The following is a 113,155-nucleotide window of genomic DNA, read 5'->3' as shown; positions in this document are numbered from 1 at the left end:
CATCGTCGCAAAGGCCACCAGCGACGCCGTCGCGAGCTGCACCACCGTTACGCGTTTGACGTCGACCTTGCCCGCCCAGGCGCTAATTAGAATAATCTCCGCCGCAATGGCGATCGCCCCAATCAGGGTAATGATTTCGCCCGGCCCCAGCGCCAGCAGGTTATTTTCCGGCCCGGCCAGCAAAATCAGACCGATAAACGCCAGCACGATGCCAATACAGGACATCAACCCCGGCAGCCGACCCAGGCACAGCCACTGCAGCAGCGGCACCAGGGGCACATACATGGCGGTGATAAATGCGGATTTGCTGCTGGAGATGGTCTGCAATCCCCACGTTTGCAGGCTGTAGCCCATCGCTATCGCCACCCCAATCGCCACGCCGGCCTTAAGCTCTTTCAGCGTCAGCCCCCTAAGCGTTTTAAGCGAAATTAGCCCCACGGCAAGCGCCGCCGTCGCAAAGCGCAGGCCAACAAAAAAGAACGGATCGCTGAGGGTCACCGCGTGCTGAACGGCCAGAAACGTCCCGCCCCAGAACATGGTGATGAGAATGAGGATGGCTTCCTGCGGTTTAACGGAGAATTTGAAGCGTGAGACAGACATGCGGCACCAGAAAGAGAAAACAATTCTGTAGTGTGCGTTGCCTTTGGTTACAGTTCAATGTTGCAGAAATAAAAAACCGCCGGGAGATCCCGGCGGCAGAGGTTCAACCCGGCGTATTACTTACTGCTGCCGTGGCTGTTTTTCCCCCCTTTTTTACCAGCTTCTGATGCGCGCTGAGGGTCATTTTTAAAATTGCCCCCGCTGTGCTGGCCACCTTTACGACCTGCTTCTGATGCTCTTTCACGGTCTTCAGCGAAATTACCTGAACCACCACGATGGTTTGCCATCTCTAACCTCCAGAGTGTGAAACATTAGACATCATATTGCATTCAGTAAAAGAGGATTCTTTCACCTCGCGGCGCAAGGACAACGCCTTTATCTGTGCCGCGTGAAACTAAGCTTAGTGGACTGAGGCTGTCCGGCAAGCCAGAGGTAATATCCTGCAACATGATCTCAGTCTTTCGGATGAGATGACGCGGCGTGGATGCATAAGCCATTCTTATCATTTTAAAAATCCGCGCCTGGAAAGTTGTATCATTTTGCTACAAAGCCATTTTTCTACTCATGTTGTTATAAATCAAATAAATGGCGTTCATTTTTGCAGTCTGGCCGTGATGGCATATCTTTAAAAGAGCGCAGCGATCCGCTGTCAGAGAAACCAACGAGGAGTGAAGCAAAATGGCAAAAGTTCTGGTGCTCTATTATTCCATGTATGGACACATTGAAACCATGGCTCACGCGGTAGCAGAAGGTGCAAACAGGGTTGACGGCGTTGAGGTTGTGGTGAAACGCGTACCGGAAACCATGCAGGCGGAAGCCTTCCTGAAAGCCGGGGGGAAAACGCAAAACGCCCCGGTCGCCACCCCGCAGGAGCTGGCGGATTATGATGCCATTATCTTCGGCACCCCGACCCGCTTCGGCAATATGTCAGGCCAGATGCGCACCTTCCTCGATCAAACTGGCGGACTTTGGGCATCCGGGGCGCTCTACGGCAAACTCGCCAGCGTGTTCAGCTCTACCGGCACCGGCGGCGGTCAGGAGCAGACGATTACCTCAACCTGGACTACCCTTGCTCATCACGGGATGGTGATTGTGCCAATTGGCTACGGCGCGCAGGAGCTGTTTGACATTTCCCAGGTGCGTGGCGGTACGCCGTACGGCGCAACCACCATTGCCGGTGGGGATGGCTCACGTCAGCCAAGCAATGAAGAACTGTCTATCGCCCGCTATCAGGGTGAATACGTCGCGGGTCTGGCCAAAAAACTGAACGGCTAACACCCAACAGGAGGACAAGCATGCCAACTCAAGAATCCAAAGCTCACCACGTGGGCGAATGGGCAAGTTTACGCAACACCTCTCCGGAGATTGCCGAAGCTATCTTTGAAGTCGCGAAATACGATGAAAAGCTGGCCGAGCAGATTTGGGAGGAAGGTAACGATGAGGTGCTGGTGCGCGCCTTCGAAAAAACGGATAAAGACTCGCTCTTCTGGGGCGAGCAAACCATCGAACGTAAAAACGTCTAAGCGTTTCCCCCCGCCGCAGCGGGGGGTTCTCTTTTACTTCGCCGCGTTATTCATCACCGCATTGAATTTGTCGACAGGACAGAAGCCGTTCGCATCTACCGGGCAGCCTTTCAGCTCCAGCGTCACGCGCTGTGCAGGCGACTGCAGCGACAGCACGCTGGCGTTGCGCAGCTGCTCTGAGCTCTGATAGACATACTCAATTTTCATCAACTCCTGGTTGGCATTTTTGTCATGCCAGCGCTGGAAGACAATCTTGCCGCCAATCGGGGTGCGTTCCTGCTGGTCGTGCAGCTGATACGGTTTGAAATCCAGGGCCGTCAGCAGGGAAGCAATGTTCGAATCATGTCCCACCAGCAGGGTGATCTTAGGCGCTTTAGCCTGGTCGGTGACCAGCGTTTTATCGATATATTTCACCAGCGGCTTCGCTACGTTTTGCGCCACCTCGGTTGAGGTAAACAGCGAGTCCTGATAGCCGTTCTTCAGCTTCGACAGCACGCGCCACTGCTGGTCGGTTTTGATTTCTCCCCAGGCCACCTGGTCAGCCGGGAAGCCTTCGTAATACTGTAGCGTAAACGCGTCCACCAGCGAGTTACCCACCTTCAGCGGCCCGGATACGCCAGGCTCTTTTTCATAGTCGGCGCTGAAGGTATCTTTTGCGTCCGCCAGAGAGCAGACTTTTTTCTCTTTGCAGGACGGCGAATCGGCGTAGTTCGTCATCTGCTCAAGCAGCTTATAGCTTTCGCCAAGCTGCATTTTCTGCCGCTCGGTCTCCATCGCCTTGAGCGCTTTTTCACGGAATTCCGGCGTGTTATCGGTAATCACCGGGTTGAACGTCGGGTCCATGGTGCCCATTTTTTCCTGATGGTGCACGGGCACATCGCAGCCCGGGAACGCGCCGGTAATGAAGAACTGCGCGGTGGCGACGGTACGCTGCAGGCTGTTGGCGTAAGCATAAACGCTATCCGCCGCTGGACATTCTCCCGTCTTCACCATCCCCTGCTGCGCCAGCCACTCGCGCATGTAATGGCCCATATAGACTTCCAGCACGCCACCTTTGGTGGTGAGCTGACCGCCCGACACCTCCCACTCCGGCCACTGCTTCGGCGTGGACTGCTCCAGCACGCTGCCGTTATTAGCGAGCGGCGCGCGCAGGTTATGGCGACTCATGATTAAAACTTGCTCCAGCTGATACCCTTCCGGCGTCTCTTGCGCCTGCACGCCAAACGTTGCTGAAATGGAACCGGCGACTGCCAGCGCGAGTAGTGCTTTTCTCATCCCTAATTCCTCACTCGTTTTAAAATGTCGCGTTCAGTGTGACAGATTCGTGACAATTTTCCGGGAAGCATTTCTCAAACTGATGATTAACATGCTTACGACGCGTGCAGATTAGTTTTATAATAAAACCACACCCCACCGGAGAATTCGCTGTGAAACGTACCCGCCTTGAAGAGAGCACCTGCCCCGTCGCCCGTTCGCTGGATATTATAGGCGACTGGTGGTCGCTGCTGATTGTTCGCGACGCGCTACGCGGGATTAAACGCTTCGGCGAGTTCCAGAAAAGCCTCGGTATCGCAAAAAATATGCTGACTACGCGGCTAAAACTGCTGGTCGACGAGGGCATCCTCCGGCTTCAGCCTGCGTCTGACGGCAGCGCCTGGCAGGAGTATGTCCTGACCGATAAAGGGCGCGCCCTGCAAACGGTGCTGGTTGCCCTCTCTCAGTGGGGCAACGAGTTTTTGTTCGCGGAAAACGAATGCGGCACCGTGCTGGTCGATACCGAACAGCGCAAACCCCTGCGTAAACTGGCGCTTATCGCCGACGACGGGCGCGAACTGACGCCTGAAGAGATCGTGGCTAAACTCCCCTCCTGACCGTTCCCGACGGCAAAAGCACAAAATGCTCGCAAATATGGTTGCATTATAAAACCAAATAGCAGAGAGTTTATTCAGTTTCATATTGAAACCAAATAACCCACTCTGCTTTGAGGTAACACACGATGACTACGCAAATCACAACAGCCCTGATTACGGGTGCCTCTTCCGGGATCGGTGCCGTCTATGCTGACCGACTTGCCGCGCGCGGCGCTAACCTGGTGCTGGTCGCCCGTCGCGAGGATCGCCTGAAAATCCTCGCCGCCGACCTGCGCGCGCGCTATGGCGTGGCCGTCGATATTCTGGTTGCCGATCTCACCGATGAAGCCGGGATCCGCGCAGTGGAAGAAGAGCTGCGCAGCAATATCGCCATTGATACGCTCGTTAACAACGCGGGCACCGCGCAGATGGCACCGTTCCTCGCGGGCGAGGTGGCGCAGCATCAGGCCATCAATACCCTGAACACCACGGCGCTGATGCGTCTGACCTACGCCATCCTGCCGCGCCTGGCGCAGAACAATCGCGGCACGCTGATCAATATCGCGTCCGTGCTGGCCCTGCACGTCCGGGCGGGCAGCGCGCTTTACAGCGCCACCAAGGCGTGGGTATTGAGCTTTACACGTGGGTTACAGGAAGAATTTGCCGACAGCAACGTGCGCATTCAGGCCGTATTGCCTGCCGCCACGGCGACTGAAATCTGGAGCCATTCAGGCGTCACGGTGGACGATCTGCCGGAAGGATCGGTGATGACCACCGACGATATGGTGGATGCGTCGCTGGCGGGTCTGGATCAGGGTGAACCGATCACCATCCCGCCGATGCATGACGCTGGCCTGTGGGATCGCTACGAAGCGGCGCGTCTTGAGCTGTTCAACAGCGCGCGCACCGGCATTCCGGCACCGCGCTACGTAAAACAGTAGCCTAACGCTCAAGCTGGTCGCCGTACTCGCTCATCCAGGCGGCCAGCGGGGAGAGTGCGTCCTGCAGGGTTAACCCCAGCTCGGTTATCTGATACTCCACGCGCGGCGGGATCTCCGGGTAGACCGTCCGCGTCACCAGCCCGCGCTGCTCAAACAGGCGCAGCTGCTTCGTCAGCTCTTTCTGCGTGATGGGGGCAGCCGCCCGCAGCAGATCGCCAAAGCGTACGGGCGTATTAAAGACAATCAGGCGATAGAGAATGGGGATCGCCCATTTACCGGAAATCAGGTTCACAAACTGCGTCATCGGGCAGGTATACGCCTCAGATTTTTTTTCGCAGCACACCTCCAGCATTTCTGCCATAGCACACCTCTTGCCTCTTTAGTATCCATTTGGTACCTGGTTTCCTTTCGATACTAACGTTTCTATAGTGCTTTCTCCAGTGACATTTCAGGAGAAGAATATGGGTCGTTTAACAGATAAATATACGCTGATTACCGGCGGCACCAGCGGCATCGGTCTCGCCACCGCGCAGGCGTTTATCGCCGAAGGCGCGCGCGTCGCCGTGACCGGGCGTAACCCGGACACCCTCGCCGAAGCAGAACGTATTCTTGGCGATAAGGCCTGGGTGATCCCAACCGATGCGGGCGATATCTCGTCGCAAAAAGCCCTGGCGGAAACCCTCGCCGCCCGCTGGCCGCGCCTGGACGCGGTGTTTCTCAACGCCGGCGACGTAACGCACGCGCCGCTGGAAGAGTGGCGGGAAGAGACCTGGGATCGCCTGATGGGCATCAACCTGAAGGGACCGTTCTTTTTGATTCAGGCGCTGCTGCCGCTGCTGAATAACCCGTCGTCGGTGATCCTCTGCGGCTCCGTGAGCGCGCGCATCGGCCTGCCCACCAGCAGCGTGTATGCCGCGAGCAAGGCCGCCCTGCTGTCGCTGGCGCGCACGCTCTCGGCGGAACTGCTGCCGCGCGGGATACGCGTCAACGGCCTGAGCCCCGGTCCGGTGGAGACCCCGGCGTTTACCAAAACGGGCTTAAGCGACGAGGCGCTTAACGCGATGATGGCGGAAATCATCAAGCTGGTGCCGCTCGGCAGAATGGGCTCAACGGCGGAGCTGGCAAAAGCCGCGCTCTATCTGGCGTCCGACGAGTCGAGCTACACGGTGGGAACCGAGCTGCTGGTGGACGGCGGAATGGGGAGCCTGTAACTCAAAAGGCGCTGATGCCGGTGACCGCGCCGACATACAGCGCCGCCCACGCGCAGGCGGAAAGCAGGCTGACGGCGTAGACCTTTGCTGCATTCAGCCTGAGCATACCCGCTGCCAGCGGCACGATGTAACGCAGCACCGCCAGAAAGCGCGACGTAAACAGTGCGATAACGCCGTTCTTTTGCAGCTGATGCTGTACTCGCAAAAACGTAGCGGCATGCTTCGACGTAAAGCGCGCGACCAGCCGGGTGTGCCCCATCAGCTGCCCTAAGTGGTAGTTCAGCACCGATCCCGCCGTTGCCCCCATCACTACGGCCAGCCATGCCAACGCAGGATGCATGCTCCCCTGGCTGACGGTAATGCCCGCCAGCAGCATCACCGACGCGGGCGGCAGCACGGAGGAGATCAGCACCGTCGATTTACTCAGCGCCATCACAAATAACAGCGCGAAAAGATGTGCCGGATACAGCGCAAAATGATTCAGCAGATTATCAAGCCACGCCATTTTCTCTCCTCCGTTAATTATTTAATCCTCCATTTAAAATGAATAAACCTAAATAAACCCTCAACGCTTTATTAATAATATTTATCTAAACCGTTCTTAAACATTATTTAATTTCCTGAGCGGTAAATTTAAACAGGCGTATTATTTCCCTCGTTTTACAACGATCTCGTTATGGCGAGGCTCCTGTACAAATACACGTTATCGCTCTGGTAGGTTCGAGAGAACCGGCACAGGGTAAAACAGGCACTGTCGAATCAAGGCTTTGTCAGTATAACTTCCCTCGCGGGATACGGTGTACAGTGCTGAACCCAGGACGTGGGGATCTCCTCTTCGACATGCCCTGTCTTGCTCGCCCCTGAGAGATGTTATTATTCAAAGGGAATTCACTATGTCTTACGCTATTCACAACCAAAACCTGGCATTCAATGACAGCGCTGTCGCGCAATATATGAATACCGATTTTATTGTCCTCGATATTTCATTATGCGTGGCGCTGGCGCGCGAGCAATTCTTCGAAAAATTAAAAGACGACGATATTCCGTCTCATATTTTTATTGAAGACAATGGTCGCCTGGCGGGCATGATTGCCGTGCGTAAATTGCTGCAAACCGCCGACACGGTCCAGCCGGTGAAATCGCTGATGATTTCGCAGTTTTTGCAGGTCAAACCGGAGGATGAACGTGCCGACGTTGCCGGACTGCTGGCGCACGGCGGCGCGGATGTGGTGCCTGTGGTCACCCACGGCAAGCTCGTCGGCTGCCTGACGGAGCGCGAAATCGCCCATCTGCTGGAAGATGACGTCACTGAAGACGCCCAGCTTCAGGGGGCGACGCTACCGCTGGAGAAGCCCTATCTGGATACCAGTCCGTATAGCCTGTGGAAGAAACGCTCCGTCTGGCTGCTGCTGCTTTTTGTCGCAGAAGCCTACACCAGCTCGGTGATCCAGCATTTCGAAGAGGCGCTGGAGTCCGCCATCGCGCTGGCGTTTTTTATTCCACTGCTGATCGGCACGGGCGGCAACAGCGGGACGCAGATCACCTCCACGCTGGTGCGCGCCATGGCGCTGGGAGAAGTCCGTCTGCGCGACGTTGGCCGCGTGCTGCGTAAAGAGATGACCACCTCGCTGATGATTGCCGCCACGCTCGGTATCGCAGGGTGTATCCGCGCCTGGATGATGGGGATTGGGCTGGAGATTACGCTCATCGTCAGCCTGACGCTGGTGTGCATTACGCTCTGGAGTGCGATTGTGTCGTCCGTCATTCCGATGGTGCTCAAGCGCTGCGGCATTGACCCGGCTGTCGTCTCCGCGCCGTTTATTGCGACGCTTATCGACGGTACCGGGCTGATTATCTACTTTAAGATCGCGCAATATACGCTGGGGCTGGAGTAACGCGGTCCGCCAGCTGGATCACCGCTCGCGAAAACGCCTCAATCGCCAGGGCGACATCTTCAGCCATCACCGATTCCGCCGGATGGTGGCTGACGCCTCCTTTGCAGCGCACAAACAGCATGCCGACCGGCCAGCGTTCCGCGATGGCAATCGCATCGTGGCCCGCACCGCTGGGTAGCGATAGCGAGCGACCCTGTACCGAATTGACCGCCTCCTCCAGCACGTTTTGCAGGTGGGTATCGCACGGCGTGGCGGCAATGCGGTAAAACTCCTCGGCGCTGAAGTCCAGATTGCGGCGCGATGCGATCGCCTGCGCATGCTCCAGCAGGTCGTTAAGCAACCGATCCAGCGGCGCATCCTGCGGGCCGCGAATATCCAGCGAGAGCTGAACCTCGCCGGGGATCACGTTCACCGCCCCCGGCAGGCAGCGCAGTTCGCCAACCGTCGCCACCAGGTTTCCGCCCTGCTGTCGGGTAGCGTTTTCAATGATGACCATCCACTCGGCGGCGGCGGCCAGCGCATCCCTGCGGTGGTGCATCGGCACGGTTCCCGCGTGCCCGGCCTCGCCGGTAAAGCGGCAGTTCAGACGACGCGCGCCGTTAATGGCTTGCACCACGCCCAGGGCGAGCGCCTCCTGCTCAAGGCACGGCCCCTGCTCAATATGCAGCTCCAGATAGGCGCTGAAATCCTCCTGACGGCGCGCGGCATGCAACACGCGGGCAGGATCGAGCCCCACCAGAGTCATCGCCTGCGCCACGCTGATGCCGCTGGCGTCGGCTTTCTCCAGCCAGCCCTGCGGCCAGGTGCCGGTGATGCCCCGGCTGCCTAACAGCGTAATGCCGAAGCGGGTACCCTCTTCGTCGCAAAAGCCGACAATCTCGATGGCCTGCGCCAGATGCACACCCTGCTGGTGCAGGCTGTCCACCACCTCAATGGCGGCAAGCACGCCGAGCATGCCGTCGTAGCGCCCGGCATTGCGCACGGTATCGAGATGCGAGCCGAGCAGCACCGCCTGCGCCCCCTCCTGCTGGCCTTCATAGCGTCCGCAGATATTGCCCACGCTGTCCTGCCAGACGGTCATGCCCGCCTGGCGCATCCACTCTCCGACCAGCTGGTTAGCCTGCAGATGCTGCGTGGAGAGATAGACCCGCGTCAGGCCGTCCGGGGTTTCGCTGATGGCGGCCAGCGCGTCGGCGCGCGCCATCACCCGCTCTGCCGCCGGGCTCATTGCGGCGTCTCGCGGCGATAGTGGTCCCATGCGGCCTGCATGGCGGCCCCCTGCGTGGTGGAGAATTTCAGGTAGTTCAGCACCGACTCCAGCGCGCTCAGGGTGGTCATCACGCAGTCCTTGCGTGCGTTGTAGCCCATGGTGCCAATGCGCCAAACTTTGCCGTGCAGCGGGCCAAACGAGGTGCCGATTTCAATCCCGAAATCCTCCAGCATCAGCTTACGCACCTGGTCACCGTTGATGCCCTGCGGGATCACCACGCCCAGCACGTTGTTCATCTTGTGCTTCAGGTCGCCGAAGGTCTCCAGCCCCATCGCCTGAATGCCCTTCAGCAGCGCATCGCCGTGCAGCCTGTGGCGAGCGATGCCGTTATCCAGCCCCTCCTGCAGGATCAGACGCGCGCACTCGCGGGCGCCAAACAGCGCGGTGGTGGCTTCGGTGTGGTGGTTAAGACGTTCCGGCCCCCAGTAGTCCATCACCATGCCGAGATCGAAGTAGTTGGAGTAGATTATCTCCTCGTCGCCGTCGCGGTGGGCGTCGGTGCGTATGCCTTCCTCAACGCATTTGCGGCGGCGGATCGCCTCCTCCATGCGCGCGCTCAGGGTGATCGGCGAGGTGCCAGACGGGCCGCCGAGGCATTTCTGCATCCCGGCCGAGACGGCATCCAGCCCCCAGGCATCGGTCTCCAGCGCGTTACCGCCGAGCGACGCGGTGGCATCGGTGTAAAACAGCACGTCGTAGCGGCGGCAGATCGCGCCCAGCTCGGCGAGCGGCTGCAGCATGGTGGTGGAGGTGTCGCCCTGCACGGTCAGCAGCAGGCGCGGACGAATACGCTTAATCGCATCCTCGACCTGATCCGGGGTAAACACCTCGCCCCACGGCACCTCGATGGTATGCACCTCCGCGCGGCAGCGGCGGGCAATTTCGCACAGCAGGTGGCCAAAGCGGCCAAAGACCGGCACCAGCACCTTATCTCCCGGGCGGATGGCGGAGACCAGAATGGCTTCAATCCCCGCGCGGGATGTACCGTCCACCAGCATCGTCCAGCGGTTTTCGGTGCGGAATACCCCGCGATAAAGCGCCATCACCTCGTTCATGTAGTGGGTCATGGCCGGGTCGTACTGCCCGATCAGCTGGCTCGACATGGCGCGCAGCACGCGCGGGTCGGCGTTGATCGGGCCCGGCCCCATCAGCAGGCGCTGCGGCGGGTTGATTTGCGGAAAGTGTGCGATATCCATTGTTAAGTCCTTATCAGTTGAGGCCGCGCACGGAGGAGATGAACTGCTTCAGTTCCGTGGTCTGCGGGTTGGCGAACAGCGTTTTGCTGTCGCCCTGCTCCCAGACTTTCCCCTGGTGCATAAACACCACGCGGTCGCCCACTTCGCGGGCAAAATTCATTTCATGGGTAACCAGTATGAGCGTCATCCCCTCGGCCGCCAGCTGCTCCAGCACTTTGAGCACTTCGCCCACCAGCTCCGGGTCGAGCGCGGAGGTGATCTCGTCGCAGAGCAATACTTTCGGCGACATCGCCAGCGCGCGGGCAATCGCCACGCGCTGCTGCTGGCCGCCGGAGAGGCTCGACGGGTAGTAATCCAGACGATCGCCGAGGCCAACCTTCTCCAGCATGCGCTGCGCCAGCTCGCGGCATTCGGCGGCGCTTTTCTTCAGCACCCGACGCGGGGCGAGCATCACGTTTTCCAGCGCCGTCATGTGCGGGAACAGATTGAAGCTCTGGAACACCATCCCCACCGAGCGGCTGATTTCACGCGCCTGGGAATCCCGGTCGGTAATGGTCATGCCGCCCAGCTTGATGCTGCCGTCCTGATAGCCTTCCAGACCGTTAATGCAGCGCAGCAGCGTGCTTTTGCCCGATCCGCTGCGCCCGATAATGGAGATTACCTGGCCCATGTCGATATCCAGATCGACGCCCTTGAGCACGTGGTTATCGCCGTAGTACTTCTGCACCTGATTAATGGTGATGAGAGGCATTGAATTTCGTCTCCAGATAGCGGCTGTAGCGCGACAGCGGATAACACAGAATAAAGTAGCCGAGCGCCACCAGCGCAAAGACCTTAAACGGCTGATAGGTCACGTTGGTCAGCATGGTCCCGGCCTTGGTCAGCTCGACAAAACCGATAATCGACGCCAGCGCGGTGCCTTTGATCACCTGCACGGCAAAGCCGACCGTCGGCGCAATGCCGATGCGCAGCGCCTGCGGGGCGACGACGCGAAACAGGGTCTGGCCGAAGGTCAGCCCCAGGCAGCGCGACGCTTCCCACTGCCCCTTCGGTAAAGCGCGAATGCAGCCGTACCAGATATCGAGCAGAAACGCGCTGGTGTAAAACGTCAGCGCCAGCGATGCGGCGGTCCACGGCGAGACGTCGATGCCGAACAGCGCCACGCCGAAGAAGGCCAGGAACAGCTGCATCAGCAGCGGCGTGCCTTGAAACAGCTCAATATAGCCGCGGATAATGCGCTTCACCGTGCGCCCGCCCGTCAGGCGCAGCAGCAGGAGCGGCAGCGTTACCACCGCCCCGCCGACGAACGCCACCAGCGACAGCAGCACCGTCCAGCGTCCGGCCAGCAGCAGGTTGCGAATAATGTCCCAGTCGGTAAAGGTGGTCATCATGCCTGCACCCCCAGCCATTTGCGTCCTGCCGCCATCATCAGCTGGCGCAGGGTTATCGACAGCGCCAGGTAAATCCCGGTTGTCACCAGATAAACCTCAAAGCTCAAAAACGTTCTGGACTGGATCAGGTTGGCGGCGAAGGTCAGCTCTTCATAGGAGACCTGCGACACCACCGACGAGCCGAGCATCACGATGATGCACTGGCTCACCAGCGCCGGGTAAATGCGCTGCAGCGCGGGCGGCAGCACCACGCGAATAAAGGTCTGCAGGCGGGTGAGCCCCAGCACGCGTCCGGCTTCCCACTGCCCTTTCGGCGTGACCTGAATGCCCGCGCGGATAATCTCGGTGCTGTAGGCGCCCAGGTTTACCACCATGGCCAGCAGCGCCGCTTCACCCGCCGTCATCTTCAGGCCAAGATTTGGCAGGCCGAAGACAATGAAAAACAGCTGTACCACAAACGGCGTGTTGCGGATGATCTCCACGTAGCCGCCCCAGATCCGGCTGAACCAGGTCGTGCGTCCGCTGCGGATCGCCGCCCCGAAAATCCCTATCGCCAGCCCGCCGACGGTCGCCATCACCGTCAGCTGAACGGTGACCCACAGCCCTGCCAGCAGCTCCGGCCAGTGCGGCCAGAGCGCGGAGAAATCAAGTTGCTCAGTCATCGGCTCAGGCGCCAAGGTTTGCCGGCAGCGGGGCCTTCAGCCATTGCTCAGACAGGCCGTTCAGCGTGCCGTCCTTGATGCCCTGCTCAATCAGCGCATCCACTTTTGCCTTCAGAGCCGGTTCGTTTTTCTTCAGGCCAATAAAGCACGGCGAATCTTTCAGCATAAAGCTCGGCACCGGGGCTTTATCCGCGTTCTGGCGCGAAATGGCCGCCACCACGAGGTTACCGGTTGCCACGTACTGCACCTGCCCCGACAGGTAAGCGGAGAGCGTGGTGTTATTGTCTTCGTAGCGTTTCACGTCCGCGTCTTTCGGCGCCAGTCCAGTCAGCACCATGTCCTCCACCGCCCCGCGCGTCACGCCGATGGTTTTTCCGCTCAGCGCGGCGGCGTCCTTCAGCTCGGCCCCTTTTGGACCAAACACGCCAAGGAAGAACGGCGCGTAGGCGCGGCTGAAGTCGATCACCTTCTCGCGCTCCGGGTTTTTACCGAGGCTGGAAATGACCAGGTCCACCTTATCGGTTTGCAGGTACGGCACGCGGTTGGCGCTGGTCACCGGCACCAGCTGCAGTTTGAGCTTCATCTGTTTGGCGAGATAGCGCGCCATATCGATGTCGTACCCCTGGGGCTGCAGATCGGTCCCCACCGAGCCAAACGGCGGGAAGTCCTGCGGAACGGCAATACGGATAGTACCGCGCTTCTCGATATCCTGTAGCTGGTCAGCCTTTGCCGGCAGCTGCGTGAAGAGGCATGCTGCCCCGGCCAGTGCAATCAACAATTTTTTCATGGTGCTTCCCCGTAACGTTAACATGAAACAAAAGATTCTTTGAATGTGATTTTGCAACTAATGTGCCAGATAAGGCGAAGCGGGAAATATTCTTGTAAAGCCTGATAAAATGCGGACGGGGCGGAAATGCTCTCCATTTTCGCCCCGCCATTACGCACCATTTTAATGCAAAGCACCAGCCTGATGCCCCATTATCGCTTTTCGAGCTCGTCCAGCTGCTGATAGAGGGAGGCAATATCGTGAATGCGCGGACGGCCTTTATCGAGGATCTCATGCAGGAAGGCGTTCGCCAGCAGGTTGATCAGACTGTTAACCGAGGAATAGCTGTCATAGGCCGAGACGCTATCCAGCGGGGCGCAGAGCTGCCAGCTGGCGAACGGAAACAGGCTGTGGGCCTGCGGCTCGCACATCAGCAGCACCGGAATACCGCTGCTCTGAAGCTGCTGCATCAGCGGGCGGATAATGCGCGAACGGCGGCGGAAGGCCATCATGACCACCAGATCGTCCGGCGTTAAGTCCACCAGCTCCTCGCTCAGGCTCTGCCCCGGCTGCGGCAGGACCAGCACCTGACCGCGCGCCTGCAGCAGCTGCTGGCGCAGGTGGAGCGCCGCCGGATAGGCGTTACGCATGCCGATAATCACGATCCGCCGCGCCTTCACCATGCAGGCCATGGCGTCGGCAAACTGCTGCGCGTCGAGGGCATTGATCCACTGGGTCAGGTTCGCCATCTCCTGCTTGTAGTGGCGTGCCAGCAGCGTGTTGCCCTGCACCGCGTCGCGATTATCGGTGAGCGGCATCCCGCTCTGGCGCAGGGTGCGCAGCTCTTCGCGCATGTCCTTATATTTCTCATAGCCCAGACGCTTAAACAGACGGCTCACCGTGGCTTTCGATACCCCGCTCAGCTGCGCCAGCTCGGCGCTGTTGTAGCTAATAAGATCGTCAAAATGATCAAAAATAAAGTCCGCCACCCGCTGCTCCTGCGGCGACAGCGACGGGTATTGTGCTTTCAGACGTTCATCCAGTTGTTCCATAGCGCCTCTGTAACTTTTGTTTCATTACATTTTGGTTTTCATTCTACCTTTCATTATACGTGCCAGTTTACTGAAACTTTTCTTTCAGAACTGGAACAGCTTTTGCAGCGCCTTGTGACTTTCAGGGTTACGAGGACTCTTCATGCAAAGTAATGTCTCCACACACGGTATGGCGGTTGCGCCGCACCACCTCGCCAGCCAGAGCGCGCTGACGGTGCTACGCGAAGGCGGCAGCGCGATAGAAGCGATGGTCGCGGCGGCGGCCACCATCGCCGTGGTTTACCCGCATATGAACGGGCTGGGCGGCGATGGCTTCTGGCTTATCGTGCCGCCGGAAGGCGACCCCATCGCCATTGACGCCAGCGGCGCGGCGGGATCGCACGCGACGCTGGCCGCCTACGATGGGCTCACGCAGATCCCCCATCGCGGACCGCAGGCGGCGCTAACCGTCGCCGGCACGGTCAGCGGCTGGGACGAGGCGCTGAAGGTTTCCCGTGAGATGACCGGCAAGTCGCTGCCGCTGGCCCGCCTGCTGGCCGACGCCATTGACTACGCGCAGAACGGCACGCCGGTCACGGCCTCTCAGGCTCACGCCACTGCCAGCAAGTTCGACGAGCTGAAGGATGTGCCGGGCTTCGCGGAAACCTGGCTGGTCGACGGCAAGCCGCCGCAGGCCGGGAGCCGCTTTTACCAGCCCGCCATGGCTACAACCCTGAGGCGCCTGGCGGAAGACGGTCTGGACAGTTTTTATCGCGGCCCGCTGGCGGACGTGCTGGCGCACGGCATGGAGACGCTGGGCCTGCCCGTTACGCTGGCCGATTTACACGCCCACGCAGCCCGACGCACCGCGCCGCTTAAGCTGCAGCATCAGCAGGGAGAGATCTTTAACCACGCTCCGCCGACGCAGGGGCTGGTCTCGCTGGCGATACTCGGCATCACCGACCGCCTGAACATGGCGGAGGCCGACGACGCCGAAACCCTTCACCGCATCGTTGAAGCCACCAAGCTGGCCTTTGGCCTGCGTGATGCCCACATCACCGACCCGCGCGAGCTGAAAATCGATATTCAGGATCTGCTGGATCCCGCCGCTCTGCAGGCGCTTGCCGAAAGGGTTGACGACGGCCGGGCCGCACCGTGGGGAACCGGAAAAGGCCCCGGCGATACGGTGTGGATGGGGGTGATGGACAGCAGCGGGCTTGCCGTGTCGTTTATCCAGAGTATCTATCACGAGTTCGGCAGCGGCGTGGTGCTGCCCGATACCGGCATCGTCTGGCAGAACCGAGGGGCATCATTCAGCCTCGATCCCGCCCATCTTCTGGCCCTCGCGCCGGGCAAACAGCCGTTCCACACCCTGAACCCGGCGGCGGCGCGTCTGAAGGACGGTCGCGTGATGGTCTACGGATCGATGGGCGGCGACGGACAGCCGCAGACCCAGGCCGCGATCTTTACCCGCTACGCGATTCAGGGCGTGCCTTTACAGGAGAGCATTTCCCGCCCGCGCTGGCTGCTGGGGCGCACCTGGGGACAAACCTCGGACACCTTAAAGCTTGAAGGAGGTTTTTCACCCGAGACGGTCGTGCGCCTGCGGGCACTCGGTCACGAGGTGGAGCTTTTCCCTGACTTTAGTGAAGCCATGGGCCACGCGGGCGCGATTGTCCGCCACCCCAACGGGCTGTTCGAAGGGGCATTTGACCCGCGCAGCAACGGCGCGGCCGCCGGATTCTGAGGAGAAAAAAAATGACGACACACCAACCCGACTGGCAGGCATACCTGGCGCAAATGGAAACTGTACTCGGCGTGACGCTGGATGACGCCCGCCGCGCCGAGCTGCAGCTGCAGTTCAGCCGCATAGCCACCATGGCCGCCCCGCTGATGGCGCTGCCGCTCGACGACCGTCTGGAGATTGCAGGAGTGTATAAAGCATGACGCTACACGAGATGAGTATCAGCGCGATCCAGCAGGCGCTAAGCGCTGGGGAGCTGAGCGCTCGCGAGATCGCCCAACAGACGCTGGCGGGGATTGCGCGCGTTAACCCGCAGATCGGCGCCTGGACCGCCGTGACGGAAGCACGCATGCTCGCTGAGGCCGACAATATCGATACCCTGCGACGGGAAAAGCGCCCCCTGCCGCCGCTGGCGGGCGTGCCCTACGCGGTAAAAAATCTGTTCGACGTTGCCGGTCACACCACCCTCGCAGGAGCCGAATTGTTCAGCCAGCGCCCTGCCGCCGCCGCTGACAGTTTTGCGGTGCGCCAGCTGCGCAGCGCGGGCGGGCTGCTGACCGGGATGGTCAATATGGACGCCTACGCCTACGGTTTTACCACCGAGAACAGCCACTACGGCACGACGCGTAATCCGCACGACCTGACGCGCATTGCGGGCGGGTCGTCCGGCGGTTCAGCCGCCGCGGTGGCCGCCGGGCTGGTGCACTTTTCGCTCGGCACCGACACCAACGGCTCGATTCGCGTTCCGGCCTCCCTGTGCGGTATCTATGGCCTGAAGCCCACCTTTGGCCGCCTGTCGCGATCCGGCAGCCATCCGTTTGTCGCGAGTCTGGATCATATCGGCCCCTTCGCCCGCCGCGTGTGCGACCTGGCGTCCGTGTATGATGCGCTGCAGGGACGGGATACCAGCGACGGTTTTCAGGCCGAGTGCTCCCGGGAACAGACGCGCCCCCTGCTCGATCGCGGGCTTGATGGCCTGCGCTGCGCGGTGCTCGGCGGCTATTTCACCACCTGGTGCGACGCAGACGCCAGAGCCGCCGTGGCGCGGGTGGCGAAGACGCTCGACGTGCAGGATGAGCTGCAGTTCCCTGACGCCGAGCTGGCGCGTTCCGCTGCGTTTATCATCAGCGCCTCCGAAGGGGGAAATCAATACCTGCCCGCGCTTCGCCATGAACCGGCGCGTTTTGAGCCGCACTCTCGCGAACGGCTGCTGGCCGGGGCGATGATCCCCTCAGCCTGGTATATTCAGGCCCAGCGGTTTCGCGCGCACGCCCGGCAGGCGTTCAAAACCCTGTTCGCGCAGGCGGACGTGCTGATCGCCCCGGCCACTCCGCGCAGCGCCACGCTGGCGGGCGCGCAAACCATGGAAATCAACGGTCAGCCGCTCCCCATTCGCGCCAGCATGGGGATGCTGACCCAGCCGATTTCGTTTTTGGGCCTGCCTGTGACCACCGTTCCCCTGCGCACCGCGCAGGGTGCGCCCATCGGCCTGCAGCTGATTGCCGCGCCGTTTAACGAGCAAGCCTGCCTGCGCGTCGCGCGGGTTCTGGAAGAGAGCGGCATCACCGATGCCCGTCCGGCGGAGATAGCAGCATGATGAATCACGATGACATTAACCTCCCGTGGGTGGTTGCCGAGGTGACCGCCGCGTTTTACCGCTATGAGGACGCGCTGTTAAGCAACAACGTTGCGGTGCTGGACGAGCTGTTCTGGCACGACAAAAACACGGTGCGTCTCGGAGCGGGTGAAAACCTGTACGGGATTGATGAAATCCGCGCCTTTCGGGCGGCGCGCCCGTCCGCCGGATTGCAGCGGACGCTGCGCCACACAGTGATTACCACCTTCGGGGAGGATTATGCCGTGTGCAGCACCGAGTTTACCCGCGCGGGGACGGAACGCATTGGCCGCCAGCAGCAGACGTGGGTACGGTTTGCCTACGGGTGGCGGATCGTGGCGGCGCAGGTGAGTTTGATGTCTTAGTCGTAGGCCGGGTAAGGCGCAGCCGCCACCCGGCTAAAGACGGCTCAGTTATTTCTGAAACGGATGCACCTCCCGCCAGTGGTCGGCAATCTGCTGGCGGGTACAGACCCATACCCGCTCGTGCTGCTGCACATAATCCAGGAACTTCTGCAGCGCGCGAAAACGCCCCGGTCTCCCCAGCAGGCGACAGTGCATGCCGATGGACATCATCTTCGGCGCGCTTTCTCCCTCTTCGTACAGCACGTCAAAACTGTCCTTCAGGTAGGTATAGAACTGCTCGGCCGTGTTAAACCCCTGCGCGGTCGCGAAGCGCATGTCGTTCGCATCCAGCGTATACGGCACAATCAGGTGCGGCTTTCGGGTGCCGTCGCTGCAGGCTACTTCCGTCCAGAAGGGCAAATCGTCGCCGTAGTAGTCGCTGTCGTAGTCAAAACCACCGTGCTCCACCACCAGCTGGCGCGTGTTGGGGCTGTCTCGTCCGGTGTACCAGCCCGCTGGCGGCTTGCCGAACAGGTCGGTCAGAACGTGCACCGCCTTATGCATGTGTTCGCGCTCCTGACTGATGTCCATGTTTTGATAGTGGATCCAGCGCCAGCCGTGGCTGACCACGTCGTAATCTGCGGCTTTGATCGCCTCAACGATCTCCGGGTGACGCGCCAGCGCCATCGCCACGCCAAAGACCGTTAGCGGCAGGCCGCGCTTTTGAAATTCATTGTGGATCCTCCAGAACCCGGCGCGGCTGCCGTATTCGTAGAGGGAGTCCATCGACATGTGTTTATCCGGGTAGCTGGCCGCGCCGATAATGTCCGACAGGAACTGCTCGGATCCGGCATCGCCGTGCAGAACGTGGTTTTCCGCCCCTTCCTCATAGTTGAGCACAAACTGCACGGCGATGCGCGCCTGATTCGGCCACCGCGCGTGCGGCGGGTTGCCCGCGTAGCCGCGCAGATCCCGCGGATAATCCTGTTCAAAAAGCCCCATTGCCACCCCCAAAAATTAAAATGGATTCAATGCCTGAAAATGCCCGCTTAACGGTTTGTTCTCCGGGAATGCCAGATCCCCGTGCTTGCTGGTCGACAGCCCCAGCGCCACCAGCGATTCCACCATCTTCACCGCCGCGCTGACGCCGTCGATCACCGGCACGCGCAGCTCGCGGGTCAGCTCCTGCGCCAGCGTTGCCATGCCGCCGCAGCCCAGCACGATGGCGCCACAGCCATCCTCTTTCAGCGCCTGTATACAGCGCGCGCGCACTTTTTCCTGCGCCAGACCGCTGCCATCCTCCAGCGCGAGCACAGGAAGGTCGATGGCGTGCAGCGCCGCGCAATGGTCCTGAAAGCCATACTGGTGCAACAGATGACGGGCAATAATCAGCGTGCGCGGCAGCGTGGTAACCACCGAAAAACGCGTCGCCACCAGCGTCGCCATGTGCATCGCGGCTTCGGCAATGCCGATAACCGGCCCCTGGGCCAGCTCGCGCGCCGCCAGCAGGCCCGGATCGCCAAAGCAGGCAATCACGTGACCCGACACGCCTTGTTCCCTGCCTTTTTTGATCTGTTCCAGCACACCGACGGCGGCGATGGCCTCATCAAAGTGGCCTTCTATGGACGGCACGCCCGCGCTCGGGCAGACCGCGAGGATCTCCGTCCCCGGCGCCGCCACCGCGCGCGCCGCCGCGCCGATGATTTCCGTCATGGCGAGGCTGGTGTTGGGGTTGATCACTTGTATACAGACAGACATTACGACTCCTTGTGGCCGGCAAACAGCCGGGCAAAATCAGGCAGGCACTCGCCCGCCCGCTCGAAGCAGAGGCTGGCGACGATATGTTCAAAATGGTGCATGAGGGCATCGCTTAATGGCTCAAGCGCCTTCTGGCGCAGCAGATCCACAAGCTGTTCGTGATCGTTGCAGCGGCAGCCCTGACGCCACGGCGCGCCCCAGGTGGCAATCACCAGCGAAGAACGCTGGCTCAGGCTGGTCACCATCTCAGTGAGCACCTGGTTGCCGGAGATGGCCTGCAGCTGAATGTGGAAATTGGCGGAGTGGCGAATCGCCGCCGGGCCGTCATAGGCCTCGTGCGCCTGCTGCTCCTGGCGAATAATGGTCTCCAGCGCGGCAAGGTGCGGCGGCTGGCAGTGCGCCAGCACGTCCGGAAGGTTAGCGACCTCCAGCAGCGCGCGGGTGCGAAAGATGTGTCGCGCCTCTTCCACCGTCGGGCTGGCGACGTGTGCACCACGCTTGGGCGTCAGGGTGACCATTTGCACAGCGGCGAGTCGTTGAAGCACCTTGCGGATGCCCGTGCGGCTTACGCCAAACACCTCGGCCAGCGCCTCTTCCGGCAATTTGCTCCCCGGCAGCAGCTGATGTTCGACAATCGCGGTCATCAGCGCCTGAAAGATCGATTCGTCTTTGTCATGCAGGTCTGGCGCGGTCTGCAGGGCGTTTATGTTGTTCATTCACCACTCCGTCTTTTACTCTTCGTTATCGAATCGTATACATAAAAATAAAATATTGCATACAAGATTTATTATTTTGGCCTGGATCCTGCAACACCGTTTGCACTCCCGCTTAACGGGTTTTCATTCACAGGAGCAGGTTTCATGCCAAACAGTCAAAACGCACAGCAAGGTACGGCCGCTGATTCCGGTGCGGTTTACAGCCCACGTCTTTGCAATGAGGATCTGGCACCGACGCGTGACCAGAACTGGAGCTGGTACAACATCTTTTCGTTCTGGATGTCGGACGTTCACAGCATGGGGGGTTATGTTGTCGCCGCGAGCTTCTTTACGCTCGGGCTGGCAAGCTGGCAGGTGCTGCTCTGCCTGCTGGTGGGGATTTGCATCGTGCAGCTGTGCGCCAACCTGGTGGCCAAACCAAGCCAGATGGCGGGCGTGCCCTATGCGGTGATCAGCCGTCAGGCGTTCGGCGTCTTCGGAGCCAATATTCCGGCGGTGATCCGCGGGCTGATTGCCTTCGCGTGGTACGGCATCCAGACCTATCTTGCCGCCAACGCCCTGATGCTGGTGGCGCTGAAGTTCTGGCCATCGCTCTCTTCGCTCACCGCCGGCGCGTTCCTGGGCCTGTCTCATCTGGGCTGGATCTGCTTCGCTATTATGTGGGTCCTGCAGGCGATGGTCTTCTGGCACGGCATGAGCGCCATCAAGCGCTTTATTGATATCGCCGGTCCAGCGGTCTACGTGGTGATGCTTGCCCTCGCAGGCTGGATTGTATACAAGACCGGTTTTGACGGGATCTCCTTTACCCTCGCCAGCAAATCCCTGAGCGCGGGCGAGCAGACCTGGCAGATGATCACCGCGACCGCGCTGGTGGTCTCCTACTTCTCCGGCCCGCTGCTCAACTTTGGCGACTTCTCCCGCTACGGCAAAAGCATGGGCGAGATCCGCCGCGGCAACCGCTGGGGCCTGCCGTTTAACTTCCTGCTGTTCTCCATCGTCACCGTAGTGATTGTCTCCGGCACCCAGTCGCTGTTTGGCCGCATGATCACTGACCCGATTGAGACCGTCAGCCGCGTGGGCAACGATCTGGCCGTGGCGATTGGCCTGCTGACGATGATCACCGCCACCATCGGGATCAACATCGTGGCAAACTTCGTCTCCCCGGCGTTTGATTTCTCTAACTGCTCGCCGCAGAAAATCAGCTTCCGCACAGGGGGCATGATTGCCGCCGTCGGCTCGATCCTGCTCACCCCGTGGAACCTGTTCAACTCGCCGGAGCTTATCCACTACACCCTGGACGTGCTCGGGGCGTTCATCGGCCCGCTGTTCGGCATTCTGATTGCCGACTTCTACCTGATTAAGCGCGGCAAGGTGTCGGTTGACGATCTGTTCGACGACACGCCAAAGGGTAAATACTGGTACCGCAACGGCTTTAACCCGAAAGCTATTGGCGCGCTGATCCCATCCGTTGCCGTGGGCCTGGTGATTAGCTTTATCCCGGCCCTGCATGAGGTGGCGAACTTCAGCTGGTTTATCGGCGTCTTCCTCGGCGGCGTGACCTACCGCTGGCTGGCGCGGGAAGATCGTGAGACGGCGGGCGCGACGTCGTTCAGCTCCCGCGTGGCAACGCAAAAAGAGTAACCCTCGTCCTCCGGCCGCAGCTTATCTGCGGCCCTTTCATTCTGGCACCGTTCTTGCTGAGCCTTCTCACCCCCGCTACGCAAACACGAAGGCAGGAACCATGATGGAATACCAGACTGCGATACGCGGTGCATTTTTTGATATTGCCCGGGTCTGCGACAGCGCAGACGCCATTGCTCAACACGCGCGCTACCTTGAGGACGGGCTGCTGTTTATACAGAGCGGAAAAATTCTGGCGCAGATGCCGTGGCAGGAGGGCGAGCAGTATCTTGACCCGCACAAAGGCTATACCGACCTGCGCGGCAGGCTGCTGCTGCCCGGTTTTGTCGACACCCACGTCCATTACCCGCAAACGGAGATGATCGGCGCCTTTGGCGAACAGCTGCTGGAGTGGTTGACCACCTACACCTTCCCGGTGGAGAGCCAGTTTGCCGATGAGGCCTACGCGAAAGAGATCGCCGAATTTTTCATACAGCAACTGGTTAGCAACGGCACCACCACCGCGCTGGTGTTTTGCACGCTGCATCCGGAATCGGTCGAAGCGCTGTTTACCGAGGCCCTGCGCCTCAACATGCGCCTTATCGCCGGAAAAGTGATGATGGACAGACACGCGCCGGACTACCTGAGCGAAGACGCGAAGCAGAGCTACCGGCAGACGCGGGCGCTAATCCAGCGCTGGCACCACCGGGGACGGCTGGGCTATGCCATTACGCCGCGCTTTGCCCCGACGTCATCCCCCGAGCTGCTTGCGGCGGTCAGCCTGCTCAGAGAGGAGTTCCCGGACACCTGGCTGCAGACCCACCTGAGCGAAAACCCCAACGAAGTGGCCTGGGTAAGCGACCTCTGGCCGGAGCATGAGCGCTATCTCGACGTGTATCACCACTACGGCCTGACCGGCGAGCGCAGCGTGTTTGCCCACGCGATCCATCTGCACCACAGCGAGTGGCAGTGCCTGCATGACACCGGCTCGGCGGTGGCGTTTTGCCCTACCTCTAACCTGTTTCTCGGCAGCGGGCTGTTTCGCCTCCCCGCCTGCTGGCAGCACAGGGTGCGGATGGGCATCGGCACCGACGTTGGGGCGGGCACGACCTTCAGCATGCTGCGCACGCTGGGGGAAGCCTACAAGGTCGGCCAGCTTCAAAGCTACCGCCTGCGCGCCAGCGAGGCGTTTTACCACGCCACGCTGGGCGGCGCGCACGCCCTCCGGCTGGACGATAAGATTGGCAACTTCACACCCGGCAAAGAGGCTGATTTTGTGGTCATCGATCCCGACGTGACGCCGCTGCAGCGCCTGCGCAATCGCCGCTGTCAGGATATCTACGAGCAGCTTTTTGTGCTGATGACCCTCGGAGACGAGCGCAACATCAGCGAGACCTGGGTCAACGGCGAGCGGGTGTGGTCAACTGCCCCGGTAGGTTGACCATCCGCCGGGGGCAATCACAAACGGCAGATGGAAATGCTCGTCTGCCGTTTCTCCCGTCACAAAATCAATTTGCGCACTGGGATAGAGCGTGTCGCGACCGGTTTCGCTAAACCATGCCCCGATCTCCGCCACCAGCCGATAGCGACCTGCGGGCAGAGAGGGAACGAACGCGGCAATGCGCCCTTGGGCGTTGGTCACGCCCGTGGCCAGCGTGCTCCCGTCCTGTTGCAGATGAACCGTTACGCCCTCCGCGGGCTTGCCCGTTGAGATATCGAGAATATGGGTGCTGAGTGTGCTCATTCGCTAATAACTCCTTCCAGCCGAAGCAGCGTAATTTCCCGCAGCTGTTCCAGCGCGGCACGGACTTCCTGCGCGTCGCTGTTCTCCAGCCGCGCGTGCAGGGCCCGCAATATCTCCTCGCCGCTGCGGCCCTTCGCGCGGATCAGAAACACGCGTCCGAAGCGGGCCTCATAGCGGGCGTTGCCCTCGCGCAGCGCCTGGGCAAGGTCAGCATCGCGATCGTTCACAGCGCCCTGCTCCTGACGCGACAGCGCCGCCTCTGCCGCTGAACCCGCGGGCTTTTCCCCGATGCGCGGATGGGCGCTCAGGGCCTGCGCCAGCTCCGCTTCGTCCCAGTTTTGCGTCAGCGCGTTTGCCGTACTGAGTAATTCGTCCCGGCTGGCGTATGGCCGCCCCAGAGCCAGCGCGTCGGCCCAGCCGGGTATCGCCACGCAGGGCAGAAGCAGCGTAAGAGCATCTTTCTCAGGAAGCTGATTGAAGTCGTGCAGTGCGATCATAGTGTCTCCTTTATTGTCCTTCTCCAGGCTATTGCACAAACCACGCCACCCTGAACGCGGGCGTGAAACAGTCGATTCCGTATAGCTCAACTGGAAATTTTTGATTCATAAAAAGGCACGCTCACCGCGTTTACGCACCTTAGCAGTGCAAACGTCTCCCTTACAACGCCGTTTTCGCCATGCTGCAGCCTGGTACGCAAATTGCTGAATGTCTTTACACCCTGCAAAAGGAGAGAAGCATGAAAGCAATCGTGATTGGCGCGGGCATTGGTGGCCTGAGCGCTGCCGTGGCGCTGAAGAAAGCGGGCATCGACTGTACCGTGTTTGAAGCCGTAAAGGAGATCAGGCCCGTCGGGGCGGCCATCTCCATCTGGCCTAACGGCGTGAAATGCATGCAGCACCTCGGCATGGGCGACATCATCGAGACCTGGGGCGGGCCGATGCGTTTTATGGCCTACAAGGATTACCGGCGCGGCGAGACTCTGACCCGCTTTAGCCTTGCCCCGCTGGTTGAGCGTACCGGCGGGCGTCCCTGCCCCGTCTCGCGCGCTGAACTCCAGCGCGAAATGCTGGACTTCTGGGGGCGCGACAGGGTGCAGTTCGGCAAGCGCGTGGAACACGTCCATGAAGACGACGCGGGCGTGAACGTCACTTTCACCGATGGCACCACGGCAACCGGCGATTTTCTGATTGCCGCCGACGGCAGCCACTCGGCGGTTCGCCCGTACGTGCTGGGATACACGCCGGAGCGCCGATACGCCGGGTACGTAAACTGGAACGGGCTGGTGAAGATTGACGAAGAGATTGCCCCGGCGCACCAGTGGACTACGTTCGTTGGCGAAGGCAAACGCGTGTCGCTGATGCCCGTCTCCGGCGGACGCTTCTACTTCTTTTTTGACGTGCCGCTGCCCGCAGGCCTGGCGGAAGATCGCACCACCCTGCGCGCCGATCTCACGGGCTACTTCCGCGGCTGGGCGCCGCCGGTGCAGAAGCTTATCGCGGCGCTGGATCCTGAAACGACCAACCGCATCGAAATCCACGATATCGAGCCGTTCGACAGCCTGGTGCGCGGCAACGTCGCGCTGCTCGGCGATGCCGCGCACAGCACTACGCCGGATATCGGCCAGGGCGGCTGCGCGGCGATGGAAGATGCCGTAGTGCTGGGGGAATGCCTGCGTGAAAACCATAATATTACGCTGGCGCTGCGGCAGTACGAGGCGCTGCGCTGCGACCGGGTGCGCGACCTGGTGCTGAAGGCGCGTAAGCGCTGCGACGTCACCCACGGGAAAGACATGGCGCTGACGCAGGCCTGGTATCAGGAGCTTAGCGAAGAGACCGGAGAGCGCATCATCAACGGTCTGTGCGAGACCATTCAGGGCGGCCCGTTAGGCTGAACGCAAGAGGGATAATGATGAAAAGAGAACCGACTCCACCCGCCCACTGTACGTTTGAGCCAGAGGACTGGCTGCGTCTGGCCAAATGCTGGCATCCGGTCGCGCGCGCCTGCGACGTCGGTCCGGCGCCGGTCAAAGCGACGCTGCTGGATGAACAGCTGGTGATTTACCGGATAAACGACCAGGTTGTGGTCGCCCGTGACGTTTGCCCGCACCGCGGCGTGCCGCTGACGCTCGGCTTTCACGATGAGCTCGGGATTATCTGCCCCTATCATGGTTTACGCTTTGGGGAGGACGGGCGCTGCAACCGTATTCCCTCCAGCCCCGACCAGCCCGTTCCGGCGAAGCTGAACCTGATTAACTACGCCGTGGAAGAGCGGTACGGGCTGATCTGGACCTGCCTGGCCTTTGATCCGGATAACCCCGCGCCGCTGCCCGCCATGCCGCACTGGGATGACGACGGATTTCAGCAGATTAACTGCCCGGCGTTTGAGGTAAACGGCTTTGCCGGACGTCAGGTAGAGGGTTTTCTGGACGTGGCGCATTTTGCGTGGATCCACACCGAAACCTTTGCCGACCCCAATAATCAGCTTGTACCTGCCTATCAGCCGCAGGAGACGCCGTTCGGCTTCGTGGCGGATTACTGGAGCTCCGTGAGCAACTATCCCGCCAGTTCGGACGTGCAGGCACCAGAAGGGTTCCAGTGGCTGCGCCATTTTGAAATGCACCTGCCGTTTACCGCTACCCTGACGATTCATTTTCCGGGTGAATCGCGGCTGGTGATCATGAACGCCGCGTCGCCCGTGTCGTCGCGCGTGACCCGCATGTTCGCCCCTATCGCCCGCAACTTTGACCTGCATATTCCGGTGGAGGATGTGCATGCCTTTAACCTGCGCATTTTTGAAGAGGATCGCCTGATGGTCGAAACCCAGCGCCCGGAAAGCCTGCCGCTGGATCTGACGCTGGAAGCCCATATTCCCGCAGATAAAAGCTCAATTGCCTACCGTCGGGGGCTGAAGAAGATGGGTTTTGGCGAATTTTTCCTGGTATGACGGAGGCCGATATGCTGAGCGTAATTGTTGACGGGCTGTGGCGTGAGGGCGACAAAAGCCTCGCCGTCAGGCTGGTGGCTGAAAACGGCGAAGCGCTGCCGGCGTGGCAGGCCGGCGCGCACGTTGATGTCCACCTGCCCTGCGGCGTGGTGCGCCAGTATTCACTGACCGGAGCATGTGGGGACGAGAGCTATCTTATTTGCGTGGGGCGTGAAACCGCCTCGCGCGGCGGGTCGCGCTACGTTCACGAGACGCTGCGTCCCGGGCAGAAGCTGATGATATCGGCCCCGCGCAACCTGTTTCCGCTTCAGCAGGCTGAGCGGGTTTTGCTGCTGGCGGCGGGCATTGGCATTACGCCGCTGTACGCGATGGCCCTGCAGCTGAAGGCGACCGGAACGCCGTTTACGCTGCACTATTACGTCAGAAACCGCGAAAGCGCGGCGTTTACGCGTGAACTCTCCCGGTTCGATGAGTGCCTCATTCATACCGCCAGCCCGCGCATAACGCTGGCAGAGCATCTCCCCGCGCCCGAGGCGGGGCTTCACGCCTGGATATGCGGACCGGCAGGATTTATGGAAAAAGTGTGTGAGGTCGCCACTGCAAAGGGATGGGATGACGCCCAACTTCACAGCGAGGCGTTTCAACCCGTTGCGCCCGCCGCAGGCGGTGAAACCGGGGAGATTTTCACGGTCAAACTGGCCTCCACCGGTGAGCGCTGGCCGGTGCCTGCGGATAAGACCATCGCCCAGGTATTACAGGAAAACGGGGTGGACATTCCGCTGTCATGCGAAATGGGAATCTGCGGCGCGTGCCTGACGCCGGTGATTGACGGCGTGGTGGATCACCGGGATAGCGTGCAGTCGGAGGCGGAAAAAAGCGCGACGAACCAGCAGGTGGCGCTGTGCTGTTCGCGAAGCCATTCCGGGGAGCTGGTGATTGGGCTGTAAAACGAAAAAAACCCTGCGATATTGCTATCGCAGGGTTTTCGAATTTGGCGGAAGCGTAGAGATTCGAACTCTAGAACCCTTTCGGGTCGCCGGTTTTCAAGACCGGTGCCTTCAACCGCTCGGCCACGCTTCCAAAGTGAGGCGCACTATAAACATCTATTAGCGCCTTGTAAAGCAGGAATTTTTCTATTTTTCCCCACAGGCGTTTGACTGCGCAAAAAGTCACCCAAACGCTGATTTCACATCACTCTCCGCGACCTTGTACATACCGTAACATAGCAACGCTCATCGTTTTAAAACGCTCTGGTATAGAATGCCACAAAAATAAACGGTCATTTGTTGTGTAATTGTTATAAATCTGAGTAGCCACAGATTTAGAAATTACTGCCATGCAGTGTTACTGGTTGATGATGAAAATCAAAAATTCGCTTTGCTTACATATCCTGATGGCGACGCTGGCCATTTTGTTTCTCTGTGTTCACCCGCTGGTGACGAGTTTCGATCCGCCGCTCACCTTCCAGCCGCTGATTAAATCAATGGCGGGTACGCCTAAAGAACAGGCGGAAAAAATTGCCACTATTTCTCATGCCTTAGAAGGGAATGCTATTTTCTTCATTGGCGCGTCTGAGGTTGCCACCTCAGAAGATGAACATTACGCTGTATATAATTACTTTAATAAGCAATTACACAAACCCGTCGTGGCGTATGGCGATGCGTTTGTCGATGATGAAACGCAATTTTTACTATTCTCACGCTTTAAAAATAGCCTTAACGCAAACAGTAAAGTTGTTTTGCTGCTGGCGCCTGACAGCTTTTACTCAAAAGGGCTGCCACCGGCTATTTATGCCGATAATTTCCCCGGCTCTATTTTTAATCCACTGATGAAGGATCCGCAGGCGCGCCCGCTGCTGGTTAATTATTTAAAGCATATTGATAGTAAAGAAATAAGCCATTTAACCTTTGGCCAAATGCGCGTCTTTGGCTGGCATCCCGATCTGATCTGGGACGAGCTGAGCTTCCAGTTTGCGAACGTCTGTACCATGATAAAAAACGACTGGCTGTCGCTGCTCAACATTAGGCCCCAGACGGTTCAGACCTGGCCGCCGCAGCCAGCCACCCACATTATCCCTGACTGGGATAAAGAGCTGGCGAATGCCCGCGAGTTAAATAAAAAACGCCAGCAGAGCGCGGCCACCCTGTGGATGGACAAAACGATTTACGAAGAGGACGGTACGCGGCAACAGTGGGACGACACGCCGGTCGTGCCTGCGCAAATCACCGCTTTCAGTAAAACCGTCCAGCTGCTGAAAGAACATCACGTGCAGGTGATTGCTATCGTCGACCCGGTTAACCCCTGGGCGCTTTACAACACCGATACCTTCCGCCCGGTTGATAAGCAAATTAAAACCATTCTGGAAAAAAACCAGATCCCCTATTTAGATATGTACGCCATGCCTTATCAGAATGGCTGGAACTGGGATCGTTTGCACCCTTCCGAACTGGCCTGGGTTCCTATGATTCACTTTATTGCACAGAGTTTTAAATGATGAAAATTGCGATCCGTCTTTTTTTCCTTTATCTCCTGCTGGCGATTACCGTCGTCGCGTGGACCTCTGTCGATGACAGCATGAGTATGCAGCTGCATTTTGAATATCAAAAATTCTGAGGCCGAATGATGTATAGCTCAGGAATGTTTTTTGTTTATTTGTTTTCATCCGCGCTGGCGTTTGCGCTGGTCAATCGCGTATTACGCCATCGCCTGACGTATTTATCGGCCTTATCCGTCCTGGCCGCATTAGGCTGGGGCTATATTTTTCAGGGTGATTACCGTGTTCCCGCGGTCGTCTTTTTTAGTTTTTACCTTGTCGCCGCGTTAAAAGAAAAAGGATGGTTAAAAACCTGGCAGGCGATTGTGTTAACGCTGCTTCCTTTATTTTTGGTGAAACTGCACGTTAATCATCATCTCGGCATGATCGGCCTCTCTTTTATGACGTTCCGCGCGGTAGACGTACTGCTCTATCGCAGTAAAAAAGAAGGGCAGAATTTCCTGCACTATTTCTGCTATCTGTTTATGCCCTTTATTATTCTGGCGGGCCCAATGTACCGCTGGCGGACATGGATGAGCGACGTCAGCAAGCCCGTCTTTGCCCTTACTCGCGAACAGTTTTTAGTGGCGCTGGAGCAAATCATTACCGGCATTGTCCAGAAGTTCCTGTTTGCGATGCTGGTTGACTCACTTGTCGTGCAGCCCTGGAGCCATAAGCCGTTTACGCTGACCGTGGGCGTGGTGATGTCGATTGCCTATAGCGCCTATCTGTACTTTGATTTTGCGGGCTACAGCAATATGGCCATCGGCGCAGGCCGCCTGTTTGGACTCAACATTCCGGCAAACTTCAATATGCCGCTTCTGGCAAAGAACCCGCAGGATTTCTGGCGCCGCTTCCACATCAGCCTGTCTGAATGGCTGCGCGATGTGGTCTTTATGCCCGTTTATATGAACCTGATGAAGTTCAACTTTTTCCGTCAGAACAAAACGCTGGCGCAAAATATCGGTATTTTTTGCACCCTGTTCTGCATGGGGGCATGGAATGGCCTGGAACGCCATTACGTCATCAGCGGCGCGCTGTTTGGCGCGATTTCCGTCACTCATAACATGCTGCTGTGGTTAGCCAAACGCAGCCCGGCATTGCACCGGGGCTTGCAGTATCCGGCCGTTGCATTTTTGGGACGCATTCTGACGCTGGGAAGCGCCGCGGGCTCCCTTTACATCTTTAGTGGAATGTCACCTCTATGAAAAATCACTCCGATCTTCAGGAAATGCACGATTTCTTGCGTGCGGCATTATGCGATCCCGCCTCCCCGCAGCAGCTGGCCATCAGCGGCAGCGACGAAGCCTTAAGCTGGCTGCAGCTTTCCGCGGCCGTGACGGACTGGGCGCAGCGCTATCAGCGTTGCCAGCCTGTTGCCGGTACGCCGGTCGTCTTGTACGGACACCAGCAGGCCGAGTTCGCCGTGGCGATTTATAGCTGCCTGCTGCACAACATTCCGTACATTCCGGTGGACTGCATTTACCCGCAGGAGCGCCTGCGGGAGATCTGCCATCTGGCCAGCGCCCCTTACTATTACGACGTCGCGACCCGGCAGTTTATCGCCACCGGTGAACCGGGCAAGGTGCTGGAGGAGCAGGATTTGGCCTATATCATGTTTACCTCAGGCAGCACCGGCAAGCCTAAAGGGGTGCAGATTGGACGTGAAAGCGTATGGCACTTCATGAAATGGGTCAGCCAGGACTTTTCGCTGCCGGAAAAACCAGTGCTGATGAACCACGCGGTGTTCAGTTTTGACCTCTCCCTGATCCCTTTGCTGGCGAATCTGGCGATGGGTGGACACATCGTGCTGAACGCCAAAGAAGACATTCAAAAAGAGAACTGGCTGGAACGACTGAAAAGCAATGCCGTCTCCGCCTGGATTTCCACCCCCTCTTTTGCTTACCAGCAGCTGCTTTCCCCGCAGTTTAACAGCGAGTATTTACCTGAACTCAACGTCTTTATCTTCATTGGTGAAGTGTTGAATAAAGCGCTGGTTAAACAGCTTCGCCGCCGCTTCCCGCAGGCAAAAATCATTAACTCCTATGGTCCAACGGAAGCGACCATCGCGACCACCGTGGTTGAAATCACGGATGAGATCCTGAACAGCGACAGCGCCGTGCTGCCGGTGGGGGTCATGATGCCAGAGAGCAGAATGGAAATTTCCGCTGAAGGCGAGCTGATTATCTGGGGTAAAAACGTCATGCGCGGCTACCTGGGCCTACCGCAGGAGAACGCAGAAAAATTACTCCGTCGGGAAAATGAAGCATTTCGCGGCTACCGGACCGGCGATCTGGGCTATGAAGCGGGACTTATCTACTGCCAGGGCCGCAACGATAGCCAGGTCAAACTGAATGGCTACCGTATTGAAATTAACGAGATTGAAAACCGCCTGCTGGCCATGTCCGGCATCAACGAAGCGGTGGTTCTGCCGCTGATGAAATCCTGCGGCAGCGTGCTGCGCATTGCAGCGTTCTGCGTGACCGATATGGCGCCGGATACCATCAAAACGTCGCTGTCTAAAGTGGTTCCGCACTATATGGTGCCTTCACAAATTATCGTAAAAGACGCTTTGCCGCTGAATCCCAACGGCAAAATTGACCGCAAGCTGCTGGACGCTTACGCCCGCACAAATTAATGACTCCAGGAAAAATTATGGAACAAGAAATTCTCGCCCTGTTCGAAAAAGTGTTATCCCGTAAGGTGGGCTTTCACGATGAACTGATTGAATCCGACATTCTCGACTCCATCCTGGCGGTCGATATGGTGCTGGAAGTGCAGGACGTTTACGGCTGTATGATCCCGCCAACTGACGTAGCGACGGTGCTGAAAACCCCGGCTGACCTGGCCCGCTATATTGAAGAAAACCGCTAAACGCCCCTGCAGTTAATGCTGCCCTGAAGGCTCTGGAGGATCTCCCCAGAGCCTTTTTTCGTTCCCCCCTCCCGCCTGAAAGCAAAACGCTGCCTTTCACAGGAATGAAACCCACTGCTTTTACTATTTCACCTACACTTTAGGGGTACTGTCGGTACGGGAAATAGAAAAAAGCCAACTTAATTAAGGCATTAATGATTCGCTCTCCACCCGGGTTGCGATCGTTTTGCCTTTAACAGAGGAGTCTGCAGTATGGCATTCGTAACCACGAAAGACGGCGTCAACATTTACTACAAAGACTGGGGCCCCAAAGAGGCCCAGCCCATTGTCTTCCACCACGGTTGGCCGTTGAGTGCCGATGACTGGGATAACCAGATGCTCTTCTTCCTTGCTGAAGGCTATCGCGTTATCGCTATCGATCGCCGCGGTCACGGGCGTTCGGACCAGGTGAGTGAAGGGCACGATATGGATCATTATGCGGCCGATGCGTCAGCCGTGGTTGAAAGCCTGGATCTGCGTAATGCCGTGCACGTCGGTCACTCCACAGGCGGCGGCCAGGTCGCCCGCTATGTTGCCCGGTACGGCCAACCGCAGGGGCGCGTTGCCAAAGCGGTGCTCGTCAGCTCTGTTCCGCCTCTCATGGTCAAAACGGAGACTAACCCCGGCGGAACGCCGATCGAGGTTTTCGATGGCTTCCGCAAAGCGCTGGCGGCTAACCGCGCCCAGTTTTACCTGGACGTCGCCAGCGGTCCTTTCTATGGTTTTAACCGTGAGGGAGCCGAGATTTCACAGGGTACGATTCAGAACTGGTGGCGTCAGGGCATGATCGGCAGCGCCAAGGCCCACTATGAGGGGATTAAGGCATTTTCTGAAACCGATCAGACGGAAGATTTAAAAACCATCACGGTTCCCGTTCTGGTGATGCAGGGCGACGACGATCAGGTCGTGCCGTATAAGAATGCCGCCCTGCTGCAGGACAAGCTGCTGGCGAACAGCGTGCTGAAAATTTATCCGGGCTTCCCGCACGGGATGCATACCACCCATGCGGATACTATCAACGCGGACATTCTGGCTTTCATTCGCTCATAACGCTGCGTTTCTTGCCGGGTGGCGCTGCGCTTACCCGGCCTACATTCCGCCACAATATTCAGTTTAATGCATGAACGCCACCCGAGGGTGGCGTTGTCTATTCCGCTTAGCGATTATCCAGCTGGGCGCGAACGTTGTTCAGCCCGGTGGTGTTGATGCGGTAAGGCTGCCCGTTCACGGATCGGATCAGCTTTTTGGAGCGGAGTTTTTTGAAGACGTTCAGCGTGCAGTCGCTCAGCACCAGCCCTTCACGGGTGTAGCGCTCAACGGACGTGACGCGGCCGGAACTGTCGCGGACGTGCACAATACGCCCACCTTTGGCGAGAACGTGTAAGGTACGTTGTTCCTGACGGGATAAATTCATACTGGAAAACCTGTGTAATCATCATGCGTAAAAACGAGCCCACACCCGCAGGTGCGTGCGTAAGGTTTAAGCGCAGCGATAACCAGTCCGTCCTGAAAAGGTCGGGAAACTGATTATCTGATGAAAACATTCTCCAGCATCAAAGCCTCGATGAGAGATGAAAAGGTATTTACGGGGTGAATAATAGCGCCTGATTTTTGCGGGGAAATAACGGGGTCTTGAAAGTGTGAGGCGGATCGGTGAATCCAAAACAAAAACCCCAGGTTCACAAGTAACCTGGGGTTTATATCTGGCGGAAGCGCAGAGATTCGAACTCTGGAACCCTTTCGGGTCGCCGGTTTTCAAGACCGGTGCCTTCAACCGCTCGGCCACACTTCCTAAGTGAGGCGAACTATAAACACCTCACCGCGTGCTGTAAAGAGTGGCTGCACTCGTTCGCTGTAAAAATAGTCAAAACGTGTTTAATCGGTTGAACTGACGACACATCGACGATTTTATCAGCACAGTCTCCCGCGCTCAGGCTTAGTGTTTTTTGATGTACATATCTTTGGTGTCATAGTACCCCAGCTTATCCGGCGTAAACCCACCCACCCACGGTTTCACCAGGTGCGTGCGAACGTAGTGATAAACCGGAATGGCCGGCACATCACGACCCAGAAGATCTTCCGCCTGCTGGTAGAACTTACCCCGCTCTTCCGTTGTTTTGGCTTTTGCGGCATTCACCAGCGCCTGGTCGTATTCCGGATTGCTGTACTGGCTGGTGTTTTCGCTGTCGCCGGTGCGGAAGGTGTTCAGGAAGGTCGCCGCATCGTCGTAATCGGCAATCCACGCGTACCGCACCGCGTCAAAGTTGTGGGTGTGCATGGTATCCAGCATGGTTTTCCACTCCTGATTTTGCAGCTTCGCCTCCACGCCGAGGTTCTTTTTCCACATGGAACTGGCCGCAATCGCGATACGCTGGTGCGATTCAGAGGTGTTATAGAGCAGGTTGAAGCTCAGAGGGTGGCTTTCGTTGTACCCGGCCTCGTTGAGCAGTTTTTTCGCCTCAGCGATGCGCTTGTCCTGCGGCCAGCTGGCGTAGTCCGGGTTCTGAAGCTTAACGCCGCCGATATCCGGCTGGCTGATGAGCCACGCCGGGCGCTGCCCCTGCCCTAACACTTTCCCGGCAATGATGTCTTTATCGAGCGCCATGTTCAGCGCCTTGCGCACCCGGGCGTCGTTGAACGGCGGTCGGGTGGTATTGAATTCGTAGTAATAGGTCGCCAGCTGCGGAGAGACATCCAGCTGGCTGCCCAGAGTCTTCTTAAGCTGGGCAAACTGGTTGATCGGCACCGTGTACACGATATCAATTTCACCCGCTTTATAGCGGTTCACATCCGCGGCTTCGGAGGTGATAGGCAGATACGTCACCTTGTTGATCACGGTATGAGCATTATCCCAGTAGCGCGGGTTGCGCTCCGCCACAATGCGTTCGTTGACCACCCACTGTGAAAGCTTATACGCCCCACTGGTGACGATATGTTCAGGCTTGGTCCACTTGTCGCCAAAGCGGCCAATCAGCACTTTATCCACAGGCACCAGTGACGGGTGCGCCAGCATTGCCAGGAATGCCGCATTAGGCTGAGTCAATGTCACTTCCAGCGTGGTGTCGTTAATGGCTTTCACGCCCAGCGTATCGGGGGCTTTTTTCCCCTGAGCGATATCCGCACCATTTACGATGTGCATGTTGCCCGGATAGCTGGCATACGGTGAAGCGGTTTTAGGATCAACCAGACGCTGCCAGCTCCAGACCACATCTTCCGCGGTGATGGCAGTGCCGTCGCTCCAGGTGATGCCCGGGCGCAGATGGAACGTCCAGACGGTGTTGTCCTTGTTCTCCCATTTTTCCGCCAGTCGGGGCTGAACTTCACCCGACGGGGAAACGCTGACCAACCCGTCGAATAAATCACTGATAATATTGAATTCGACGTCGCTTTCGACTTTATGCGGGTCGAGCGAAGCGGGCTCATTACCGTTGTTCCTGACCAGTTCCTGCTTATCGGCCAGCTGCGTTCCTGCCGGCACGTTAGCCGCCCAGGTAGCCGTGCTGGCGCACAGGATCCCGGCGGTAAGTAAAGAGAGCGTAAAGCGCGTGCGTGTTTGTGGTTTCATTTCCTTCGCCTTATTGTCTGTTTCTGTGACGATCCGGAAATAACTCTTAGCGGCCTTATGGTAATAACGCAATAATTTTCAGTAACCTATAAGAGGTTGATCTGATTAATCGCGTCAAACCGCTGTTCATACTGGTGAAATGTATTTATGCAGAAGAAACAACCAGCTCCAGCGCTAACCTGCTGAGTAAAGATGGGTAAAACCACTTTGAGACTGGCGCCCCGTTTCCTATTCTTTCCGTTAATTACATCTGTCATAAGAGAGTGACTCATGGATCGTATAATTACTTCCTCACGCGACCGCACATCGCTACTCAGCACCCACAAGGTGCTGCGCAATACCTATTTCATGCTCAGCCTGACGCTGGCATTCTCAGCGATCACCGCCACAGCCAGCACCGTGCTGATGCTGCCGTCTCCGGGGCTGATCCTGACGCTGGTGGGTATGTATGGTCTGATGTTCCTGACCTACAAAACCGCTGACAAACCGGTCGGTATTCTGTCGGCCTTTGCCTTCACCGGCTTCCTGGGCTACATCCTGGGACCGATGCTGAACGCGTATCTGTCTGCCGGTATGGGCGACCTTATCGGCATGGCGCTGGGCGGTACCGCGCTGGTATTCTTCTGCTGCTCGGCCTACGTGCTGACCACCCGTAAGGACATGTCCTTCCTCGGCGGTATGCTGATGGCGGGTGTTGTTGTGGTGCTGGTGGGCATGGTGGCTAACATCTTCCTGCAGCTGCCTGCCCTGCACCTGGCGATCAGCGCCGTGTTTATTCTGATTTCTTCCGGCGCGATCCTGTTTGAAACCAGCAACATCATTCGCGGCGGTGAGACGAACTATATCCGCGCCACCGTCAGCCTTTACGTGTCGCTGTACAACATCTTCGTCAGCCTGTTGAGCATCCTGGGCTTCGCCAGCCGCGATTAAGCACAACGGATATTAAAAAGGAGAATGCCTCTGGCATTCTCCTTTTTTTATGCCCTACTCACCCCGGCAAATATAGGTGGGGTAACGCCGGTCCTGAATCAGCCACACGGATGGCGAGAGTTCAGAGATCGTGAGGTAATAACGTGCGGTAGGACTGGCAAAGCTCCCCCACTGTGCGTCAGGCGTATTGTCATTGTGCCGACGCCAGGTTTCGGTGTAGCTCAATACAATGACCTTATCGTCGTCCCGCTGCTGCCAGGTAAAGTCCACGTCCCTGTCAACGATCATATTTTGCCCGTCAGCCCTTGCCGCGCCTTTATAGGTAGTTACCCCTGTACCATCCCGGTGAAAATAGAACTGAGCAACGGTATTGACCTTTACTTCGCTGGCTTTTCCCTCATTGCGCGTGAAGTTAAATTCAGTGCTGCAGGCCAGCACATCCTTTTTAAACACACAGCCGGAATAGTAAAATAGCGCCAGGGCACTGCCGACCAATGCGCCACCCAGCCCAAAAAGAAGTTTTATTTTCATTTTTGTGCCCCACTTTTATAACGGATGGTTTTGCACAGGCTGGATTTACTGACCGGGCAAGCGCCAATGAACACCTCATCTGCAGTGGCAATAGAAAAACGGGCGCTGAAATAATAAATGTCGTATTCCTCACGTTCGCACGCCACGTTATTGGCCGTCAGCCGCTCCGCTAATTTCGATAACACCAGCGGTCTTCCGTGATCGTTGATAATCCAGATGCTGCAACGCGCGATTTTCTCCTTAACCGGCATGAGTTTCGCCGGGACGAATATCCCCTGCTGTCGGCTAAAGCAGAAGCTCGCTCCCAATACAGCGACAATCAATACGGCAGGAATCCCCCACCTTTTCAGGGAAGCGGGTCGCCGCTTTTCCTGTTGCGGTGCAGACGGAGGCTGCGGCTCGGCGGTTTGAATATTCTCTCCAGGCTGAAAAATCACATCGGCCTCAAAGCGAAACCCATAACGGGGCACGGTTACGATAAATTCATACCTCTCTCCCAGCGCCTGGAAGCTTTTCCGTAATTCGCTCACCGCTTTATTGAGATTATTTCCCGATGGCGTAAAGCCAAACTCCTCCCACACGCGGGTAATCAATTCCTCCCGACTCAGGTCGTGCCCTTTGTGTTTAATAAATTCCTGTAAGAGGCGAACGGCGGGTGCCGAAAGCGTTAATACAGATTCCGGTTGTCCAACAAGACTTATTGCATGTGCTTCAGGATCAAATAACAACGAATTATTGCATATAAAAAACATCTTTTATTCTCGGCTGTTACCGCATGCTTTTTAATCCCTGGTACATCGACATGAAAATCGCCTCCCGATCTGCTTATTTTTTCATCAGAAGGAATTTTCTCTCCATCCCTGGTCGCGGTATTTTCGCTTAACTATACAACCTTAAAGCCAGAAAAGCAGGATAAAAAACTGTATGTAACGAGTTAATTAATACAAATTTTCACAAACCGCTGTTCTGGTTAAAGTTTCCCTGCCCTGAAGCGATACGTTAGCAGAGGGTGTCCCGTTGTGAATGCTCCGGGAATGAACTCAACGCAGGCGGACCGAAAGTGAAACAGAAAAAAAATGTGAATAAGACAACTGCCTTTTATATCGCTGCGCTGTCACTGCCATTTTTCTCAGAAATGGCACTCGCCAATATGAGCGTGTATCCCATGGAACTTAACGTGGATAAGTCCGGTGCGGCGCAAATTAAGGTGGCCTCAAAAACGGATGATATTCAGTTCATTCGGGTGAGGCAAAAGAAAATTCTTAATCCCGGCACGGCCCAGGAAAAAGAGATTGATGTGGCCTCGTGGAAAGAAGGCGGTGTTGTTGTCACACCGGAAAAATTCGCCCTTGCGGCAGGCGCAATGCGAGTGGTTCGTCTGGTATCGCTTACGCCCCCGGAAAAAGAGACGACCTGGCGCGTCTATTTTGAAGGAGTAAAGCAGCCTGACAGCATTATTCCGGGCAAGGCAGAAAGCCCTGCGGCGACGGCAAGACTGGGTGTCAATGTGATCTGGGGCGCCCTGATCCATCTCGCACCGGAAAAAAGTGTGGTTTCACTGACGATAGACCCTCGCAGGGGCACGTTAAAAAACAACGGCACGTTGCGCGTGCCGCTGAGAGAGATCGGTATTTGTAACGCAGATTCGTCGTGTAAATGGGTTAAAGAAGACGCGACGATTTATCCGGACACCGAACGGAAATTAAAAACGCTCACAAAGACACAAGGCCAGAAATATAAATTCCGCTACTTCAACTGGGTGAATAAAACCGCTGAAGAAGCTGATTTACCCGTCGTGCAATAACACGACGTCACCGTAAAGACCCCAAAGGGTTTGTTTAAAGAGCCAGGGTGCTCATTTGTAAATATGGAGATATCAATGCGTAAGTACTTTAAACCTCTAATGATTGTTGCCGCGATGACCACGTCCGTTAGCGCGCTGGCGATTCAAAAAGATATTACCGTCAACGCCAGCGTTGATTCACAGCTGGATATGACCCAGGCCGATAACACGCCGCTGCCGGCAAGCATCGATATGCAGTACCTGCCTGGCCGCGGTCTGGAAAGCTATCGTCTGAATACCAAGGTGTGGTCTAACTCCGCCACCAGCAACGTGAAAGTCCGTCTGGTGAGCGCCGCGAAGCTGGCGAATGCCGACGGCGCTGAGACCATCCCAATGACGGTGAAGCTGGGCGATAAAACCCTCTCTACCGCAGATGTTGAATACACCGGTACCGAACTGTTCCCGGGAAGCATCGAAAACGGTTCAGCGGTACTTCCGCTGACCATTTCCCAGACCACCAAAGGCATTCTGAAAACCGGTCAGTACAGCGGCGTTGTCAGCCTGATGCTGACGCAGGCGACTACCACGGAAGGCGGTGCGTAACACCACAGCACCTAAGGAAGAACGTCAGAGGGTGCCCACCCTCTGACGTCAGGATGATGTCGAGGCTCGTTCATGGCGTTTCACAGAAATACCCTCCTCTTTGTTGCTTTGTTACCCGCTTCCATCCAACTCGCCTGCGCCGGGATGGCCGTCCCGGCAGGTTTTGAAGATCTGGCGAAAACGCAGCGCCTGTGGACAGAGGTCAACCTCTACGGCGAGTCGCTTGGACTTTTTGAAACGGATATCACCCTTGAAACGGTGAGCTTTGTCGCACCTGAAACCGTGGTTGCGGCCATCAAACGACGGTTCAATGACGCCCCTGCACTCGTTGCCACCGTGTCTGCCGCGCTGGCCGTTCCGCTTGCCCGTAACGGCAACCTGGCCTGCAGCAGCAACGGCTCCGCAGCAGGCTGCGATTACATTGATACCGACCGCGCGGCCATTATCTATGACGAGAATAACGCCCGCATTAGCCTGTTTTTGGACAAGAAATTTCTGCCTAAAGCCATCGCGGAAAATCAGTGGTATCAGCCCACGCAGGACACTGAAAATGCGCTGATCCATCAGCAGAACATTAACTTCGTTGCCGACAGGGATTATCAGTCGGCTACCGTGCAGGGCAACGGCGCGCTGGCGCTCACGCAGGACGGCTATGTTAATCTCGACTGGACCTGGCTGGGACAGCGTTCACGGCGTCAGCAGCAGCAGGAGATAACCGTCAACAACGCCTGGTTCCGCCAGGATATCTTGCGTCAGTACTATGTCCAGCTAGGCGAGATGGATACCCGCGATCTGTTCAGTAATGCTGGCGGAAATATTAACCTCAGCCAGCTGCCGCTGGGCAAAATTCGCGGCCTGCGCACGGGATCGACAAGGGCGTGGATAAATCCGGTTCAGCAGTCGAAGGGAACCCCTGTTACCGTGCTACTTTCCCATGACGCGCGTATCGACGCCCGCCGGGGCAATCAGCTTCTGGCGAGCTTTTATCTGAATGCCGGGGCGCAAACCCTGGACACGCGATCGTTCCCGGACGGGAGCTACACCGTGACGCTCTCCATCTATGAAAATAACCGGCTGACGCGCACCGAGCAGGTGCCGTTTACCCGAACCGGCATTACGCCATTCGACCGCGTCGAGTGGTTCCTGCAGGCGGGCGAAACCGACAACAGCGAACAAAACGAAGAACGCCGTGCGGTTGCGCAGGCGGGCGTACGCCTGCCCCTGACCCCGTCGCTGGCGCTGACCAGCGGCGCAACGTTCAAGAAAAACCAGCGTTTCCTGGAAAATGCGGTCGACTGGAGCCGGGGCTTCAACGCGGGCCCGATCGATGGCGTGCTGAGTACCCGGTTTAGCTACCTTTACGGCAGCGAAGGCCAGCGAGGCAATATCCAGCAAATCAGCTACAACGACGGTTTTTCACTTAGCCTCTATCGCAACGCGCTATCAGCGGAAAACTGCAACACCCGAAGTACAGGGTTTGATGCCGTGAACGGCTGTTATCGCACCCTCTCGGTGATGTTCTCCGTCCCGGTCGGCGCCTGGTATGCGAGCCTGGGGTATTCGGATAACCGCAACGAAGGACGGTACGTTTCACGTCGGGAGCTCCCGGACAGCGACGATCGCCACGATGCGGGTTTGCCGTGGGAATCAGTCTATATGACCCGCTCGCGTACGCGGGCCTGGCAGGGTGGCCTGAGCAAGGCCTTCAGCACCCATGGTCTGAACATTAACAGCAGCATTAACCTGTTCATGCGTAACGATGACTCACGCGAAGGCAGGGATAAAGGCGGCTACCTGAGCGTGAGCCTGTCCATGACGCATAACCGTCAGGGCGATGCATCAAGCTACACCTCTCTGGGCGCGACATGGCAGCACCCGCAACGTGAAAAAAACCAGCTGAGCTACAGCGTGGCGCATAACTGGTATGCCGATGCCCGCGGCGAAAATGAGTACGGCCTTAGCGCGTCGGGCATTAACAGCGACTCGCTGAATACCTCAGCCTATACGCGCCAGGGGGGGCGATATGGCAACGGCAGTCTTACCGTCAGCGACGCCTGGGATCGTCAGGATCGGCGCCATACGCTGAGCAGCAGCGGCAACTACAGCTCGACCCTTGCGCTGTCGCGTTCTGGCCTGTGGCTGGGCCGCTGGAGCGACGGTCGCCCTGCTTCCGCCGTCGCGGTGAACGTGACCACGCCGGAAGATGCTCAGGATCCGCGCGTGGCCGTGTCGCTGGATAACGGCGGCAGCGCAGATATTCCGGGCAATAGCCGCGCCCTCTTCGCGGTGCCGGGCTATCAGCAGACAACGTTGACGGTTAACGAATCGCTGGATGTCTCACGAGGAGCCAGCAGTGAAATCACGCAAGGATCGGGCAGCAGAACGCTGTTTATGGTGCCTGGCAAACTGCTGCGCCGGGACGTGCAAACCACCGCAAGCTACACCTGGCTCGGCCAGTTAACCGACGAGCGTCATTCGCCGTTTATCGGCGGCGTGCCGCTGAACGTGAACGGCTGGAGCGACCTTGGCAACGGCGGGTTTAGCGCCCAAAGCGACGCCCTGCTGCATAACCTCTACCTGGTGCGTCAGCAGCAGTTTTATCAGTGTGCGCTGAACGTGAAGAGTATGCGCGACGTGGTGCGTTATGTCGGGTCGATCCCCTGTAAGGAGTTAACCTTCTCCGCCCTGCCGGATGCCGTCCAGCAGCAGGCACAGCTGATGCTGGCCGGACGGTCGGTTCCTGCTGGCCCGACTGCCATGAACACCGATAGCCTCACTAAAGGGAAATGATGTGATTAAGTGCCTCTTTATTTTACTGTTCTTAAGCCTGTGGGCCAGCCAGACGCTGGCAGGCTCTCCCGCGGGACGAAACACCAGCGTAGGGATCAGCTTCGATCGCACCGCGCCGCCCGCGCGTTTTGACATCTGGTTTCATGAATCGGGCGGCTTTGACGCCGCAGATCCGCAAAAGTGGGGACGCAATACTCTGACCTGTCAGTCCCGTACCGATACCACGAACGGCGCCTGCATGAACTCACCGGTCTGGTTCTCGGCAAACCCGGCCGCGCCCTATGCCATCAATTTACGTTTCACGCATACCCTCACCGGCAAGACGGCGGATATCAAGGTGTATGGCGATCACTACATGTTTATCAACAACAAAGTGTTTACCTTTGCCAGCTTCGTGACAGGGGGAACGGCCACCATCGCTGACTGGAACAGAGAGCCTTATTTCGATTTCTATATCGTGAAAAGCGAACTGGATAAGCTCGCCCTGCCGGGGATCTGGACCGCCACGCTGAAGCAGAACCTGCGTCAGTGGGGAAGCGCCGACTGCGGCGGCAACTTCAATGACGTAAATGTCGGTTGTCCTGGCTATCTCACCATCGCCAAATGGCAGGCAAATATTCGCATTGAGGTGGTCGACCCGGGAAACCAGCAGATATATCTGCCAGCCTTTCCGCACTCAACGCCCATCGTTAACCTCAACCTGACCAACTTCCCGGGGCGACCGGGAGGCAGTGAGATCCAGGGTGAGAACTCGCTGGATATGTGCCTGTACGACGGCAATAACAGTACCAGCACCCGCGCCTACCTTCGGTTTGAGGACGACGGACTTACGTCAGCGGGCCGTGCAGATGGCGCGTTTTCTATCAGGCGACGTGGCGGTAGCCAGACCGATGCGCGGGATCGTCTCGATTATAGGGTCTCCGTCACCAATCCAATAACAGGCGCAACCGAAACCGTCTCGAACGGTAAAACCCTTGTCTGGCAAGGCACAAACGATCCGCAGTATCTGCGTCAGGTCGTGCTGCCCGGCGGACGCGAGAGCGTACTGTGCATTCCTGCACCGATTATCCTGAAAACCCCCGCGTTTGCTGCCAGCAGCAAAAACGCGGGCGACTACACCGGCACGCTGCGCGTTATCTATACGCCCAGCACGTTATAACGAGGTCACCATGAGTTACGCCATTCTCGACAACAATCGATTTTACGCCGAAGGGTTGCGCTATGCGCTGCTGCGTCGGGGCGTCCAGCCAGAGGTCATAAGCGATACCGTACAATGGCAGCCAACTCTGCTTTCCCGCCGCGTGGTTGTCGTACGCTGTCGTTTTTCCGTTGCGGGTACGCATCAGGCACTGATTAACATTTTACTCAGACTGGAAGCCGCCCGCTGGCAAGGCAGCCTTTATCTGGTCTGCAATGAAAAAGGGTGGGCGCTGGCGACGCATTTACGCAAGCGTTTCGGTACGCTAACGCTTTATATCATCGACGACAGAATCGCCGTTGCAGATGCGGCGTATTTGCTGGCAAAAGAGCCCCGTCGCGTTCGAAGTCTTGACTGCTGTCTTACCGGCCTTGAATTCAACGTGCTCGATCTGATGCTTACCGGGTTGCCGGTACGCCACATTGCCATCATGACGCGTATGTCTGAGAAACAGGTTTCGACCCATAAATGCAACGCGCTGAAAAAGCTTAATGCCAATAATCTGCTGCAGCTCCTCCTGTAGGGCACGGTTTATCCTGCGGCCTCTTTTTTGCTACACTGTCGCCGGTTTTTTCACACACGACAGAAAATTATGTTCATTTTTGCAGGCCAGGAAATTGAGACCGATAGCGAAGGCTATCTGAAAGATACGACGATCTGGAGCGAACCGCTGGCGGAGAAAATTGCGGAAAACGAAGGGATAACCCTCTCTCCAGAACACTGGGAAGTGGTGCGTTTTGTTCGCGAGTTCTATCTTGAATTCAACACCTCTCCGGCCATCCGCATGCTGGTCAAGGCGATGGCCAATAAGTTCGGTGAAGAGAAAGGCAACAGCCGCTATCTGTATCGTCTGTTCCCGAAAGGCCCGGCAAAACAGGCCACCAAAATTGCAGGCCTGCCTAAGCCGGTGAAGTGCATTTAATACCGAATACCGAAGTTTACGTATTCGCGCCCCGGTTGATGGGGTTCAGTTAAGACCTTATCAACCCGCGCGCTGCGCGGCCCACCCGCTTTCAGCCACGCCACCAGCTTGTCGACCTGCTCCGCTTCGCCGCAGGCGACCACTTCGACGCTTCCGTCGTCCATGTTGCGCGCGTATCCCGTTAGCCCAAGCTCAACCGCTTCGCGCTGGGTGCTGTAGCGGAACCCGACGCCCTGAACAACGCCGTGAACCCAGGCAATAGTGCAGACTTTAGACATTCTTCTTCTCCTTAACGTAGCGTTTTCGGTAAGCAGCCATAGTGTTGCCGGAAACGGGCAGTGAAACGAGAGCTGGAAAGATATCCACATTGTAATGCGATTTCGCCGATCGGTAATCGTGTTGACTGTAGCTGTGACAAAGCCACGGCCATCCTCACCTCCTCCACAATCTGGCGAAAACTCTGCGACTCTTCACGCAACCGCCTGCGCAGCGTCGGCACGCTTAATGCGAGACGGCTGGCAACGTCCTGCGCGGTCCAGTCTCTGGCGGGCGACAGCATAATGAACTGCCGCACCTGCTCGGTCAGGTTACTGTTTCGCTCAACAAGCAGCGGACCCGCCACGCCATCATGCAGCAAGGCCAGCAACAGACCGAAGGCCTGATGCTTTTGTAGCGCTTCCGGTAACTCCTGACGCACGGCGTGCAGCAGGTTGTCCCACATAAATGCCAGCCCCTCGCTCAGCGGAGCACAGAGCGAATGCAGCGTCGTGCGCGGCCAGGATTTCAGGTAATGCGCTTTAAACTCGGCAACAATTTCCGGCGATAACATTAGCAAATCCGAGTGAAACAGCCCGTTTACAGGCTGATTGATAATTTCCATCGACGTATTGGCAGGGATAATAATGAGTTCATCCCGTGTCGCCTCCAGGCGGTTATCATCCTGAACAACCACCTTACTGCCGTGAGTGATATGACAAATAGCCGGAAAAAAAAGTTTAACCTGGTGCAGGCGATGCATTTTGCTGGCAGTCACTTCACCCGCTGTAAGATGTTTATGTCGAAAATGAAACTCCTGCACCCTGCCATCCTTATCTGCTATAGGTTGCTGTTAACTGAGCCTTTGCCAGAGCGTGACTATTGAGCATAAAACCGACCAGCGCGCCGCTGGCATTGTTGTCGACGGGCAGTTTATCCACGTCCAGCGCCCAGACGGTAATCTGATAGCGATGAGGCTTGTCCCCTTCGGGTGGACATGCGCCGCCGAATCCAGAATAGCCGAAATCATTACGCCCCTGCACAGTGCCGGCAGGTAATTTCTCGCCGTTCGGATTACCGGCATCAGCAGGCAGCGTCATTGTCTTCGCCGGAATATTGGCTACTGTCCAGTGCCACCAGCCGCTGCCGGTAGGTGCATCCGGGTCATATACCGTAACGGCAAAACTTTTCGTACCGGCGGGGGGATTCTTCCATGCCAGCTGTGGTGAAGTATTTCCACCGTGGCAGCCGAACCCCTCAAACACCTGCTGTGTCGCTAACCGCCGTTCGCCGGAAATATCCCGGCTGGTGATACCGAAAGGCGTTGCCGCTAAAACCTGAGAACTCATTGCCGCCAGAGCGGCTATGGCTATTACACTGCGCTTTTTCATGGGTGCTCCCTTTGCTGTACCGGAAGCCCCACTCTAAAGCCAGCTGCAGTATCGTAATGTGCCTAAGCGATTTGATTTTGTGCCGAAACGCTCAACGGCATCCGCAGATGATTGCGCCTTGCTGAATGTGGTAATCTACGCGCCATTTCCTGAAATCGACAGAACAGCAAATTATGAGTGTACGTTTAGTGTTAGCCAAAGGGCGCGAGAAATCATTACTGCGCCGTCATCCCTGGGTCTTTTCCGGCGCGGTTGCCCGTATGGAAGGCAAAGCCAGCCTCGGTGAAACCATTGATATCGTTGACCATCAGGGGAAATGGTTAGCGCGAGGCGCTTACTCGCCAGCGTCCCAGATCCGTGCCCGCGTCTGGACCTTCGATAAAGATGAAACCATCGATATCGACTTCTTCGTCCGCCGCCTGCAGCAGGCGCAGCAGTGGCGCGAATGGCTGGCAAAACGCGACGGGCTGGACAGCTACCGCCTGATTGCCGGTGAGTCCGACGGGCTGCCAGGTGTAACCATCGATCGCTTCGGCAACTTCCTGGTGCTGCAACTTCTGAGCGCCGGGGCGGAATACCAGCGTGCCGCGCTGATTAGCGCCCTGCAAACCCTGTTCCCGCAGTGTGCCATTTACGACCGCAGCGATGTGGCGGTGCGCAAAAAAGAGGGCATGGAGCTGACGCAAGGCCCAGTGACCGGCGAACTGCCGCCTGCCCTGCTGCCGATTGAAGAGCACGGCATGAAGCTGCTAGTGGATATTCAGGGCGGGCACAAAACGGGTTATTACCTCGACCAGCGCGACAGTCGTCTGGCTACGCGTCAGTACGTTGCCGACAAACGCGTGCTGAACTGCTTCTCCTATACCGGCGGTTTTGCCGTTTCAGCTCTGATGGGCGGCTGTGCCCAGGTTGTCAGCGTGGACACCTCGCAGGAAGCGCTGGACGTGGCAAAACAGAACGTCGAGCTCAACAAGCTGGATCTGAGCAAAGCGGAATTTGTACGCGATGACGTGTTCAAGCTGCTGCGTAAATATCGCGATCAGGGCGAGAAGTTCGACGTCATCGTGATGGATCCGCCAAAGTTTGTGGAAAACAAAAGCCAGCTGATGGGCGCCTGCCGCGGGTATAAAGATATCAACATGCTGGCCATCCAGCTGCTGAACCCGGGCGGGGTTCTGCTCACGTTCTCCTGCTCCGGCCTGATGACCACAGATTTATTTCAGAAAATCATCGCCGACGCCGCAATAGATGCTGGCCGTGATGTACAATTTATAGAGCAGTTCCGTCAGGCAGCCGATCATCCCGTGATTGCTACCTACCCGGAAGGACTGTATCTGAAAGGGTTTGCCTGTCGCGTCATGTAACTTGAAAAGAGAAATATTGCCCGCACATAACGTGTAAGTCGTATTTCCCGGGAGGTGACTATGATTGCCAGCAAATTCGGTATCGGCCAGCAGGTCCGCCACACTTTGCTCGGGTATTTGGGTGTGGTCGTGGATATCGACCCGGAGTATTCCCTTGATGAACCGTCAGCAGACGAGCTGGCGGTGAACGCAGAGCTTCGCGCCGCGCCCTGGTACCATGTGGTGATGGAAGGTGATGACGGGCAACCCGTCCACACCTACCTTGCCGAAGCGCAGCTGAGTAGCGAGCTGCGGGAAGAGCATCCGGAGCAACCCACTATGGATGAACTTGCTCAGACTATCCGCAAACAGTTACAGGCTCCGCGCCTGCGGAACTAAGCGTGTAAAAAAAGCCCGATGAACGGGCTTTTTTTTATTACTTCGCCAGCCCCAGACGGGGGATATCGATCGCCGGACAGCGGTCCATGACGACGTTCAGCCCCGCATCCCGCGCCAGCACCGCAGCCTGCTCGTTAATCACGCCCAGCTGCATCCACAGCGTTTTCGCCCCGACGGCAATAGCGTCCTGCGCCACTTCCCACGCTGCCTCGGAATTTCGAAAGACATCAACCATATCAATTTTTTCCGGCACGTCAGCGAGCGTGGCATACCCCTGCTGACCCAGTAAGGTTTTTCCCGCCACTTTTGGCGAGACCGGGATGACGTGATAGCCCTGATCGAGAAGGTATTTCATTACCCGATAGCTTGGACGATCGGGTTTATCGCTCGCGCCCACCAGCGCAATGGTACGCGTAGATGTCAGAATCTCGGCAATATCGTTCTCTTTCATGGTTTTTCTCCTGGCTTTTTTAAAAGTGTACGCCAAACCGCACATCTCAACCATCCATCCCATACAGATGCATGAGGGCAAAACGGCGAAATATGTCTATATGTTAGTAAACGTGATTATCGAAAAATTTAGATACATTAATGCGGCGACAGGATTTCTGACGGGAGCCTTTTATGAAAACCGGTATTGCCACTGCTCTGATTGCGTTAGTGATGCCGGTCTGGGTTTTTGCTACCACGCTCCGGCTCTCTACCGACATTGATCTCCTTGTACTGGACGGAAAAAAGGTCTCCAGCTCGTTATTGCGCGGTGCAGACAGCATCGAATTGGATAACGGGCCGCATCAGCTGGTCTTCCGGGTGGAAAAATCGATCGGGCTTGCGAATCACGAACAAAGGATGTACATCTCGCCGCCGCTGATCGTCAGCTTTAACACCCGGCAAATCAGTCAGGTGAACATCACTCTGCCTCGCCTTGAAACGGAGAAAGAGTCTGCGGCCTTCGACGCTTCACCCCGCGTTGAACTGCTGGACGGGGATGCGATGCCGATTCCGGTGAAGCTGGATATTCTGGCGCTGACGACCTCACCGAAAGGCCCGGATTACGAGGCAGCGACCCAGACCTATAACAAAGCGGGTAAACGCGCCTCTCTTCCGCAGTTTGCGACCATGATGGCGGACGACAGTACGCTTTTGTCCGGCGTCTCTGAACTGGACGTCATTCCTCCTCAGTCCCAGACACTGACGGAACAGCGCCTTAAATTCTGGTTCCAGCAGGCTGATGCCGACACGCGGGCCCGTTTTTTACAGTGGGCAAAACAACAACCTTCATCATAAGCCACATTTTTTACGCCTTTCTCTTGCAGCGTCAGACGGTTCCCGTCATCGTGTAGTCAGTTAACCTGATGGATATGATTATGGAACTGACAACACGCACGCTACCTGAGCGCAAACACATTGCTCTCGTGGCGCACGATCACTGTAAACAAATGCTGCTTAACTGGGTTCGCCGCCATCAGTCTTTGCTGGAAAAACACGCCCTGTCGGCGACCGGTACAACCGGTAACCTGATCCAGCGCGAAACGGGTCTGCAGGTGAATGCGATGCTGAGCGGCCCGATGGGCGGCGATCAGCAGGTCGGCGCGCAGATTTCCGAAGGGAAAATTGATGTGCTGATCTTCTTCTGGGACCCGCTGAACGCGGTTCCGCACGATCCGGATGTCAAAGCGCTGCTGCGCCTGGCGACGGTGTGGAATATTCCAGTGGCGACAAACCTCTCGACGGCGGATTTCATCATCGAATCGCCGCAGTTTAACTCACCGGTAGATATCCTTATTCCGGACTATCAGCGTTATCTTTCAGAGAGATTGAAGTAGCTTTTTTTTGCCGGGTGCGGCTACGCCTTACCCGGCCTACCCATCCTTGCCCGGCGGCGTTATGGCTTCCGCGCCACCGGCACATCTATACTCTTCAAAATATCGACAAACGCGGATGGCTCCTCTTTATTGAACAGCAGCCACACGCGATGGCGCGCGCGGGTCATTGCCACATACAGCAAACGCCGCTCTTCGGCATCCGGGAAATCTTCCGGCTCCGGCAGCAGGGCCTGTTCCATCACCGACTCGCGGGCCGGGGCCGGGAAACCGTCGCTCCCCTCTTTCAGCCCCACCACGATCACATAATCGGCCTGCTGCCCTTTGCTGGCATGAATCGTCATAAATTCAAGCTGCAGTTTCGGCCAGCGGGTGGCGGCTTTTTCCAGCGCCTCAGGTTTAAGGTGATGGTAGCGTGCCAGCACCAGGATACGCTCATCGGGCTTCGCGTAGCCGCTGAGCTTGTCCAGCAGCGGTTCCAGCTGATCGTCCGCCAGCAGGGTCACTGCTTTTTTATCCCCAGGCCGCAGGCTATTGAGCGGTTTTGCCAGCTGATGCGGGTTCTGCTGGATAAAGCGGTTGGCGATTTCACCAATCCGTGAATTGAAGCGGTAGGTCGTATCCAGATCGCTGCGATCGCCTTCGCCAAAATAGTGGTGGAATGCGGTCGTCAGCGAAAGCTGTGCCCCGCTGAAGCGATAGATGGCCTGCCAGTCATCCCCCACCGCAAACAGAGAGGTATGTTTATTTTGCGCCCGCAGCGCCGAGAGCAGAGCCGCACGCTGTGGAGAAATATCCTGGAACTCATCCACCAGAATATGTTTCCACGGGCTGACAAAACGTCCCTTTTCAAGAATGATGATGGCTTGATGGATCAAACCGGAGAAATCGACCGCATTTTCTTCTTTCAATGCTGTTTTCCAGGCCTTCAGCAGCGGCGCCATCAGCTTGACCCTCTTCGAAAACAGCTCGCGGATTGCCTCCGGCGCGCTTTCAATCATCTCAGCCTGCGATCCACCGTGCATTCGCATCAGGCTGACCCAACGGTCAAGTCGCGAACCCAGCCGACGCGCCAGTTTGTCATCCTGCCAGAAGCTGCCCTCAGGCACCTCCCAGTTGAGTTCCTCTTCCAGCCACTGACGCCACCCTTTCGCCTGCGCCTTTTTCTCACTGCACTGCTGGCGCCACGTTTTGATGAACAGCTCCTGACGCGCCTGCGCGTCGTTTTCCAGCTTACTGATGGAAGGCACTTTTTTACTGCCCTGCTGAATAATATGCAGCGCAAGAGCATGGAATGTTCTGGCCGTGATATCCCGGGTGTGCAGGCGCTCCTGGATCCGTTCGTCCATTTCCTGCGCGGCCTTACGGCCAAAGGCCAGAAGCAGAATTTGATCGGCGACCGCTTCTCCGGTCGTCAGCAGCCAGCCGGCACGCGCGACCAGCACCGACGTTTTACCGCTACCGGCTCCCGCCAGCACCAGCAGCGACTGCTCGCCGTTGACCACCGCTCGCGCCTGAGCCGGATTGAGCGGTGAAGATTCCACCGTACTGAAAAAATCGGCGTATTGGGTAAGCATGGCATCCGTCCAGGCCTGGTTATGGGCGAGACGGCTTTTATCCTTATCATTCAGCCAGGCCTGACACTGGCGCCAGGCGTCGCGACAGTTGTCAAACTCGTCGAGACGCGTCACGGAGAGCGGCAGAGCCGAGAGTGCCTGCCGGATCTTTTGCTGCAACCCGGCAGTCTGCTGACGGGTCAGCCACGCTTGCTGCGCGTTGCTCTGGGCGATATCGTCCAGCACCTGCTGCAGCACCTGGGCGGCAATCACGCTCATATCCTGGCTCCACTGCTGCCAGAGTGCGTTCAGATGATGATGGAAACGCTGGGTTTCCGCCCACTCGGTACCATGAAGGCGCACGACTTTATCGTCAGGCAGAACGAACTCCAGCTCGCCCCACACCAGACCGCGTTTGCAATGAATAGCCAGAAGCTGATTAAACGGAATAAGGTATTCGTGGCGTTCCCCGGAGACTTTCACCCCGGCATTAAGGAGAACAACCCTGTCGTAAGGGTGTTGTGCCAGGCGTTTGCCCAGCGACGTTGCTTTCAGTTCCATGTTCCGCCAAATCCACGAAGAGATAATTTACCTGACAGTTTAACTGCCAGTTTTAAGGTGCTCCAGCCTAAAAAAACGTTACAATCATTGGGCGTTAATTATATCGAAAGGAAGTGAGCGTTTATGCGTACCGTTCTGAATGTGTTGAATTTTGTGCTGGGCGGTTTTGCCACCACCCTTTCCTGGCTTTTTGCCACGCTGGTGAGCATCGTCCTGATTTTCACGCTTCCCCTGACCCGTTCCTGCTGGGAAATCACAAAACTCTCCTTAATCCCCTACGGGAATGAAGCCATCCACGTTGACGAGCTGAATCCGGAGAGCAAAAACGCCCTGATGAATACGGGCGGAACCCTGCTTAACATTCTGTGGCTGATTTTCTTTGGCTGGTGGCTGTGCATCATGCATATTTTTGCCGGTATTGCACAGTGCATCACGATTATTGGTATTCCTGTGGGGATCGCAAACTTTAAGATCGCCGCTATCGCCCTTTGGCCCGTTGGTCGCAGGGTTGTTCCGGTAGAAGTGGCCAGAGCGGCGCGCGAAGCAAACGCTCGTCGTCGTTTTCAGTAAATAAGGACTGGCCGCGTTTATGCTAAGCCCACTGCTTCGCCGTTATACCTGGAACAGCACCTGGCTTTATAACGTCAGGATATTTATCGCGCTTTGCGGCACGGTTGCCCTGCCCTGGTGGCTGAATGATGTCAAGCTCACCATTCCGCTCACGCTGGGGGTGGTGGCCGGGGCGCTGGCGGATCTGGACGACCGTCTGGCCGGGCGTTTACGTAACCTGGTCATTACGCTCGTCTGCTTTTTTATTGCGTCAGCTTCCGTTGAGCTGCTTTTCCCGTGGCCCTGGCTGTTTGCCCTGGGCCTTACGCTCTCAACCAGCGGGTTTATTTTGCTGGGCGGGCTTGGGCAGCGCTATGCCACCATCGCTTTTGGTGCATTGCTGATCGCTATCTACACCATGCTGGGCGTTTCCCTGTACGACCAGTGGTACCAGCAGCCGGTTCTGCTGTTGCTGGGCGCCATCTGGTATAACCTGCTGACGCTAACCGGTCATCTGATTTTCCCGGTTCGCCCGCTGCAGGATAACCTTGCCCGCAGCTTTGAGCAGCTAGCCCGCTATCTGGAACTGAAATCCCGGCTGTTCGACCCGGACATCGAGGAAGAAAGCCAGGCACCGCTCTACGATCTGGCCCTGGCAAATGGCCAGCTGGTCGCCACCCTTAATCAGACAAAAGCTTCCCTGCTTACCCGTCTGCGCGGCGATCGCGGTCAGCGCGGAACACGACGGACGCTTCACTACTATTTTGCAGCCCAGGACATTCATGAACGCGCCAGCTCCTCGCACGTTCAGTATGCCGCCCTGCGCGAGAAGTTCCGCTACAGTGACGTGATGTTCCGTTTCCAGCGCCTGCTGTCCATGCAATCCCAGGCGTGCCAACAGCTCTCGCACTCCATTCTGCTGCGCACGCCCTATCAGCATGACCCCCGCTTTGAACGCGTATTCAGCCATCTTGATGCGGCACTCGACCGCGTTCAGGCCAGCGGAACGTCACCGGAACACATCAAAGCGCTGGGTTTTCTGCTTAACAACTTGCGTGCGATTGATGCCCAGCTGGCAACCATTGAGTCCGAACAAGCGATGGCGCTGCCAGGCAGTGAGGTTGAAAACCAGCTTGCTGATGACAGCGTACACAGCGTTAGCGATATGTGGCTACGGCTGAGCCGCAACTTTACGCCGGAGTCGGCTCTCTTTCGGCACGCCGTGCGAATGTCGCTGGTGCTGTGCGTGGGGTATGCCTTTATCCAGATTACCGGGCTGCATCACGGCTACTGGATCCTGCTGACCAGCCTGTTTGTCTGCCAGCCGAACTATAATGCCACCCGACATCGTCTTGCGCTGCGTATTATCGGCACGCTGGTTGGCGTCGCGATTGGCCTTCCGGTGCTCTATTTCGTGCCCTCCGTTGAAGGTCAATTGATCCTGATCGTGATCACCGGCGTGTTGTTCTTCGCGTTTCGCAACGTGCAGTACGCCCATGCCACCATGTTCATCACGCTGCTGGTGCTGCTCTGCTTTAACCTGCTGGGTGAAGGGTTTGAAGTCGCCCTGCCCCGAGTGATCGATACCCTGATTGGCTGTGCGATTGCCTGGGCCGCGGTCAGCTTTATCTGGCCGGACTGGCGTTTCCGAAATTTGCCGTGCGTGGTAGACAGGGCGATGAACGCCAACTGTCGATACCTTGACGCGATCCTGGAGCAATATCATCAGGGCCGCGATAACCGCCTGGCTTACCGGATAGCCCGCCGCGACGCGCACAACAGTGATGCGGAACTGGCCTCCGTAGTCTCTAACATGTCGACGGAGCCTCGCGCCACGGCGGATATTCGAGAGACCGCGTTCCGCCTGCTCTGCCTGAACCATACGTTCACCAGCTATATTTCGACGCTGGGTGCTCACCGTGAGAAACTCACCAACTCGGGTATTCTCAACCTGCTTGATGACGCCGTCTGTTATGTCGATGACGCGCTTCATCATCGACCAGCCGATGAGCCGCGCGTTCAACAGGCGCTGGATGAACTGGCTCAACGCATTGCGCATCTAGACCCGGGAAACGACAGTAAAGCACCTCTGGTGCTTCAGCAGATAGGCCTGCTTATCGCTCTGCTGCCTGAAATTTGCCGGCTGCAACAACACATCGCTACCTGGAGGAGTGATTCTCCAGTGGCTCAGTCAACGCATTAAACCACTCCGTGAGCTCCCGGCGAATGTCTGCCGGGAGTGCCGCTTCATGCAGCCCCTCGATAGCCCCTTCCAGCGCGAAGAGAACTTTTATACTCAGCGCTTTGTTTTTTGCCCGCATCTTTAGCCAGCTCGCCCTGGCACCAAGCTCCCGCAACATTTCCTCATTGGTGATGCCAGCTTCAAAGAGCAAGACTTCAAGCTGAAAGGTCAGGTTTGGCAGATCTTTGAGTCGGTTTCGTTGATGGCGCTGATAACGCTCTTTTCTTGCCGCACTGAGTGCAAACGAGGAGAGCTGAAGTAACCGCTCCCTGTCCTGCCATAATCCGTCATCCACACGATAATAGTTGAGCAGCACCGGGCGGCCTCGCTTCATCAACGTCAAAAAAGAGGAGGCATTTTTTACACAGTATTTCGCACTTTCCTCACAGGCGCGAAGATAAAGCTCGCCGTCTGAGACCATGGCAAAAACCGCATCATCCACCGCGAGGGTATAGCCTCCAAACAACGCGCGGTGATGAATCTCACCCAACGGGGAGAGGTATTCCTGAGATTTATAAATCCGTTCATAAGATATCTTTTTCATGATATTTCCCTTCAAAATCATAAAGTAACAACCAAATTTCTTACTAGCGGATCCGTTAGCAGGAAAATAGGCAACTTATCGTCGTTGAGCAAGATGATTTTTCGAGGAGCATCAAGATTGAATGAATTTTGCGAGTCGCTTTCCGAAAATGAGGTTGATCTTTGGGCATACAGGAGTTACTGTATATCCATACAGTAACTACAGGGCTGGAATGAATATGCACACTTCAGGCTATGCAAATCGCGCTACCTCTCTCTCTTCTGCTGCAGGCAATGTCTCGCAGAATTCCATCGAGCGTGTTTCCACGGGGCTTATCAGTGAAGTGGTTTATCGTGAAGACCAGCCCTTGTTAACGCAACTTCTGTTACTGCCGTTATTACAACAGCTCGGTCAGCAATCGCGCTGGCAGCTTTGGCTCACGCCTCAGCAAAAGCTGAGCCGTGAGTGGGTTCAGTCCGCCGGCCTGCCGCTGACGAAAGTCATGCAAATTAATCAACTCTCGCCTTGCGATACCGTTGAGTCGATGATCCGCGCGTTACGCACAGGGAATTACAGCGTGGTGATTGGATGGTTACCGGAAGAATTGACTGAAGAAGAACATTTCCGTCTGACTGAAGCCGCTGAAGAGGGGAATGCGATCGGGTTCATTATGCGTCCAGTTCGATCGGATTCTTACCGCAGAGGACAACTTTCTGGGTTAAAAATTCACTCAAATTTGTATCATTGAGTGAAATTAAGATTTTTCCTGGAATTTTTTTTGACCGCAAGATGGGATTTAAGTTCCCGACCAGAAAATTGCGGCAAGGCTTGTCTGGTGCGGTTCTCCTTAATTTTATTGCACAAAATTCGTTCTAAAAATGTTAAATAATCGGTATACGGAACTTTTTTTTTCATATGCCTGACGGACTTCACACTTGTAAGTTTTCAGCTACGTTGTAGACTTTACATCGCCAGGGGTGCTCGGCCTAAGCCGAAGATATCGGTAGATTTATATTTGACCACGCCCCCCGGTGAAGGATTTAACCGTGATTCTCTCTTGAGACTTTCATGGCGAATTTTGGATGATAACGAGGCGCAAAAAATGAAAAAGACAGCTATCGCGATTGCAGTGGCACTGGCTGGCTTCGCTACCGTAGCGCAGGCCGCTCCGAAAGATAATACCTGGTATGCAGGTGGTAAACTGGGCTGGTCTCAGTTCCACGACACTGGCTGGTACAACAGCAGCCTGAACAATGATGGCCCAACTCACGAGAGCCAGCTTGGTGCAGGTGCGTTCGGTGGCTATCAGGTTAACCCGTATGTTGGTTTTGAAATGGGTTACGACTGGTTAGGTCGTATGCCATACAAAGGCGACACCATCAACGGCGCTTTCAAAGCACAGGGCGTTCAACTGACCGCTAAACTGGGCTACCCAATCACTGACGATCTGGACGTGTACACCCGTCTGGGCGGCATGGTATGGCGTGCTGACTCCAGCAACAACATTTCTGGCGACAACCATGACACCGGTGTTTCCCCAGTATTCGCTGGTGGCGTTGAGTGGGCTATGACCCGTGACATCGCTACCCGTCTGGAATACCAGTGGGTTAACAACATCGGCGACGGCAACACCGTTGGTGTTCGTCCAGACAACGGCATGCTGAGCGTAGGTGTTTCCTACCGTTTCGGCCAGCAGGAAGAAGCAGCACCAGTTGTTGCTCCAGCGCCGGCTCCAGCTCCAGAAGTACAGACCAAGCACTTCACTCTGAAGTCTGACGTTCTGTTCAACTTCAACAAAGCGACTCTGAAACCAGAAGGTCAGCAGGCACTGGATCAGCTGTACACCCAGCTGAGCAACCTGGATCCTAAAGACGGTTCTGTAGTGGTTCTGGGCTTCACCGACCGTATCGGTTCTGACGCTTACAACCAGAAACTGTCTGAGAAACGTGCTCAGTCTGTTGTTGATTACCTGATCTCTAAAGGTATCCCAGCTAACAAGATCTCCCCACGTGGTATGGGCGAATCTAACCCAGTTACTGGCAACACCTGTGACAACGTGAAAGCTCGCGCTGCACTGATCGACTGCCTGGCTCCAGATCGTCGCGTAGAGATCGAAGTTAAAGGCATCAAAGACGTTGTAACTCAGCCAGCGGCATAAGTTATCGTCTTATAAAAAAACCCCGCCATGCGGGGTTTTTTATTGTCTGAAGAAAAGTAAAAAATCTACTTTTTACCCAACAGAGCCTGAAGGTCGTTCTTCAGCGTCGACATCTGGTTGGCGTACTTCTCTTTATGTTCTGCATCCTCAATCAGCTGCACGATGGTTTCCGACAGCGTTTTACCCCGTCGTTGTGCCAGCCCGGCCAGGCGCTGCCAGACAACGAACTCAAGGTCGATTGATTTTTTGCGAGTGTGCTGATGCTCAGCATTAAAATGCCGTTTGCGTCGCGCGCGGATAGTTTGCTTCATCCGGTTTAACAACGCAGGATTGATATGTTTCTCAATCCACCCGTTAACCTGTACCGGTTCATTTTCGAGGGTCAGCAAAATATCCACGGCTTCTTGCGCAGCGCTGGCTTCGATGTAGCAGGTGATCAGCTCCCCTTCACGGTGCTTTTTGACCAGGTATTTCCATTTCCAGCCGCTTTCGAGATTTTCCAGTTGTTGATATTTCATTGCGATCTCAGTGTTACCACGTAACTCTGTTCAGAATATCAGTTTTTTAGCAATCTGCTGAAAAGAAATCATATCCTGTGAGTGAATGCAGGCATTCGCCCTGTCGAAATCCCCAATCCTGCTTGGGTACAGCCCCCCGCTTACGGTATACTCCACGCTTTTACATCTGACTAAAAAACATCAACTTTGACCATTACGAAACTTGCATGGCGTGACCTTGTTCCGGATACCGAAAGTTACCAGGAACTGTTTGCACAGCCCGAACTCGCAAAAGAACACGAATTCATCCTTAGCGATACGCAGCCTCGTTTGCATTACGCGCTGGAGCAGGTGTTAAGCCCATGGGCAACAGCACCCTTCATGCTGCTCAAAGCCCCGGAAGAAGCGGAATACCTGACGCTGCTCGGAGATGCTGTGCGTCAGCTGAAGCCGGAAGCGAACGCCGTTTTTGGCGGGCAGTATCGTATTGCGGGACATGATGTCACTTTCGAACCTGCGGCGCAGGCCGATGGCGCTTTTGCCGCTAAGGGCGAGGTGGTTACCGCTAACTGGGTCGAGGCGGAACAACTCTTTGGTTGTCTGCGCCAGTTTAACGGCGAACTTTCGCTGCAGCCGGGGCTGGTACATCGCGCAAATGGCGGTGTTCTCATCATCTCACTGCGTACCCTGCTCTCGCAGCCGCTGCTGTGGATGCGTCTGAAAACCATCGTGCATCAGCAGCGTTTCGACTGGATCGGCTACGATGAGTCTCGTCCCCTGCCTGTCTCGGTTCCGTCTATGCCGCTGTCGTTAACCGTCGTGCTGACAGGCGACCGTGAGTCGCTGGCGGACTTCCAGGAAATGGAGCCTGAACTGGCTGAGCAGGCGGTATATAGCGAATACGAAGATAATATCCAGATTGCCGATGCCGACGATATGGCGCAGTGGTGCCAGTGGGTGATGGCCGTTGCAGAACGTTTTGCGCTGCCAACGCCTGCGGCTGACGCGTGGCCAGGCCTGATCCGCGAAGCGGTGCGCTATACCGGTGACCAGGAAACGCTGCCACTCTGCCCGCTCTGGATCGGCAAACAGCTGCGTGAAGTGGGTGTAATTAGCGGTAACGGTGCGTTCACCGGAGAGCAGCTCACCCAGATGCTGGCTCAGCGAGAGTGGCGAGAAGGCTATCTTGCTGACCGTATGCAGGATGAAATTCTGCTGGAACAAATTCTGGTGGAAACCGAAGGCGAACGCGTCGGGCAGATCAACGCCCTGTCGGTGATTGAATTTCCTGGCCATCCGCGCGCATTCGGGGAACCGTCCCGTATCAGCTGCGTTGTGCATATTGGCGATGGCGAATTTACCGACATCGAACGCAAAGCCGAGCTGGGTGGAAACATTCACGCCAAAGGCATGATGATCATGCAGGCGTTTTTGATGTCTGAGCTGCAGCTTGAGCAACAGATCCCCTTCTCGGCCTCGCTGACGTTTGAGCAGTCCTACAGCGAAGTGGATGGCGATAGCGCCTCTATGGCTGAACTGTGCGCCTTAATCAGCGCCCTGGCGGAAGTGCCCATCAATCAGAACATCGCGATCACCGGCTCGGTGGACCAATTCGGTCGTGCCCAGCCTGTCGGCGGCCTCAACGAAAAAATTGAAGGCTTCTTCTCTATCTGCCAGCAGCGCGGTTTAAACGGCAAGCAGGGTGTAATTATTCCTGCTCCTAACGCACGCCATTTAAGCCTTAGCCAGGAGATTCTGGATGCGGTTGAACAAGAGCAGTTCGCCATCTGGGCCATCGAAGGGATTGAGGATGCACTACCCTTACTGACAAACCTGGTATGGGATGGCGAAGGGCAAACCACCCTGATGCAGACTATCCAGGAGCGCATTGCTCAGGCAACACAGCAGGATGCTCGTCACCGTTATCCATGGCCGTTACGCTGGCTGGGCTGGTTTAGTTCGAACTGATCGGACTTGTTCAGCGTACACGTGTTAGCTATCCTGCGTCCTTCACTAAAATAAGGCTTACTGAGAACATGGTAGATAAACGCGAATCCTATACAAAAGAAGATCTTCTTGCCTCTGGTCGCGGCGAACTGTTTGGCGCAAAAGGCCCACAGTTGCCGGCCCCGAACATGCTGATGATGGACCGTGTCGTGAAAATGACCGAAACCGGCGGCAACTTCGATAAGGGTTACGTAGAAGCAGAACTCGATATCAACCCGGACCTGTGGTTCTTCGGTTGCCACTTTATTGGCGATCCAGTAATGCCTGGTTGTCTGGGCCTGGATGCTATGTGGCAGCTGGTTGGCTTCTATCTGGGCTGGCTGGGTGGCGAAGGTAAAGGCCGCGCACTGGGCGTGGGCGAAGTGAAATTCACTGGTCAGGTTCTGCCTACAGCGAAGAAAGTGACCTATCGTATTCACTTCAAGCGCATCGTAAACCGCCGCCTGATTATGGGCCTGGCAGATGGTGAAGTACTGGTCGATGGTCGTCTGATCTATAGCGCAAGCGACCTGAAGGTTGGCCTGTTCCAGGACACTTCTGCGTTCTGATCGTGCTTTTCGCCCCCCTGAAAGGCGAAACCTCCGCAATGCGGAGGTTTCTTTTTTGAAAGAGACGTTATCAGGCTATGAGTGCCCTGTCGCCGATGGCTTCTCGCCAGCCTCCAAGCCATTGTGACCTTTGATTTATCGTCTGATAAGGACACATTTCTTTAGAACGTCCAGCGATGCCGGCCTGATAACCACGTTGATGAGCCCGTTCCAGGCGATCTCGTTTCTGTCTCTTCATGCCTCGTTTCCCTCATTCTTTTGTCTGGTGGAAAGAAAACAGTGTCTGCGCTATCTGCACAGGCACAGATAACGAATACCCCGAATTAGTCGCATCGTCAATGTTCAAAATTCATACGGGTGTCATATCTGTGAGCTATATGGAAGTTCATTTGTACAAAAATTGTGACGTGGCACAAGTAACAACCTGAGTTGAAAACGAAAAAAAACCGCAATCAGCGACAGGCCAACTGCGGTTTTAATGATGAATTTTACTTATGGCAGCCGGGAAATCTCCCTCGCGATACTGGCCGACTCCTGCGCCCAACCCTGAGCCAGGACTTTCACCATTTCGTCATAGCCATCCTTCTGCTGCTTCAGCTCCAGATGGAAAGGACGCTTAATCAGCTGCCCCTGATGGTTCAGCAACCACTCCCCGCTGATCACCACCGCACCGTCATAGCGGCCGTGGAAGCCCGTTACGGTGACGTTCAGCGTATCCTGATCGTTACCCAGCGGCTGCGACGCGACTACCCAGCCCGGAAGCTGGCTGCCCAGGTTAGCCACCAGCGTGTTGCGCAGCTGCTGATCCAGCGGGCTGGCCCACAGGTTGTTGGTCGCAATCACGTATTTAACGTCGCTGGTCTGATAGACCACGCCGTTCCCTGCCAGATAATCCGGCACGGCGACCTGCTCAACCCACAGCTGGCGGTTTCCCTGACTCGCCGTGCTTTGCCCACCGCTGTGGGTTGCCACAGGCAGCTGATAATAACTTTTATTATCTCCCCCTGAACTGCACGCCGTTAACAGCAGAGCGCCAACCATCAATAGCCATTTTTTCATTCTTTTGCCCTCTTCGGCTCAGGATCCTTTTTATCTTTCGCTTCGAATACCAGCGCATTGCTCTTCTCGTTGAGCGTTTTCAGCACCGGCTGCAGTTCACGCAGGACCTGATCAAGACGCTGCATATCTGCCACCATCTTGTTATAGGCCGCAGAGCCCGGCTGGAAGCCCTGCATACTGCGGTTCAGCTCACGCAGCGTTTTCTGCATGTCCTGCGGCAGCTGCTGCATGCTCTGGCTCGCCGTGATCTTGTTGATGTTATCCAGCGTGGTTTGCAGACGGCGCATCGTTGCCTGGCTTTCGCTCAGCGAGTTTGTCGCCGCTTCAATCATCGGATTCAGTGGCAGATTGTTGATCTTATCCAGCGTCTCCATCAGACGCTGCTGGATCTGCGCCAGACCGCTGCTCACCGTTGGGATGATCTTGTAGCCGCCGAATTCACGGATACCGGTAATCGGCGGTGCTTTCGGGTAGAAGTCCATATCCACATACAGCGCGCCGGTTACCAGGTTGCCGGTTTTCAGCGACCCGCGTAGACCGCGTTCCATCAGTTGGGTGATGTGGGTAGCGATATCCTGGTTTTCACCAATCTGGTTAAGCAGACGCTCTGGTTCAATGCGGATCAGCACCGGAATGCGATAGTCATCATCCAGCATCTGGCTCAGACCCGGGACGAAGAACGGCACTTGTCCAACCGTACCGAGGCGAATACCGCGGAACTCAACGGGCGCCCCCGGCTGCAGGCCGCGAACGGAGTCTTTGAAGAACATCAGGAAGTCAACGTGATCGGTATAGAGCGCGTCCTGAATGCTTTTTTGATCGTCAAAGAGGCGGAAAGCGGTGTTCTCTGCAACCGGCTGCCCCAAATCCAGGCCTTCCGGCACGTCAAAACTCACGCCGCCGCCAAACAGCGTAGTCAGCGAACCCATTTCAACGCGCATGCCTGCCGAGGTCAGATCCACCGCGATCCCGCTGTCTTTCCAGAAACGGACGTTGCTGGTGACCAGACGATCGTTTGGCGCATTGATGAAGAGCTGATAGCTAATTGCGCGTTTCTGCGGATCGAACGTGCTTTTCTCAACCGACCCGACGCGGTAGCCGCGAAACAGTACCGGGTCGCCCGCCGTGAGCTGACCTGCTTTTTTGCTGTCGAGGATCACGCGGATGCCCTTGGCATCAGGCGGCGCAAGCGGCGGTGAATCCAGAAGCTGGTATTTGGCAGGCTGGTTACCCTTAGCGCCGGGCTGCAGCTCTATGTAGGCGCCCGAAAGCAGCGTTCCTAAGCCGCTGATCCCTTCACGCCCCACCTGCGGTTTAACGACCCAGAAAACGGAATCGCCGTGCAGCAGTTTCTCCATGCCGGCATTAAGGCGCGCCTTAATCTCCACATGGGTTAAATCGTCGGTCAGGGTTGCGCTTTCGACCACGCCCACATCCACGCTACGGCTTTTGATGGTCGTTTTACCGCCCTCAATCCCCTCGGCATTGGTGGTTATCAGCGTGACTTCCGGTCCCTGATGGCTGTAATGATAAAACAGGATCCATGCACCGATCAGCGCGGTCACGATGGGAAAAATCCACACCGGTGACCAGTTTTTGACCTTCTGCACTTTCGCCTCTCCACTCTTATTTTCCATGCTCTTACTCTTCCTCATGGCTTGATTCAGGCTCACGATCCCACGATAAACGAGGGTCGAAGGTCATGGCCGCAAACATGGTCATGATCACGACCAGTGCAAACATTAAAGCCCCCATCGCGGGATAAATACTCATCAAACCGCCCATCCGCACCAGCGCAGAGAGAACGGCGATGACAAACACGTCTATCATTGACCAGCGTCCGACAAACTCGACCACCTCATAAATCAGGTGCATGCGTTCGCTGTCGCGTTTTCCATGGCCTTTCGCATCCCAACAGAGCCAAGCGATGGCGATCATTTTTAAGGTTGGCACCATAATACTGGCGATAAAGATGACGCCAGCGACCGGATAGGAACCCTCGCCCCAAAGCAGTATCACCCCGGCCAGGATCGTTGAGGGCATTTTGTCACCGAGCAAATCGGTGATCATAATTGGCAGAATATTGGCAGGCAGATACAGCATGATGGACGTGACCAGCAGCGCCATCGTCCACTGAAGACTATTTTTACGCCGCACATGCCCTTTCGTTTCGCAGCGCGGACAAACGTCGAGATCGGCGGGCAGCACGGCGGTGCAGCACGGGCAAGAACGTAACCCCTGACGAATTCCGGGCACGCCGACCTTCACCGTCTGTGCAAGCGTCGGTGCCGGGGCGATATCGTCCCACGCCCAGCGCCTGTCAACGCACTGGAATGCACGCAGCTGGAGGACACAGTACAGACACCACGGAATAAAGCTGCTGCCGATCCCCACGTCGCCGTATGCCATGAGCTTCACGAAACTGACCAGAATGCCCGCCAGAAAGATCTCGGCCATGCCCCAGCTTTTGAGCTGAAAAAGGATACGCGCAAGCCGGATTTTCAGTGATGCGGGCATCCTGACGCGGTTGACCAGCAAAAGGATTACGACTAGGCAAAAAGCCGGGACTATCTGGACAAACAGGAGAAAAAAGGTGCCGAGGCTGGCGTAATCTTCTGAGAACATCACGCCCGGGATCTCAAGCAAATCCACCTGGCTGGTTATCCCACCCACCTTCATATAGATGAAGGGGAAGAGATTGGAGAGCAGCAGCATAAAAAGTGCTGCAAGAGCGTAAGCAGTGGGACGCTGCCGCGGCGCGTCCCACTCGGTTGTCAACGTCGCACCGCAACGTGGACACAGGGCTTTATGTCCGTGACCAAGCTCTGGCAACGCCACGAGCATATCGCATTGCGAGCATAAAATATGCCTGTCGGCATGGTGCTGGTCACACATATGTTATCCCTGTTTATGCGCCGTTTTTCAGAGACTCAAGGTACTCCCAGCGCTCAAATGCTTCTTCCAGAGCTTTTTCAGCCGCGGACATTTCTGACAGTACTTTCTGAGTATAGTCATGCGATTGGGTAAAGAATGACGCATCAGCAACCTGTTTTTGCAGATCCTCAAGCGCGGCCTCCAGCTCTTCAAGACGCTGCGGCAGTCCCTCCAGTTCGCGCTGCAGGTTATAGCTTAGTTTAGCCGAGGTTTTCTTGACAGTTTCTGCTTTTGTTACAGTAGCTTCAGGACCAATTTTGGACTTTGACTGCTTCGTCGCCAGCGACTGTGCCTGCTGCCCTTTTGCATCGTGATAACCGCCTACGTATTGACCAATTCGCCCTTCACCTTCGAAGATCCAGCACTCGGTCACGGTGTTGTCAACGAACTGACGATCGTGGCTAACCAGCATCACGGTACCCTGATAGCCGTCGATCAGCTCTTCGAGTAATTCCAGCGTTTCGACATCCAGGTCGTTCGTTGGTTCATCGAGAATCAGCAGGTTACTTGGCTTCAGGAACAGGCGCGCCAGCAGAAGACGGTTGCGCTCACCGCCGGACAGCGCGCGCACCGGCGTCATGGCGCGTTTCGGATGGAACAGGAAGTCCTGCAGGTAGCCCAGCACGTGGCGCGGCTTGCCGTTTACCATCACCTCTTGCTTACCTTCAGCGAGGTTATCCATCACCGTACGGTCCGGATCCAGCTCCGCGCGGTGCTGGTCGAAGTAGGCGACCTCGAGCTTGGTCCCGCAGTGAATGCGTCCGCTGTCGGCCTGCAGCTGGCCCAGCATCAGCTTCAGCAGCGTGGTTTTACCGCAGCCGTTCGGGCCAATCAGGGCAATTTTGTCGCCGCGCTGGACCTGTGCGGAGAAGTCTTTCACCAGCACTTTACCGTCAACCTGATAGTTGACGTTTTCCATTTCAAAGACAATCTTGCCGGAACGGGACGCCTCTTCCACCTGCATTTTGGCGCTGCCCATCACTTCGCGACGTTCGCTGCGCTCGCGACGCATCGCCTTCAGGGCGCGCACGCGGCCTTCGTTACGGGTACGGCGGGCTTTGATGCCCTGGCGGATCCAGACCTCTTCCTGCGCCAGCTTACGGTCGAACTCGGCATTCTGCAGCTCTTCCACGCGCAGGTTTTCTTCTTTCTCCAGCAGATAGGTGTCGTAATCGCCGGGATAGGTGACCAGCTTGCCGCGGTCGAGATCGACAATACGCGTCGCCATATTGCGGATAAACGAACGGTCGTGTGAGATGAAAATAATGGTGCCGCTGAAGGTTTTCAGGAAGCCTTCCAGCCAGTCGATCGCTTCGATATCCAGGTGGTTAGTCGGTTCGTCCAGCAGCAGCACCTTCGGCCCGCTAACCAGCGCGCGGCCCAGGGCCGCCTTACGCAGCCAGCCGCCGGAGAGCGCCGACAGCTCCATATCGGGTTCCAGACCGAGCTGGGCCAGCACTTCATTAATACGGTTTTCAAGCTGCCACAGACCGTGGTGATCGAGCATCTCCTGCACTTTTGCAAGTTCGTTGAGGTTTTTGTCACTCGGATCGGTCATCACCAGATGTGAAATCTCGTGATATCGCTTCAGGTATTCGGCCTGCTCAGAGATCCCTTCCGCAACGAAATCGTAAACGCTGCCGGTCACGTGACGCGGCGGGTCCTGCTGGAGGCGGGAGACGATCAGATCCTGTTCATAAACAATGCGTCCGTCATCCAGGCCCTGTTCACGGTTAAGGATTTTCATCAGCGTGGATTTACCCGCGCCGTTACGGCCCACCAGACAGACGCGCTCGTTATCTTCGATGTGCAGCTCAGCATTATCGAGAAGCGGTGAGTCGCTGAAAGAGAGCCACGCGCCGTGCATACTAATTAAAGACATTTATTTTTCCTTTCAGACCGCGGTAATCAACCAGCAGTTATGGATTTGACGGTTACGGGCAAAGTCCTGAGACAGCGTTTTTTGGCTGATTTCTTGTGCTTTCAGTCCCAGGGCTGCTAAGCCGTCATGATCCATACGGAAGCCGCGTTTGTTGTTCGAGAACATAATGGTGCCGCCTTTGCGCAGCAGGCGCTTCAGGTCGGTCATCAGGCGCAGGTGATCGCGTTGAACGTCAAAGCTATCTTCCATACGCTTGGAGTTGGAGAAGGTCGGAGGATCGATAAAGATCAGGTCGAACTGCTCGTCGGTATCGCGCAGCCAGCCCAGCACGTCGGCCTGCATCAGGCGATGCTGACGTCCGGTTAAGCCGTTAAGGCGCAGGTTGCGCTCCGCCCACTCCAGATAGGTACGGGACATATCTACCGTGGTAGTGCTGCGCGCGCCGCCCAGACCGGCATGCACGCTGGCGCTGCCGGTGTAGGAGAAGAGATTCAGGAAGTCCTTGCCTTTACTCATCTGGCCCAGCATGCGGCGGGCGATACGGTGATCGAGGAACAGACCGGTATCCAGATAGTCGGTCAGGTTGACCCACAGGCGCGCGTTGTATTCGCCCACTTCGATAAAGTCGCCCTTCTCGCCCATCTTCTGGTACTGGTTTTTGCCTTTCTGCCGTTCACGGGTTTTCAGCACCAGCTTGTTTGGCGCAATACCCAGCACGGCGATGGTGGCGGCAATGACGTCCAGCATGCGCTGACGCGCTTTTTGCGCATCAATGGTTTTCGGCGGCGCATATTCCTGAATCACCACCCAGTCCGCGTAGCGGTCAACCGCCACGTTGTACTCCGGCAGGTCGGCATCATACAGGCGGTAGCATTCAATGCCCTCCTGCTTCGCCCACTTCTCAAATTTCTTCAGGTTCTTGCGCAGACGGTTAGCGTAATCTTCCGCCACGCCGGACGGCTTGCTGTCGGCCGCCTTCTCCGCCAGATGGTAGTTTTTCTGCACGCAGTCCAGCGGGCCGTTTTTCGCCTTAAACTGGCGATCGGCACGCAGCTGCAGGCAGCTCAGCAGTTCCGGCGAGGCGCTGAACAGAGACAGGTTCCAGCCGCCAAAGTGGTCCTTCATGTTGCGGCCCAGCAGGCTGTGCAGGGCAATCAGCGCCGGTTCGCTGTCCAGACGCTCGCCGTATGGCGGGTTGCTGATCACGGTACCGTACGAGCCTTTTGGTAGCGGGTTGGTCAGGTTCGCCACGTCTTTCACCTCGAAGGTGACCAGCTCGCCGATACCGGCACGGCGGGCGTTGCTGCGCGCGCGCTCAATGACGCGAGGGTCGCTATCGGAGCCGTAGAAATGAGATGTATATTCCGCCAGCCCCTTACGTGCGCGGGTCTGCGCGTCGTCTTTGACCTCTTTCCAGAGCGCTTCATCGTGCTGCGCCCAGCCTTTGAAGCCCCACTGGCCGCGGTGCAGTCCCGGCGCGCGGTCGGTGGCCAGCATGGCCGCTTCAATCAGCAACGTACCGGAACCACACATCGGATCGAGCAGCGGCGTGCCCGGCAGCCAGCCGGAGCGCATCACAATGGCGGCCGCCAGGGTCTCTTTGATGGGTGCCATGCCGGTACGATCGCGGTAGCCGCGCAGGTGCAGGCCCGCGCCGCTCAGATCGAGAGAGATGCTTGCCGTGTCGCCGTTCAGCCAGACGTTAATACGCAGATCGGGGTTTTCACGATCGACGTTCGGACGTTCCTTATTTTTACGGGTGAAGCAGTCCACAATGGCGTCTTTTACGCGCAGGGCACCGTACTGGCTGTTGCGGATCTCGTCGTTCACGCCGTTGAAATGCACCGCAAAGGTAGCATTCGGGGTGAAGATCTCTGTCCAGTCGATCATCTGTACGCCGGTATAGAGGTCAAGATCGCTATAAACCTTGCACTCCTTCATCGGCAGCATGATGCGCGACGCCAGGCGGCTCCACATCAGGCTCTGGTAAATAAGCCGCGTGTCGCCCTCAAAATGGACACCACCCTGAACCACCTGGCACTCTTGCGCGCCCAGGCTTTCCAGTTCAGTTTTTAACAGCTCTTCCAGCCCACGGGCCGTACTGGCAAACAGAGAATTCATATCGTCACTTTTACTCTTAGAAAATTGTCGCGCATTATAGCTAATATGACGTGTATGTCATAAAGTTGAAGGCTTATTTTCATTCGAGGGAGTGTGCAGTGGCGACGTTATCCAGGCTTTTTATTCATCCGGTGAAATCCATGCGCGGCATCGGCGTCTCTCACGCGCTTGCCGACATGAGCGGATTTGCCTTCGATCGTATTTTTATGGTCACCGAGCCTGACGGAACGTTCATTACCGCACGCCACTTCCCTCAGATGGTTCGCTTTACCCCTTCCCCGCTTCATGACGGTTTGCACCTTACCGCGCCGGACGGTTCCAGCGCGATAATTCGCTTTGCTGATTTTGCGCCTGTCGATGCGCCGACGGAAGTGTGGGGCAATTATTTTACCGCGCGCATCGCCCCGGATGAGATCAACCGCTGGCTGAGCGGCTTCTTCTCCCGCGACGTGCAGCTGCGCTGGGTTGGGCCTGAACTGACGCGTCGCGTGAAGCGCCACGACGCCGTTCCTCTCTCCTTCGCCGATGGCTTCCCGTTCCTGCTGACTAACGAAGCTTCACTGCGTGATTTGCAAGGCCGCTGTAAAGCCAGCGTTCAGATGGAACAGTTCCGTCCAAACCTGGTAGTGACGGGCGCCGACGCCTGGGATGAAGACACCTGGAAAGTGATCCGCATTGGCAGCGTCATTTTTGACGTGGTGAAGCCGTGCAGCCGCTGCATTTTCACGACGGTTAGCCCGGAGAAAGGCCAGAAGCACCCTTCCGGCGAACCGTTGAAGACATTGCAGTCATTCCGCACCGCGCAGGACAACGGCGATGTGGATTTCGGCCAGAACCTCATCCCGCGCTCCAGCGGCGCTATCCGCGTCGGTGATGAGGTAGAGATTCTTGCCAGAGGGCCTGCAAGGGTGTACGGCTCAGGGCAGGAAGAAGAAATGGTCGACGTTGTGACGAATGTCGCCTCCGCGATAGATATTCACTGGCAGGGCAACGTCATCCGTGGCAACAACCAGCAGGTATTACTGGAGCAACTGGAGCAGGCTGGTATTCGTGTACCGTATTCCTGTCGCGCAGGCATTTGCGGATGCTGCCGCATCAGGCTGGTGGATGGCGAAGTGAGTGCGTTGAAAAAATCAGCAATTGGAAATGACGGCACAATTCTGTGCTGTAGCTGCGTCCCGAAAACGTCCGTACAGCTGGAAGCTTAAACCGCCTGCTCGAGGCTGAAGGCATCCACGCGAAGCTGGGGCTTCAGCCTGTCGTTCATGACCTTAATAGCATCCCCAAGCTGCATCGTCCGCCCGGCAATCGTTACGCCGGGCTGCGCCAGCAGACAGAGTGCAGCATTTTCGCCAGGCTCAACCACCAGCAGGCTCACCTCTTCTGCGGTATCGCTCAGATTTACGCTCGCCGCATCGCCCGTTGCCGGGGTCCAGTTCATGCCGTGGGGCAGAAAATGCCAGCTCTTTGGCATTTGCGGTTTCAGGAAACGGATAGCCACCAGCGCATTTAATACCAGCTCGGCGCGCTGCTCTTTAGAGAGCACCAGATCGCGGCATTTTTCCTCAAAGGAGAAATAAAGCGCTGCATCGTCAACGCAAAAGCCCGACGGGGAAAACGCATCCGGGGTTAACATTCGGCGGGCAAAACGAGAACGAAACAACATGCCATTGGCTAAGTCGAGCATCATTCGGTCATGCTCGTCGCAAAAATACCAGCGCCAGTTATCGTCAGGTTTAATTCGCATGTGTCTCTCCCGTCCCCAAACGTCCTGTACTAAAAATGTCCTGTTTGCCGCCTCGTTTATAACACCATTAATAAAAGACTATAATGACTAAATAAGCAACAGTGACGGAATATAAAACAACCAGGGCTGGAAATAAAGCCCTGGTTGTCTGATTAAGAGAAAAGATTAGATATGAGTAACGATTTCTTTAATCAGCGGCGGTCCTTTAAAAATAAAGCCGGAATAGATCTGCACCAGCGACGCACCCGCCGCCATTTTCTCGCGCGCAGCAATCACGGAGTCAATGCCGCCGACGCCAATAATCGGCAGACGACCTTTTAATTCCGCAGACAGGGCGCGAATAATTTCGGTGCTTTTTAATTGTACCGGACGGCCACTTAACCCACCCGCTTCGTCACAGTTTTTCATTCCCTGCACGAGGGAACGATCGAGGGTGGTATTGGTTGCAATCACACCATCAATATTATGGCGAACCAAACTGTCGGCAACCTGGATCAATTCTTCGGGAGAAAGATCCGGGGCGATCTTAACCGCGACCGGAACATATTTATGGTGGATCGACTGAAGCTCATTTTGTTTATTTTTAATGGCACTCAGAAGATCGTCCAGCGCTTCGCCATATTGTAAAGAGCGCAGCCCCGGGGTATTGGGTGAAGAAATATTCACCGCAATATAACCGGCATAGGCGTAGACTTTTTCCATACAAATCAGATAGTCATCTTTACCCTGCTCTACCGGCGTGTCTTTATTTTTGCCGATATTGATGCCTAATATCCCGTCAAAATGGGCTTTTTTTACATTCTCAACCAGGTGATCAACACCGAGATTATTAAAGCCCATGCGGTTGATCAGCCCTTCGGCTTCCACCAGTCGGAACAGGCGCGGCTTGTCATTTCCCGGCTGCGGGCGCGGGGTGACGGTACCGATTTCAATGGAGCCAAAGCCCATCGCGCCCAGGGCATCAATGCACTCGCCATTTTTGTCCAGACCGGCCGCCAGACCCAGCGGATTTTTAAAGGTCAGCCCCATGCACTGCACAGGTTTTACCGGCACATTCTGACGTACCAGAGCGGCCAGCGGCGTTCCGGTAATACGACGTAATTGCTGGAATGTAAATTCATGAGCGCGCTCAGGGTCGAGCTGGAAAAGGGCTTTACGAACGAAGGGGTAGTACATGAACTCTCCTGGATTCCCGGTGTGCAAACCGGGAGGGGATTATGGGCGATCCCATCGCGAAAGGGAATTGACCTGCGGCAAAAAACCCGCGTAAAACGCAATCGTTTACCTCCCCGTCCATTTCTTATGCACTTTTTTGCATTTTAATTGCAGATAAATCATTTAGTGGAATAAACGCGCGGTGTCACACTCCTGAAAATTGTTATGAATGTTAGATAAAAGCAAACAATTAGTTATAAGGAGGAAGTATGCGCGTCATTACCCTGGCCGGAAGTCCACGATTCCCTTCGCGCTCCAGTGCCCTGCTGGAATATGCCCGTGAAAAACTGAATGCTCTGGATGTGGAAGTGTGCCACTGGAACCTGCATAACTTCGAACCTGAAGATTTGCTCTACGCCCGTTTCGACAGCCCTGCGCTGAAAACCCTCATTGAGCAACTTAACGGCGCGGACGGCCTGATCGTAGCAACGCCCATCTATAAGGCCTCCTTTTCCGGGGCGCTGAAAACCCTGCTCGATCTGCTTCCGGAACGTGCGCTGGACGGCAAGGTGGTGCTGCCGCTGGCAACGGGCGGTACGGTTGCCCATTTACTGGCCGTGGATTATGCCCTGAAGCCGGTGCTGAACGCGTTGAAAGCGCAGGAGATCCTCCACGGCGTTTTCGCCGATGACTCGCAGGTCATCGACTATCAACACAAACCCCACTTTACGCCTAACCTGCAAACCCGCCTCGATAACGCTCTGGAAACGTTCTGGCATGCCCTGCATCGCCGGGATATCCAGGCCCCGGCGTTTAGTCAGCCTCAAGGAGTCGCACATGTTTAAAACGTTAACCCGCATCGGACTGGCCGGTTTGATGGCGCTTACCCCGCTGGCCCATGCCGCAGAAACGGCTCCGGAAAGTTTACGCATCGGGTATCAGAAAGGCAGCGTCAGCATGGTGCTGGCAAAAAGCCACCAGCTTCTGGAAAAACGCTTCCCGGATACTAAATTCTCCTGGGTGGAGTTCCCTGCCGGCCCGCAGATGCTGGAGGCCCTTAACGTGGGCAGTATCGATCTCGGCAGCACTGGCGATATTCCGCCCATTTTCGCCCAGGCCGCGGGAGCGGACCTCGTCTATGTAGGCGTGGAGCCGCCTAAGCCTAAGGCCGAAGTCATTCTGGTGCCTGAAAACAGCGACATTAAAAGCGTCGCCGATCTTAAAGGCCATAAGGTCGCTTTCCAGAAAGGTTCCAGCTCACACAACCTTTTGCTGCGCGCTCTGCAAGAGGCCGGGCTTAAGTTCACCGACATTCAGCCCGTTTACCTGACACCTGCCGACGCGCGCGCCGCGTTCCAGCAGAAGAACGTTGATGCCTGGGCCATCTGGGACCCGTACTACTCCGCCGCATTGCTGCAGGGTGGCGTTCGCGTGCTGAAAGACGGTACCACGCTGAAGCAGACCGGCTCGTTCTATCTGGCCGCGCGCCCTTATGCGGAAAAGAACGGCGCATTTATTCAGGGCGTGCTGGATACCTTTACCCAGGCCGATGCCCTGACCCAGACCCAGCGTCAGGAGAGCATTTCCCTGCTGGCGAAAACCATGGGCTTACCTGAGCCGGTGATCGCGAGCTATCTCAACCACCGTCCGCCGACCACCATTACCCCGGTGGACGCACACGTCGCCGCGCTTCAGCAACAAACGGCTGACCTTTTCTATCAAAACCACCTGGTGCCAAAACAGGTCACTATTCGCGAACGCATCTGGCAGCCCGCAGGCAAAGAAGGAGCTAAATCATGAGTCTGAATCTTTTCTGGTTTTTACCCACCCACGGTGATGGACACTATCTTGGTACAGAAGAGGGCTCGCGCCCGGTTGACCACGGCTACCTGCAGCAGATTGCGCAGGCAGCGGACCGAATCGGTTTCACTGGGGTGCTCATCCCGACCGGACGTTCATGTGAAGATGCCTGGCTGGTCGCCGCATCAATGATTCCGGTCACCCAACGTCTGAAGTTCCTGGTTGCGTTACGTCCAAGCGTCGTCTCCCCTACCGTGGCGGCACGCCAGGCGGCAACGCTGGACAGACTATCCAACGGCCGCGCCCTGTTTAACCTGGTGACGGGCAGCGATCCGCAGGAGCTGGCAGGCGACGGCGTGTTCCTCGACCATACCGAACGCTATGAAGCTTCCGCCGAGTTCACCCGCGTCTGGCGACGCCTGCTGGAAGGTGAAACCGTTACCTTTGAAGGCAAGCATATCCACGTTCGTGACGCGAAACTCTACTTCCCGCCGGTACAGCAGCCGCGACCGCCGCTCTATTTTGGCGGATCGTCGGATGTAGCCCAGGATCTGGCGGCAGAACAGGTCGATCTCTATCTGACCTGGGGCGAACCGCCTGAGCTGGTGAAAGAAAAAATTGCCCAGGTACGCGCTAAGGCGGCCGCCCATGGCCGCAAGGTGCGCTTCGGCATTCGCCTGCATGTGATTGTGCGCGAAACCAGTGAAGAAGCCTGGCAGGCGGCGGACCGCCTGATCTCCCATCTGGATGATGAAACGATCGCCAGAGCCCAGGCCGCATTTGCCAAAACCGACTCCGTCGGGCAGCACCGGATGGCATCCCTGCACAACGGCAAGCGCGAGAATCTGGAGATCAGCCCGAACCTGTGGGCGGGCGTTGGTCTGGTGCGCGGCGGTGCGGGCACGGCGCTGGTCGGCGACGGACCGACCGTGGCCGCGCGCATCAACGAATACGCCGAGCTGGGTATCGACAGCTTCATTCTCTCCGGTTATCCGCACCTGGAAGAGGCCTACAAGGTGGGCGAGCTGTTATTCCCGCACCTGGATGTCGCCATTCCGGAAATTCCGCAGCCGCAGCGGCTCCAGCTGCAGGGCGAAGCCGTGGCGAACGAATTCATTCCACGTAAAGCCGCACAGAGCTAAGGAGCGACCATGTCTGCCACCTCACAAAAATGGCTGCTGCGCGCCGCGCCGTGGTTTTTACCCGTCGGCATTGTGGCTCTCTGGCAGCTCGCGTCGTCCACCGGCTGGCTGTCGAGCCGCATTCTGCCCTCTCCGGAGGGTGTTGTAGAAGCGTTCTGGTCGCTGAGCGTCAGCGGTGAGCTGTGGCAGCACCTGGCGATCAGCTCCTGGCGCGCGGCGATCGGGTTTTCCATCGGCGGCAGCATCGGTCTGGTTCTGGGCCTGATCAGCGGTCTTTCACGCTGGGGCGAGCGGCTGCTGGACACCTCCATCCAGATGCTGCGCAACGTGCCGCATCTGGCGCTGATCCCGCTGGTCATCCTGTGGTTTGGAATTGATGAGAGCGCCAAGATTTTCCTCGTGGCGCTGGGCACGCTGTTCCCCATTTACATCAACACCTGGCACGGCATCCGCAATATCGATCGCGGTCTGGTCGAGATGGCGCGCAGCTACGGCTTATCGGGTTTTTCCCTGTTTATTCACGTGATCCTGCCGGGCGCACTGCCCTCCATTATGGTCGGGGTGCGTTTCGCGCTCGGCCTGATGTGGCTGACGCTGATTGTGGCGGAAACCATCTCGGCCAACTCCGGGATTGGCTACCTGGCGATGAACGCCCGCGAATTCCTGCAAACGGACGTGGTGGTGGTTGCGATTATTCTTTACGCCCTGCTCGGCAAACTCGCCGACGTCAGCGCCCAGTGGCTGGAGCGCATCTGGCTGCGCTGGAACCCGGCCTATACCCTTCAGGAGGCGAAAGCATGAATACTGCACGACTGAATCAGGGGACACCGCTACTACTGAACGGCGTCACCAAACGCTACGGTGAAAACACCATTCTTAACGGGCTGGATCTGCATATTCCCGCCGGACAATTTGTGGCCGTTGTCGGGCGCAGCGGCGGTGGAAAGAGTACCCTGCTACGGCTTCTGGCCGGACTGGAAGCCCCCAACGGCGGCGACATTCTGGCAGGGACAACGCCGCTTTCGAATATCCAGTACGATACCCGCATGATGTTCCAGGACGCGCGCCTGCTGCCGTGGAAAACGGTTATCGACAATGTCGGGCTCGGTCTTAAGGGCAACTGGAGGGATGAAGCCCGCCAGGCGCTGGCCGCCGTTGGGCTGGAAAATCGAGCCGATGAATGGCCTGCAGCCCTTTCGGGTGGACAGAGGCAGCGCGTGGCCCTGGCGCGCGCGTTAATTCACCGTCCGGGCCTGCTGTTGCTTGATGAACCGCTGGGCGCGCTCGACGCCCTGACGCGAATCGAAATGCAGGATTTGATTGGATCTCTCTGGCAAGCACACGGCTTTACGGTACTGCTGGTGACGCATGACGTGAGCGAAGCCGTCGCAATGGCCGACCGGGTGCTGTTAATAGAAGATGGTAAAATAGGTCTGGATCTGACAGTGGATCTTCCGCGGCCTCGTCGCGTGGGCTCGGCAAGACTGGCGGAGCTGGAAGCGGAAGTGCTGGATCGGGTGATGAAGCGTGGAGGTACGGAGTTACAGCGAGCTAAGGCTAATGCCTGATGCCCTCACCCCGGCCCTCTCCCACAGGGAGAGGGAGGGTTAACTTTTATTACGCTAAGGCTTTAGCAATCTTCTCGTACAGATCGCCAGACAGGTTTTCCAGCCCTTTCAGCTGCTCAAGCGCGGCACGCATTTTCGCCTGACGCTTCGCATCGTAGCGTTTCAGACGGATCAGCGGCTCAATCAGGCGCGACGCCACCTGCGGGTTACGGCTGTTCAGCTCGGTCAGCATTTCCACCATGAACTGATAACCGCTGCCGTCTTCGGCGTGGAACGCGGCCGGGTTGCTGCTTGCAAACGCGCCAATCAGCGAACGCACGCGGTTTGGGTTGCTCAGGGTAAAGGAACGATGCTTCAGCAGGCTGCGCACGTTGCTGAGCGCATCGGCCGCCGGGCTGGTCGCCTGCAGGATGAACCACTTGTCCATCACCAGGCCATCCTGATGCCACTTGTCGTCGTACTCCTGCATCAGCGCGTCGCGGCACGGCAGCTCAGCGGCAACGCTTGCACCCAGCGCGGCCAGCGCGTCGGTCATGTTATCCGCTTCATGATACTGCTTGCTCACAAGGGTGTTCGCCAGCTCGGTTTCACAAAACGCCAGGTAGCGCAGACAGGTATTACGCAGAGAACGTTTACCAATGTCCGCGTGCTCAACGCGATAAGCGTCAAGCTTGTTGGCGTTATAAATGGCGAGGAACTCGTCCGCCAGTTCAGCAGCCAGCGTACGGGTCAGCGCTTCACGCACCGCCACGATCGCGATCGGATCGATAATCTCGAACAACTCGGCGATTTCCGTTGCTGACGGCAGGGTCAGAATTTCAGCGGCGAGCGCCGGGTCAATCTTCTCATCCAGCAGGATCGCGCGGAACGCGTCAGCCACGTGCACAGGCAGCGACAGCGGCTGGCCCTGCTGGTGACGGTTTACGTTGATCTTGATGTAGGTCGCCAGCAGGCTTTGCGCCGCATCCCAGCGGGAGAAATCGTTGCGCGCGTGACGCATCAGGAACGTCAGCTGCTGATCGCTCCACTTGTACTCCAGCTTCACCGGCGCGGAGAATTCGCACAGCAGAGCAGGCACCGGCTGGAAGTAGACGTTATCAAAGATAAAGGTCTGCTCGGCCTGGGTCACGTTCAATACGTGGTGTACCGGGTGGCCGCCCTTCTGCAGTGGGATGACTTTGCCTTCGTTATCGTACAGCTCAATGCTGAACGGAATATGCAGCGGGTATTTCTCTTCCTGCTCTGCCGTCGGCGGCGTGCGCTGACTGATGGTCAGCGTGTACTGCTCGGTTTCCGGATTGTAGTCGTCTTTGACGGTAACAATTGGCGTACCGGCCTGGCTGTACCAGCGGCGGAAGTGGGAAAGATCGACATTAGAAGCATCTTCCATTGCCTGCACAAAATCGTCGCAGGTGGCCGCGCTGCCGTCATGACGTTCGAAGTAGAGCTGCATCCCTTTCTGGAAGTTCTCTTCCCCCAGCAGGGTGTGGATCATACGGATAATTTCTGCGCCTTTTTCGTACACCGTCAGGGTGTAGAAGTTATTCATCTCAATGACTTTATCCGGGCGGATCGGATGCGCCATTGGGCTGGCATCTTCTGCAAACTGCAGGCCACGCATGGTTCGCACGTTGTTGATGCGGTTCACCGCGCGTGACCCCAGATCGGAGCTGAACTCCTGGTCGCGGAAGACGGTCAGGCCTTCTTTCAGGCTCAGCTGGAACCAGTCGCGGCAGGTGACGCGGTTACCGGTCCAGTTGTGGAAATATTCGTGGCCGATGACGCGTTCGATGTCGAGATAATCTTTATCGGTGGCGGTATCGGTGCGCGCCAGCACGTATTTGGAGTTAAAGACGTTCAGCCCTTTGTTCTCCATTGCGCCCATGTTGAAGAAATCGACGGCGACGATCATATAGATGTCGAGGTCATATTCGAGGCCAAAGCGCTCCTCGTCCCACTTCATGGAGTTGATGAGCGAGGTCATCGCCCACGGCGCGCGGTCCAGGTTGCCGCGGTCAACAAACAGCTCCAGCGCCACCTCGCGGCCTGAGCGTGTTTTGAAGGTGTCGCGCAGCACGTCGAAGTCCCCCGCCACCAGCGCAAACAGGTAGCACGGTTTCGGGAACGGATCCTGCCACTGAACCCAGTGACGGCCATTCTCCAGCTCGCCTTCGCCCACGCGGTTGCCGTTGGAGAGCAGGAAGGGATACAGGGTTTTATCGGCGATGATTTTGGTGGTGAAGCGCGCCAGGACGTCCGGGCGATCGAGATACCAGGTAATGTGGCGGAACCCTTCCGCTTCACACTGGGTACACAGCGCCACGCCAGACTGGTAAAGCCCTTCCAGCGCGGTATTGGCGGCCGGGCTGATTTCATTCACGATGCGCAGCGTAAACTGTTCCGGCAGGTTGTCGATGACCAGCTGGTTGTTTTCTTCTTTATAGTCCGACCAGGCTTCATCATTGATATGCAGGGAGACCAGCGTCAGGTCTTCGCCATCCAGACGCAGCGGAACGGCAGTTGCGCTGTGGCGCGTCACCTGACTCACCGCCGTGACAACGGTTTTTGTGGCATCCAGGTCAAAAGTCAGATCGATTTCGCTAATTAGGTAATCCGGCGCACGGTAGTCGTGGCGGTATTTGGCTTGTGGCTGTTGTGTCATAGAAAACCTTATGCATCGTTTGTCGAGTAACGTTTCAATATATTCCTGTTGCGCAAATCGCGCTATGCAGAATGTTCATCTTTTCAGGGGCAAAACATTTTTTTGCTACATTTGTATAACACGGGGCACAAAATGCCCTCGACCATAAAACGCGCTTATGTTGTGATCGGGGTTCAATAAATCACTAAACAAGGTATACTCCGGAGTTGTTTATTGTACTAAACGCTCCTGTGAGAGGATGCTACTGCGCACCTATGACTCAATTCGCTTCTCCAGTTCTGCATACGTTGCTGGATACCGACGCGTATAAACTGCATATGCAGCAAGCCGTTTTCCACCACTACTATGACGTTCACGTCGCGGCGGAATTCCGCTGTCGTGGCGACGACTTGCTCGGTATCTACGCAGACGCCATTCGTGAACAGGTCGATGCTATGCAGCATCTGACGCTGCAGGACGAGGAATATCAGTGGCTTTATGGCCTGCCTTTCTTCAAAGCCGACTACCTGAACTGGCTGCGCGATTTCCGCTATAAGCCGGAGCAGGTCACCGTGCTTAACGATAACGGCAAACTGGATATTCGCCTTGAAGGTCCGTGGCGGGAAGTGATCATGTGGGAAGTGCCGCTTCTGGCGGTGATCAGTGAACTGGCTCACCGCTACCGTTCGCCGGAAAAAGGCGTCGAGCAGGCGGTCGCCGCGCTGGAAAATAAACTCGCAGCCTTCTCCGCGCTGACCGCAGGGCTGGACATGTCCCGCTTCCGCCTGATGGACTTTGGTACGCGGCGCCGTTTTTCGCGCGACGTACAGGAGGCCATCGTTAAACGTCTGCAGCAGGAGCCGTGGTTCGTGGGCACCAGTAACTACGATCTGGCCCGTCGCCTCAACCTGACGCCAATGGGTACCCAGGCGCACGAGTGGTTCCAGGCGCATCAGCAGATCAGCCCTGACCTGGCCAACAGCCAGCGCGCGGCGCTGGCCGCATGGCTTGAGGAGTACCCGAATCAACTCGGGATCGCCCTCACCGACTGCATTACGATGGATGCCTTCCTTCGCGACTTTGGACCTGAATTTGCAGAGCGATATCAGGGGTTACGCCACGATTCAGGGGATCCGATCGAGTGGGGCGAGAAAGCGATTGCCCATTACGAGAAACTTGGCATTGACCCGATGAGCAAAGTGCTCGTCTTCTCGGATAATCTCGACCTGGCGAAAGCGGTAGAACTCTATCGTCATTTCAACACCAGAGTGAACCTGAGTTTCGGGATTGGTACCCGGTTGACCTGCGACATTCCTCAGGTAAAACCTCTGAATATTGTGATAAAGCTGGTGGAATGTAACGGCAAGCCGGTGGCGAAACTCTCCGACAGCCCGGGTAAAACCATCTGCCATGACAAAGCGTTTGTCCGCGCATTGCGCAAAGCGTTCGATCTCCCCTTGATTAAAAAAGCCAGTTAAGCGCTTACGGGAGCCTTTATGGCTCCCTTCCCTTATTTATTTCTCAATTCTTCTCTTTTGACTGCGAAATTTACTTGTCTGATAGCGGATGGCAGGTAACATAGATATCCCCCCATAAGGGTGGACAAGTATTTATTTTTTCCGACTATTAACAGAGAGAATATTATGAGCGTTGTGCCTGTAGCCGACGTACTCCAGGGCCGTGTCGCCGTTGACCAGGAAGTCACCGTGCGCGGATGGGTGCGTACCCGCCGAGATTCTAAAGCTGGCATCTCCTTCCTCGCCGTCTATGACGGTTCCTGCTTTGATCCTGTACAGGCCGTCATTAATAATTCTCTGCCCAATTACAATGATGACGTTCTGCACCTGACAACGGGCTGTTCCGTTATTGTCACCGGCGTGGTTGTAGCATCACCGGGCCAGGGCCAGAGCTTCGAAATTCAGGCTTCTGCCATTGAAGTCACCGGCTGGGTTGAAGATCCGGACACCTATCCGATGGCGGCTAAACGTCACAGCATCGAATATCTGCGTGAAGTGGCCCACCTGCGTCCGCGTACCAATCTGATTGGTGCGGTGGCGCGCGTGCGTCATACGCTGGCGCAGGCGCTGCATCGTTTCTTCGATGAACAGGGTTACTTCTGGGTGTCGACCCCGCTGATTACCGCGTCCGATACGGAAGGTGCCGGTGAGATGTTCCGTGTCTCAACGCTGGATCTCGAAAACCTGCCGCGCACGCCGGAAGGTAAAGTGGACTATGACAAAGACTTCTTTGGTAAAGAGGCCTTCCTGACCGTTTCCGGTCAGCTCAACGGCGAAACGTACGCCTGTGCGCTGTCTAAGATCTACACCTTCGGCCCTACCTTCCGTGCCGAAAACTCCAACACCAGCCGTCACCTGGCGGAATTCTGGATGCTGGAGCCGGAAGTGGCGTTCGCCGACCTGGACGATGTTGCGGGCCTGGCGGAAGCGATGCTCAAGTACGTGTTCAAAGCGGTGCTGGAAGAGCGTCCTGACGACATGAAATTCTTTGCAGAACGCGTAGACAGCGATGCTGTGGCGCGTCTGGAGCGTTTTGTGTCTGCCGACTTTGCGCAGGTGGACTACACCGACGCGGTGGCGATCCTCGAGAAATGCGGTGAGAAGTTCGAGAACCCGGTTTACTGGGGCGTTGACCTGGCGTCTGAGCACGAGCGCTATCTGGCCGAGAAGCATTTCAAAGCGCCGGTTGTCGTTAAAAACTACCCGAAAGACATTAAGGCCTTCTATATGCGCCTTAACGAAGACGGTAAAACCGTGGCAGCGATGGACGTCCTGGCGCCGGGCATTGGTGAAATCATCGGTGGCTCTCAGCGTGAAGAGCGTCTTGATGTGCTGGACGCGCGTATGGAAGAGATGGGGCTCAACCCAGCTGACTACAGCTGGTACCGCGATCTGCGCCGTTACGGTACCGTACCGCACGCCGGTTTTGGTCTGGGCTTCGAGCGTCTGATTGCCTATGTTACCGGTGTTCAGAACGTTCGCGACGTGATTCCGTTCCCACGTACTCCACGTAACGCCAGCTTCTAATCGCTAAAAGACTAAAATGGCCAGCATCTGCTGGCCATTATTTTATTCTGTATTGTCAGTTTTCGTCAGCTTAAAGTCAGCGTCTTTAAACCTTCGCCCCGTCACAACCACTACCTGTTACGTTTTGTTTCCGCGAAACATCCAGCCACAAAAAATAACCCCTAGTCTTATTGCGATTATTTCACCATCGGGCAATAGCACAAATTTCAACCATTTTTACAGCCATCCAGAAGGCTTTCAGTAGTCATAAGAAAAACCGGGTCGTTTAGCGTCTGTTTATATGAATTGCCTTTATCCAAATTAATCATAAGGAATTCATATATATAGGATATGCTCTGTTGTTTAATTCGCCAGGGCACTCTGAAGTTTGAGGTGGTTCACAAAGTTCCCAAAAATACATATTTAGTTACACATATTTTCTTTCTGTTACTCAATCTTGAGAATTGTAGCACTTTCAGGCTAGCGAAACGCTTCGGCGAATGGAAAGATGCCTGTCAGATACATAAAGACACCTAACTCTCATCAATAGTTCCGGAAATATTTATTGACAGAATTTATTGACGGCAGTGGCGAGTGTCATAAAAAAACCAATGAGGGTAATAAATAATGATGAAGCGCAATATTCTGGCAGTGGTAATCCCTGCCCTGCTGGTAGCCGGTGCAGCTAACGCTGCAGAAATCTATAACAAAAACGGCAACAAGCTGGACTTCTACGGTAAAGTTGTGGGCGAACACGGCTTCACCACTTCTGGCGAACATAAAAACGCTGACTCCTCTTACGGCCAGATCGGCTTCAAAGGCGAAACTCAGATCAATGATCAGCTGACCGGTTACGGCCAGTGGGAATACCGTGCACGCGCCGGTGCAGCTGAAGGTGACCAGACTAACGTAACTCGTCTGGCATTCGCGGGTATCAAAGTTTCTGAAGCAGGTTCTCTGGACTACGGTCGTAACTACGGTATCGTGTACGACGTAGAATCCTACACCGATATGGCTCCATCCTTCTCTGGCGAAACCTGGGGTGGCGGTTATGTTGATAACTACATGACCAGCCGTTCTACTGGCCTGCTGACCTATCGTAACAACAACTTCTTCGGTCTGGTTGATGGTCTGAACTTTGGCGTCCAATACCAGGGTAAAAACGACCGTAGCGATCTGCGTAAAGCGAACGGTGACGGCGTTGGTCTGTCACTGGGCTACGAGTTCGGCGAAGGCTTCGGTCTGATCGGTGCCTACAGCACCGCTAACCGTACGCTTGAGCAGAAAGAAGATGGTAAAGGCGATAAAGCTGAGTCCTGGGCAGTTGGCGCGAAATATGATGCGAACAATATCTACCTCGCGACCGTTTACGCTGAAACCCGCAACATGAGCATCCTGGGCGATAGCACAGAGACTGTGTACGACGTTGCTAACAAGACTCAGAACTTCGAAGTTATCGCTCAGTACCAGTTCGACTTCGGCCTGCGTCCTTCCGTTTCTTACGTTCAGTCCAAAGGTAAAGACCTGAACGGCATCGGCGACCGTGACCTGGCGAAATACATCACCACTGGTGCGACTTACTACTTCAACAAGAACTTCAACGTGTACGGTGACTACCGCTTCAACCTGCTGGACGACAAAGATGCGTCCACCAGCTGGGTTGGCTCTGACAACCAGGCTACCGTTGGCGTAACCTACCAGTTCTAATCAGAACACCACTTTGTTATATGCTTAATGAACAGGGCTTCGGCCCTGTTTTTTTATGCCTGACAGAAAATAATGGCGACTTTTGAAAAGCCGCACGCTTTTCGTCGCAAACGGTTGGCATTTTGTAAATCTACCGTTAACCTGATAGCGGATTTCACTTCTGTAATCACAATGGAACTTCGTCATGTTTGAGAACATTACCGCCGCTCCTGCCGACCCGATTCTGGGCCTGGCCGATCTGTTTCGTGCCGACGACCGCCCTGGCAAAATCAACCTGGGTATTGGTGTATATAAAGATGAAACCGGCAAAACTCCGGTACTGACCAGCGTTAAGAAAGCTGAGCAGTATCTGCTGGAAAACGAAACCACCAAAAACTACCTCGGTATTGATGGTATCCCTGAATTTGGTCGCTGCACCCAGGAGCTGCTGTTCGGTAAAGGCAGTGCAATTGTGAGTGACAAACGTGCCCGCACAGCACAGACCCCAGGCGGTACCGGTGCGCTGCGCGTGGCGGCGGATTTCCTTGCGAAAAACACCTCTGTTAAGCGCGTATGGGTAAGCAATCCAAGCTGGCCGAACCACAAGAGCGTGTTTAACTCTGCGGGTCTGGAAGTGCGTGAATACGCCTACTACGACGCGGCAAACCACTCTCTCGACTTTGACGGCCTGCTGGCGAGCCTGAGCGAGGCGCAGGCAGGTGACGTGGTGCTGTTCCACGGCTGCTGCCACAACCCAACCGGTATCGACCCGACGCTTGAGCAGTGGCAACACCTGGCGAAGCTGTCCGTAGAGAAAGGCTGGCTGCCGCTGTTTGATTTTGCCTACCAGGGCTTCGCCCGTGGTCTGGAAGAAGATGCCGAAGGCCTGCGCGCGTTCGCAGCCGTGCACCAGGAGCTGATTGTCGCAAGCTCATATTCCAAGAACTTCGGTCTGTACAATGAGCGCGTGGGTGCCTGTACGCTGGTTGCCGCTAACGAAGAGACCGTCGATCGTGCGTTCAGCCAGATGAAATCGGTTATCCGCGCTAACTACTCTAACCCACCGGCACACGGTGCGTCTGTTGTTGCGACTATCCTGAGCAACGATGCGCTGTGCGCTATCTGGGAACAAGAGCTGAACGATATGCGTCAGCGTATTCAGCGCATGCGCCTGCTGTTTGTGAACACCCTGGCTGAGAAAGGCGCGGATCGCGACTTCAGCTTTATCATCAAACAGAATGGTATGTTCTCGTTCAGCGGTCTGACCAAAGAGCAGGTTCTGCGTCTGCGTGAAGAGTTTGGCGTGTACGCCGTGGCCTCTGGCCGCGTGAACGTTGCAGGCATGACGCCTGACAACATGGCGCCACTGTGCGAAGCGATTGTCGCCGTACTGTAATTTGCGCCCATAAAAAAGCCTGCGTTATGCAGGCTTTTTTTAATCGGGTTACCAGACAGGCATTTCATCCTGAAGGAACGGGTTATGGAGCCGTTCATAGCCCAGCGTCGACATCGGACCGTGTCCAGGGATAAACGTTACATCATCACCCAGCGGCAATAACTTCTGTTTAATCGACTGAATCAGTTGACCGTGATCGCCGCGCGGAAAATCGCTGCGTCCTACGCCACCTTTGAAAATCACATCGCCGGAAATCAGCAGACGGGACTGGTCATCAAAGAAGACGATATGGCCTGGCGTATGCCCAGGACAATGCAACACCTGTAAAGTCACATTCCCTATGCTAACGCGCTCTCCTTCGTTCAGCCAGCGATCGGGCGTCAAAGGCTGACACTCATCCAGGCCAAACATGCGGCTTTGGGCGGGTAACCCCTGCAGCCAGAACTCATCTTCTTTTTCCGGACCAACTATCGGCACGCCGTAGTGTTCAGCCAGTTCAGCCGCTGCACCCACATGGTCGAGGTGACCATGCGTCAGTAAAATCTGCATGAGCGTCACGCCGCTGTCGGCGACTTCCTGCTTGATCTTCTCAGCGTCACCGCCGGGATCGACAAGCGCGGCCAGTTTAGTCTGTTCGCACCAGATGAGAGAACAATTCTGGGAGAACGCGGTAACCGGAATAATACGATAGTTCATACTGCTCCTGTGTTTCGTTATTACCAGTGCCGAACCGGACCGGTATCAATATGCACAAAGTTGCTGCTGGGGTAATATCCTACACCACCTGCGCGCATAGATAACGCAGCTTTGCGAATATTGGCTAACGAAACGCCTTCAATATGGAAGTCCATTGCCTGTCCCTTCGTGTGATAGCTTTTTTTCGCTACCCCGCGACTGTGGGCGCGCAGTTCATTATTGGTATCAATCGAGCGATAGCCAGAAATGAGCTGAACCGGCTTGCTGGTGCCCAGCAGGCCCTGAAGGCGGAAAAGCTGATCAAACAGTCCTGGATCGATGGCTTTTATTTTATTCGCGCGGAAATCACGGAAAAAATGGTTAAGTCTTGCTAATTCATCCTGAATATAGCCTCTGCCATCGAAAAACTCCGCTTTTAGCGACTCACCGGTATGCAGGTTGTTGAGCGTTAAAACTCGCGGACGAGGTGTCGAGAGGGTGGCAAATGCTGGCGTCGGCAAGATGGCCGCTGCGCCAAGCGCAACACCACCTAACGCCAGCAGTTTGCGGCGATTAGCGTCAAATTTGTCCATGATAATCAGGTCTACAGGTAAAAGAAATCGTAATATGCTTAGCGCACGAAGGGCACCTTAACTGGCAAAACCGGGTACGTCAAGGCGCCCAACCCCAGTGAATACGCGGCTTACAGCGATATTGCCCCTTATTCACCCTAACTTACGACAATCATTTTTCCCGAACTGCTTCATTTACCTGATTAATTGTTCCGCTTTTGGCAAAATTTGTGCGCCGGATCGCGCGGTGAGATCATAATTGTAAATATCTGTACGGTACTGAGTACGCCCGTCTTCGCCAACAAACGCCGTCAGATAGTAGAGATTGACCGGAATGTTGTGTCGAATATTAACGTAACGCGTATCCCCCTGCTTCAGGGCATCGGAAATGCGCGTATCGTTCCAGCCCGCATCCTGCAATAGCATATCGGCCAGCTCCGAGGCTTTGTTCACGCGTACGCAGCCAGAACTCAGCGCGCGAGTATCTTTCTGGAACAGGTTGTGGTTCGGCGTATCGTGCAGATAGATAGCGTCTGAACTCGGCATATTGAACTTGTAACGCCCTAAAGAGTTATGCGCCCCGGGTGCCTGCTGGAAACGGAACGGCAGATTAGAAGCCGTAATTGTCGACCAGTCGACCATATAAGGATCGATGGCCTCTTTACTGTTCCATCCGCGCATCACCGTATAGCCATGACGTTCCAGATACCCCGGATCGTTCCAGACCTTCGGCAGAATGTCTTTTCTCGCCAGCGTCGGCGGCACGTTCCACGGTGGGTTAACCACCACGTTATTCAGCGCGCTGCTCATCATCGGTGTTTTACGATCCGGACGTCCGACAATCACGCGCGACGCCAGTTTTTCGCTACCGTCCTGATAATAGACCAGGGAATAAGCCGGAATGTTAACCATAATTCCGGTAGAGAGTGTTCCAGGCAGCAGGCGCAAACGCTGGATATTGAGCGCCAGCACCCCTGCCCGCTGCGCAGGCGATACGTTCAGCCAGTCTCGCGTCGTCTGGCCAATGACGCCATCGGCCCCCAGCCCCTGTGCGGTCTGGAATTGCTTCACTGCCGCAACCAGCTCGCGATCGTATGCTGCGGGTTTATTGCTGACGGCAATCGTTTTTTTCTCTTTCACGGGAGCTGACGGGCTGACCGCCGCGTTTTGCGGATCGTCGCCTGGCAACGCAATATGTGGCCCGCCATCAAGAAGACCGGAGCGAGTCAGGATCTCGCGCAGGGCAGGCACATCGCTGCTCCACTGCCCCGGACGCAGCGTCGCGGTGCCGCGCATCTGAGGCCATGGGCGCGAGTCACCCACCAGCGCGAGGAGCGACTGGTGCAGAGTGGCATATTGTGGGTGCGCCGGTGCGAGGCTGGCGATAAAGCGCGGCAGTTCGCCGTTATCCAGCGCTAACTGCCATTGGTTAATCACCGACAGTGCCGGCGTCGCCAGCTTGTACGGCTTATCGCTGTAAAGCCAACGGTTGCCGTTGACCGGAATACCCGCCACGAACTGCAGGTAGCCCATCATGGCATCGGAAAGCACCACGTCCCGCGCCTGCCCGGTGACGGCAGGATCGGTTAACAGCTCAACCCATTTTGTAAACTGCGGCTGAAACCCTGCAATCGCGACCTCCGCGAGCTGTTGCTGGAAGGCGCGCACGGCATCGCGGTTTTCCCACATCGGTTTCATATCGCGGGCAGCATAAAGGAGCGTGAGCTGATTGAGATAGACAGGCGCGTACCCGGACGGCAGCCCCGACTGCAGCTGCTGGCTGAGCGATTCGGCGTCGATACCTTCCGGCAGCGGCTTAATACCGGCCATGATAGCCGTTGCCGGAGACTGGTCCAGAGGCTGGGACAACGACGTTGGCTGCACGCCCGTCGTTGCCGAGCTGTCAGTCGGCACAATTTCAGGCTCGTCGGCCTGGGCGGTTAACAGCGGAGCAAACATCACTGCCAGGCATAGACTCAGCGCCGACAGCTGACGACCACATTCTTTCTTAAGCAACATCCCTTGCCCCCTGTTTTCACGACATGCCCATCACGTTGGGGCTTTCTTTCATTATAGGTAGACGGCTAAGCTGTTGCCTTACCTTATGTAAAGAAGTTTAAAGATAACGCAGCCCTAAGCACAAGTTAAGTTTAAAAAAAAGCGGCGCCAGGGCGCCGCTTCGGGTCAGAAGACGCTTCAGGAAGCGTCCGCCGTGGTTTCAGGCAATGATTCTGGCGGCTGCGGCGCAAAGCCACGCAGCCCAACAACGTGAACGTGTTCGCTGTTCTGGAACACTTTACGCACCAGCTTGTAGGTTGTCCCTTTTTCGGGACTGATGTTCTCAGGTGCCGCAATGATGAGCTGCATATCGAGACGTTCGCAAAGCTCAAAAAGCGTGGCAATGGAGCGCGCATCAAGACGCGCAGCCTCATCAAGGAACAGCAGTCGGCATGGGGAGATGTCTTTGCCGCGCAGGCGGCGCGCTTCGTCTTCCCAGCTCTGTACCACCATCACCAGAATTGACATACCGGTACCGATCGCTTCACCGGTAGAGAGCGCTCCGGATTCCGCACGCAGCCAGCCGTCTGAGCCACGGTTTACCTCAACTTCCATTTCCAGATAGTTTCGGTAGTCCAGCAGCTCTTCACCGATGGTTTGCGGCGTACGCTGTCCCATATCAATCTGCGGGTTCAGGCGCTGATATAGCTTCGCAAGCGCTTCGGAGAAGGTCAGACGGTTACTGTTAAACAGATCCTGATGCTGCTCGTGCTGCTCAGAAAGCACTTCCAGCAGGGTGGCATGCGCTTCACGCACGTTAACGTTGAGGCGCACGCTGTTCACCTGACCAAACGACACGCTCTGCAGCCCCTGGTTGAGCTGGCGGATACGGTTCTGCTCGCGCTGAATGGTTTTACGAATAATGTTCGCCACGCTGCGGGAGCTGATTGCCAGCTTCTGCTCGCGGGAGGTCAGCTCTTCCGTCAGACGGCCCAGCTCGATTTCCATCTGTTCGATGGCTTCGACCGGATCGTCAGTACGGATGATGTCCTGGCGAATACGCTCGCGCAGGTGCTGGTAAACCGCCACGAAGAACTGGATTTTACGTTCAGGACGTTTCGGATCCTCAGACATACGCAGGACATCGCGCAGGTGTTCGTTATCCGCCACCGCCAGACGCAGGGCACCCAACGCCTTATCCGACATGGAACGCAGCTCATCGGCGGAGAGATATGCCAGCTCGCGACGGTGCAGACGACGCTCGACGTTATTGTCTTTCACCATGCGCATCACCGCGCACCAGCCCGCCTTGGCGGTCACGACCTGCTCACGCATTTCATGATAATCGCGTTCCAGCTTGCGCAGGCGACGGGTCAGGTTATCCATTTCCGCTTCGCAGAAGGTCAGCGCTTTTTCCAGCTGATTACGACGCGCGCGGTTATTGCTGAGCTGCGAATGCAGTTCGTCACGACGGATACGCGCGCGCTCTTCTGCCCCGCTATCGGCACGAACGCCGATGTCCTGAAGCTCTTTCTGCAGATCGTTTAACAGCTCTTTCTTGGTGTCGAAGGAGCTTTTCAGCGAGGCCAGCACCTGGTTGTACTGGTTCAGCTGAGCGGAGTGGCTGCGCATTGCTTCGCGCGCGCGAGTACGTTCCGCTTCAGCCTGCTCAAGGCGCTGACGCAGCTTTTCGTTCAGATCACTGTTACCGCTCAGCATTTCCGCCGAATCGGAGTAACCGAAGTGGGCGCGACGCTGCACCACCTCCGTCAGGGCAAACGCCTGCTGACGCGCCTCGCGCTGCACCTGCTGCGACCAGGCATAGTCTTCTTTCAACTGCTCAAACTGTTCCGGGTCGCTCTGCAGGACAGACACGACCGGCTCCAGCTTCGCCAGCTGATTACCGTGCTGCTGCACGAAGCGCGCAGCTTCCTGCGATTCATCCAGACGCTCCTGGATCTCGTCCACGCGATCGGCCAGGGTGTCATCCGCCAGCAGATTCAGGCGCGGCAGAATGCGGTTAAGGGCAGCAACCCCCTCTTTGGCCTGTTCAAACTGAACTCGACTCTGCTGGTTATCACTTTCATGGCTGGCAATCGCACGTTCAAGCTCGCCACGGCGGGTATTGAGCTTGCGGATTTCGGCTTCCGGATCCGCGTCAAATGCCACGGCGAGATGGCTGCCGATAAAGCGGCTGAACGCCTGGTGCAGGCGCTGGGTTTTCTGCACGTCAAACGACAGGGTCGCAAAACGTTCCGACAGCGTTTCACGCTCGGCGTGCAGGCTTTCGATGCGGCTTTCGCGCGCGGCGCGGCCAAACAGCGGCAGCTCAGGGAAGCGGGAATAGCGCCACTGACGGTCGGCGATTTTCACCACCACCGCTTTTTCCAGCTCGTCGACGCTGAATACGCTGTCATCGAACGACTGCGGATCCCCTTCGATCAGGTAGAGATCTTCCGGACAATCTTCCAGTCCGGCAAGCTGCTCAGAAATCAGCGACAGATCCGGGACCACTATCGCGTTGCGGGATGGACCGTACAGCGCGGAGAAGTAAGGGGCATCATCAAGACCTACGTCGTCATAAATCTCGGACAGCAGCACGCCGCCGAAACGCTCGGCGAGTGCATTCAGGCGCGGATCTTCTGACCCGCCCGGCTGGCTTAAGCGCTCAATTTCTTCGTCGACGTCACGCTTGCGCGCGCCCACTTCATCACGCTCAACAATGGCTTCGCGCTCGCGCTCCAGCAGCTGCTGCAGGTATTCTGTCACTTCCTGACTGGATTCGAACTGCTCGCCGCACTGTTCGCTGAGCTGGTTCAGGCTGCTTTGAGCCGCCAGCCAGACCGGCGCCCGCTCCAGAAGCGTCTTCGAACGGGACTGAAGCTGCTCCAGCTCCTGACGCAGAGTCATACGCTGTTCGCTGGCGCTGGAGACCGTGTCTGAAAGCGCAGCGATACGCGCCTCAAGTTCCTGATGCAGGGCCTCAAGCTCGTCAAAATCGTAATTTTTTCCCTGACGCTTGCAGAATTCCGCCAGCAGACGCTCGGCTTCCTGCTGCTCGCGCAGACGCTGCTCCAGCTCGTTCAGACGCATACGCAGCGGCTGAACCTGCTCGGCCAGATGGCGCTGGTTCACGCCGTCGCGCAGCAGCTCACGGGCAACGTCCCAGGCTTCGCTACGCGCCAGCGGGCCGTTAATCGCAACGACTAATTGATAAGCCTGCTCAAACTGGCTGTGCGCCGTTTGCGCGACGCTCATTTTCTGTTCGAGGGAGAGCAGTTTTTCGGTGGCTTCCTGCTCTTTGGCCTGGAAGGTATCCAGCCACTCGTCGGCGCTTTCCGGCGTCAGGTCAGGCAGATGGCACAGCTCTTTCGCGCGCTGCAATGCCTGCAATGCCTGGGTGTACTGAATCGCTCGCGTCTGCTGCACGTCAAGTGCCTGCTGGTAATCGGCAAGCTGGCTTTTCAGCTCATCCACTTCCAGCTCGGCGGCTTCGGCGCGGGCTTCGTTCTCTTCCTGCATGTCGGCGGCTTCGGCCACCACTTCATTTTGCTCTTCGAGACGGATCTGCAGCTCGTCGAGGTCCGCTTCATAGCGCTCGATTTTTTCCTGCTGACGCAGCGCGGTTTGCACCAGGTTCAGGTGATCGCTGGCGGCCTGGTAGTCGGCTTCCAGGTCGCCCTCGGCACCGTTGTGCTCACCGAGTTCGCGCGCCATTTCGACGTGCTTGTACTGCTCGGCCACCAGCTGTTTACGGGAGGTAAACAGCTCGCGACGGTATTCTAATGCCTGATCGAGGTGGACGCGGCGCTCGTTGGCGTGGCGCATGTAGTCCGCCGCCACGTAGTTGGTGGCTTCGCTGATCAGGTGTTTAAACAGGTCACGATCGGACTGGGTAACGCGAATCGCTTCCAGCGTCATACGGTTTTCACGCAGCGCCGCTTCCATATCCTGGAAGGCCTTACGCACCCCGCTGTTTTCCGGCAGCAGGTAGTCGCGCAGGGAGCGGGTAATCGCGCTGGAGATACCGCCGTACAAGGACGCTTCGATCAGGCGGTAGTATTTGCTACGGTCTGATGCGGTGCGCAGACGACGCGCCACCACGCCCAGATCGAACATGAGCGAGTGGTAGTCGGTAATCGAGTTGAACTGCTTGAACTGCACGCCTTCAATGGCTTCCAGTTTATCCTTCAGCTCCTGCAGCGTCAGCACGCGCGCCTGGCGTTCATTCAGGGTTTCCGTCAGCAGCGCCGTCGGCTGCACGGAGGTCGGCAAGCCCTGAATCGCAAACGGCTTGATATCCACTTTACGGTCACGGCCGGCGACCTGCTGCAGGCGCACGCCCACGACTACACGCTGATGGCGGGAGTTAATGACGTCCAGAACCGAATAACAGACGCCGGCCTTCAGCTTACCGTGCAGACCTTTATCACGGGAGCCGCTTGTTGCTCCCGCTTCGGTGGTGTTACGGAAGTGAAGCAGCGTAAGGTCAGGGATCAGCGCCGTGACAAAGGCCGCCATGGTGGTGGATTTACCCGCCCCGTTACCGCCGGAGAGCGTCGTGACCAGCTCATCCAGATCGAACGTTCGGGCAAAGAAGCCGTTCCAGTTAATCAGCGTCAGTGAGCGAAATTTACCGCGTTCAATCATTACTCTTCCTCCCCGCTATCCGGCAGATTCTCTTCATGCTCATCATTGAGCTGCAAATGGTTTTCCACCGGCATCGCTTCACCGTCGCGGATCATGCGAAGCTGCGCTTCACGCGCGTCATCGCCCGCACGCACGTCGGCGCCGAAGCGGAAGACAGATTCCGTAATGCGGAATTTGCTGCTGTCGTGGCCCATAAACCAGACCATTCCCAGACGACGCAGACGGTTCAGGGAAGAGCGAACCTTTTCCTGTAATTTCTGACGGTCAAGATCCGAACCCGTGGAACGGTTGTTCACCAGCTTGAGCAGCTTGCTCTCATCTGCCAGCGTCAACAGCTCGTCGTAAAGTTCCTGCTGGGTGAAGATCCCTTCATTCGCCAGACGTTCCGGGCTGAGGTAGAGGTAGCAAAGAATTTTGCCGACCATCATATCCAGCTCGGAGAGCACGGAACGCGGAATCAGCGTCGTGGAGCGCGGGCGCAGGTAGAAAAACCCTTCCGGCGCGCGGATAAGCTCCACGTTGTAGCGCGCGTAAAACTCTTCCAGGTACTCCTGGAAGTCCATCAAAAAGGCGTGATTATCCAGCTCGTCTAAGCCAATGTGACGACCGGCACGCAGCTGGCTGTCCAGCGCCGGAAATAACGGATTCGCCAGCGCCTGTGCCAGCTTAACCGGCATCACTTGTTCAATATTTGTCAATGACATGCGCCTGTACCTTGGCTCCGTAATCGTTAATTGGCTGCCACTTCGGCGGCAGTCCGGTGAAATCTGCTTGCGCGATACCCAGGCGCACCGCCTGGTCTACCACAATGCGGGCAACGTCGAAGTGGCGCGCACGAGGATATTGCGCCAGATAGTCGCGCACCACGAGTCCAAGATCCAGCGGAGCTTGTCTGGTTTTGTAGACCGCGAGCTGTTCTTCGATCATCGCCGCAAGCTGCTCGCGAATTTCGTTAAATTCTTCGTATTCCAGATCCGGCGGCAGTTCACCGGTCACCTCTTCATCGCGCAGCGCCATCTCTTCGTCACGCATATCCAGCAGACGATCGGCATTGGCATAGGTCAACGCCCACGGCGCATCGAAATAGGTCTGTACCGACTGACGCAGACGCTGAGCAAAGACGCGGTTTTTATCCATATCGATCGCGGTACGGATAAATTTATGCACGTGTCGGTCATAGCCGATCCACAGGTCGATCGACTGCTGGCCCCAGCTGATAATACGGTCGAGTTTGCTCTGCAGGTCGAACACCAGACGGTCAATAAAGTGCAGATCGTCGTGCGCCAGGGTCGCATCCTGGATGCGCAGAAGGTTCGCCTGAAGCTTATCCCCTGCGGCTTCCAGCGTATCCTGGAGCTCACGCAGCGTTCCGGAGGTTTCTGACAGCAGAAGTTCGCAGCTGGAGATGGCCGCTCGCCAGTCTTTATTCAGCAGCTGCGCGATATCGTCTTTCACCTGCTGCTGCTGCTCGTCCATCAGTCGCTGGGTGAGATCGATACTATCGAAAATCTCGGCCACCGAATATTTCAGCGGCGCGTAGACGTTACGGTGCCAGTGGAATTCGTCACCGTTTTCATCCGCCGCGTCGGCGGCGCGCTTAAGCTCACCCGCCACGATCGAGAGCTGCATGGAAAGACGCAGCGTGGAAAATTCACGCTGGCGGATATAATAATCGGTGATGCCGATGCCCAGTGGCGTCAGACGATAGATGGCGTTTCCTTCCGCCTGCTCGCTGGTAAAGCGGTTCAGCAGACGTTGACGCACCATATCGTTGATTGCGTTGTTGGCACGCACGCTAATGGTTTCGCTGGTTTGCTCAAACGCATCACTGACATGGCGGAACGCATCCACCAGTTCACCCTCGCTCATTTCACCATCCAGCCGTTCGCCGTTCAGCGTGGCAACCGCCAGCAGGAAAGAGAGTCTGTCTACCGGCAGCGAGATGGAGAAATCGTTTTTCCTGGCCCAGGCAACCAGTTCGGGGACTGTCTGGGAAAATTCACTCATAGGTTATCCTTGCATCTGCGGCTTGTGCGCGGTGACGTGAATATAGCGGCCAAGGCTGATAAAAGGCTCCTGACGGCAATACCGCGTTTCTAATTCTGTTAAGGTGTCAAAACAGTCACGCTGTTTGTGTTTTTCACGCAGATAATCATGAAACACCCTGACGCCCGTCTTCCCGACTATCTGCCAGCCAATCGCTTCCAGCCAGCCATAAACCTGCTGTGGATCGCGCGGATAGTCCGGGGAAAGCGTGCGCTTTTTCTTTTTGGGCATCCCGACCTGAACATAGTCGAAGTTTCCTGCAACCATGTTGTGCATCAGAAAGCCGTTAGCATTGTAGAACATCAGCGACAGCGTGCCGCCCGGGCGCAACATCGACCACAGGGTTTGTAACACGCTTTGCGGATCGGCAACCCACTCCAGCACCGCATGAAACAATATCAGATCAACCTGGGTTTCCAAATGCTGTGCGATGTCCTGAGCGGCGCATTGTATAAAATGCATGTTGTCGCTCACACCTTTCTCTTCTGCCGCACGCGTCGCCCGGGCGACCATTTCAGCAGAAAGATCGCAAAGCGTGACGTGATGACCGCGTTCAGCCATTTTTATGGCCGTCTGCCCTTCACCGCCACCGGCGTCCAGCACGCGCAACGTTTGACCACCGAACGTAGCCAGAATGGTGTCCAGATCCTGCCAGAGGATCGTCTGACGGAGCTGCCCTTTCGTGGTGCCATAAATGTTGCGCGAAAACTTTTCCGCGATGTCATCAAAATTGCGATCCCGCATTGGGAGAGTTCCACTCGCTAACTGCAAAACCGCTATTTTGTCACACCCGCGCGGAGAATGAACCTCTCTGGTGTAATATCACGGGTAATCACCTGCTATATGGTCAAAAAAGGAACCAAAAAGGATGCTTTTTACCCTTAAGAAATACATTGGAGGGATGATGCTTCCCCTTCCGCTGCTGCTCATCATCATCGCGCTGGGGCTGGCGCTGGTGTGGTTCAGTCGCTTTCAGAAAAGTGGCAAAACGCTTATCACGCTCGGCTGGTTAGTCTTGCTGCTGTTAAGCCTGCAACCGGTCGCGGATGGTCTGCTACGCCCCATAGAAAACAAGTACCCGACATGGCAGGGAAAGCAGAAAGTGGCGTACATCGTGGTGCTGGGCGGCGGATATACCTGGGATCCTGACTGGGCCCCCAGTTCAAACCTGATCAACAACAGCCTGCCGCGGCTGAACGAAGGTATTCGCCTCTGGCTGGCGAATCCGGGATCAAGAATGATCTTCACCGGCGCGGCGGCCAAAACGAACCCGGTGAGCACGGCTGAAGCGGGCGCCAGGGTCGCGGAATCGCTCGGCGTACCGCGTTCTTCAATAATCACTCTCGACAGCCCAAAAGATACCGAAGAAGAGGCTGCCGCTGTGAAGCAGGCGATTGGCGATGCCCCGTTCTTACTGGTGACCTCCGCCTCACACCTGCCGCGCGCGATGATTTTCTTTGAGAAGCAAGGCCTGCACCCGCTTCCCGCGCCGGCAAACCAGATGGCCGTCGACGCGCCGCTCAACCCGTGGGAGCGGGCTATCCCCTCCCCGGCGTGGCTGATGCATAGCGACCGCGTCGGCTATGAGACGCTTGGACGCCTCTGGCAGTGGCTGAAAGGATCGTCAGGCGAGCCAGGGCAACAGTGATTTTGTTGCCAGATCGAAGTTTGCGCGATTAAAACGTCCGGTGTTCACCAGTTGCGCGACTTCGTCCCAGAGCAGGTAGAGCCAGCGCCGCCAGAGAAATGCTTCCGCAACAGGGGCGCGCTGAAGGTAATGCCACAGTAAACCTTCCGCCGCCCCGCTGTCGCTGAGCCTGAAGAGCTCATATTCGCGCGGAGCCCAGAGCATGATCCCCGGCCCGAGCATCGCCAGAAGCTGATCGCTGCGGGCATCTTTGAGCATGCTGCGCAGGGTGAAATTACCGTGGATCAAAACGCAGTTGTCATTAAAACCGTCGAACAATGCCGGTAGGCACTCGCGGGTGCGAAACAGAATGCGTTTGTCCTGCATGGTTAAACCGGTATTGTTGAACTGGTTAAGCGTCCCCCAGAGCACTTCCACCCGCTGGCGGTACCACTGCGGCCACAGGTTTTCCTGAGTGCTGTCGACCGGACCGACAAGTCCGCGGCTATCCTGACGGTGCCAGGCCAGCAGCGCCTCGACAATCTGGTCTTTTAACTGCTCCCAACGTTCCGGCGTGCGCGCAGGCGCTTCAACGGACACACCGCGTAAACGCTCAATCAGCAGCACGTCCGGGCCGGGGTGTTCCTCGTGGGTCATTACGCCGTACACCGTCGGCATACGGACGGTCCCCTCCCGCGCCAGCATCGACATTTTCCATGCAAGCTGCCTGGCAACTCCCGGCGAGGTGAAACTTCTGGCCATCAGCGGCATTGGGTTGCCCTGACTGTCATACAATGACCAAAGCGCGGTATCGGCCTTTTCACTCACGCATTCGACCCGGCTTAATTTCTCACCCAGCAGATGGCTAAGTTCGGCACGCAGCTGTTCCATATGAGATTACCCCCATTAAGACTACTGCTTTTATAATGAGCGTCCTTAATGAAGTTGTCACCCGGAAGAGATCTATCAGGAAAAAGAAAGTGAAAAATAAAGCGGAGAGTGCATCCCTCACTGAGGAGAGATGCCGGTAAGATTAACGCAATTCGGCTCGAACGCGCTCAAGATCTTCAGGGGTGTCTACGCCCGTGCCGGGAACTTCCTCAGCAACGGCAACGTGAATTTTCTCGCCATACCAGAGCACGCGAAGCTGTTCCAGCATTTCGATATGCTCCAGCGGGCTCGGCGCCCAGGCCACATAGCGACGAATAAAGCCGGCGCGATAGCCGTAGATCCCTATATGGCGCAGGAAAGTATCACCAATGGTCTCTTTAGAAAGCGCAAAGCGATCGCGATCCCACGGAATCGTAGCTCGGGAGAAATAGAGCGCATAGCCTTCAGCATCCATGACCACCTTCACCGCATTCGGATTGAATGCCTCTTCAGCGTGGTGAATGGGTACCGCCAGCGTGGCCATTCCGACCTGACGCTGCGCCAGGTTTTCTGCCACCTGACGGATAATCACCGCCGGGATCATCGGCTCGTCACCCTGCACGTTTACGATGACCGTATCATCACTGAAACTACATTTCTCAACCACTTCCGCCAGACGTTCGGTGCCGGACTGGTGATCGGCGCGGGTCATGCATACCTCACCGCCTGCTGCCTCAACCGCACGGGCAACGTCAGGATGATCGGTTGCAACAATCACGCGGTCGGCACCGGATTCCCTTGCACGCTCAAGGACATGCACAATCATCGGCTTGCCGTTGATATCCACCAGCGGTTTACCCGGCAGACGCGTTGAGGCATAACGCGCAGGGATAATGACAACAAAACTCATGGTTTGCTCTCTTCTGCTACCAGGGAACGGGCTTCATTTTCCAGCAGTACCGGAATGCCGTCACGCAGCGGGAAAGCCAGGCTGTCGAGCTTGCAAATGAGCTCCTGTTTGTCCTGGCTGTAGTAGAGTTTGCCGTTGCAAACCGGGCAGGCAATAATTTCAAGTAAACGGTGATCCATAGTTCCTCCGTATGGGTAATCGCTAAAGCTTAACACATTCCCTTTTCAGGGAGTGCCTGTTTCCCAGCCACTTCGACAGGATGTAAACAGCCGGTCGGGTACCCGGCCCAGCGTCACGTCGCGGGCACCCTGCCAGCGCGCGAATTCGCTAATGGCGGACGTTAACCCTTTTTCCAGGCTCGCCGTCACCCTGACGCCCTCTTCCAGATAAAGCGCAATGATTTCAAGCGTGCCGGTCTTGCGGTGCATTTTGGCATCCATTCGCCCGACCAGTTGCCCCTTGTGCAGCAGCGGTAAAACAAAATAGCCGTACTGGCGCTTTGGAGCCGGGGTATAACATTCCAGCCTGTAGCTGAAATCAAAGAGCTGCTCGGCGCGTTTTCTGTCCCAGACGACCGGGTCGAAAGGCGACAGCACCGCACTGTGGGTTGCCTGAAGTTTCCCCTCCAGGGCCTGAGGCAGTAGCGGGAGGAGATCCGCATGCAGCCACATTTCGCCCAGCGTTTCCACCGTGACGGGAATGATGCGCTGTTCGCTTTGCCACATGTCCAGCAAAGGTTTCAGCGGAGGCTGGCGGAGGCGGTAATAGTCTGCCAGCCATTGGGTGCGGAAAATCCCCAGGCTGCGGGCGCTGTTCTCCAGCATGATGGCCTCAGCCGCCTCCTGGGTAAGCAGGTCACGCTCGTCGTCCCAGTGCGGCATCACGCGAGGCGTAAGATCGTAGACGCGCTGAAAATTACGCCGCTCAATCACCATCACTTTGCCAGAGGTAAACAGCCCTTCGAGATGACGTTTATGCGGCTTCCACTCCCACCAGCCGCTGGTGCCTTTGCGCGGGTGTTCAAAATCGGCGGAACGTACGGGACCGTTTTCCTGAATATGCGCGATGAGCTGCTCAATTTCAGCCGCATGTTCCTGCATCCACGCCTGTCGGTATTTCCAGCCCATCTTTTCCGGCGCGAGCATGCGGTGACGAACCAGGGCAAAATCGCTGCGGGGCAGAAAGCAGGCTTCGTGCGCCCAGTACTCCATCAACTCCCCCTTGCTTAGCGCTTCATCCAGCCACTGCGAAGGATAATTCCCCAGTCGACTAAACAGGACCAGGTAAGGGCTACGGGCCACAATGTTAATGGTGTCGATTTGAAGCAGCGACATGCGCTGGACGGTAGAGAGAATATCGGCAGGCTGTGCGCGGCGGCGGGGCTTTTTGAGCAGCCCCTGCGCGGCAAGGTGTAAATGACGTGCGGCTGAAAGCGAGAGTTGCGGTAATGACATGCGTTTTCCTGTCAGTCTAAGCGCCACCGGAACCGCGTAAGCCTTTACTGCACCAACGCAATCAGTTCCTGGAGCAAGTGTTCCGGCTGCTCGCCGCTGAGTTCAGCGTCAACCGGCAGATACCACCAGTTATCTTTCGCAAAGGCACGGCATTTTACCGCATCTTTTTCGGTCATGATCAGCGACTGTCCGGGCACAGTCAGGGCGTCAACCTGCCCTTCCACCAGCGCCTGGTGGTCGGCCAGCGGAACGCGTTTTTCAAGCCGGGCACCACACTGCTCCAGCGTCGCGAAGAAGCGCGGGGGATGACCAATTCCCGCCATCGCCACAGGTGAAGGTAGCTCAGCAACCGACCGGCGTTCACCCGTCGCCAGGTTGACCGCCAGACCCGGCTGCAGGTGCATCGGGATTTCACCCGATTTTGCCTCTCCACCGTTCACAATCACCGCATCAACGGACTTCAGTCGCGAAGCACGTTCACGCATAGGGCCGGCAGGCAGCCACCAGCCGTTACCAAAACGGCGAACACCGTCGATGACCACGATCTCTTTATCACGCGCCAGGGCATAGTGCTGCAAGCCATCGTCAGTGATGATGATTTGTACCGCCTGTTCGGCAAGCAGTGCCTGAACGGCGTCGCTGCGCACCGGAGAGACCGCAACCGGCGCGCCGGTACGCTGGAAAATCAATACCGGTTCATCACCCGCTTCGGCTGTCGTGGTTTCCGCCGTCAGCAGCAGCGGATAACGCGCCGCTTTGCCACCATATCCGCGCGATACCACCCCTGGGCGGATGCCGCGTTTTTGCAATTGCTCCACCAGCCAGATCACCACCGGCGTTTTACCGTTGCCCCCTGCCGTAAGATTACCGACAACCACAACCGGCACCGGCGCGCGCCAGGCACGCTTCAGCCCCAGACGGTAAAGCAGACGGATAATGCCGCTCACCAGGCCGTATAGCCAGGAGAGCGGCAAAAGCAGCAGCCACAGCGGGTTCTCACCGGACCAGATACGTGCAATCATTCGCCAAACTGCATCTTATGAAGCTGGGCGTAAACGCCGCGGTGCTCCAGCAGGTCAGCATGGCTTCCGCGTTCAACAATGATGCCGTCCTCAACCACGACGATTTCGTCAGCCTGCTCGATAGTCGACAGACGGTGTGCAATCACCAGCGAGGTACGATTCTTTTGCAGCTCATCCAGCGCAGACTGAATAGCACGTTCTGATTCCGTATCCAGCGCAGAGGTCGCTTCGTCCAGAATCAGAATCGGGCTATCGCGCAACAGCGCACGCGCAATGGCGATACGCTGACGCTGACCGCCGGAGAGCAGTACCCCGTTTTCACCGATTATCGTATCCAGGCCGTTATCCATCTTATTGATAAAGTCCATTGCGTAGGCCATACGCGCGGCGTTCTCAATCTGCTCGCGGCTGTACTCATCAGTGCGCGCGTAAGCGATGTTGTTGGCGACCGTATCGTTAAACAGATGCACGTTCTGAGAAACCAGAGCAACCTGGTTACGCAGCGACTGAAGGGTATACTCCCGCAGGTCATGCCCGTCTAACAGGATCTCACCTTCGTTAATATCGTAAAAACGGGTGATCAGACTGGCAATGGTCGATTTACCCGAGCCAGAACGGCCTACCAGAGCCACGGTTTTACCCGCCGGAATGGACAGGTTGATATTACGCAGGGCCGGCGTTTCGCGGCCAGGGTAGGTAAAGGTCACATTGCGAAACTCAACGTCGCCGTTTGCACGCTCAATGACGCGCTTACCTTCATCTTTTTCCTGCTCGGAATCCAGAATGCTGAACAGGGTCTGACAGGCCGCCATCCCACGCTGGAACTGGGCGTTGACGTTTGTCAGGGATTTCAGCGGACGCATCAGGGCGATCATTGAGGAGAAGACCACGGTGATGGTACCTGCAGTCAGCGTCTCCATTACGCTTGGGAAGCTTGCCGCATACAGGACGAATGCCAGCGCCAGTGAAGCAATCAGCTGAATAATCGGGTCAGAGATGGAAGAGGCTGAGACCATTTTCATCCCCTGAAGACGCATTTTGTTGCTGACTTTATCAAAGCGTTTTGTTTCGACTTCCTGACCGCCGAAGATCAACACTTCCTTATGCCCTTTCAGCATCTGTTCCGCGCTAGTGGTCACCTGCCCCATCGTGTTCTGCATATTCTTACTAATATTGCGGAAGCGCTTTGAGACGACGCGGATGGCAATAGAAACTACCGGCGCCAGAACGATAAGGATGAGCGACAGTTGCCAGCTGTAATAGAACATCATCACGAACAGGCCGATGATTGACGCACCCTCACGCACAACGGTGATCAGTGCGCTTGAGGACGAGGAGGCAACCTGCTCGGAGTCGTAGGTAATACGCGATAGCAGCGTCCCGGTAGACTGCTTGTCAAAGAACGAGACCGGCATGCCCATCATATGGCTGAACAGGCGACGGCGCATGGTCATCACCACTTTCCCGGATACCCAGGAAATGCAGTAGCTGGAGATGTAGCTGGTGATACCGCGTAAGATCATCAGTCCGATAACCACCAGAGGCATCCATAGCAGCACTGAGCGATCCGTTTTACCAAAACCGTCGTCCAGTAACGGTTTGAGAAGCGATAGCATAAAAGTATCGCTGGCTGCGTTGAGGATTAACGCTACTCCCGCCACGATCAGGCCTGTTTTAAAGGGCGCAATCATCGGCCAGAGACGGCGGAAGGTTTGCCACGTGGAGAGATCTTTGTCGTTATGCATTCAAAAAACCAGCATTCGTTGAAATAGCCGCATATTCTACCCGTTATCGACGGGCGCGCCAAACCACTGATGATACCAAACGGGTAAAAATTGCTCTCGCAAGCGCCGGATTTGCCAGTGATGTTGCGAGAATGTCACCGATATTTGTCCAGAATGAGGGGTATCGTGCCAGATATACCCCTCTTTTCGATAGCGTCGGACAACTTTTGCTGACGGGAATCGCCATGCGTTATAGCGGGCCGCTGAATCCAGGGCGATTTTACCTTCCACGCGCTGTACCAGCGGCAAGGAAGAAGAAGTAATGCTGCCATGATGGGGCACCTGTATGAGGGTAGAGGTCAGATAACGCCAGTAATGGCTAAGCATAGCCTGTTCCGCCTGCGCTTCAATGTCTCCTGTTAGCAGAACACTCTGCTCACCGTCGTCGATTTTTACCACGCAGGAATGGTTGTTTCCCTGAGCCGGATAATTTTCAGGGGGCCAGTGTACGGTGAAGGAGAGCCCCTGCCATCTCCATCTCTGCCCACGAAAACAGGGGTGATGCCCCGCCTGGCGCAATGGGCTTCTTACCCACAGGTCAGGCCACGCTTTTTGCAACGATGCGAGACCTCCCGCATGGTCGAGGTGCTCATGACTGAGAATAACGCCTTCAGGCCGCAGGTGATGCCAGCGAAGCCACGGGATTATTAACCGCTGTCCGCTGTCCCCGCCCGGCCAGGCGAGCCCGGTATCATAGAGAATGGCTTTCCTCTGCCGTTCAATGACTATTGCCAGCCCCTGCCCCACATCCAGCATATGCAAAGTCCAGCTCTCGCTTTTTTCCATTCTCCAGAGAGGAAATGTCAGTAAGACACTTCCTGCAAAACAAACGGCGGGAAGGGTTTTCCAGGCACGAAAACGCCAGCCAATGATGATAAGCCAGGGCAGTAGTGTCATGTACTGCCAGCGTTGATCTACACTCTGCCAGCCATCAGGCAGGCGCATGAGGAGCCAGAATAGCCCTGCAAGTGACTTATCGGCTGCAAACCAGACAACGCTTTCCAGTGCTTCCAGCGGCAGCAGATGAAGCAGCATGCCGAGCAGGATCAGCGGTACGGAGACAAACGTCACCAGAGGAACGGCAAAGAGATTCGCGACCAGTGAGGTGAAGCTGAAGCCATGGAAAATCAGAACCTGTAATGGCATCAGCAGCATCAGCATACCGACCTGCAGATAGAGCAGGTTCAGCAGCGGCCGTATACGTCGAGCCCGTTGCCAGTCTGGAAGAGGCAGCCACTGAAACCAGAAAATCAGCGCGGCGACGGCAAATGCAGACAGGGCAAGACTCTGCGAAAGTACGGCTAAGGGATCGCTTATCAGGATCGCTGCGATACAGCATCCCCATACCTGCCAGGGAGACCATTGGCGGGCAGCGATCCGCAACATTGCAAGCACAGAAAGCGCGATGACCGTACGTAGCGCAGGAGGTTGCAGACCCGTAAGCCAGGCATAGAAGGCGGCAAAGCATAACCCAGCCAGGAGAGGCATTTGCCAGTGGACCCGATGGCTGGGTAATAAAAACTGGAGTCCACGTGCAAGTAACCAGACGAGAGAGGCTGCCAGCGCGATATGCAGGCCCGAAATCGCCATCAAATGCAGCGTACCGGTTTCACGCATCAGGTCTTTTATTTCCCGGGGAACATCCAGACGTTCACCCATCCCAAGTCCGAGGATAACCGCACCCCAGCGGTAAGCAGAAAGTCGGTTTTGCAGTGACATCAGGTATTGCGCTCGCAGGCTGCAGCGCCCATCGACGAGTTCAGCACGGGTGAAGCGCCCACTCAGCGTTTGATGTTGGGCAAAGGCGCTGCGCTGAGAATCATAACCGCCGTCGTTCAGTTCGCCATGGGCAGGCCTGAGCCTGAGCGTCATGGTCCAGCGCTGACCGGCACACGCTTTCTGTGGCAGATAGTTGCCATACAGCGTTACGCCGGTTGAAGCCCACCAGCGCTTGCCATCAATGCTGCGAATGTTTCCCTGATGCAGAGTAGCGCCGTCGGTCGATGTGAGCTCTACCTCAGCCTGCACGGCCCCCGTGGTTAAATGCTGCATCGGCCAGACGCTCTCCTGCGCGGCTAGAATGCCCCACGCACAAAATAACAGCGTAATACCAGCATACTTCACTCGATGGTTTTGCCATGCAGCAAGCACTATCCCGCCAGCCACCATGACCCACACGGTGTAAGGTGATGGCAGTTCAGGTAACCAGAGTAACGGGGCTATCGCCAGAATGGCGCAGATACTAAGCGTGGGAATTCCCATTGCTACCTCCCTGTTTCAGAGCGGCAGTATGTATGCAAGCAGTGCGAAATGTCAGATGAGAAGAATGCGTTTTACAGCGCGCGCTGTGTTGTTTTTATCGGCTTACAGAAAACGAAACTGAAAATGCGGGACATCTTCAGAATAAAAGCGACAGACACAAAAAAAGCACCCGCAGGTGCTTTCTTTCGAACCCAGTTTAACCGGCTGGCTAAACTCAGTTACCGTAAATATTGGCGCGATCGCGCAGTTCTTTACCCGGCTTAAAGTGTGGAACGTACTTACCTTCCAGCTCGACTTTATCGCCAGTTTTCGGGTTACGCCCGGTACGTGGAGCACGATAGTGCAGAGAAAAACTACCGAAACCGCGGATTTCAATGCGCTCGCCCTGGGCAAGAGTGGAGGCCATATGCTCCAGCATCTCTTTTACGGCATCTTCCACTGCCTTGGCAGGGATATGCGGTTGCTGACTGGCAAGTCTTTCAATCAATTCTGACTTGGTCATGATTCCTCCGGTTCCTTTCAAACCAATTAGCTGAACAGCTCATTAAACAAGGGCGGCCGTAGCCGCCCTTTGTTATTGATTACAGGACGAATCCTGCAATCTGTCAAGTTTGCTCCTCATCCTTCACGCTGTAAATGCGTTACAGCGCAAATGATGCTGAGAACCTGATATTACTCGCCTTTAGCTGCTTTGAAAGCTTCAGCCATTGCGTTGTTAGAGAAGTTTGCATCTTCCTGTTTGTTAACAGTTGCGATTGCATCTTTCTCATCAGCTTCGTCTTTAGCACGAACAGACAGGCTGATTGCACGGTTCTTACGGTCAACACCGGTGAACTTAGCTTCAACGTCGTCGCCTACGTTCAGAACCAGAGTGGCATCTTCAACGCGGTCACGGGAAGCTTCAGAAGCGCGCAGGTAACCCTCAACGCCGTCAGCCAGTTCTACGGTTGCGCCTTTAGCGTCAACAGCAGTTACTTTACCGTTTACGATTGCGCCTTTCTTGTTCAGTGCAACCCAGTTGTTGAACGGATCTTCTGCGAGCTGTTTAACACCCAGGGAGATACGCTCACGCTCTGCGTCAACCTGCAGAACAACTGCAGCGATTTCGTCGCCTTTTTTGTATTCACGAACTGCTTCTTCGCCTGCAACGTTCCAGGAGATGTCAGACAGGTGAACCAGGCCATCGATGCCGCCGTCCAGGCCGATGAAGATACCGAAGTCAGTGATAGACTTGATTTTACCTTCAACACGGTCGCCCTTGTTGTGGGTTTCCGCGAACTGCTGCCATGGGTTGTTTTTGCACTGTTTCAGGCCCAGGGAGATACGACGACGTTCTTCGTCGATATCCAGAACCATTACTTCCACTACATCACCAACGTTAACAACTTTGGATGGGTGGATGTTTTTGTTGGTCCAGTCCATTTCGGAAACGTGCACCAGACCTTCAACGCCTTCTTCGATTTCAACGAAGCAGCCGTAGTCAGTCAGGTTGGTTACGCGACCAGTCAGTTTAGTACCTTCTGGGTAACGCTTAGCGATAGCTACCCATGGATCTTCGCCCAGCTGTTTCAGGCCGAGGGAAACACGAGTACGCTCGCGGTCGAACTTCAGCACTTTAACAGTGATTTCGTCGCCCACGTTCACGATTTCGCTTGGGTGCTTAACGCGTTTCCACGCCATGTCGGTGATGTGCAGCAGGCCATCAACGCCGCCCAGGTCAACGAATGCGCCGTAGTCAGTGAGGTTCTTAACGATACCTTTGACTTCCATGCCTTCCTGCAGGTTTTCCAGCAGCTGATCGCGTTCTGCGCTGTTTTCAGATTCGATAACGGCACGACGGGAAACAACAACGTTGTTACGCTTCTGGTCCAGCTTGATTACTTTGAACTCAAGCTCTTTGCCTTCCAGGTGCAGGGTGTCACGGACTGGACGAACGTCTACCAGAGAACCTGGCAGGAACGCACGAATACCATTCAGCTCAACAGTGAAGCCACCTTTAACTTTGCCGTTGATAACACCGACCACAGTTTCAGCTTCTTCGTAAGCTTTTTCCAGCGTGATCCAAGCTTCGTGACGTTTCGCTTTCTCACGAGAAAGCAGGGTTTCACCGAAGCCGTCTTCTACTGCGTCCAGAGCAACGTCAACTTCGTCGCCAACCTGGATTTCCAGCTCGCCCTGGGCGTTTTTGAACTGCTCTGCCGGAATGGCGGACTCAGATTTCAGACCGGCGTCAACCAGTACTACGTCTTTGTCGATAGCAACAACAACACCGCGAACGATGGAACCCGGGCGGGTTTCGATTTCTTTTAAGGATTCTTCAAACAGTTGAGCAAAAGATTCAGTCATGTTTAATCTTCAGGTTAATATTAACGTCCACCTGGCTCCGTGCCGGATGGGGTTGTTTCACATACCCGCCGTCAATCCATTGCAGCGGGGGTACTGCTAAATCGGTCGCGATTACGCGAGTGCCAGTTTTTGGCGCGCATATTGTAGCGCTTTTTCAATCACTTGCTCAATAGTTAAACTGGTTGAATCCAGAACTAATGCATCTTCTGCTGGAACAAGTGGAGCGACGGCGCGGTTACGATCGCGGTCATCGCGCTCTTTTATCTCGGATAAAAGGCGATCAAAGTTAACACTAAACCCCTTTTCCTGCAACTGAAGCATGCGGCGCTGAGCGCGTTCTTCTGAAGAGGCGTCAAGGAAAATTTTCACAGGTGCATCAGGGAATACCACGGTTCCCATATCGCGTCCGTCCGCGATCAAACCCGGGGCTTCACGAAACGCGCGCTGACGACGTAACAACGCCTCACGAACGCGCGGGAAGGCCGCTACCTGAGAGGCCGCATTCGCCACTTCCTGAGTACGGATTTCCCCGCTCACGTCTTCCCCTTCAAGGATCACTTCCAGGTTGCCATCGGTCGACACGAAACGCACATCAAGATGCGCGGCCAGCGGAACCAGCGCTTCTTCTGACGCCACGTCCACGTGATGATGTAGCGCAGCCAGAGCCAGCACGCGATAGATTGCTCCCGAATCTAAAAGATGCCATTGCAATGCTTCCGCCATCGCTTTGCACAGAGTCCCTTTCCCTGCGCCACTCGGCCCATCAATGGTGATTACCGGGGCAATTGCCGTCATCTTTTTCTCCTTAAATAAGGCATACCGTTTACATGAACGCCGCGCATTATACGCGTCAACGTGCGCAACTGTTACCTTTGCGTGCAAATTACGGATTGATTGAAGCAGAGTGTAGAAGAAATGAACGGAAGTGTTCGTCAGGAAGCGTAAGGAAATGCCGCATCAGGCGATGCGGCAAGGTGTTATCAGGCCAGCGTGCTAATGCGTGCCAGCTGTTCGAAGTAGTCCGGGAACGTTTTCGCCGTACATTTCGGGTCAAGGATGGTCACAGGCGTGTCTGACAACGCCACCAGCGAGAAGCACATCGCCATACGGTGATCGTTGTAGGTTCCGATCTCGGCAACCTGCAGTTTTGCAGGAGGCGTGATGCGAATGTAGTCTTCGCCCTCTTCCACCTCAGCGCCGACCTTACGCAGCTCAGTCGCCATCGCGAACAGACGGTCAGTCTCTTTTACGCGCCAGTTGTAGATATTACGCAGCGTGGTGGTGCCTTTTGCAAACAGCGCCGCAGTGGCAATGGTCATCGCCGCATCCGGAATATGGTTCATGTCCATGTCGATGGCCTTCAGATCGCCATGGGTACAGGCGATGAAGTCATCACCCCAGGTCACAACCGCGCCCATTTTTTCCAGCACGTCCGCAAAACGGATGTCGCCCTGCACGCTATTGCGACCAATACCGGTGACCTTCACGGTACCGCCTTTGATCGCGCCCGCAGCCAGGAAGTAAGAAGCCGACGAAGCGTCGCCTTCAACCAGATAGCTGCCCGGAGACTGGTACTGCTGTGCCCCACGCACCACGAAGCGCTGATAAGACTGGTTTTCCACCTCGACACCGAAGGTTTTCATCAGGTGCAGGGTGATATCAATATAAGGTTTGGAGACCAGCTCGCCTTTAATCGTAATAACCGTATCCTGCGGTGCCAGCGGCGCGGTCATCAGCAGTGCCGTCAGGAACTGGCTGGAGACGCTGCCGTCAACCTCGACGTGACCGCCGTTAAAACCACCGCGCAGACGCAGTGGCGGATAGTTTTCCTGCTCCAGATACTCAACCTGCGCGCCGCCCTGACGCAGGGCATCCACCAGATGACCAATCGGACGCTCTTTCATGCGAGGTTCGCCGGTCAGCACAATGTTGTTGCGCCCAAGACACAGGGCCGCCGCCAGCGGACGCATCGCGGTACCCGCATTGCCCAGAAACAGCTCAAGCTCTTCATCCGTCTGCAGCGCGCCGCCGCTGCCAGTCACTTCGCAGCGGGTACGATCGTCGGAGAGAATGTAATGAACACCCAACGCTTTCAGCGCATTGAGCATATGGCGTACGTCATCGCTGTCCAGCAGGTTTGTAAGGACGGTGGTGCCGTTTGCCAGTGCTGCCAGCAGCAGAGCGCGGTTCGAGACACTTTTTGAACCAGGCAGATTAATGGTGCCATCTACCCGCGCGATAGGTTGTAACGTCAGGGATTCCATGAAAACTTAACTCTCAACTCAACATAATAAAAACCCCGCAGCAGGGCTACGGGGGTGAAAACAGCGCTATTAACCGTGGCGACGTTCGAAGTCGATCATGAAATCCGTCAGAGCTTTAACGCCTTCCAGCGGCATCGCGTTATAGATGGAGGCACGCATGCCGCCAACGACACGGTGACCTTTGAGCGCATGCAGGCCTGCCGCGAAGGACTCTTCCAGGAACACTTTATCCAGGCTGCTGTCCGCCAGTTGGAACGGCACGTTCATGCGGGAACGGTTAGCTTTCGCCACATCGTTGCGATAGAAATCGCTTTTGTCGATCACGCCATACAGCAGTTCAGCTTTCTGCTGATTCACCTTGTCCATCTGCGCCACGCCGCCGTTTTGCTTCAGCCATTTGAAGACCAGGCCGGAAAGGTACCAGGCAAACGTCGGTGGGGTGTTGAACATAGAATCGTTGTCGTTCAGCACGGTGTAATCAAGAATCGACGGGCAGGATGTATGTGCTTTACCCAGCAGGTCTTCACGCACGACGACGATAGTCAAACCGGCCGGACCGATATTTTTCTGCGCGCCCGCATAGATAACGCCGTAGCGGCTGACATCAATTGGCGCAGACAGAATGGTGGAGGAGAAGTCGGCGGCAACCACGACATCGCTGCCGAAGTTTGGCGTCTCGTCGATGGCAATCCCGTCAATGGTTTCGTTCGGGCAGTAGTGCAGATAGGCTGCGTTATCAGAAAGCTGCCACTCGCTCATTGGCTTCACGGCGCGCAGGCCATCAACGGTCACTTTGGCGTCGATAACATTCGGCGTGCAGTATTTATGCGCTTCTTTAACGGCGCTCGCAGCCCAGTAGCCCGCATCAACGTAGTCAGCCGTCGTTTTGTCACCGAGGATATTCAGCGGAACGCCTGCAAACTGGCCGCGTCCACCGCCGTGGCAGAACAATACTTTGTAGTTCGAGGGAATATTCAGCAGATCGCGAAAATCCTTTTCTGCCTCTTCGGCCACCTGAATAAACTCTTTACCACGGTGGCTGATTTCCATCACCGACGTACCGAGACCGTTCCAGTCACAGAGTTCCTGTTGAGCCTGTTTAAGCACGTCTGCCGGTAACATTGCCGGACCTGAACTGAAATTAAAGACTTGAGCCATTTCCCCTCACCACGCTAAAAGCCATAAGTTATAACTGTGGATATCGGTTTTATCATTCAGTGACACGCGCCGCAATGTCTAAAACTTATGACCCGTGAAATGTGCCCCGCGTCACACAAAACAATCTGCCGCCTCGCCATGACAAAACCGACAAAATGGCTGTCAGGTGATGCGTTTGGCCCGGCTAACCTTCGTCCATTCCGGATTTGCACAGCGGGGGCATAATTGACGATCCCCCGGCTGCATCGCGAGCACATGGCTACATCTCACGCAGGCATACTCGCCTGACTCAGGTACGGTTCTGAAACGCTCGATCAGCATATCCGGCAGGATACACAGTCCCGGCTTCACCTCGTCGTCAGAATAGTAATAGACGCTGATCTGCCCGTTGGTTTCCATGATCGCCAGACGCACCTGCCCGAGCTGTTCAACGCTATTCAGTCGTAGCTCCATAAAGAACTCGAACTCGGTCATATTGGCGCTTTGTACATTTTCCCAGGCCAACTGCCCGTCCTCGACGATAACGACCGGCTTCCCCTCAAGCAGATCTTCCAGCTTTTCGCTTTTCGACATCAGCCACATGACAAGGCGATAAAGAAGCGCCAGTGAAACAAAAACGATAAACACCGGCACCATCGGCACATCGTCATAGAAGGCGACATCCCCCGCCGCTGAACCCAGCGTCAGGATGATCAACACCTCAAAGAGCGACATCTGCCGTACGCCGCGACGGCCGGTGATTTTAAGAAACAGGAAGACAAGTACGAAGGTATACAGGCTGCGCAGCGCCACTTCGCCAAGAAATTCAGGAGGAACTTTATCAAACGCCATCCGCTGGAGATCAAATGCTTTCATTTTTCTATGCCTTAACAGTCAGTTACTGCCACTAAGCATAGCCCAGCCATTTATTTTCGCCGAAGATAGCACCCGTCACGCAAAACCCGTATCATTGCGCGCTTTACGTACGATAAAAGTGAACGCCATGACTCAAACGTTTATCCCCGGCAAAGATGCCGCTCTGGAAGATTCCATCGCTCGCTTCCAGCAGAAACTGACCGACCTGGGTTTTAACATCGAAGAAGCCTCCTGGCTCAATCCGGTGCCTCACGTCTGGTCCGTGCATATTCGCGATAAAGACTGTGCCCTGTGCTTTACCAACGGTAAAGGCGCGACAAAAAAAGCGGCACTGGCCTCTGCGCTGGGTGAGTATTTTGAGCGTCTGTCCACCAACTATTTCTTCGCTGACTTCTGGCTGGGCGAGACTATCGCTAACGGCCCGTTCGTTCACTATCCAAATGAAAAATGGTTCCCGCTGACCGAAGACGACGAACTGCCGGAAGGTATTCTCGACTCACGCCTGCGTGCCTTCTACGATCCAGACAACGAACTGACCGCCAGCATGTTGATCGATCTGCAGTCTGGCAATGAAGACCGTGGGATCTGCGCCCTGCCGTTTACCCGCCAGTCTGACGAGCAGACCGTCTATATCCCGATGAACATCGTCGGCAACCTGTATGTGTCCAACGGCATGTCCGCCGGGAACACCCGCAATGAAGCGCGCGTGCAGGGTCTGTCCGAAGTCTTTGAACGCCACATTAAAAACCGCATCATCGCCGAATCCATTAGCCTGCCTGAAATTCCGGCCGACGTGCTGGCGCGCTACCCGGGCGTAGTGGAGTCCATCGCTAAGCTGGAAGCAGAAGGTTTCCCAATCTTTGCCTATGACGGCTCGCTGGGCGGCAAGTACCCGGTTATCTGCGTCGTGCTGTTCAACCCGACAAACGGCACCTGTTTCGCCTCCTTTGGCGCGCACCCTGACTTCGGCGTGGCGCTGGAACGCACCGTCACCGAGCTGCTGCAGGGCCGTAGCCTGAAAGATCTCGACGTATTCACCCCGCCAACGTTTGACGATGAAGAGGTGGCTGAACATACCAACCTCGAAACCCACTTCATTGACTCCAGCGGTTTGATCTCCTGGGATATGTTCAAACAGGACGCAGACTATCCGTTCGTGGACTGGAGCTTTGCCGGTACAACCGAAGAAGAGTTCGCTACGCTGATGGCGATTTTCAAAGCCGAAGACCAGGACGTCTATATCGCCGACTACGAGCACCTGGGCGTCTATGCATGCCGCATTATTGTTCCCGGCATGTCCGACATCTACCCTGCAGAAGATCTGTGGCTGGCGAATAACAGCATGGGTGCACATCTGCGCGAAACGCTGCTGGCTCTTCCGGGCAGCGAGTGGGAGAAAGAAGATTATCTGAACCTGATCGCCCAACTGGACGAGGAAGGCCACGACGACTTCACCCGCGTACGCGAACTGCTGGGTCTCGCGACCGGTAAAGATAACGGCTGGTATACCCTGCGTATCGGTGAACTGAAAGCGATGCTGGCCCTGGCGGGTGGCGACCTAGATCAGGCCCTGGCCTGGACCGAGTGGACCATGGAATTCAACCAGTCGGTCTTCTCTGCTGAGCGCACCAACTATTACCGTTGCCTGCAAACCCTGCTCCTGCTGGCACAGGAAGAGGATCGCGAGCCGCTGCAATACCTGAATGCTTTCGTGCGCATGTACGGTGCTGAGGCTGTAGAAGCAGCCAGCGCGGCCCTGAGCGGTGAAGCGCCGTTCTATGGCCTGCAGGCTGTTGATAGCGATCTGAAAGCCTTCCCGGCGCACCAGTCGCTGCTGAAGGCCTACGAAAAACTGCAGAAAGCAAAAGCCGCTTACTGGTCAAAATAAGCGCACATAACATTACCAGCAGTAGGCGTATTCAATCGTCTGGGCTATATTACGGGGCAATTTCATTGCCCCGTTTTTTATTTTCTTCGGCAATGACTGTTGATTGTAATAATAAAGTTAAACATGGGTAAATATAATAATATTTACCTGGGCTTTACTGTTACTTTTTATGGTAAATAC

106 protein-coding genes, 2 tRNA genes, 1 pseudogene and 1 riboswitch (1 of these 110 cut by a window edge) are annotated in these 113,155 nt (G+C 56.3%); of the genes and pseudogenes, 50 read left to right on the top strand and 59 right to left on the bottom strand.

Annotated elements, in window-relative coordinates:
- Together USH94_RS17535 and USH94_RS17530 are read right to left on the bottom strand one after the other, a co-directional pair.
- Window positions 1–600, bottom strand: partial view of a DMT family transporter gene (locus USH94_RS17535; protein WP_111964500.1) — the 5' portion only. 324 nt of this gene lie to the left of the window's left edge; only the first 600 of its 924 coding nucleotides appear in the window; the start codon lies at window positions 598–600; the stop codon falls past the left edge of the window.
- A gap of 116 nt (window positions 601–716) precedes the next feature.
- Window positions 717–887, bottom strand: coding sequence for a general stress protein (locus USH94_RS17530; protein ID WP_023311077.1), 171 nt, complete (start codon window positions 885–887; stop codon window positions 717–719).
- A 391-nt stretch (window positions 888–1,278) separates the two neighbouring features.
- Here USH94_RS17530 and wrbA point away from each other — a divergent pair, with 391 nt between their 5' ends.
- Window positions 1,279–1,875 (top strand): NAD(P)H:quinone oxidoreductase, encoded by a 597-nt coding sequence (wrbA, locus tag USH94_RS17525; RefSeq protein ID WP_023311076.1) that lies wholly within the window; start codon window positions 1,279–1,281, stop codon window positions 1,873–1,875.
- A 20-nt stretch (window positions 1,876–1,895) separates the two neighbouring features.
- Window positions 1,896–2,123, top strand: a complete 228-nt coding sequence (locus USH94_RS17520; protein ID WP_008499832.1) for a YccJ family protein — start codon at window positions 1,896–1,898, stop codon at window positions 2,121–2,123.
- Between the two features lie 33 nt (window positions 2,124–2,156).
- On the opposite strand, the gene agp is transcribed toward USH94_RS17520, so the two are convergent.
- Window positions 2,157–3,398: a bifunctional glucose-1-phosphatase/inositol phosphatase gene (gene agp, locus USH94_RS17515; RefSeq protein ID WP_111964501.1), complete on the bottom strand. Its 1,242-nt coding sequence runs from the start codon at window positions 3,396–3,398 to the stop codon at window positions 2,157–2,159.
- A 152-nt stretch (window positions 3,399–3,550) separates the two neighbouring features.
- Between agp and USH94_RS17510 the strand changes: the two genes are divergently transcribed.
- Together USH94_RS17510 and USH94_RS17505 are read left to right on the top strand one after the other, a co-directional pair.
- Entirely contained in the window at window positions 3,551–3,994 is a 444-nt protein-coding gene (locus USH94_RS17510; protein WP_111964502.1) for a winged helix-turn-helix transcriptional regulator, read from the top strand.
- 125 nt (window positions 3,995–4,119) lie between these two features.
- Window positions 4,120–4,914, top strand: coding sequence for an SDR family NAD(P)-dependent oxidoreductase (locus tag USH94_RS17505; protein WP_111964503.1), 795 nt, complete (start codon window positions 4,120–4,122; stop codon window positions 4,912–4,914).
- Window position 4,915: 1 nt separating this feature from the next.
- Here the strand turns inward: USH94_RS17505 and USH94_RS17500 are convergent, their stop codons facing one another.
- The gene (locus USH94_RS17500) at window positions 4,916–5,275 is read right to left on the bottom strand and encodes a winged helix-turn-helix transcriptional regulator (RefSeq protein ID WP_023335206.1); all 360 of its coding nucleotides are present in this window, start codon (window positions 5,273–5,275) and stop codon (window positions 4,916–4,918) included.
- A 100-nt stretch (window positions 5,276–5,375) separates the two neighbouring features.
- On the opposite strand from USH94_RS17500, the gene USH94_RS17495 reads away from it, so the two are divergent.
- Window positions 5,376–6,125, top strand: a complete 750-nt coding sequence (locus tag USH94_RS17495; protein ID WP_111964504.1) for an SDR family oxidoreductase — start codon at window positions 5,376–5,378, stop codon at window positions 6,123–6,125.
- A 1-nt stretch (window position 6,126) separates the two neighbouring features.
- On the opposite strand, the gene USH94_RS17490 is transcribed toward USH94_RS17495, so the two are convergent.
- Window positions 6,127–6,630: a DedA family protein gene (locus USH94_RS17490; protein WP_111964505.1), complete on the bottom strand. Its 504-nt coding sequence runs from the start codon at window positions 6,628–6,630 to the stop codon at window positions 6,127–6,129.
- Window positions 6,631–6,788: 158 nt separating this feature from the next.
- Window positions 6,789–6,958, top strand: a riboswitch (M-box (ykoK) riboswitch).
- Window positions 6,959–7,018: 60 nt separating this feature from the next.
- Here USH94_RS17490 and USH94_RS17485 point away from each other — a divergent pair.
- Window positions 7,019–8,020, top strand: coding sequence for a magnesium transporter (locus USH94_RS17485; protein ID WP_111964506.1), 1,002 nt, complete (start codon window positions 7,019–7,021; stop codon window positions 8,018–8,020).
- Here the strand turns inward: USH94_RS17485 and hpxK are convergent.
- From hpxK to hpxU, 7 genes are all read right to left on the bottom strand, one after another.
- Window positions 7,986–9,248, bottom strand: a complete 1,263-nt coding sequence (gene hpxK, locus USH94_RS17480; protein ID WP_111964507.1) for an allantoate amidohydrolase — start codon at window positions 9,246–9,248, stop codon at window positions 7,986–7,988. The genes USH94_RS17485 and hpxK overlap by 35 nt on opposite strands.
- Entirely contained in the window at window positions 9,245–10,486 is a 1,242-nt protein-coding gene (locus USH94_RS17475) for a pyridoxal-phosphate-dependent aminotransferase family protein (protein WP_111964508.1), read from the bottom strand. Before USH94_RS17475 ends, hpxK begins: the two co-directional genes overlap by 4 nt.
- Before the next feature lie 13 nt (window positions 10,487–10,499).
- Window positions 10,500–11,237 carry an amino acid ABC transporter ATP-binding protein gene (locus tag USH94_RS17470; protein ID WP_008499843.1) on the bottom strand — a complete coding sequence of 246 codons (738 nt, stop codon included), beginning with the start codon at window positions 11,235–11,237 and terminating at the stop codon, window positions 10,500–10,502.
- Window positions 11,218–11,874, bottom strand: a complete 657-nt coding sequence (locus USH94_RS17465) for an amino acid ABC transporter permease (RefSeq protein ID WP_181574026.1) — start codon at window positions 11,872–11,874, stop codon at window positions 11,218–11,220. The genes USH94_RS17470 and USH94_RS17465 overlap by 20 nt, the downstream gene beginning before the upstream one ends.
- Window positions 11,874–12,539, bottom strand: a complete 666-nt coding sequence (locus tag USH94_RS17460; RefSeq protein ID WP_111964571.1) for an amino acid ABC transporter permease — start codon at window positions 12,537–12,539, stop codon at window positions 11,874–11,876. The genes USH94_RS17465 and USH94_RS17460 overlap by 1 nt, the downstream gene beginning before the upstream one ends.
- A gap of 4 nt (window positions 12,540–12,543) precedes the next feature.
- Window positions 12,544–13,326, bottom strand: coding sequence for a transporter substrate-binding domain-containing protein (locus USH94_RS17455; protein ID WP_023311064.1), 783 nt, complete (start codon window positions 13,324–13,326; stop codon window positions 12,544–12,546).
- 191 nt (window positions 13,327–13,517) lie between these two features.
- Entirely contained in the window at window positions 13,518–14,357 is an 840-nt protein-coding gene (gene hpxU, locus USH94_RS17450) for a MurR/RpiR family transcriptional regulator HpxU (protein WP_111964510.1), read from the bottom strand.
- 142 nt (window positions 14,358–14,499) lie between these two features.
- Between hpxU and hpxW the strand changes: the two genes are divergently transcribed.
- The 4 genes from hpxW to hpxZ are packed head-to-tail and all read left to right on the top strand — an operon-like array spanning window position 14,500 to window position 18,060.
- Window positions 14,500–16,083: an oxamate amidohydrolase gene (gene hpxW, locus USH94_RS17445; protein WP_111964511.1), complete on the top strand. Its 1,584-nt coding sequence runs from the start codon at window positions 14,500–14,502 to the stop codon at window positions 16,081–16,083.
- 11 nt (window positions 16,084–16,094) lie between these two features.
- A complete protein-coding gene (gene hpxX / locus USH94_RS17440) occupies window positions 16,095–16,283 on the top strand; it encodes an oxalurate catabolism protein HpxX (RefSeq protein ID WP_045334723.1) in 189 nt (62 codons plus the stop codon).
- The gene (locus USH94_RS17435) at window positions 16,280–17,677 is read left to right on the top strand and encodes an AtzE family amidohydrolase (protein WP_111964512.1); all 1,398 of its coding nucleotides are present in this window, start codon (window positions 16,280–16,282) and stop codon (window positions 17,675–17,677) included. Before hpxX ends, USH94_RS17435 begins: the two co-directional genes overlap by 4 nt.
- The gene (gene hpxZ, locus USH94_RS17430) at window positions 17,674–18,060 is read left to right on the top strand and encodes an oxalurate catabolism protein HpxZ (RefSeq protein WP_111964513.1); all 387 of its coding nucleotides are present in this window, start codon (window positions 17,674–17,676) and stop codon (window positions 18,058–18,060) included. The genes USH94_RS17435 and hpxZ overlap by 4 nt, the downstream gene beginning before the upstream one ends.
- A 48-nt stretch (window positions 18,061–18,108) precedes the next feature.
- Here hpxZ and puuE read toward each other — a convergent pair whose 3' ends face one another.
- From puuE to USH94_RS17415, 3 genes and pseudogenes are all read right to left on the bottom strand, one after another.
- The gene (gene puuE / locus USH94_RS17425) at window positions 18,109–19,008 is read right to left on the bottom strand and encodes an allantoinase PuuE (protein WP_258525038.1); all 900 of its coding nucleotides are present in this window, start codon (window positions 19,006–19,008) and stop codon (window positions 18,109–18,111) included.
- Window positions 18,926–19,797, bottom strand: a pseudogene (gene hpxA, locus USH94_RS17420) (allantoin racemase). The gene puuE and the pseudogene hpxA overlap by 83 nt, the downstream one beginning before the upstream one ends.
- Window positions 19,797–20,513 (bottom strand): GntR family transcriptional regulator, encoded by a 717-nt coding sequence (locus tag USH94_RS17415; RefSeq protein ID WP_111964516.1) that lies wholly within the window; start codon window positions 20,511–20,513, stop codon window positions 19,797–19,799. The pseudogene hpxA and the gene USH94_RS17415 overlap by 1 nt, the downstream one beginning before the upstream one ends.
- A gap of 144 nt (window positions 20,514–20,657) precedes the next feature.
- On the opposite strand from USH94_RS17415, the gene USH94_RS17410 reads away from it, so the two are divergent.
- Together USH94_RS17410 and guaD are read left to right on the top strand one after the other, a co-directional pair.
- Complete coding sequence (locus USH94_RS17410; protein WP_111964517.1) at window positions 20,658–22,154, top strand: NCS1 family nucleobase:cation symporter-1; 1,497 nt, start codon at window positions 20,658–20,660, stop codon at window positions 22,152–22,154.
- Between the two features lie 100 nt (window positions 22,155–22,254).
- On the top strand, window positions 22,255–23,574 hold the full coding sequence (guaD, locus tag USH94_RS17405) for a guanine deaminase (RefSeq protein WP_111964518.1): 1,320 nt from the start codon (window positions 22,255–22,257) through the stop codon (window positions 23,572–23,574).
- On the opposite strand, the gene uraH is transcribed toward guaD, so the two are convergent.
- Together uraH and uraD are read right to left on the bottom strand one after the other, a co-directional pair.
- Complete coding sequence (gene uraH / locus USH94_RS17400) at window positions 23,554–23,877, bottom strand: hydroxyisourate hydrolase (RefSeq protein ID WP_039266100.1); 324 nt, start codon at window positions 23,875–23,877, stop codon at window positions 23,554–23,556. The genes guaD and uraH overlap by 21 nt on opposite strands.
- Window positions 23,874–24,374 (bottom strand): 2-oxo-4-hydroxy-4-carboxy-5-ureidoimidazoline decarboxylase, encoded by a 501-nt coding sequence (gene uraD, locus USH94_RS17395; protein WP_039266099.1) that lies wholly within the window; start codon window positions 24,372–24,374, stop codon window positions 23,874–23,876. Before uraD ends, uraH begins: the two co-directional genes overlap by 4 nt.
- 239 nt (window positions 24,375–24,613) lie before the next feature.
- Between uraD and hpxO the strand changes: the two genes are divergently transcribed.
- The 3 genes from hpxO to USH94_RS17380 are packed head-to-tail and all read left to right on the top strand — an operon-like array spanning window position 24,614 to window position 27,767.
- Window positions 24,614–25,768, top strand: coding sequence for an FAD-dependent urate hydroxylase HpxO (gene hpxO, locus USH94_RS17390; protein ID WP_111964519.1), 1,155 nt, complete (start codon window positions 24,614–24,616; stop codon window positions 25,766–25,768).
- Window positions 25,769–25,782: 14 nt separating this feature from the next.
- Complete coding sequence (gene hpxD / locus USH94_RS17385; protein WP_181574024.1) at window positions 25,783–26,820, top strand: molybdenum cofactor-independent xanthine hydroxylase subunit HpxD; 1,038 nt, start codon at window positions 25,783–25,785, stop codon at window positions 26,818–26,820.
- An 11-nt stretch (window positions 26,821–26,831) separates the two neighbouring features.
- A complete protein-coding gene (locus tag USH94_RS17380) occupies window positions 26,832–27,767 on the top strand; it encodes a PDR/VanB family oxidoreductase (RefSeq protein WP_111964572.1) in 936 nt (311 codons plus the stop codon).
- Between the two features lie 45 nt (window positions 27,768–27,812).
- Here USH94_RS17380 and USH94_RS17375 read toward each other — a convergent pair.
- Window positions 27,813–27,900 (bottom strand) — tRNA-Ser (locus tag USH94_RS17375).
- A 277-nt stretch (window positions 27,901–28,177) separates the two neighbouring features.
- Between USH94_RS17375 and USH94_RS17370 the strand changes: the two genes are divergently transcribed.
- The 6 genes from USH94_RS17370 (at window position 28,178) to USH94_RS17345 (ending at window position 33,316) form a co-directional block, all read left to right on the top strand.
- Window positions 28,178–29,314, top strand: coding sequence for a D-alanyl-lipoteichoic acid biosynthesis protein DltD (locus USH94_RS17370; protein WP_111964521.1), 1,137 nt, complete (start codon window positions 28,178–28,180; stop codon window positions 29,312–29,314).
- Window positions 29,311–29,433 carry a hypothetical protein gene (locus USH94_RS17365; RefSeq protein ID WP_256371422.1) on the top strand — a complete coding sequence of 41 codons (123 nt, stop codon included), beginning with the start codon at window positions 29,311–29,313 and terminating at the stop codon, window positions 29,431–29,433. Before USH94_RS17370 ends, USH94_RS17365 begins: the two co-directional genes overlap by 4 nt.
- 9 nt (window positions 29,434–29,442) lie before the next feature.
- On the top strand, window positions 29,443–30,561 hold the full coding sequence (locus tag USH94_RS17360) for an MBOAT family O-acyltransferase (protein WP_111964522.1): 1,119 nt from the start codon (window positions 29,443–29,445) through the stop codon (window positions 30,559–30,561).
- The gene (locus tag USH94_RS17355) at window positions 30,558–31,991 is read left to right on the top strand and encodes an AMP-binding protein (RefSeq protein WP_111964523.1); all 1,434 of its coding nucleotides are present in this window, start codon (window positions 30,558–30,560) and stop codon (window positions 31,989–31,991) included. The genes USH94_RS17360 and USH94_RS17355 overlap by 4 nt, the downstream gene beginning before the upstream one ends.
- Before the next feature lie 17 nt (window positions 31,992–32,008).
- Window positions 32,009–32,227 carry an acyl carrier protein gene (locus USH94_RS17350; RefSeq protein ID WP_008499867.1) on the top strand — a complete coding sequence of 73 codons (219 nt, stop codon included), beginning with the start codon at window positions 32,009–32,011 and terminating at the stop codon, window positions 32,225–32,227.
- Window positions 32,228–32,479: 252 nt separating this feature from the next.
- Window positions 32,480–33,316, top strand: coding sequence for an alpha/beta fold hydrolase (locus USH94_RS17345; RefSeq protein ID WP_111964524.1), 837 nt, complete (start codon window positions 32,480–32,482; stop codon window positions 33,314–33,316).
- 106 nt (window positions 33,317–33,422) lie between these two features.
- On the opposite strand, the gene USH94_RS17340 is transcribed toward USH94_RS17345, so the two are convergent.
- The 3 genes from USH94_RS17340 to USH94_RS17330 form a co-directional block, all read right to left on the bottom strand.
- A complete protein-coding gene (locus USH94_RS17340; protein ID WP_111964525.1) occupies window positions 33,423–33,680 on the bottom strand; it encodes a YjhX family toxin in 258 nt (85 codons plus the stop codon).
- Window positions 33,681–33,970: 290 nt separating this feature from the next.
- Window positions 33,971–34,058: transfer RNA gene (locus USH94_RS17335), tRNA-Ser, on the bottom strand.
- Between the two features lie 144 nt (window positions 34,059–34,202).
- A complete protein-coding gene (locus USH94_RS17330; protein WP_111964526.1) occupies window positions 34,203–35,831 on the bottom strand; it encodes an ABC transporter substrate-binding protein in 1,629 nt (542 codons plus the stop codon).
- A gap of 270 nt (window positions 35,832–36,101) precedes the next feature.
- Here USH94_RS17330 and yccA point away from each other — a divergent pair, with 270 nt between their 5' ends.
- Window positions 36,102–36,761, top strand: coding sequence for an FtsH protease modulator YccA (yccA, locus tag USH94_RS17325; RefSeq protein ID WP_023335168.1), 660 nt, complete (start codon window positions 36,102–36,104; stop codon window positions 36,759–36,761).
- A gap of 54 nt (window positions 36,762–36,815) precedes the next feature.
- Here yccA and USH94_RS17320 read toward each other — a convergent pair whose 3' ends face one another.
- A complete protein-coding gene (locus tag USH94_RS17320) occupies window positions 36,816–37,292 on the bottom strand; it encodes a hypothetical protein (protein WP_111964528.1) in 477 nt (158 codons plus the stop codon).
- Window positions 37,289–38,044 (bottom strand): winged helix-turn-helix domain-containing protein, encoded by a 756-nt coding sequence (locus tag USH94_RS17315; RefSeq protein WP_111964529.1) that lies wholly within the window; start codon window positions 38,042–38,044, stop codon window positions 37,289–37,291. The genes USH94_RS17320 and USH94_RS17315 overlap by 4 nt, the downstream gene beginning before the upstream one ends.
- A 308-nt stretch (window positions 38,045–38,352) precedes the next feature.
- Here USH94_RS17315 and USH94_RS17310 point away from each other — a divergent pair, with 308 nt between their 5' ends.
- The 6 genes from USH94_RS17310 (at window position 38,353) to tusE (ending at window position 44,588) form a co-directional block, all read left to right on the top strand.
- Window positions 38,353–39,096: a fimbrial protein gene (locus USH94_RS17310; RefSeq protein WP_111964530.1), complete on the top strand. Its 744-nt coding sequence runs from the start codon at window positions 38,353–38,355 to the stop codon at window positions 39,094–39,096.
- 75 nt (window positions 39,097–39,171) lie between these two features.
- On the top strand, window positions 39,172–39,678 hold the full coding sequence (locus tag USH94_RS17305; protein WP_021240847.1) for a CS1 type fimbrial major subunit: 507 nt from the start codon (window positions 39,172–39,174) through the stop codon (window positions 39,676–39,678).
- Between the two features lie 72 nt (window positions 39,679–39,750).
- A complete protein-coding gene (locus USH94_RS17300; protein WP_111964531.1) occupies window positions 39,751–42,468 on the top strand; it encodes a TcfC E-set like domain-containing protein in 2,718 nt (905 codons plus the stop codon).
- A gap of 1 nt (window position 42,469) precedes the next feature.
- The gene (locus tag USH94_RS17295) at window positions 42,470–43,627 is read left to right on the top strand and encodes a CfaE/CblD family pilus tip adhesin (protein ID WP_111964532.1); all 1,158 of its coding nucleotides are present in this window, start codon (window positions 42,470–42,472) and stop codon (window positions 43,625–43,627) included.
- A gap of 10 nt (window positions 43,628–43,637) precedes the next feature.
- On the top strand, window positions 43,638–44,189 hold the full coding sequence (locus USH94_RS17290) for a LuxR C-terminal-related transcriptional regulator (RefSeq protein WP_111964533.1): 552 nt from the start codon (window positions 43,638–43,640) through the stop codon (window positions 44,187–44,189).
- Between the two features lie 69 nt (window positions 44,190–44,258).
- Window positions 44,259–44,588 (top strand): sulfurtransferase TusE, encoded by a 330-nt coding sequence (gene tusE, locus USH94_RS17285; RefSeq protein WP_111964534.1) that lies wholly within the window; start codon window positions 44,259–44,261, stop codon window positions 44,586–44,588.
- Here the strand turns inward: tusE and yccX are convergent.
- From yccX to USH94_RS17270, 3 genes are read right to left on the bottom strand one after another with little or no spacing between them, the layout of a single operon-like run.
- Entirely contained in the window at window positions 44,585–44,866 is a 282-nt protein-coding gene (gene yccX / locus USH94_RS17280) for an acylphosphatase (RefSeq protein WP_029739909.1), read from the bottom strand. The two genes, tusE and yccX, sit on opposite strands and share 4 nt — an antisense overlap.
- Before the next feature lie 11 nt (window positions 44,867–44,877).
- The gene (locus tag USH94_RS17275; protein ID WP_111964535.1) at window positions 44,878–45,666 is read right to left on the bottom strand and encodes an AraC family transcriptional regulator; all 789 of its coding nucleotides are present in this window, start codon (window positions 45,664–45,666) and stop codon (window positions 44,878–44,880) included.
- A 10-nt stretch (window positions 45,667–45,676) separates the two neighbouring features.
- Window positions 45,677–46,234 (bottom strand): kinase inhibitor, encoded by a 558-nt coding sequence (locus tag USH94_RS17270; RefSeq protein ID WP_111964536.1) that lies wholly within the window; start codon window positions 46,232–46,234, stop codon window positions 45,677–45,679.
- Between the two features lie 173 nt (window positions 46,235–46,407).
- Between USH94_RS17270 and rlmI the strand changes: the two genes are divergently transcribed.
- Window positions 46,408–47,598 carry a 23S rRNA (cytosine(1962)-C(5))-methyltransferase RlmI gene (rlmI, locus tag USH94_RS17265; RefSeq protein ID WP_014883260.1) on the top strand — a complete coding sequence of 397 codons (1,191 nt, stop codon included), beginning with the start codon at window positions 46,408–46,410 and terminating at the stop codon, window positions 47,596–47,598.
- A gap of 60 nt (window positions 47,599–47,658) precedes the next feature.
- Window positions 47,659–47,976, top strand: a complete 318-nt coding sequence (gene hspQ / locus USH94_RS17260; protein ID WP_045284700.1) for a heat shock protein HspQ — start codon at window positions 47,659–47,661, stop codon at window positions 47,974–47,976.
- A 37-nt stretch (window positions 47,977–48,013) separates the two neighbouring features.
- Here hspQ and USH94_RS17255 read toward each other — a convergent pair whose 3' ends face one another.
- Complete coding sequence (locus USH94_RS17255) at window positions 48,014–48,427, bottom strand: CoA-binding protein (protein WP_008499920.1); 414 nt, start codon at window positions 48,425–48,427, stop codon at window positions 48,014–48,016.
- 173 nt (window positions 48,428–48,600) lie between these two features.
- Here USH94_RS17255 and csgI point away from each other — a divergent pair, with 173 nt between their 5' ends.
- Window positions 48,601–49,263: a curli synthesis inhibitor gene (csgI, locus tag USH94_RS17250; protein WP_111964538.1), complete on the top strand. Its 663-nt coding sequence runs from the start codon at window positions 48,601–48,603 to the stop codon at window positions 49,261–49,263.
- A gap of 80 nt (window positions 49,264–49,343) precedes the next feature.
- Window positions 49,344–49,802 (top strand): methylglyoxal synthase, encoded by a 459-nt coding sequence (gene mgsA / locus USH94_RS17245; RefSeq protein ID WP_045330803.1) that lies wholly within the window; start codon window positions 49,344–49,346, stop codon window positions 49,800–49,802.
- Between the two features lie 59 nt (window positions 49,803–49,861).
- Here the strand turns inward: mgsA and helD are convergent, their stop codons facing one another.
- Window positions 49,862–51,916, bottom strand: a complete 2,055-nt coding sequence (gene helD / locus USH94_RS17240; RefSeq protein WP_111964539.1) for a DNA helicase IV — start codon at window positions 51,914–51,916, stop codon at window positions 49,862–49,864.
- A gap of 123 nt (window positions 51,917–52,039) precedes the next feature.
- On the opposite strand from helD, the gene USH94_RS17235 reads away from it, so the two are divergent.
- Both USH94_RS17235 and yccS read left to right on the top strand, forming a co-directional pair.
- Window positions 52,040–52,486, top strand: coding sequence for a YccF domain-containing protein (locus USH94_RS17235; RefSeq protein WP_111964540.1), 447 nt, complete (start codon window positions 52,040–52,042; stop codon window positions 52,484–52,486).
- A gap of 19 nt (window positions 52,487–52,505) precedes the next feature.
- Window positions 52,506–54,668, top strand: coding sequence for a YccS family putative transporter (yccS, locus tag USH94_RS17230; RefSeq protein ID WP_111964541.1), 2,163 nt, complete (start codon window positions 52,506–52,508; stop codon window positions 54,666–54,668).
- Here the strand turns inward: yccS and USH94_RS17225 are convergent.
- Window positions 54,625–55,251: a TfoX/Sxy family DNA transformation protein gene (locus USH94_RS17225; protein ID WP_111964542.1), complete on the bottom strand. Its 627-nt coding sequence runs from the start codon at window positions 55,249–55,251 to the stop codon at window positions 54,625–54,627. The two genes, yccS and USH94_RS17225, sit on opposite strands and share 44 nt — an antisense overlap.
- A gap of 217 nt (window positions 55,252–55,468) precedes the next feature.
- On the opposite strand from USH94_RS17225, the gene sulA reads away from it, so the two are divergent.
- Together sulA and ompA are read left to right on the top strand one after the other, a co-directional pair.
- Window positions 55,469–55,978, top strand: coding sequence for an SOS-induced cell division inhibitor SulA (sulA, locus tag USH94_RS17220; RefSeq protein WP_111964573.1), 510 nt, complete (start codon window positions 55,469–55,471; stop codon window positions 55,976–55,978).
- A gap of 354 nt (window positions 55,979–56,332) precedes the next feature.
- Window positions 56,333–57,388: a porin OmpA gene (gene ompA, locus USH94_RS17215; protein ID WP_023311028.1), complete on the top strand. Its 1,056-nt coding sequence runs from the start codon at window positions 56,333–56,335 to the stop codon at window positions 57,386–57,388.
- 65 nt (window positions 57,389–57,453) lie between these two features.
- On the opposite strand, the gene matP is transcribed toward ompA, so the two are convergent.
- The gene (gene matP, locus USH94_RS17210; RefSeq protein WP_008499929.1) at window positions 57,454–57,906 is read right to left on the bottom strand and encodes a macrodomain Ter protein MatP; all 453 of its coding nucleotides are present in this window, start codon (window positions 57,904–57,906) and stop codon (window positions 57,454–57,456) included.
- 186 nt (window positions 57,907–58,092) lie between these two features.
- On the opposite strand from matP, the gene USH94_RS17205 reads away from it, so the two are divergent.
- Both USH94_RS17205 and fabA read left to right on the top strand, forming a co-directional pair.
- A complete protein-coding gene (locus USH94_RS17205; RefSeq protein WP_111964543.1) occupies window positions 58,093–59,853 on the top strand; it encodes an AAA family ATPase in 1,761 nt (586 codons plus the stop codon).
- A 68-nt stretch (window positions 59,854–59,921) separates the two neighbouring features.
- A complete protein-coding gene (gene fabA, locus USH94_RS17200; RefSeq protein ID WP_008499931.1) occupies window positions 59,922–60,440 on the top strand; it encodes a 3-hydroxyacyl-[acyl-carrier-protein] dehydratase FabA in 519 nt (172 codons plus the stop codon).
- A gap of 70 nt (window positions 60,441–60,510) precedes the next feature.
- Here the strand turns inward: fabA and rmf are convergent, their stop codons facing one another.
- The 6 genes from rmf to rlmKL all read right to left on the bottom strand — a co-directional run bounded on the left by rmf (window position 60,511) and on the right by rlmKL (window position 68,436).
- Window positions 60,511–60,678, bottom strand: a complete 168-nt coding sequence (gene rmf, locus USH94_RS17195) for a ribosome modulation factor (protein WP_013097261.1) — start codon at window positions 60,676–60,678, stop codon at window positions 60,511–60,513.
- 254 nt (window positions 60,679–60,932) lie between these two features.
- A complete protein-coding gene (pqiC, locus tag USH94_RS17190; protein ID WP_008499932.1) occupies window positions 60,933–61,499 on the bottom strand; it encodes a membrane integrity-associated transporter subunit PqiC in 567 nt (188 codons plus the stop codon).
- Window positions 61,496–63,136, bottom strand: a complete 1,641-nt coding sequence (pqiB, locus tag USH94_RS17185; RefSeq protein WP_111964544.1) for an intermembrane transport protein PqiB — start codon at window positions 63,134–63,136, stop codon at window positions 61,496–61,498. Before pqiB ends, pqiC begins: the two co-directional genes overlap by 4 nt.
- A 4-nt stretch (window positions 63,137–63,140) precedes the next feature.
- The gene (gene pqiA, locus USH94_RS17180; RefSeq protein ID WP_023335152.1) at window positions 63,141–64,394 is read right to left on the bottom strand and encodes a membrane integrity-associated transporter subunit PqiA; all 1,254 of its coding nucleotides are present in this window, start codon (window positions 64,392–64,394) and stop codon (window positions 63,141–63,143) included.
- A 13-nt stretch (window positions 64,395–64,407) separates the two neighbouring features.
- Entirely contained in the window at window positions 64,408–66,315 is a 1,908-nt protein-coding gene (locus tag USH94_RS17175; RefSeq protein WP_111964545.1) for an ABC transporter ATP-binding protein, read from the bottom strand.
- Between the two features lie 12 nt (window positions 66,316–66,327).
- Entirely contained in the window at window positions 66,328–68,436 is a 2,109-nt protein-coding gene (gene rlmKL / locus USH94_RS17170) for a bifunctional 23S rRNA (guanine(2069)-N(7))-methyltransferase RlmK/23S rRNA (guanine(2445)-N(2))-methyltransferase RlmL (protein WP_111964546.1), read from the bottom strand.
- A gap of 98 nt (window positions 68,437–68,534) precedes the next feature.
- Here rlmKL and USH94_RS17165 point away from each other — a divergent pair, with 98 nt between their 5' ends.
- On the top strand, window positions 68,535–69,644 hold the full coding sequence (locus USH94_RS17165; RefSeq protein WP_111964547.1) for a YcbX family protein: 1,110 nt from the start codon (window positions 68,535–68,537) through the stop codon (window positions 69,642–69,644).
- Here the strand turns inward: USH94_RS17165 and zapC are convergent.
- Window positions 69,641–70,183, bottom strand: a complete 543-nt coding sequence (zapC, locus tag USH94_RS17160; RefSeq protein ID WP_032651189.1) for a cell division protein ZapC — start codon at window positions 70,181–70,183, stop codon at window positions 69,641–69,643. The two genes, USH94_RS17165 and zapC, sit on opposite strands and share 4 nt — an antisense overlap.
- A 165-nt stretch (window positions 70,184–70,348) precedes the next feature.
- Entirely contained in the window at window positions 70,349–71,359 is a 1,011-nt protein-coding gene (gene pyrD, locus USH94_RS17155; protein WP_111964548.1) for a quinone-dependent dihydroorotate dehydrogenase, read from the bottom strand.
- Window positions 71,360–71,607: 248 nt separating this feature from the next.
- Here pyrD and ssuE point away from each other — a divergent pair, with 248 nt between their 5' ends.
- The 5 genes from ssuE to ssuB are packed head-to-tail and all read left to right on the top strand — an operon-like array spanning window position 71,608 to window position 75,848.
- Window positions 71,608–72,183, top strand: a complete 576-nt coding sequence (gene ssuE, locus USH94_RS17150; protein ID WP_045352017.1) for an NADPH-dependent FMN reductase — start codon at window positions 71,608–71,610, stop codon at window positions 72,181–72,183.
- Complete coding sequence (locus USH94_RS17145; RefSeq protein ID WP_111964549.1) at window positions 72,176–73,138, top strand: sulfonate ABC transporter substrate-binding protein; 963 nt, start codon at window positions 72,176–72,178, stop codon at window positions 73,136–73,138. The genes ssuE and USH94_RS17145 overlap by 8 nt, the downstream gene beginning before the upstream one ends.
- A complete protein-coding gene (gene ssuD / locus USH94_RS17140; protein WP_111964550.1) occupies window positions 73,135–74,280 on the top strand; it encodes an FMNH2-dependent alkanesulfonate monooxygenase in 1,146 nt (381 codons plus the stop codon). The genes USH94_RS17145 and ssuD overlap by 4 nt, the downstream gene beginning before the upstream one ends.
- A gap of 9 nt (window positions 74,281–74,289) precedes the next feature.
- Window positions 74,290–75,081: an aliphatic sulfonate ABC transporter permease SsuC gene (gene ssuC, locus USH94_RS17135; RefSeq protein ID WP_111964551.1), complete on the top strand. Its 792-nt coding sequence runs from the start codon at window positions 74,290–74,292 to the stop codon at window positions 75,079–75,081.
- On the top strand, window positions 75,078–75,848 hold the full coding sequence (gene ssuB / locus USH94_RS17130) for an aliphatic sulfonates ABC transporter ATP-binding protein (RefSeq protein WP_111964552.1): 771 nt from the start codon (window positions 75,078–75,080) through the stop codon (window positions 75,846–75,848). Before ssuC ends, ssuB begins: the two co-directional genes overlap by 4 nt.
- Before the next feature lie 49 nt (window positions 75,849–75,897).
- On the opposite strand, the gene pepN is transcribed toward ssuB, so the two are convergent.
- Complete coding sequence (gene pepN / locus USH94_RS17125) at window positions 75,898–78,510, bottom strand: aminopeptidase N (protein ID WP_111964553.1); 2,613 nt, start codon at window positions 78,508–78,510, stop codon at window positions 75,898–75,900.
- A gap of 254 nt (window positions 78,511–78,764) precedes the next feature.
- Here pepN and pncB point away from each other — a divergent pair, with 254 nt between their 5' ends.
- From pncB to aspC, 4 genes are all read left to right on the top strand, one after another.
- The gene (pncB, locus tag USH94_RS17120; protein ID WP_111964554.1) at window positions 78,765–79,967 is read left to right on the top strand and encodes a nicotinate phosphoribosyltransferase; all 1,203 of its coding nucleotides are present in this window, start codon (window positions 78,765–78,767) and stop codon (window positions 79,965–79,967) included.
- A 165-nt stretch (window positions 79,968–80,132) separates the two neighbouring features.
- The gene (asnS, locus tag USH94_RS17115) at window positions 80,133–81,533 is read left to right on the top strand and encodes an asparagine--tRNA ligase (RefSeq protein WP_111964555.1); all 1,401 of its coding nucleotides are present in this window, start codon (window positions 80,133–80,135) and stop codon (window positions 81,531–81,533) included.
- A gap of 606 nt (window positions 81,534–82,139) precedes the next feature.
- Window positions 82,140–83,219, top strand: coding sequence for a porin (locus tag USH94_RS17110; protein WP_111964557.1), 1,080 nt, complete (start codon window positions 82,140–82,142; stop codon window positions 83,217–83,219).
- 184 nt (window positions 83,220–83,403) lie between these two features.
- A complete protein-coding gene (aspC, locus tag USH94_RS17105; RefSeq protein ID WP_111964558.1) occupies window positions 83,404–84,594 on the top strand; it encodes an aspartate transaminase in 1,191 nt (396 codons plus the stop codon).
- 48 nt (window positions 84,595–84,642) lie between these two features.
- Here aspC and USH94_RS17100 read toward each other — a convergent pair whose 3' ends face one another.
- From USH94_RS17100 to cmoM, 7 genes are all read right to left on the bottom strand, one after another.
- Window positions 84,643–85,290, bottom strand: coding sequence for an MBL fold metallo-hydrolase (locus tag USH94_RS17100; protein WP_008499950.1), 648 nt, complete (start codon window positions 85,288–85,290; stop codon window positions 84,643–84,645).
- 20 nt (window positions 85,291–85,310) lie between these two features.
- Window positions 85,311–85,862, bottom strand: a complete 552-nt coding sequence (locus USH94_RS17095; RefSeq protein WP_032639289.1) for a YcbK family protein — start codon at window positions 85,860–85,862, stop codon at window positions 85,311–85,313.
- A 174-nt stretch (window positions 85,863–86,036) separates the two neighbouring features.
- Window positions 86,037–87,860, bottom strand: coding sequence for a L,D-transpeptidase (gene ldtD, locus USH94_RS17090; RefSeq protein WP_111964559.1), 1,824 nt, complete (start codon window positions 87,858–87,860; stop codon window positions 86,037–86,039).
- Between the two features lie 177 nt (window positions 87,861–88,037).
- A complete protein-coding gene (mukB, locus tag USH94_RS17085) occupies window positions 88,038–92,489 on the bottom strand; it encodes a chromosome partition protein MukB (RefSeq protein ID WP_111964560.1) in 4,452 nt (1,483 codons plus the stop codon).
- Window positions 92,489–93,193, bottom strand: a complete 705-nt coding sequence (gene mukE / locus USH94_RS17080) for a chromosome partition protein MukE (RefSeq protein WP_008499954.1) — start codon at window positions 93,191–93,193, stop codon at window positions 92,489–92,491. Before mukE ends, mukB begins: the two co-directional genes overlap by 1 nt.
- Window positions 93,174–94,496: a chromosome partition protein MukF gene (gene mukF / locus USH94_RS17075; RefSeq protein ID WP_041910621.1), complete on the bottom strand. Its 1,323-nt coding sequence runs from the start codon at window positions 94,494–94,496 to the stop codon at window positions 93,174–93,176. Before mukF ends, mukE begins: the two co-directional genes overlap by 20 nt.
- Before the next feature lie 3 nt (window positions 94,497–94,499).
- Complete coding sequence (gene cmoM, locus USH94_RS17070; RefSeq protein ID WP_023311004.1) at window positions 94,500–95,279, bottom strand: tRNA uridine 5-oxyacetic acid(34) methyltransferase CmoM; 780 nt, start codon at window positions 95,277–95,279, stop codon at window positions 94,500–94,502.
- A gap of 124 nt (window positions 95,280–95,403) precedes the next feature.
- Here cmoM and elyC point away from each other — a divergent pair, with 124 nt between their 5' ends.
- Window positions 95,404–96,183: an envelope biogenesis factor ElyC gene (elyC, locus tag USH94_RS17065; protein WP_063408037.1), complete on the top strand. Its 780-nt coding sequence runs from the start codon at window positions 95,404–95,406 to the stop codon at window positions 96,181–96,183.
- On the opposite strand, the gene USH94_RS17060 is transcribed toward elyC, so the two are convergent.
- From USH94_RS17060 to USH94_RS17000, 13 genes are all read right to left on the bottom strand, one after another.
- On the bottom strand, window positions 96,160–97,053 hold the full coding sequence (locus USH94_RS17060; RefSeq protein ID WP_111964561.1) for a YcbJ family phosphotransferase: 894 nt from the start codon (window positions 97,051–97,053) through the stop codon (window positions 96,160–96,162). The genes elyC and USH94_RS17060 overlap by 24 nt on opposite strands.
- Before the next feature lie 142 nt (window positions 97,054–97,195).
- A complete protein-coding gene (gene kdsB / locus USH94_RS17055) occupies window positions 97,196–97,942 on the bottom strand; it encodes a 3-deoxy-manno-octulosonate cytidylyltransferase (protein ID WP_111964562.1) in 747 nt (248 codons plus the stop codon).
- Window positions 97,939–98,121, bottom strand: coding sequence for a protein YcaR (ycaR, locus tag USH94_RS17050; protein ID WP_006174474.1), 183 nt, complete (start codon window positions 98,119–98,121; stop codon window positions 97,939–97,941). The genes kdsB and ycaR overlap by 4 nt, the downstream gene beginning before the upstream one ends.
- A 45-nt stretch (window positions 98,122–98,166) precedes the next feature.
- On the bottom strand, window positions 98,167–99,396 hold the full coding sequence (locus USH94_RS17045; protein ID WP_111964563.1) for a winged helix-turn-helix domain-containing protein: 1,230 nt from the start codon (window positions 99,394–99,396) through the stop codon (window positions 98,167–98,169).
- A gap of 44 nt (window positions 99,397–99,440) precedes the next feature.
- A complete protein-coding gene (gene lpxK / locus USH94_RS17040; protein WP_111964564.1) occupies window positions 99,441–100,418 on the bottom strand; it encodes a tetraacyldisaccharide 4'-kinase in 978 nt (325 codons plus the stop codon).
- A complete protein-coding gene (msbA, locus tag USH94_RS17035) occupies window positions 100,415–102,163 on the bottom strand; it encodes a lipid A ABC transporter ATP-binding protein/permease MsbA (RefSeq protein ID WP_111964565.1) in 1,749 nt (582 codons plus the stop codon). Before msbA ends, lpxK begins: the two co-directional genes overlap by 4 nt.
- Window positions 102,164–102,199: 36 nt before the next feature.
- Window positions 102,200–104,464 (bottom strand): ComEC family protein, encoded by a 2,265-nt coding sequence (locus USH94_RS17030; RefSeq protein WP_111964566.1) that lies wholly within the window; start codon window positions 104,462–104,464, stop codon window positions 102,200–102,202.
- A 214-nt stretch (window positions 104,465–104,678) separates the two neighbouring features.
- Window positions 104,679–104,966 carry an integration host factor subunit beta gene (gene ihfB / locus USH94_RS17025; RefSeq protein WP_008499965.1) on the bottom strand — a complete coding sequence of 96 codons (288 nt, stop codon included), beginning with the start codon at window positions 104,964–104,966 and terminating at the stop codon, window positions 104,679–104,681.
- Between the two features lie 170 nt (window positions 104,967–105,136).
- On the bottom strand, window positions 105,137–106,810 hold the full coding sequence (gene rpsA, locus USH94_RS17020) for a 30S ribosomal protein S1 (protein ID WP_008499966.1): 1,674 nt from the start codon (window positions 106,808–106,810) through the stop codon (window positions 105,137–105,139).
- Between the two features lie 111 nt (window positions 106,811–106,921).
- The gene (cmk, locus tag USH94_RS17015) at window positions 106,922–107,605 is read right to left on the bottom strand and encodes a (d)CMP kinase (RefSeq protein ID WP_024907794.1); all 684 of its coding nucleotides are present in this window, start codon (window positions 107,603–107,605) and stop codon (window positions 106,922–106,924) included.
- 185 nt (window positions 107,606–107,790) lie between these two features.
- Window positions 107,791–109,074, bottom strand: coding sequence for a 3-phosphoshikimate 1-carboxyvinyltransferase (gene aroA, locus USH94_RS17010; protein ID WP_111964567.1), 1,284 nt, complete (start codon window positions 109,072–109,074; stop codon window positions 107,791–107,793).
- 69 nt (window positions 109,075–109,143) lie between these two features.
- The gene (gene serC, locus USH94_RS17005) at window positions 109,144–110,232 is read right to left on the bottom strand and encodes a 3-phosphoserine/phosphohydroxythreonine transaminase (RefSeq protein ID WP_111964568.1); all 1,089 of its coding nucleotides are present in this window, start codon (window positions 110,230–110,232) and stop codon (window positions 109,144–109,146) included.
- A 162-nt stretch (window positions 110,233–110,394) separates the two neighbouring features.
- Entirely contained in the window at window positions 110,395–111,087 is a 693-nt protein-coding gene (locus tag USH94_RS17000) for a DUF421 domain-containing protein (protein WP_111964569.1), read from the bottom strand.
- A gap of 127 nt (window positions 111,088–111,214) precedes the next feature.
- On the opposite strand from USH94_RS17000, the gene ycaO reads away from it, so the two are divergent.
- On the top strand, window positions 111,215–112,975 hold the full coding sequence (gene ycaO, locus USH94_RS16995) for a 30S ribosomal protein S12 methylthiotransferase accessory factor YcaO (RefSeq protein WP_111964570.1): 1,761 nt from the start codon (window positions 111,215–111,217) through the stop codon (window positions 112,973–112,975).
- Window positions 112,976–113,155 lie beyond the last annotated feature (180 nt).

It is taken from the genome of Enterobacter sp. 148H3, assembly GCF_034107425.1.
Classification (GTDB): Bacteria; Pseudomonadota; Gammaproteobacteria; order Enterobacterales; family Enterobacteriaceae; genus Enterobacter; species Enterobacter vonholyi.
The sequence above is the reverse complement of the archived record's forward strand: the minus strand, read 5'-3'. Positions and strand labels throughout refer to the sequence as shown.

Excerpts from the sequence above, each read along its gene's own strand:
- USH94_RS17530 (WP_023311077.1), bottom strand. The coding sequence starts at position 887 with ATGGCAAACCATCGTGGTGGTTCAGGTAATTTCGCTGAAGACCGTGAA.
- wrbA (WP_023311076.1), top strand. The coding sequence starts at position 1,279 with ATGGCAAAAGTTCTGGTGCTCTATTATTCCATGTATGGACACATTGAA.
- USH94_RS17520 (WP_008499832.1), top strand. The coding sequence starts at position 1,896 with ATGCCAACTCAAGAATCCAAAGCTCACCACGTGGGCGAATGGGCAAGT.
- agp (WP_111964501.1), bottom strand. The coding sequence starts at position 3,398 with ATGAGAAAAGCACTACTCGCGCTGGCAGTCGCCGGTTCCATTTCAGCA.
- USH94_RS17505 (WP_111964503.1), top strand. The coding sequence starts at position 4,120 with ATGACTACGCAAATCACAACAGCCCTGATTACGGGTGCCTCTTCCGGG.
- USH94_RS17500 (WP_023335206.1), bottom strand. The coding sequence starts at position 5,275 with ATGGCAGAAATGCTGGAGGTGTGCTGCGAAAAAAAATCTGAGGCGTAT.
- USH94_RS17495 (WP_111964504.1), top strand. The coding sequence starts at position 5,376 with ATGGGTCGTTTAACAGATAAATATACGCTGATTACCGGCGGCACCAGC.
- USH94_RS17490 (WP_111964505.1), bottom strand. The coding sequence starts at position 6,630 with ATGGCGTGGCTTGATAATCTGCTGAATCATTTTGCGCTGTATCCGGCA.
- USH94_RS17485 (WP_111964506.1), top strand. The coding sequence starts at position 7,019 with ATGTCTTACGCTATTCACAACCAAAACCTGGCATTCAATGACAGCGCT.
- hpxK (WP_111964507.1), bottom strand. The coding sequence starts at position 9,248 with ATGAGCCCGGCGGCAGAGCGGGTGATGGCGCGCGCCGACGCGCTGGCC.
- USH94_RS17475 (WP_111964508.1), bottom strand. The coding sequence starts at position 10,486 with ATGGATATCGCACACTTTCCGCAAATCAACCCGCCGCAGCGCCTGCTG.
- USH94_RS17470 (WP_008499843.1), bottom strand. The coding sequence starts at position 11,237 with ATGCCTCTCATCACCATTAATCAGGTGCAGAAGTACTACGGCGATAAC.
- USH94_RS17465 (WP_181574026.1), bottom strand. The coding sequence starts at position 11,874 with ATGACCACCTTTACCGACTGGGACATTATTCGCAACCTGCTGCTGGCC.
- USH94_RS17460 (WP_111964571.1), bottom strand. The coding sequence starts at position 12,539 with ATGACTGAGCAACTTGATTTCTCCGCGCTCTGGCCGCACTGGCCGGAG.
- USH94_RS17455 (WP_023311064.1), bottom strand. The coding sequence starts at position 13,326 with ATGAAAAAATTGTTGATTGCACTGGCCGGGGCAGCATGCCTCTTCACG.
- hpxU (WP_111964510.1), bottom strand. The coding sequence starts at position 14,357 with ATGGAACAACTGGATGAACGTCTGAAAGCACAATACCCGTCGCTGTCG.
- hpxW (WP_111964511.1), top strand. The coding sequence starts at position 14,500 with ATGCAAAGTAATGTCTCCACACACGGTATGGCGGTTGCGCCGCACCAC.
- hpxX (WP_045334723.1), top strand. The coding sequence starts at position 16,095 with ATGACGACACACCAACCCGACTGGCAGGCATACCTGGCGCAAATGGAA.
- USH94_RS17435 (WP_111964512.1), top strand. The coding sequence starts at position 16,280 with ATGACGCTACACGAGATGAGTATCAGCGCGATCCAGCAGGCGCTAAGC.
- hpxZ (WP_111964513.1), top strand. The coding sequence starts at position 17,674 with ATGATGAATCACGATGACATTAACCTCCCGTGGGTGGTTGCCGAGGTG.
- USH94_RS17415 (WP_111964516.1), bottom strand. The coding sequence starts at position 20,513 with ATGAACAACATAAACGCCCTGCAGACCGCGCCAGACCTGCATGACAAA.
- USH94_RS17410 (WP_111964517.1), top strand. The coding sequence starts at position 20,658 with ATGCCAAACAGTCAAAACGCACAGCAAGGTACGGCCGCTGATTCCGGT.
- guaD (WP_111964518.1), top strand. The coding sequence starts at position 22,255 with ATGATGGAATACCAGACTGCGATACGCGGTGCATTTTTTGATATTGCC.
- uraH (WP_039266100.1), bottom strand. The coding sequence starts at position 23,877 with ATGAGCACACTCAGCACCCATATTCTCGATATCTCAACGGGCAAGCCC.
- uraD (WP_039266099.1), bottom strand. The coding sequence starts at position 24,374 with ATGATCGCACTGCACGACTTCAATCAGCTTCCTGAGAAAGATGCTCTT.
- hpxO (WP_111964519.1), top strand. The coding sequence starts at position 24,614 with ATGAAAGCAATCGTGATTGGCGCGGGCATTGGTGGCCTGAGCGCTGCC.
- hpxD (WP_181574024.1), top strand. The coding sequence starts at position 25,783 with ATGATGAAAAGAGAACCGACTCCACCCGCCCACTGTACGTTTGAGCCA.
- USH94_RS17380 (WP_111964572.1), top strand. The coding sequence starts at position 26,832 with ATGCTGAGCGTAATTGTTGACGGGCTGTGGCGTGAGGGCGACAAAAGC.
- USH94_RS17370 (WP_111964521.1), top strand. The coding sequence starts at position 28,178 with ATGAAAATCAAAAATTCGCTTTGCTTACATATCCTGATGGCGACGCTG.
- USH94_RS17365 (WP_256371422.1), top strand. The coding sequence starts at position 29,311 with ATGATGAAAATTGCGATCCGTCTTTTTTTCCTTTATCTCCTGCTGGCG.
- USH94_RS17360 (WP_111964522.1), top strand. The coding sequence starts at position 29,443 with ATGTATAGCTCAGGAATGTTTTTTGTTTATTTGTTTTCATCCGCGCTG.
- USH94_RS17355 (WP_111964523.1), top strand. The coding sequence starts at position 30,558 with ATGAAAAATCACTCCGATCTTCAGGAAATGCACGATTTCTTGCGTGCG.
- USH94_RS17350 (WP_008499867.1), top strand. The coding sequence starts at position 32,009 with ATGGAACAAGAAATTCTCGCCCTGTTCGAAAAAGTGTTATCCCGTAAG.
- USH94_RS17345 (WP_111964524.1), top strand. The coding sequence starts at position 32,480 with ATGGCATTCGTAACCACGAAAGACGGCGTCAACATTTACTACAAAGAC.
- USH94_RS17340 (WP_111964525.1), bottom strand. The coding sequence starts at position 33,680 with ATGAATTTATCCCGTCAGGAACAACGTACCTTACACGTTCTCGCCAAA.
- USH94_RS17330 (WP_111964526.1), bottom strand. The coding sequence starts at position 35,831 with ATGAAACCACAAACACGCACGCGCTTTACGCTCTCTTTACTTACCGCC.
- yccA (WP_023335168.1), top strand. The coding sequence starts at position 36,102 with ATGGATCGTATAATTACTTCCTCACGCGACCGCACATCGCTACTCAGC.
- USH94_RS17320 (WP_111964528.1), bottom strand. The coding sequence starts at position 37,292 with ATGAAAATAAAACTTCTTTTTGGGCTGGGTGGCGCATTGGTCGGCAGT.
- USH94_RS17315 (WP_111964529.1), bottom strand. The coding sequence starts at position 38,044 with ATGTTTTTTATATGCAATAATTCGTTGTTATTTGATCCTGAAGCACAT.
- USH94_RS17305 (WP_021240847.1), top strand. The coding sequence starts at position 39,172 with ATGCGTAAGTACTTTAAACCTCTAATGATTGTTGCCGCGATGACCACG.
- USH94_RS17300 (WP_111964531.1), top strand. The coding sequence starts at position 39,751 with ATGGCGTTTCACAGAAATACCCTCCTCTTTGTTGCTTTGTTACCCGCT.
- USH94_RS17290 (WP_111964533.1), top strand. The coding sequence starts at position 43,638 with ATGAGTTACGCCATTCTCGACAACAATCGATTTTACGCCGAAGGGTTG.
- tusE (WP_111964534.1), top strand. The coding sequence starts at position 44,259 with ATGTTCATTTTTGCAGGCCAGGAAATTGAGACCGATAGCGAAGGCTAT.
- yccX (WP_029739909.1), bottom strand. The coding sequence starts at position 44,866 with ATGTCTAAAGTCTGCACTATTGCCTGGGTTCACGGCGTTGTTCAGGGC.
- USH94_RS17270 (WP_111964536.1), bottom strand. The coding sequence starts at position 46,234 with ATGAAAAAGCGCAGTGTAATAGCCATAGCCGCTCTGGCGGCAATGAGT.
- rlmI (WP_014883260.1), top strand. The coding sequence starts at position 46,408 with ATGAGTGTACGTTTAGTGTTAGCCAAAGGGCGCGAGAAATCATTACTG.
- hspQ (WP_045284700.1), top strand. The coding sequence starts at position 47,659 with ATGATTGCCAGCAAATTCGGTATCGGCCAGCAGGTCCGCCACACTTTG.
- USH94_RS17255 (WP_008499920.1), bottom strand. The coding sequence starts at position 48,427 with ATGAAAGAGAACGATATTGCCGAGATTCTGACATCTACGCGTACCATT.
- csgI (WP_111964538.1), top strand. The coding sequence starts at position 48,601 with ATGAAAACCGGTATTGCCACTGCTCTGATTGCGTTAGTGATGCCGGTC.
- mgsA (WP_045330803.1), top strand. The coding sequence starts at position 49,344 with ATGGAACTGACAACACGCACGCTACCTGAGCGCAAACACATTGCTCTC.
- helD (WP_111964539.1), bottom strand. The coding sequence starts at position 51,916 with ATGGAACTGAAAGCAACGTCGCTGGGCAAACGCCTGGCACAACACCCT.
- USH94_RS17235 (WP_111964540.1), top strand. The coding sequence starts at position 52,040 with ATGCGTACCGTTCTGAATGTGTTGAATTTTGTGCTGGGCGGTTTTGCC.
- yccS (WP_111964541.1), top strand. The coding sequence starts at position 52,506 with ATGCTAAGCCCACTGCTTCGCCGTTATACCTGGAACAGCACCTGGCTT.
- USH94_RS17225 (WP_111964542.1), bottom strand. The coding sequence starts at position 55,251 with ATGAAAAAGATATCTTATGAACGGATTTATAAATCTCAGGAATACCTC.
- sulA (WP_111964573.1), top strand. The coding sequence starts at position 55,469 with ATGCACACTTCAGGCTATGCAAATCGCGCTACCTCTCTCTCTTCTGCT.
- ompA (WP_023311028.1), top strand. The coding sequence starts at position 56,333 with ATGAAAAAGACAGCTATCGCGATTGCAGTGGCACTGGCTGGCTTCGCT.
- matP (WP_008499929.1), bottom strand. The coding sequence starts at position 57,906 with ATGAAATATCAACAACTGGAAAATCTCGAAAGCGGCTGGAAATGGAAA.
- fabA (WP_008499931.1), top strand. The coding sequence starts at position 59,922 with ATGGTAGATAAACGCGAATCCTATACAAAAGAAGATCTTCTTGCCTCT.
- rmf (WP_013097261.1), bottom strand. The coding sequence starts at position 60,678 with ATGAAGAGACAGAAACGAGATCGCCTGGAACGGGCTCATCAACGTGGT.
- pqiC (WP_008499932.1), bottom strand. The coding sequence starts at position 61,499 with ATGAAAAAATGGCTATTGATGGTTGGCGCTCTGCTGTTAACGGCGTGC.
- pqiB (WP_111964544.1), bottom strand. The coding sequence starts at position 63,136 with ATGGAAAATAAGAGTGGAGAGGCGAAAGTGCAGAAGGTCAAAAACTGG.
- pqiA (WP_023335152.1), bottom strand. The coding sequence starts at position 64,394 with ATGTGTGACCAGCACCATGCCGACAGGCATATTTTATGCTCGCAATGC.
- USH94_RS17175 (WP_111964545.1), bottom strand. The coding sequence starts at position 66,315 with ATGTCTTTAATTAGTATGCACGGCGCGTGGCTCTCTTTCAGCGACTCA.
- rlmKL (WP_111964546.1), bottom strand. The coding sequence starts at position 68,436 with ATGAATTCTCTGTTTGCCAGTACGGCCCGTGGGCTGGAAGAGCTGTTA.
- zapC (WP_032651189.1), bottom strand. The coding sequence starts at position 70,183 with ATGCGAATTAAACCTGACGATAACTGGCGCTGGTATTTTTGCGACGAG.
- pyrD (WP_111964548.1), bottom strand. The coding sequence starts at position 71,359 with ATGTACTACCCCTTCGTTCGTAAAGCCCTTTTCCAGCTCGACCCTGAG.
- ssuE (WP_045352017.1), top strand. The coding sequence starts at position 71,608 with ATGCGCGTCATTACCCTGGCCGGAAGTCCACGATTCCCTTCGCGCTCC.
- USH94_RS17145 (WP_111964549.1), top strand. The coding sequence starts at position 72,176 with ATGTTTAAAACGTTAACCCGCATCGGACTGGCCGGTTTGATGGCGCTT.
- ssuD (WP_111964550.1), top strand. The coding sequence starts at position 73,135 with ATGAGTCTGAATCTTTTCTGGTTTTTACCCACCCACGGTGATGGACAC.
- ssuC (WP_111964551.1), top strand. The coding sequence starts at position 74,290 with ATGTCTGCCACCTCACAAAAATGGCTGCTGCGCGCCGCGCCGTGGTTT.
- ssuB (WP_111964552.1), top strand. The coding sequence starts at position 75,078 with ATGAATACTGCACGACTGAATCAGGGGACACCGCTACTACTGAACGGC.
- pepN (WP_111964553.1), bottom strand. The coding sequence starts at position 78,510 with ATGACACAACAGCCACAAGCCAAATACCGCCACGACTACCGTGCGCCG.
- pncB (WP_111964554.1), top strand. The coding sequence starts at position 78,765 with ATGACTCAATTCGCTTCTCCAGTTCTGCATACGTTGCTGGATACCGAC.
- asnS (WP_111964555.1), top strand. The coding sequence starts at position 80,133 with ATGAGCGTTGTGCCTGTAGCCGACGTACTCCAGGGCCGTGTCGCCGTT.
- USH94_RS17110 (WP_111964557.1), top strand. The coding sequence starts at position 82,140 with ATGATGAAGCGCAATATTCTGGCAGTGGTAATCCCTGCCCTGCTGGTA.
- aspC (WP_111964558.1), top strand. The coding sequence starts at position 83,404 with ATGTTTGAGAACATTACCGCCGCTCCTGCCGACCCGATTCTGGGCCTG.
- USH94_RS17100 (WP_008499950.1), bottom strand. The coding sequence starts at position 85,290 with ATGAACTATCGTATTATTCCGGTTACCGCGTTCTCCCAGAATTGTTCT.
- USH94_RS17095 (WP_032639289.1), bottom strand. The coding sequence starts at position 85,862 with ATGGACAAATTTGACGCTAATCGCCGCAAACTGCTGGCGTTAGGTGGT.
- ldtD (WP_111964559.1), bottom strand. The coding sequence starts at position 87,860 with ATGTTGCTTAAGAAAGAATGTGGTCGTCAGCTGTCGGCGCTGAGTCTA.
- mukB (WP_111964560.1), bottom strand. The coding sequence starts at position 92,489 with ATGATTGAACGCGGTAAATTTCGCTCACTGACGCTGATTAACTGGAAC.
- mukE (WP_008499954.1), bottom strand. The coding sequence starts at position 93,193 with ATGTCATTGACAAATATTGAACAAGTGATGCCGGTTAAGCTGGCACAG.
- mukF (WP_041910621.1), bottom strand. The coding sequence starts at position 94,496 with ATGAGTGAATTTTCCCAGACAGTCCCCGAACTGGTTGCCTGGGCCAGG.
- cmoM (WP_023311004.1), bottom strand. The coding sequence starts at position 95,279 with ATGCGGGATCGCAATTTTGATGACATCGCGGAAAAGTTTTCGCGCAAC.
- elyC (WP_063408037.1), top strand. The coding sequence starts at position 95,404 with ATGCTTTTTACCCTTAAGAAATACATTGGAGGGATGATGCTTCCCCTT.
- USH94_RS17060 (WP_111964561.1), bottom strand. The coding sequence starts at position 97,053 with ATGGAACAGCTGCGTGCCGAACTTAGCCATCTGCTGGGTGAGAAATTA.
- kdsB (WP_111964562.1), bottom strand. The coding sequence starts at position 97,942 with ATGAGTTTTGTTGTCATTATCCCTGCGCGTTATGCCTCAACGCGTCTG.
- ycaR (WP_006174474.1), bottom strand. The coding sequence starts at position 98,121 with ATGGATCACCGTTTACTTGAAATTATTGCCTGCCCGGTTTGCAACGGC.
- USH94_RS17045 (WP_111964563.1), bottom strand. The coding sequence starts at position 99,396 with ATGTCATTACCGCAACTCTCGCTTTCAGCCGCACGTCATTTACACCTT.
- lpxK (WP_111964564.1), bottom strand. The coding sequence starts at position 100,418 with ATGATTGCACGTATCTGGTCCGGTGAGAACCCGCTGTGGCTGCTGCTT.
- msbA (WP_111964565.1), bottom strand. The coding sequence starts at position 102,163 with ATGCATAACGACAAAGATCTCTCCACGTGGCAAACCTTCCGCCGTCTC.
- USH94_RS17030 (WP_111964566.1), bottom strand. The coding sequence starts at position 104,464 with ATGGGAATTCCCACGCTTAGTATCTGCGCCATTCTGGCGATAGCCCCG.
- ihfB (WP_008499965.1), bottom strand. The coding sequence starts at position 104,966 with ATGACCAAGTCAGAATTGATTGAAAGACTTGCCAGTCAGCAACCGCAT.
- rpsA (WP_008499966.1), bottom strand. The coding sequence starts at position 106,810 with ATGACTGAATCTTTTGCTCAACTGTTTGAAGAATCCTTAAAAGAAATC.
- cmk (WP_024907794.1), bottom strand. The coding sequence starts at position 107,605 with ATGACGGCAATTGCCCCGGTAATCACCATTGATGGGCCGAGTGGCGCA.
- aroA (WP_111964567.1), bottom strand. The coding sequence starts at position 109,074 with ATGGAATCCCTGACGTTACAACCTATCGCGCGGGTAGATGGCACCATT.
- serC (WP_111964568.1), bottom strand. The coding sequence starts at position 110,232 with ATGGCTCAAGTCTTTAATTTCAGTTCAGGTCCGGCAATGTTACCGGCA.
- USH94_RS17000 (WP_111964569.1), bottom strand. The coding sequence starts at position 111,087 with ATGAAAGCATTTGATCTCCAGCGGATGGCGTTTGATAAAGTTCCTCCT.
- ycaO (WP_111964570.1), top strand. The coding sequence starts at position 111,215 with ATGACTCAAACGTTTATCCCCGGCAAAGATGCCGCTCTGGAAGATTCC.